Source organism: Pseudomonas sp. 5.2 (assembly GCF_059025405.1).
This window is the reverse complement of sequence record NZ_JBYBHH010000023.1, coordinates 1-88,791: the sequence shown is the minus strand read 5'-3', so window position 1 is coordinate 88,791 and position 88,791 is coordinate 1. Positions and strand designations below refer to the sequence as shown.

The 88,791-nt window shown below is 63.7% G+C and carries 83 protein-coding genes; 48 read left to right on the top strand and 35 right to left on the bottom strand.

The genetic code is table 11. The features are described 5' to 3' along the window. Positions 1 to 289 precede the first annotated feature (289 nt). The 6 genes from AC5PZ0_RS26420 to AC5PZ0_RS26395 all read right to left on the bottom strand — a co-directional run bounded on the left by AC5PZ0_RS26420 (position 290) and on the right by AC5PZ0_RS26395 (position 8,849). Complete coding sequence (locus AC5PZ0_RS26420; RefSeq protein ID WP_493856049.1) at positions 290 to 4,816, bottom strand: hemagglutinin repeat-containing protein; 4,527 nt, start codon at positions 4,814 to 4,816, stop codon at positions 290 to 292. A 29-nt stretch (positions 4,817 to 4,845) separates the two neighbouring features. Further along, complete coding sequence (locus tag AC5PZ0_RS26415) at positions 4,846 to 6,513, bottom strand: ShlB/FhaC/HecB family hemolysin secretion/activation protein (protein WP_493856048.1); 1,668 nt, start codon at positions 6,511 to 6,513, stop codon at positions 4,846 to 4,848. 295 nt (positions 6,514 to 6,808) lie between these two features. Then, the gene (locus tag AC5PZ0_RS26410; protein WP_493856047.1) at positions 6,809 to 7,231 is read right to left on the bottom strand and encodes a GNAT family N-acetyltransferase; all 423 of its coding nucleotides are present in this window, start codon (positions 7,229 to 7,231) and stop codon (positions 6,809 to 6,811) included. A 9-nt stretch (positions 7,232 to 7,240) separates the two neighbouring features. Continuing rightward, on the bottom strand, positions 7,241 to 7,636 hold the full coding sequence (locus tag AC5PZ0_RS26405) for a hypothetical protein (protein WP_493856046.1): 396 nt from the start codon (positions 7,634 to 7,636) through the stop codon (positions 7,241 to 7,243). Between the two features lie 88 nt (positions 7,637 to 7,724). Then, on the bottom strand, positions 7,725 to 8,279 hold the full coding sequence (locus AC5PZ0_RS26400; protein WP_493856045.1) for a L,D-transpeptidase family protein: 555 nt from the start codon (positions 8,277 to 8,279) through the stop codon (positions 7,725 to 7,727). Between the two features lie 18 nt (positions 8,280 to 8,297). Then, a complete protein-coding gene (locus AC5PZ0_RS26395) occupies positions 8,298 to 8,849 on the bottom strand; it encodes an NUDIX hydrolase (RefSeq protein WP_099428456.1) in 552 nt (183 codons plus the stop codon). Positions 8,850 to 8,974: 125 nt separating this feature from the next. Between AC5PZ0_RS26395 and AC5PZ0_RS26390 the strand changes: the two genes are divergently transcribed. From AC5PZ0_RS26390 to purT, 5 genes are all read left to right on the top strand, one after another. Further along, positions 8,975 to 9,574, top strand: a complete 600-nt coding sequence (locus AC5PZ0_RS26390; protein WP_027595712.1) for a CoA pyrophosphatase — start codon at positions 8,975 to 8,977, stop codon at positions 9,572 to 9,574. 57 nt (positions 9,575 to 9,631) lie between these two features. Then, the gene (locus AC5PZ0_RS26385) at positions 9,632 to 10,156 is read left to right on the top strand and encodes a gamma carbonic anhydrase family protein (RefSeq protein ID WP_085272711.1); all 525 of its coding nucleotides are present in this window, start codon (positions 9,632 to 9,634) and stop codon (positions 10,154 to 10,156) included. Beyond that, the gene (locus AC5PZ0_RS26380) at positions 10,146 to 10,349 is read left to right on the top strand and encodes a DUF1289 domain-containing protein (protein ID WP_085272712.1); all 204 of its coding nucleotides are present in this window, start codon (positions 10,146 to 10,148) and stop codon (positions 10,347 to 10,349) included. The genes AC5PZ0_RS26385 and AC5PZ0_RS26380 overlap by 11 nt, the downstream gene beginning before the upstream one ends. 62 nt (positions 10,350 to 10,411) lie before the next feature. Further along, the gene (locus AC5PZ0_RS26375) at positions 10,412 to 10,879 is read left to right on the top strand and encodes a 7-cyano-7-deazaguanine/7-aminomethyl-7-deazaguanine transporter (RefSeq protein WP_027595715.1); all 468 of its coding nucleotides are present in this window, start codon (positions 10,412 to 10,414) and stop codon (positions 10,877 to 10,879) included. A gap of 76 nt (positions 10,880 to 10,955) precedes the next feature. Next, the gene (gene purT, locus AC5PZ0_RS26370; RefSeq protein WP_027595716.1) at positions 10,956 to 12,137 is read left to right on the top strand and encodes a formate-dependent phosphoribosylglycinamide formyltransferase; all 1,182 of its coding nucleotides are present in this window, start codon (positions 10,956 to 10,958) and stop codon (positions 12,135 to 12,137) included. Between the two features lie 136 nt (positions 12,138 to 12,273). On the opposite strand, the gene AC5PZ0_RS26365 is transcribed toward purT, so the two are convergent. The 3 genes from AC5PZ0_RS26365 to AC5PZ0_RS26355 all read right to left on the bottom strand — a co-directional run bounded on the left by AC5PZ0_RS26365 (position 12,274) and on the right by AC5PZ0_RS26355 (position 15,876). Further along, the gene (locus AC5PZ0_RS26365; RefSeq protein WP_274884227.1) at positions 12,274 to 13,575 is read right to left on the bottom strand and encodes an MFS transporter; all 1,302 of its coding nucleotides are present in this window, start codon (positions 13,573 to 13,575) and stop codon (positions 12,274 to 12,276) included. Between the two features lie 276 nt (positions 13,576 to 13,851). Continuing rightward, positions 13,852 to 15,057 carry a transporter associated domain-containing protein gene (locus tag AC5PZ0_RS26360; protein WP_027595718.1) on the bottom strand — a complete coding sequence of 402 codons (1,206 nt, stop codon included), beginning with the start codon at positions 15,055 to 15,057 and terminating at the stop codon, positions 13,852 to 13,854. 9 nt (positions 15,058 to 15,066) lie between these two features. Beyond that, positions 15,067 to 15,876 (bottom strand): cytochrome C assembly family protein, encoded by an 810-nt coding sequence (locus AC5PZ0_RS26355; protein ID WP_027595719.1) that lies wholly within the window; start codon positions 15,874 to 15,876, stop codon positions 15,067 to 15,069. Between the two features lie 263 nt (positions 15,877 to 16,139). Here AC5PZ0_RS26355 and ffh point away from each other — a divergent pair, with 263 nt between their 5' ends. The 6 genes from ffh (at position 16,140) to AC5PZ0_RS26325 (ending at position 20,222) form a co-directional block, all read left to right on the top strand. Further along, a complete protein-coding gene (gene ffh / locus AC5PZ0_RS26350; RefSeq protein WP_027595720.1) occupies positions 16,140 to 17,516 on the top strand; it encodes a signal recognition particle protein in 1,377 nt (458 codons plus the stop codon). 259 nt (positions 17,517 to 17,775) lie between these two features. Continuing rightward, positions 17,776 to 18,027, top strand: a complete 252-nt coding sequence (rpsP, locus tag AC5PZ0_RS26345) for a 30S ribosomal protein S16 (protein WP_011535318.1) — start codon at positions 17,776 to 17,778, stop codon at positions 18,025 to 18,027. A gap of 5 nt (positions 18,028 to 18,032) precedes the next feature. After that, positions 18,033 to 18,569, top strand: a complete 537-nt coding sequence (gene rimM / locus AC5PZ0_RS26340) for a ribosome maturation factor RimM (RefSeq protein WP_027595721.1) — start codon at positions 18,033 to 18,035, stop codon at positions 18,567 to 18,569. 3 nt (positions 18,570 to 18,572) lie between these two features. Further along, the gene (gene trmD / locus AC5PZ0_RS26335; protein ID WP_008094486.1) at positions 18,573 to 19,325 is read left to right on the top strand and encodes a tRNA (guanosine(37)-N1)-methyltransferase TrmD; all 753 of its coding nucleotides are present in this window, start codon (positions 18,573 to 18,575) and stop codon (positions 19,323 to 19,325) included. Positions 19,326 to 19,367: 42 nt separating this feature from the next. Continuing rightward, positions 19,368 to 19,718 carry a 50S ribosomal protein L19 gene (gene rplS, locus AC5PZ0_RS26330; protein WP_027595722.1) on the top strand — a complete coding sequence of 117 codons (351 nt, stop codon included), beginning with the start codon at positions 19,368 to 19,370 and terminating at the stop codon, positions 19,716 to 19,718. Positions 19,719 to 19,814: 96 nt separating this feature from the next. Further along, positions 19,815 to 20,222, top strand: a complete 408-nt coding sequence (locus tag AC5PZ0_RS26325) for an acyl-CoA thioesterase (RefSeq protein WP_027595723.1) — start codon at positions 19,815 to 19,817, stop codon at positions 20,220 to 20,222. Between the two features lie 3 nt (positions 20,223 to 20,225). Here AC5PZ0_RS26325 and AC5PZ0_RS26320 read toward each other — a convergent pair whose 3' ends face one another. Next, a complete protein-coding gene (locus AC5PZ0_RS26320; RefSeq protein ID WP_493856044.1) occupies positions 20,226 to 22,052 on the bottom strand; it encodes a cation:proton antiporter in 1,827 nt (608 codons plus the stop codon). 68 nt (positions 22,053 to 22,120) lie between these two features. Here AC5PZ0_RS26320 and xerD point away from each other — a divergent pair, with 68 nt between their 5' ends. The 6 genes from xerD to AC5PZ0_RS26290 all read left to right on the top strand — a co-directional run bounded on the left by xerD (position 22,121) and on the right by AC5PZ0_RS26290 (position 27,695). After that, positions 22,121 to 23,017, top strand: coding sequence for a site-specific tyrosine recombinase XerD (gene xerD, locus AC5PZ0_RS26315; RefSeq protein ID WP_085272717.1), 897 nt, complete (start codon positions 22,121 to 22,123; stop codon positions 23,015 to 23,017). A gap of 153 nt (positions 23,018 to 23,170) precedes the next feature. Continuing rightward, positions 23,171 to 23,932 (top strand): thioredoxin fold domain-containing protein, encoded by a 762-nt coding sequence (locus AC5PZ0_RS26310; protein ID WP_027595726.1) that lies wholly within the window; start codon positions 23,171 to 23,173, stop codon positions 23,930 to 23,932. An 82-nt stretch (positions 23,933 to 24,014) separates the two neighbouring features. Beyond that, positions 24,015 to 25,319: a homoserine dehydrogenase gene (locus AC5PZ0_RS26305; RefSeq protein ID WP_085272718.1), complete on the top strand. Its 1,305-nt coding sequence runs from the start codon at positions 24,015 to 24,017 to the stop codon at positions 25,317 to 25,319. A gap of 58 nt (positions 25,320 to 25,377) precedes the next feature. Further along, on the top strand, positions 25,378 to 26,787 hold the full coding sequence (thrC, locus tag AC5PZ0_RS26300; protein ID WP_027595728.1) for a threonine synthase: 1,410 nt from the start codon (positions 25,378 to 25,380) through the stop codon (positions 26,785 to 26,787). 130 nt (positions 26,788 to 26,917) lie between these two features. Then, positions 26,918 to 27,334 (top strand): response regulator, encoded by a 417-nt coding sequence (locus AC5PZ0_RS26295; protein ID WP_493856043.1) that lies wholly within the window; start codon positions 26,918 to 26,920, stop codon positions 27,332 to 27,334. A gap of 79 nt (positions 27,335 to 27,413) precedes the next feature. Continuing rightward, on the top strand, positions 27,414 to 27,695 hold the full coding sequence (locus AC5PZ0_RS26290; RefSeq protein WP_027595730.1) for a DUF3509 domain-containing protein: 282 nt from the start codon (positions 27,414 to 27,416) through the stop codon (positions 27,693 to 27,695). Positions 27,696 to 27,834: 139 nt separating this feature from the next. Here the strand turns inward: AC5PZ0_RS26290 and AC5PZ0_RS26285 are convergent, their stop codons facing one another. Both AC5PZ0_RS26285 and AC5PZ0_RS26280 read right to left on the bottom strand, forming a co-directional pair. After that, positions 27,835 to 28,710, bottom strand: coding sequence for a TIGR02285 family protein (locus tag AC5PZ0_RS26285; protein WP_493856042.1), 876 nt, complete (start codon positions 28,708 to 28,710; stop codon positions 27,835 to 27,837). Between the two features lie 15 nt (positions 28,711 to 28,725). Continuing rightward, the gene (locus AC5PZ0_RS26280; RefSeq protein WP_493856041.1) at positions 28,726 to 29,925 is read right to left on the bottom strand and encodes a CaiB/BaiF CoA transferase family protein; all 1,200 of its coding nucleotides are present in this window, start codon (positions 29,923 to 29,925) and stop codon (positions 28,726 to 28,728) included. Positions 29,926 to 30,057: 132 nt separating this feature from the next. Here AC5PZ0_RS26280 and AC5PZ0_RS26275 point away from each other — a divergent pair, with 132 nt between their 5' ends. The 3 genes from AC5PZ0_RS26275 (at position 30,058) to AC5PZ0_RS26265 (ending at position 33,936) form a co-directional block, all read left to right on the top strand. Further along, positions 30,058 to 30,600, top strand: a complete 543-nt coding sequence (locus AC5PZ0_RS26275) for a YaeQ family protein (protein ID WP_027595733.1) — start codon at positions 30,058 to 30,060, stop codon at positions 30,598 to 30,600. Positions 30,601 to 30,630: 30 nt separating this feature from the next. Further along, positions 30,631 to 32,340, top strand: coding sequence for a single-stranded-DNA-specific exonuclease RecJ (gene recJ, locus AC5PZ0_RS26270; RefSeq protein WP_252826912.1), 1,710 nt, complete (start codon positions 30,631 to 30,633; stop codon positions 32,338 to 32,340). 489 nt (positions 32,341 to 32,829) lie between these two features. Beyond that, positions 32,830 to 33,936 carry an NADH:flavin oxidoreductase/NADH oxidase gene (locus tag AC5PZ0_RS26265; protein WP_493856040.1) on the top strand — a complete coding sequence of 369 codons (1,107 nt, stop codon included), beginning with the start codon at positions 32,830 to 32,832 and terminating at the stop codon, positions 33,934 to 33,936. A 298-nt stretch (positions 33,937 to 34,234) separates the two neighbouring features. Here the strand turns inward: AC5PZ0_RS26265 and AC5PZ0_RS26260 are convergent, their stop codons facing one another. From AC5PZ0_RS26260 to ydcS, 5 genes are all read right to left on the bottom strand, one after another. Then, positions 34,235 to 35,659 carry a gamma-aminobutyraldehyde dehydrogenase gene (locus tag AC5PZ0_RS26260; RefSeq protein ID WP_493856039.1) on the bottom strand — a complete coding sequence of 475 codons (1,425 nt, stop codon included), beginning with the start codon at positions 35,657 to 35,659 and terminating at the stop codon, positions 34,235 to 34,237. A gap of 17 nt (positions 35,660 to 35,676) precedes the next feature. Further along, a complete protein-coding gene (locus AC5PZ0_RS26255; protein WP_493856038.1) occupies positions 35,677 to 36,483 on the bottom strand; it encodes an ABC transporter permease in 807 nt (268 codons plus the stop codon). Continuing rightward, positions 36,473 to 37,405 carry an ABC transporter permease gene (locus AC5PZ0_RS26250; protein ID WP_099428464.1) on the bottom strand — a complete coding sequence of 311 codons (933 nt, stop codon included), beginning with the start codon at positions 37,403 to 37,405 and terminating at the stop codon, positions 36,473 to 36,475. Before AC5PZ0_RS26250 ends, AC5PZ0_RS26255 begins: the two co-directional genes overlap by 11 nt. Before the next feature lies 1 nt (position 37,406). After that, a complete protein-coding gene (locus tag AC5PZ0_RS26245; RefSeq protein WP_493856037.1) occupies positions 37,407 to 38,447 on the bottom strand; it encodes an ABC transporter ATP-binding protein in 1,041 nt (346 codons plus the stop codon). Between the two features lie 138 nt (positions 38,448 to 38,585). After that, positions 38,586 to 39,737 carry a putative ABC transporter substrate-binding protein YdcS gene (ydcS, locus tag AC5PZ0_RS26240; protein ID WP_027595740.1) on the bottom strand — a complete coding sequence of 384 codons (1,152 nt, stop codon included), beginning with the start codon at positions 39,735 to 39,737 and terminating at the stop codon, positions 38,586 to 38,588. 217 nt (positions 39,738 to 39,954) lie between these two features. Here ydcS and AC5PZ0_RS26235 point away from each other — a divergent pair, with 217 nt between their 5' ends. The 15 genes from AC5PZ0_RS26235 (at position 39,955) to AC5PZ0_RS26165 (ending at position 56,190) form a co-directional block, all read left to right on the top strand. After that, complete coding sequence (locus tag AC5PZ0_RS26235) at positions 39,955 to 40,653, top strand: tellurite resistance TerB family protein (RefSeq protein ID WP_085272725.1); 699 nt, start codon at positions 39,955 to 39,957, stop codon at positions 40,651 to 40,653. Positions 40,654 to 40,781: 128 nt separating this feature from the next. After that, positions 40,782 to 42,404 (top strand): methyl-accepting chemotaxis protein, encoded by a 1,623-nt coding sequence (locus tag AC5PZ0_RS26230; protein WP_099428466.1) that lies wholly within the window; start codon positions 40,782 to 40,784, stop codon positions 42,402 to 42,404. Positions 42,405 to 42,409: 5 nt separating this feature from the next. Then, positions 42,410 to 42,928 carry a chemotaxis protein CheW gene (locus AC5PZ0_RS26225; protein ID WP_493856036.1) on the top strand — a complete coding sequence of 173 codons (519 nt, stop codon included), beginning with the start codon at positions 42,410 to 42,412 and terminating at the stop codon, positions 42,926 to 42,928. Further along, positions 42,925 to 44,199: a CheR family methyltransferase gene (locus AC5PZ0_RS26220; protein ID WP_493856035.1), complete on the top strand. Its 1,275-nt coding sequence runs from the start codon at positions 42,925 to 42,927 to the stop codon at positions 44,197 to 44,199. The genes AC5PZ0_RS26225 and AC5PZ0_RS26220 overlap by 4 nt, the downstream gene beginning before the upstream one ends. Then, a complete protein-coding gene (locus AC5PZ0_RS26215) occupies positions 44,196 to 44,861 on the top strand; it encodes a chemotaxis protein CheW (protein WP_238216430.1) in 666 nt (221 codons plus the stop codon). Before AC5PZ0_RS26220 ends, AC5PZ0_RS26215 begins: the two co-directional genes overlap by 4 nt. Beyond that, the gene (locus tag AC5PZ0_RS26210; RefSeq protein WP_265969390.1) at positions 44,858 to 47,161 is read left to right on the top strand and encodes a hybrid sensor histidine kinase/response regulator; all 2,304 of its coding nucleotides are present in this window, start codon (positions 44,858 to 44,860) and stop codon (positions 47,159 to 47,161) included. The genes AC5PZ0_RS26215 and AC5PZ0_RS26210 overlap by 4 nt, the downstream gene beginning before the upstream one ends. After that, positions 47,158 to 48,171 (top strand): Wsp signal transduction system protein-glutamate methylesterase WspF, encoded by a 1,014-nt coding sequence (gene wspF / locus AC5PZ0_RS26205; RefSeq protein WP_027595747.1) that lies wholly within the window; start codon positions 47,158 to 47,160, stop codon positions 48,169 to 48,171. Before AC5PZ0_RS26210 ends, wspF begins: the two co-directional genes overlap by 4 nt. Positions 48,172 to 48,222: 51 nt before the next feature. Next, positions 48,223 to 49,227 (top strand): Wsp signal transduction system regulator diguanylate cyclase WspR, encoded by a 1,005-nt coding sequence (gene wspR / locus AC5PZ0_RS26200; RefSeq protein ID WP_027595748.1) that lies wholly within the window; start codon positions 48,223 to 48,225, stop codon positions 49,225 to 49,227. A 127-nt stretch (positions 49,228 to 49,354) separates the two neighbouring features. Beyond that, positions 49,355 to 50,450 (top strand): peptide chain release factor 2 gene (gene prfB, locus AC5PZ0_RS26195; RefSeq protein ID WP_493856034.1). Its coding sequence is split into 2 segments (ribosomal slippage): positions 49,355 to 49,426 and positions 49,428 to 50,450, totalling 1,095 coding nucleotides; the frame shifts between segments, so codons are not numbered across the junction. A 93-nt stretch (positions 50,451 to 50,543) separates the two neighbouring features. Next, positions 50,544 to 52,046: a lysine--tRNA ligase gene (gene lysS / locus AC5PZ0_RS26190; RefSeq protein ID WP_027595750.1), complete on the top strand. Its 1,503-nt coding sequence runs from the start codon at positions 50,544 to 50,546 to the stop codon at positions 52,044 to 52,046. A gap of 193 nt (positions 52,047 to 52,239) precedes the next feature. Then, a complete protein-coding gene (locus tag AC5PZ0_RS26185; RefSeq protein WP_027595751.1) occupies positions 52,240 to 52,944 on the top strand; it encodes a TetR/AcrR family transcriptional regulator in 705 nt (234 codons plus the stop codon). Between the two features lie 29 nt (positions 52,945 to 52,973). Continuing rightward, positions 52,974 to 53,522 carry a hypothetical protein gene (locus AC5PZ0_RS26180; RefSeq protein WP_027595752.1) on the top strand — a complete coding sequence of 183 codons (549 nt, stop codon included), beginning with the start codon at positions 52,974 to 52,976 and terminating at the stop codon, positions 53,520 to 53,522. A 172-nt stretch (positions 53,523 to 53,694) separates the two neighbouring features. Beyond that, positions 53,695 to 54,972: a flavohemoglobin expression-modulating QEGLA motif protein gene (locus AC5PZ0_RS26175; protein ID WP_027595753.1), complete on the top strand. Its 1,278-nt coding sequence runs from the start codon at positions 53,695 to 53,697 to the stop codon at positions 54,970 to 54,972. Beyond that, positions 54,944 to 55,867, top strand: coding sequence for an alpha/beta hydrolase (locus AC5PZ0_RS26170; protein ID WP_085272730.1), 924 nt, complete (start codon positions 54,944 to 54,946; stop codon positions 55,865 to 55,867). Before AC5PZ0_RS26175 ends, AC5PZ0_RS26170 begins: the two co-directional genes overlap by 29 nt. After that, positions 55,864 to 56,190 (top strand): PA3694 family proteiin, encoded by a 327-nt coding sequence (locus AC5PZ0_RS26165; RefSeq protein WP_027595755.1) that lies wholly within the window; start codon positions 55,864 to 55,866, stop codon positions 56,188 to 56,190. The genes AC5PZ0_RS26170 and AC5PZ0_RS26165 overlap by 4 nt, the downstream gene beginning before the upstream one ends. Before the next feature lie 290 nt (positions 56,191 to 56,480). Here the strand turns inward: AC5PZ0_RS26165 and lptF are convergent, their stop codons facing one another. The 3 genes from lptF to AC5PZ0_RS26150 all read right to left on the bottom strand — a co-directional run bounded on the left by lptF (position 56,481) and on the right by AC5PZ0_RS26150 (position 58,353). After that, positions 56,481 to 57,269, bottom strand: a complete 789-nt coding sequence (lptF, locus tag AC5PZ0_RS26160) for a lipotoxin F family OmpA-related lipoprotein LptF (RefSeq protein ID WP_099453108.1) — start codon at positions 57,267 to 57,269, stop codon at positions 56,481 to 56,483. Between the two features lie 50 nt (positions 57,270 to 57,319). Further along, complete coding sequence (locus AC5PZ0_RS26155; protein ID WP_027595759.1) at positions 57,320 to 57,733, bottom strand: DUF4398 domain-containing protein; 414 nt, start codon at positions 57,731 to 57,733, stop codon at positions 57,320 to 57,322. Between the two features lie 275 nt (positions 57,734 to 58,008). Further along, positions 58,009 to 58,353, bottom strand: coding sequence for a pilin assembly protein (locus tag AC5PZ0_RS26150; protein ID WP_099430867.1), 345 nt, complete (start codon positions 58,351 to 58,353; stop codon positions 58,009 to 58,011). 180 nt (positions 58,354 to 58,533) lie between these two features. Between AC5PZ0_RS26150 and ppc the strand changes: the two genes are divergently transcribed. The 7 genes from ppc to AC5PZ0_RS26115 all read left to right on the top strand — a co-directional run bounded on the left by ppc (position 58,534) and on the right by AC5PZ0_RS26115 (position 65,686). After that, the gene (ppc, locus tag AC5PZ0_RS26145) at positions 58,534 to 61,161 is read left to right on the top strand and encodes a phosphoenolpyruvate carboxylase (protein ID WP_493856033.1); all 2,628 of its coding nucleotides are present in this window, start codon (positions 58,534 to 58,536) and stop codon (positions 61,159 to 61,161) included. Positions 61,162 to 61,418: 257 nt separating this feature from the next. Then, the gene (adk, locus tag AC5PZ0_RS26140) at positions 61,419 to 62,069 is read left to right on the top strand and encodes an adenylate kinase (RefSeq protein WP_027595762.1); all 651 of its coding nucleotides are present in this window, start codon (positions 61,419 to 61,421) and stop codon (positions 62,067 to 62,069) included. A gap of 86 nt (positions 62,070 to 62,155) precedes the next feature. Next, positions 62,156 to 62,830: a tRNA (adenosine(37)-N6)-threonylcarbamoyltransferase complex dimerization subunit type 1 TsaB gene (tsaB, locus tag AC5PZ0_RS26135; protein ID WP_186675903.1), complete on the top strand. Its 675-nt coding sequence runs from the start codon at positions 62,156 to 62,158 to the stop codon at positions 62,828 to 62,830. A gap of 131 nt (positions 62,831 to 62,961) precedes the next feature. Continuing rightward, the gene (locus AC5PZ0_RS26130) at positions 62,962 to 63,258 is read left to right on the top strand and encodes a hypothetical protein (RefSeq protein WP_099453111.1); all 297 of its coding nucleotides are present in this window, start codon (positions 62,962 to 62,964) and stop codon (positions 63,256 to 63,258) included. A 3-nt stretch (positions 63,259 to 63,261) separates the two neighbouring features. Then, positions 63,262 to 64,131, top strand: a complete 870-nt coding sequence (locus tag AC5PZ0_RS26125; RefSeq protein WP_238216416.1) for a DUF72 domain-containing protein — start codon at positions 63,262 to 63,264, stop codon at positions 64,129 to 64,131. 28 nt (positions 64,132 to 64,159) lie between these two features. After that, positions 64,160 to 64,990 carry an isocitrate lyase/PEP mutase family protein gene (locus tag AC5PZ0_RS26120; RefSeq protein WP_027595766.1) on the top strand — a complete coding sequence of 277 codons (831 nt, stop codon included), beginning with the start codon at positions 64,160 to 64,162 and terminating at the stop codon, positions 64,988 to 64,990. A 6-nt stretch (positions 64,991 to 64,996) separates the two neighbouring features. Further along, a complete protein-coding gene (locus AC5PZ0_RS26115) occupies positions 64,997 to 65,686 on the top strand; it encodes an extensin-like domain-containing protein (RefSeq protein WP_493856032.1) in 690 nt (229 codons plus the stop codon). A 12-nt stretch (positions 65,687 to 65,698) separates the two neighbouring features. Here AC5PZ0_RS26115 and AC5PZ0_RS26110 read toward each other — a convergent pair whose 3' ends face one another. Further along, positions 65,699 to 66,319 carry a hypothetical protein gene (locus AC5PZ0_RS26110; RefSeq protein WP_027595768.1) on the bottom strand — a complete coding sequence of 207 codons (621 nt, stop codon included), beginning with the start codon at positions 66,317 to 66,319 and terminating at the stop codon, positions 65,699 to 65,701. 104 nt (positions 66,320 to 66,423) lie between these two features. Here AC5PZ0_RS26110 and AC5PZ0_RS26105 point away from each other — a divergent pair, with 104 nt between their 5' ends. Next, positions 66,424 to 67,200 carry a class I SAM-dependent methyltransferase gene (locus AC5PZ0_RS26105; RefSeq protein ID WP_085272738.1) on the top strand — a complete coding sequence of 259 codons (777 nt, stop codon included), beginning with the start codon at positions 66,424 to 66,426 and terminating at the stop codon, positions 67,198 to 67,200. A gap of 145 nt (positions 67,201 to 67,345) precedes the next feature. Here AC5PZ0_RS26105 and AC5PZ0_RS26100 read toward each other — a convergent pair whose 3' ends face one another. Continuing rightward, complete coding sequence (locus AC5PZ0_RS26100) at positions 67,346 to 67,987, bottom strand: TetR/AcrR family transcriptional regulator (RefSeq protein WP_027595770.1); 642 nt, start codon at positions 67,985 to 67,987, stop codon at positions 67,346 to 67,348. 169 nt (positions 67,988 to 68,156) lie between these two features. Here AC5PZ0_RS26100 and AC5PZ0_RS26095 point away from each other — a divergent pair, with 169 nt between their 5' ends. Beyond that, the gene (locus AC5PZ0_RS26095; RefSeq protein WP_099428477.1) at positions 68,157 to 69,257 is read left to right on the top strand and encodes an efflux RND transporter periplasmic adaptor subunit; all 1,101 of its coding nucleotides are present in this window, start codon (positions 68,157 to 68,159) and stop codon (positions 69,255 to 69,257) included. A 6-nt stretch (positions 69,258 to 69,263) separates the two neighbouring features. Then, positions 69,264 to 72,338, top strand: a complete 3,075-nt coding sequence (locus AC5PZ0_RS26090) for an efflux RND transporter permease subunit (protein WP_493856031.1) — start codon at positions 69,264 to 69,266, stop codon at positions 72,336 to 72,338. Positions 72,339 to 72,520: 182 nt separating this feature from the next. Here the strand turns inward: AC5PZ0_RS26090 and AC5PZ0_RS26085 are convergent, their stop codons facing one another. From AC5PZ0_RS26085 to plsB, 3 genes are all read right to left on the bottom strand, one after another. Then, positions 72,521 to 73,210, bottom strand: coding sequence for a DUF4197 domain-containing protein (locus AC5PZ0_RS26085; protein WP_027595773.1), 690 nt, complete (start codon positions 73,208 to 73,210; stop codon positions 72,521 to 72,523). Between the two features lie 33 nt (positions 73,211 to 73,243). Next, the gene (locus AC5PZ0_RS26080; protein ID WP_493856030.1) at positions 73,244 to 73,642 is read right to left on the bottom strand and encodes a YbaY family lipoprotein; all 399 of its coding nucleotides are present in this window, start codon (positions 73,640 to 73,642) and stop codon (positions 73,244 to 73,246) included. A gap of 76 nt (positions 73,643 to 73,718) precedes the next feature. Continuing rightward, positions 73,719 to 76,205 carry a glycerol-3-phosphate 1-O-acyltransferase PlsB gene (plsB, locus tag AC5PZ0_RS26075; protein WP_493856029.1) on the bottom strand — a complete coding sequence of 829 codons (2,487 nt, stop codon included), beginning with the start codon at positions 76,203 to 76,205 and terminating at the stop codon, positions 73,719 to 73,721. 232 nt (positions 76,206 to 76,437) lie between these two features. Between plsB and AC5PZ0_RS26070 the strand changes: the two genes are divergently transcribed. Further along, positions 76,438 to 76,647, top strand: a complete 210-nt coding sequence (locus tag AC5PZ0_RS26070; protein WP_027595776.1) for a cold-shock protein — start codon at positions 76,438 to 76,440, stop codon at positions 76,645 to 76,647. A 71-nt stretch (positions 76,648 to 76,718) separates the two neighbouring features. Here AC5PZ0_RS26070 and AC5PZ0_RS26065 read toward each other — a convergent pair whose 3' ends face one another. The 4 genes from AC5PZ0_RS26065 to AC5PZ0_RS26050 all read right to left on the bottom strand — a co-directional run bounded on the left by AC5PZ0_RS26065 (position 76,719) and on the right by AC5PZ0_RS26050 (position 81,776). Beyond that, positions 76,719 to 77,096, bottom strand: coding sequence for a hypothetical protein (locus tag AC5PZ0_RS26065; protein WP_027595777.1), 378 nt, complete (start codon positions 77,094 to 77,096; stop codon positions 76,719 to 76,721). A gap of 17 nt (positions 77,097 to 77,113) precedes the next feature. Beyond that, positions 77,114 to 77,926, bottom strand: a complete 813-nt coding sequence (locus tag AC5PZ0_RS26060; protein WP_085272741.1) for a putative RNA methyltransferase — start codon at positions 77,924 to 77,926, stop codon at positions 77,114 to 77,116. Continuing rightward, the gene (gene dapE, locus AC5PZ0_RS26055) at positions 77,926 to 79,077 is read right to left on the bottom strand and encodes a succinyl-diaminopimelate desuccinylase (RefSeq protein ID WP_027595779.1); all 1,152 of its coding nucleotides are present in this window, start codon (positions 79,075 to 79,077) and stop codon (positions 77,926 to 77,928) included. The genes AC5PZ0_RS26060 and dapE overlap by 1 nt, the downstream gene beginning before the upstream one ends. Positions 79,078 to 79,184: 107 nt before the next feature. Next, positions 79,185 to 81,776, bottom strand: a complete 2,592-nt coding sequence (locus AC5PZ0_RS26050) for a glycosyltransferase (protein ID WP_027595780.1) — start codon at positions 81,774 to 81,776, stop codon at positions 79,185 to 79,187. 133 nt (positions 81,777 to 81,909) lie between these two features. On the opposite strand from AC5PZ0_RS26050, the gene tcdA reads away from it, so the two are divergent. Continuing rightward, positions 81,910 to 82,719 carry a tRNA cyclic N6-threonylcarbamoyladenosine(37) synthase TcdA gene (tcdA, locus tag AC5PZ0_RS26045; protein ID WP_099428481.1) on the top strand — a complete coding sequence of 270 codons (810 nt, stop codon included), beginning with the start codon at positions 81,910 to 81,912 and terminating at the stop codon, positions 82,717 to 82,719. A gap of 106 nt (positions 82,720 to 82,825) precedes the next feature. Here the strand turns inward: tcdA and AC5PZ0_RS26040 are convergent, their stop codons facing one another. From AC5PZ0_RS26040 to AC5PZ0_RS26015, 6 genes are all read right to left on the bottom strand, one after another. Then, positions 82,826 to 83,236, bottom strand: a complete 411-nt coding sequence (locus AC5PZ0_RS26040; protein WP_493856028.1) for a SufE family protein — start codon at positions 83,234 to 83,236, stop codon at positions 82,826 to 82,828. Next, positions 83,233 to 84,438 carry a cysteine desulfurase gene (locus tag AC5PZ0_RS26035; RefSeq protein ID WP_493856027.1) on the bottom strand — a complete coding sequence of 402 codons (1,206 nt, stop codon included), beginning with the start codon at positions 84,436 to 84,438 and terminating at the stop codon, positions 83,233 to 83,235. The genes AC5PZ0_RS26040 and AC5PZ0_RS26035 overlap by 4 nt, the downstream gene beginning before the upstream one ends. A 78-nt stretch (positions 84,439 to 84,516) precedes the next feature. Then, positions 84,517 to 85,551: a 2,3,4,5-tetrahydropyridine-2,6-dicarboxylate N-succinyltransferase gene (dapD, locus tag AC5PZ0_RS26030; protein WP_027595784.1), complete on the bottom strand. Its 1,035-nt coding sequence runs from the start codon at positions 85,549 to 85,551 to the stop codon at positions 84,517 to 84,519. Between the two features lie 41 nt (positions 85,552 to 85,592). Beyond that, on the bottom strand, positions 85,593 to 85,940 hold the full coding sequence (locus AC5PZ0_RS26025; protein WP_027595785.1) for an ArsC family reductase: 348 nt from the start codon (positions 85,938 to 85,940) through the stop codon (positions 85,593 to 85,595). A gap of 124 nt (positions 85,941 to 86,064) precedes the next feature. Next, on the bottom strand, positions 86,065 to 86,364 hold the full coding sequence (gene graA / locus AC5PZ0_RS26020; RefSeq protein WP_238216399.1) for a type II toxin-antitoxin system antitoxin GraA: 300 nt from the start codon (positions 86,362 to 86,364) through the stop codon (positions 86,065 to 86,067). An 8-nt stretch (positions 86,365 to 86,372) separates the two neighbouring features. Further along, positions 86,373 to 86,651, bottom strand: coding sequence for a type II toxin-antitoxin system RelE/ParE family toxin (locus AC5PZ0_RS26015; RefSeq protein WP_081717529.1), 279 nt, complete (start codon positions 86,649 to 86,651; stop codon positions 86,373 to 86,375). Positions 86,652 to 86,893: 242 nt separating this feature from the next. Between AC5PZ0_RS26015 and AC5PZ0_RS26010 the strand changes: the two genes are divergently transcribed. Continuing rightward, positions 86,894 to 88,540: a Na+/H+ antiporter gene (locus AC5PZ0_RS26010; protein ID WP_085272745.1), complete on the top strand. Its 1,647-nt coding sequence runs from the start codon at positions 86,894 to 86,896 to the stop codon at positions 88,538 to 88,540. Positions 88,541 to 88,791: the final 251 nt, after the last annotated feature.

The following is an 88,791-nucleotide window of genomic DNA, read 5'->3' as shown; positions in this document are numbered from 1 at the left end:
CCTCGTGCTGCGAAGAGGCCGGTGACGACACACTAAATCTTCGCTGCTGCCACGGGCCTCTTCGCAGCACAAGGCTGCTCCTACCGGGGGGTGCAGTAGCTGGGACCAGAGGCAACGGCAGGGCAGCGGCGGGTCCGTTGGTAACCACCCGAATCTGCGGTGGAACGCACCCCCTGTAGGAGCAGCCTCGTGCTGCGAAGAGGCCGGTGACAACACACTAAATCTTCGCTGCTGTCACGGGCCTCTTCGCAGCACAAGGCTGCTCCTACAGGGGTGCGGTAGACGAGGGTCAGTCCGCCTTGCCCTGGGTACTCGATACCCATTGCTCGCTGCGGTTATGCCCGCTGGTACGCAATACCCCAAGATCAAGCGCATTCTCGCCGTCAGCTGCGCCCTTGCCCTTGGTGAACTCAGCCACCGCTGTGCCCAGGTCCACCGGCGAGTTGGACACGTCAATCGACACATCGCGGCGATAGTCGCTGCCACTCAGGGTCTCTTGGCTAATCGCATTGGCGCTCAGCTCGACATCACCCTTGGCCGACTGCAACCGCGCGCCGACCAAGTGAGCGTCGCCCGCAACCTTCAGCGCGATGCCTTCGCTGCCCTTGAGCGTGGTCTGCCTGGCCACGGTGTCGCGCTGTTGATGCGACAGGTCCAGGCGCAAGGTCGGTGAGAAACCAGGTTCGGCCTTGCTCAAGGCTGGGCCGGCCTTTTCGCCGACCTTGCTACCCAGCGGCCCTGCCAGCGCGGTGGCGGCGTTGGTGTAGCCTTGCGGGTTCTTTTCCTGGCTCAGGCGTGCGTCAGCTTTCACGGTCAGGCTATCGACGCTGTCCTTGCGGCTGGCAATGCGCAGATCGCCGCCGACCTCACCGGTAATACGCCCTGCCTCCAGGCTGGCACCTTCGATGCGTGTGTCGCCACGGCTGTGCAACTGGATACCCTCAGCGCGCAGCTGGCTGGCGTTCCAGGTCTGGTTGTCACGTTTGTCCAGGGCGACCTGTGCGCGGCCATGCAGACCACGGGTATCGGTATCCCCCTTGGCCATGTTGAAACCGGCCCCCGCGGTGATGTCGAGGTTGTCGCGTTGCTCCCGGTTGCTGGATGCTTCCACCCGCATGCCGCCACCGGCGGCGTTGAGCACGATCTGTTCGGCTGAGGCGTGCAGCCCCTGCAGGTGCAAGGCGATGTCCTCGCGGGCACGGCTGCTCAGCGTCAGCGTGCCGGCGCTGTCGAAGCGGGCATCGACAGCCTGGCTGGCATCCTCGTTCTGCTTGCCGTGGTTGAAGTGCCCGCCGATGCCGCCCCCTTTCGTTGCGCCGGTCTTGACCGCAAGCTCCAGGCCGCCGCCCAGGTTGCCGCCCTTGGCCTGCTGAGTATCGCTGCCTGCGGTGACCTGCAAGCGGCCACCACTTTCCAGCAGGGTATCCCCGACCTTGGCGTCACGGCTGCCGATACGCGTCCCCTCCAGCTTCAGGTCGCCATCACTGCTCAGGTGAACATTTCCCTTGGCATCGATCTGCGCAACCTGGGCCTTGGTCTGCGCGCTGTCTTGCTGGTGGTGATCAAGGTAGCCGCGGGCGTCGACGCCAGTGCTGCCGGGGCGATTGCCAACCTTGGCCCAGGCGTTGCCGTCAAGCTGGCCTGCGGACTGGGTATTACGGTCATTGGCTTGGGACAACGTCAAAGAGCCCCCGCTGCGCATGGCCACGTTGCCTTCGCCACCGTCGATGCGCGTGCCTTCGTACAGGCCATCGCTGCCCAGCTGTACCTGGATGCCCTGTTGCCCATAGAGGCTTCCGGGCACGGCGGTACTGGCAGTGTCCTGTTTGCCCAGCGAGCCGCCCTTGCCGGCGGCGCGAACATTGAGGTCGTTGCCGCTGCTGGTGTCCACGCGGGCATCGCCGCCATAGGCCATGCGCTGCACGGTATCTACCTGAGTGTTCTCGGCTGCCCGCAGGGTGTGCTGCGAGGCGTCGATCAGCAGTTTCCCGGCGTTGGCCTTCCACGCGGTGCCCTGGTCATCAATGACACCGGCCTTGACCTCGACCGTTGCACCGGTCAGCTCACTCACCTGGGCCAAGCTGCGGCGTTGGTTCTCCAGGCGTTTGAGATGGTCCACGGTCATGTCGGCGCCGACGCTCGGGGCCACCATCGCGTCTTCGGGCGAGGCTTGCTGAAAGCGCGCGGCCTCCTCACCGAGCACCAAGCGTTCGATGGGGCGGGTGAGGTCACGGTATTCCACGCTGGCACCCAGGCTGCCGGCCCAGTTGTCTGTGACGCTTTCACGCTCATGGGTGTCATGCACGGCACGGTTCTCGATGTGCTTGGCAGTGACCTTCAGTTGCTGGCCGGCATCGACGCGTGCGGCTTCGGTGAGCAAATGCTCGGCCTCCAGCTTCACCCCGGCGCTGGCTTTCAATTCGCTGCCTTGTACCGTGCTGTCGCGTTCGAGCTGAGTCTGGGTGTTGTGATGGCCTGCGAAGGCGCTGCCCAACCGGTCGATACCCCCCGTCACTTTAACGCTGCCTCCGCTCTGGCTGTTTTTGCTGATGGACTCGCGCTCATTGCGGGTTGCACCCAGGGCGATGTGCTTGGCGGTCACGTCCAAGTCACCGGCGCTGGCCTGGACTTTGGAACCATTGACCTGCAAATGGGCGTCGCTTTGCAGGCCTACCGAGGCACCCTTGAGTTCGCTGGACACCTGTGATGTTTCCTGCGTCGTACCGGTCGTGGTAGCGACTTGATATCCCAGGCTGGCCTCGTACTGACGCGAGTCCGGCTTGCCATCCTGCGCCTCTTCAGTCTGCTTGGCGCCGACACTGAGGCCACGTTGCTGGTGCCGGGTGTCGGTTTCGTTGCGCGACTGCGCGCTGTCGATCACCAGGTCGCCTTTGGCTTCTACCTGCAAATGTTTGCCTGCTTCGACCTTTGCCCCGTGGATACGCAGTTCGTCGGCGCTGGCCAGGCGCAGGTTGCTGCTGGACGAGACGTCGCTGACCAGTACCTGGTCCTTGCGTGTGGTGTGCTTGCGGTCGCTGCCGATCAGGCCGAACAGTTTGCTGTCGCTCTGGTGATCGGTCGAGGTGCTGCTGCCGCGGTCGGCTTCGATCGCCAGCAGGCCGTTTTCGCTGTAGAGCACCGAGTCTTCCTTGCCATGCACCTTGCTGCCTTTGATGGTGACCTGGTCGGCCGTCATGTTCAGCTTGCCGTCCGTCGTCACACTGCTGCCAGCCACGACCTGCGCTTGGGTGTCATTGCCTTTGCGGTCACCAAAGAAGGTGCCGGAGACCAGGTCGCCGCGGTAATTGCGTTGGGTGCCGCTTTCCTGCAAGGCCGTGGTCCCGACCTCGATGTGCCGGGCCTTGAGTTGCATGTCGCTGTTCGCATGCAGCGTGCTGCCTTCAACCTTGAGGGCGTCGGCTGCCGTGAGGGTCAGGCGCCCGGCATTCAACGTGCTGCCCCGGGCTGTTTCGAGGGTTTGCTCGGTATCGCTGTCGCCGCGCCACAGGTCCTTGCGGTGGCGCACCTGTTCGGTGATGTGTTTGCTGTCGATGCCCGCCACGATGTCCAGGTTGCCGGCACTGTCGACGTTCAACTCACCCCCTGTACTCACGTCGGCGGCCAACAGGCGCATATCGGCACCCGATTGCAGCCGAACGTTGTCATGGCCGCGCAACTGCGTGCCCTGCTGTTGACGGTCGCGGGTGGTGCGCTCGCGGTTGTAGGTTTCGCGGGTGATGAAGAGGAACTTCTTGTTCCAGTTTTCGCGATCGTGCTGGGTGTTTTCCAGGCTGTCGGCGTCCAGGGTGAGCTTCTGCCCGGCCGTGACCACCACCTGTTGTGCCTGGCCATCGACGGCGCGCAGGGTCAGGTCGTCGGCGGCGCTGAGGGCCAGGGCGCCCCGTTCGCTGTGCAGTTCGGCGCGGGTGTCGGCCTTGCCGCTGATGTGCAGGCTACCGGCTGACTGGATGTCGATACCGTCGGTGGCATGTGCCTGAACGGGCCCCATGCGCACGCCCGCGCCTTCGGCGGTGCTCACCACGCGGATGCGCCCGGCGCGCATGGCCCCGAACAGGCTGGCATCGATACTGGCCGCTGTGCCGGGCAAGTGCTCGACCACCTGGCCGCTGGCCTGGTCGATGCGGTTGCGGCCCACCGTGACGTTCAGTTCACTGCCGGCCATGAGCAGCCCTTTGCTGTCTACCTGCGGCGCGATCAGGTCAAGCGCGCCGGTGCTGTTGCTTTGGCCACCGGGCAGTACCTGCAGGGCGCCGCTGGCATTGAGGGTGTCGAGGTACTTGAGTTGCTGGTCTTCGAATTCTGGGGTGCCGACCACGAAGCCCGAGCGCGTGGTGTTGATGAAGCTGCCCCCGTTGAGGGTGATGCCATTGGGGTTGGCCAGGATGTAATCGGCGGGGCGGCCGAAGATTTCCTGCGGCCCCTCGATCAGCGAGGCGTTGCGGCTGATCACTTCATTGAGAATGGTCGAAGCCGCCTGGCCTTGGAACTGCGGGTTGGCGGCCAGGGCACCGGCCAGTTGCGATTGGCCGGCCTGGGTGGCGTTGTTCAGCACCACGCCGGGGTTGCCGACGTTGTAGTCGAGGAACTGGTTGTGTGACAGGCCGCCGGCGTTGGGGGCGACAATGTCGATGACTGGCACACCATGGCCATTGTTGATGACCGGGGTGCCACCTGGGCCGGTAGCGGCTTCAAGGCCGCCTTGGGCCAGCACGCTGCTGGAGCCGAGCAGGGCGAGGAAGATGGCCCAACGCAAGGTATCCGGGCGGGTAGACGTCAACTGCGAGCGCGTTTGCATGGTCTCGTTCTCTTTTTTTGTGGGGTGAATCAGATGCTCAGGTTCCACTCCAGCACCCAGAAGCCCGGCTCCAGAAGCGCGCGGGGCAGGTCACTGGTGTACAAGGCGCGCTGGTAGTCGAGGCGCACGCGGCTGTCGGGCAAGCTCAATTCGATGCCGGCTGCCGCGCCTGCCAGGCGTTGAACGGGGCTGTCGCGAGCCAGCCGGGTCCAGCCCTGATCGAGGCCGGCATAGGGCCGCAGCTGCAGCGATCCGGCCCAGGCCGGCGTCAGCGGATAACTGAAGGTGTTACGCCAGACGGCACTGCTGGCGCCGGAGTAAGTGCGCAGGCGGAACCCGCGCACAGCGGAATCATCGCTGGCCAGCAGTTGCTCGACGGCCGGCAGCCGGTCGCGGCTGTACTGCAGGCCCAGTTCGCTCTGCCAGCGCCAGGGCCGCTGCGCCGGGCCTTGGCGCAGGTGCAGCAGCGTGCCGCGGTACTTGTGAAAGTCCGGTCGTGGGCCCAGCGCACTGGGCGCTGAAGCGTCCGCGCCAAACCAGCCCACCCCTTGGGCGAACCCGAGGTAGCCGTGCCACAGGCCGCCTTCGAGCCACAGCAGGTTGATGCCCGCTTCTACCGTGGTCAGGGTGGGGCTCTGCAGGCTCACGGCCTTGCCGCCGGTGCGGTTGGTGAGCTGCTTGCGGTCCAGCCGGGCGCTGGCGCTGAGCATGCCCTGCTGGTTGCGCCATAGCACCCGCTCGGCGCTGAGCCCCAGAAAGCGGCTGTTGCCACTGCTGGTCTGGCGCCCTTGGGGTATGGGCGCGCTGTAGCTCAGTTGGCTGGCGCTGGCGGCGAAAGTCCACGGGCCGTACGGAATGCTGTAGTACGCCGTGACACCGTTGCTTCGCCCCGGCGCATCGATGACGGCCCTGGCCAACGACAGGCGCAGGTCGTCGTTCAGGCCAAGCGGGCTGTCCAGGCCAATGCCGAGGTTCAGGCGATGGCGGCCGGTCAGTTCGCTGCCACGGTTGTCCAGGCGGCTGTCCAGGTGCCAGCGCGAGGCGGTCTTGTGGGGCTGAACCACTACTCGGGTGCCGCCCTGCAGGGCGCCGGGCAGCAAGTCGACACTCAGTTCATAGGCACGCAGGCGGTTGAGTTGGTCGAGCCCTTGCTCCAGCGCCGGTAGGTACAGCGGCTGCCCCAGCACGTCAGGAAAAGCGCCACGCAAGGAAAGCGGCAGGTCGGCACCAAGTTCGATCGACTCGACGAAGCCTTCGCTGATGAGGATGTCCAGCGGCGCGCCATCCTCGGGTGGCTGGCTCAGGTAAGGGCGGCTGGTGGGGTAGCCCGCCTGCACATAGCGCTGGGTGATGGCCTTGAGCAGCAGGTTGATGTCGACGATGCCCATGCAAGGCTGCATGAAGGGCCGCACGGTCGCTTCCAGTGCCGTGCCCGGCACCTGACGGTGGCCCGCCAGACGAACACCGGTCACCGCCCAGCAGTGGCTGTCGCCCGCCTGTAGGGCCTGGTTTTCGTCATCGCCTGGCGGGGCGGGGGCACGCTGCCAGCGCTCGAGCCGTTGTTGCTGTTCCAGCTGGCGCAACGTTTGCTGCTGGTCGCGCAACTGCTGGCTGGCCAGGTCGTCGGCCCAGGCCAGGGGGCTGGCCAGCCAGCAGGCAAGCAGGCTGCTGGCAATGATGCGTATTCGGTACGGCATTGAAGCACCCCGCAGATGACGTACGGATTTCGTATTCGTCTGCGTGGATGCTAAGAATTAAGTGATTCGCTTGGATGCAGTACGCCGCCTAAGCGGATGTCAGGCGGGTTCGCGGTTGAAGGTGCGAAAGCTCCTACACGATGAGGGGTATGTAGGAAGCATGGAAGTGCAGCCATTGAGCCAGTCCCGTGCAGCGAGCGTTAGTTTTTAAGCTGCTCTTGGGGTCGCAGGCCTTGAATGATTGTCGCAGTCGACAGCAGCAGGCGGAGTGGGTTGTGTTTCGAGGGGATGAACATCAGCTCCCGATAGTACTTGGCTGCCTGCTCATCTTTGCGTCCACAACGATGAAGGCCACCCCCGAGTGCTTTGAAACCGTGTAGATACGACGGAAAAAGTCGGCCATCATCCGCTGTCCAAGCCCCTTTCGCTGCATGCGCTGATCAACAGCCAGGCGACTCAGCATGGCTGCCGGCATGGGGTACCGAGGCATCTTCCTCGCCTGTTCTTCGCTCAGCTCATCGAGCGCTACTGAAGTATTCGCAAGGGTGTAGTAGCCAAGCAGCATCCCGTCCTCCAGGTACATGAAGGTGCGCGAGACATTGCGCTTTTCGTCCTGGCCGGCTTGCTGGGCTATGTAGGTATTCAGAGCGGGGTGGGTAGAGCAGTCGAACGAAGTTCGATCAATCGTCTTATCGAACGCTATGGTGATGAATTCCATCGCAAGGCCTTAGCGCAAGGCAAGTAAGTTGCGAAGCGCTTCATTGGGCTCTGGAGGGTTATCGAGCAACTGATCAGCGATGTCGGCGTCCAGAACAGTCATGCCTTCCTGATCGAAGTTCAAAACCTCATCTTCGATTACAGAGCGAACAGCCAGGGCAGCAACCACCTTTTTGAGTTCGGCCAGTTCTTTTTCCATGTCGGACAAGTGTGGTGCACGGCTGGTACGCCCGCGCGAAGTGCCTGAGCTCAATACGCGGACGCTCAAGCTTTTTGTCGCATGCTCCTCAACTACTGCACCCGCATTGCGATAAGCCGTGACCATGCCACTCTTGCTGTGCAAGGCGATGACGCCTTTCCTGCCGGCCATTGGGAGGCGTGCTTTTGATTGCAATTGCTTGTTCACAGTGAGTCCCTCTGGGTATGCCGATCGTAGCACATACAGCTTGACACCGAGTTCCAAGCATTGATTACAAGTCGCTACAAGCGCCCCGTCAGGGGCGGATCTCGATCAATGTCCCGTCCTTGACCAGTTCCCAGACTTCCTGCATGTCGCGGTTACGCATGGCAATGCAACCGTCCGTCCAGTCCAGGGTATGGAAGTACCACTCCGGGTAATCGTCGTTGATCGGCGTGCCATGGATCATGATCATGCTGCCGGCGCTTACGCCTTCGCGGGTGGCGCGGGCGGCGTCGCTGATGTTCGGGTAGTTGATGTGCATGGCCAGGTTGAAACGGTCGCTCTGTTTGCGCCAGTCCAACCAGTAGAGGCCCTCGGGGGTCTTCTTGTCGCCTTCGCGTTCCTTGGCGCCCTTGGGCTGCTTGCCCAGGGAAATCCGGTAGGTCTTCAGTGGCTCACCACGGCTGATCAGTTGCAGGCGGCGCTCGGACTTGATCACCAGCACCTTGTCGATGAGCGGCTGCATGGCGGCCTGCGATTGCGACTGCGCAGGCGCCGGTGGCTGCGGCTTGCGAATGATGGTCTCGGTGAAGGCAGCCTGGGACACCGAGGTAACGCAAAGGCAGAAAAGGGCAAACAACCAGCGCATGAAGCAGCACCTGCAGGCTTAAGTAGTGGGCGAGACGTTCATCGGCGGCAGGTACTCATGGCCTATGGGGTAGTGCTGCCCGATGCGGTCGCGATAGTAGCATTCTAGTGTGCGTGTGACGGTGCGGAAAGCCAGCTCGTCCCACGGTATCTCATGTTGTTCGAACAATCGCACCTCCAGGCTCTCGATGCCCACATCAAAGCTTTGGTCGGCCAGTTCCGCGCGGAAGAACACGTGTACCTGGTTGATGTGCGGCAGGTCGAACAACTGGTACAGGGCCATGGGCCCTACCTGGGCGCAGGCCTCCTCGACGGTTTCGCGACGGGCGGCCTGGTCGAGGGTTTCGCCGTTTTCCATGAACCCGGCGGGCAGGGTCCAGTAGCCGCGGCGTGGCTCGATGGCGCGCCGGCACAGCAGCACCTGGCTACCCCAGGTGGGCAGCACACCCGCGACGATGTTGGGGTTCTGGTAGTGAACGGTCTGGCAATACTCGCAGACGTACCGCAGGCGGCTGTCGCCCTCGGGGATCCGCTGAACGACCGGTTGGCCGCATGCGCTGCAGAATTTCATGCTGTTCTTCCCTTTTGACTGGGCTATCTTGGCGCGCCGACGGGGCCGCCGCAAGCGCACGGGGCTTGGGTGCTTCGCGGCTTTGGTGCATCATGCAAGACAGGCCTTGGATACGAGAGTGCGCAATGCTGGACGAGCTTCTTCGCCGAATGAGCAACCATGAACCTGCATCACTGGAAACTGACCGACGGTTTCCCGAAGCGGCGGTACTCTTGCCCATTACCCGCAGCGAAGCGCCCGAACTGGTTTTGACCCTGCGCGCCAAGGGGCTGTCGACCCATGGTGGCGAAGTCGCCTTCCCCGGTGGCCGCCGCGACCCCGAAGACCCGGACCTGGTTTTTACCGCCCTGCGCGAGGCCGAAGAAGAAATCGGCCTGCCCCCTGGGCTGGTGGAAGTGATCGGCCCGCTGAGCCCACTGATTTCGCTGCATGGCCTGAAAGTGACGCCATTCGTCGGGCTTATCCCCGATTACGTCGAATACCGCGCCAATGATGCAGAGATCGCGGCAGTATTCACCGTGCCGCTGGAATTCTTCCGCCAAGACCCGCGTGACCACACCCACCGTATCGATTACCAGGGCCGCAGTTGGTATGTGCCCAGCTACCGTTACGGCGAATACAAGATCTGGGGGTTGTCGGCGATCATGATCGTCGAGCTGGTCAACCTGCTGTATGACGCGGGTATCAGCTTGCATCAACCCCCGGAACGTTACATCGAGATCTGAGCGGGGCCCACCCTGCCGTTTGCCGCAAACCGCCGCCGTTTATCCTGAGGAGCGAGCATGAAATATCGCCTGGGCGACCTGCGGGTCGACAGCCATCCGACCAGTTGGATCGCGCCCAACGCCACCGTGATCGGCAACGTGCGCCTGCAGGCCCGTGCCAGTGTCTGGTTTGGCGCTGTATTGCGGGGTGACAATGAGCTGATCGACATCGGCGAAGACAGCAATGTCCAGGACGGCACGGTGATGCACACCGACATGGGCTCGCCGCTGACCCTGGGCAAAGGGGTGACGGTGGGCCATAACGCCATGCTGCATGGTTGCACGGTTGGCGACTACAGCCTGATCGGCATCAATGCCGTGATCCTCAATGGGGCGCGGATTGGCAAGCACTGCATCATCGGCGCCAATGCGCTTATCCCTGAGGGCAAGGAAATCCCCGACGGGTCGCTGGTTATGGGCTCGCCGGGCAAGGTAGTGCGCGAGCTCAGCGAACAGCAGATGCGCTTGATCGAGGCCGGCGCCGCGCACTATGTGCACAATGCCCAGCGCTATGCGCGTGACTTGGTGGTGGATGATGAGTGAAGTGGTCAAGGCAGAGCGCCCGGTGGCGTCGCCGTGCGTGAGCATCTGCGCGCTGGACGAGCAGGACATCTGCACGGGGTGCCAACGTACGGTGGCCGAGATCGGGCGCTGGGGGCGCATGGATAACACTGAGCGCCGCGCCGTGCTGAAGCTTTGCCATGAGCGGGCAGTGGCTGCCGGGATGATTTTGTAGGCGCGGCTGCCGCTGACCCCAAAATCAAGTAACCTGTGCGGCTTGTCTGACGGTTACTGCTCATGTTCTATCTCATCGCCTATATCAGCAGCGTAGTGCTGATCAACTACGCCTTTTCCAGTGCCCCGCACCTGGACATCATCTGGTCTGCCTGGGGCGGCCTGGTGTTCATCCTGCGCGACATGGTCCAGACCCGTTTCGGGCATGGCGCCTTGGTCGCCATGTTGGTGGCCCTGGTTCTGTCGTACGTTACCTCGGAACCGGCCATTGCGCTGGCCAGCGCCACCGCCTTCTTCATCTCAGAGCTGATCGACTGGCTGGTGTTCAGCATCACCCGTCGGCCGCTGCGCGACCGCCTATGGCTGAGCTCGGCGCTGAGCATCCCGGTCGATACCTTCATTTTCTTCGGCATGATCGGTGCCTTGACGCCGGCCGTGATCGGCACGGCAATGGCCTCGAAGTTCGCCGGTGTCACTGCCGTATGGCTGGCCATGGCATTTCGCGCCCGGCGGGCTGCCGCGGTCGGTTGATGGTGTAGAATACGGGTCCTTTTTCAGCGGGCGGCGCTCAGCCTGGCGCAGCCCCGGACGCCTTCGAGGACCTGAAATGACCCGTATCGGAACCCCATTGTCGCCCACCGCGACCCGAGTACTGCTCTGCGGCTGCGGTGAGCTGGGCAAGGAAGTGGTGATCGAGCTGCAGCGCCTGGGCGTCGAAGTGATTGCCGTAGACCGCTACGCCAATGCACCGGCCATGCAGGTGGCGCACCGCAGCCATGTGGTCAACATGCTCGATGGCGTCGCCCTGCGCGCAGTGATCGAAGCCGAGAAACCGCATTACATCGTCCCCGAAATCGAAGCCATTGCCACCGCGACCCTGGTCGAGTTGGAAAACGAAGGCTTCACCGTGGTGCCCACCGCCCGCGCCACCCAGCTGACCATGAACCGCGAAGGCATCCGTCGCCTGGCCGCCGAAGAGCTGGACCTGCCGACCTCGCCGTACCACTTCGCCGACACCTACGAAGACTATGCCAAGGCCGTGGCCGATGTCGGCTACCCGTGCGTGGTCAAGCCAGTGATGAGCTCGTCGGGCAAAGGCCAGAGCCTGCTGCGCAGCGATGCCGACCTGCAGAAGTCCTGGGACTACGCCCAGGAAGGCGGCCGCGCCGGCAAGGGCCGGGTGATCATCGAAGGCTTCATCGATTTCGATTACGAAATCACCCTGCTGACCGTGCGCCACGTCGGCGGCACCACGTTCCTGGAGCCTGTCGGCCACCGTCAGGAGAAAGGCGATTATCAGGAGTCGTGGCAGCCCCAGGCCATGAGCCCGAAAGCCCTGGCAGAATCGCAGCGTGTGGCTCAGGCAGTCACCGACGCCTTGGGCGGCCGTGGCCTGTTCGGCGTAGAGTTGTTCGTCAAGGGCGACCAGGTGTGGTTCAGCGAAGTGTCGCCGCGCCCGCACGACACGGGCCTGGTGACGTTGATCTCCCAAGACCTGTCGCAGTTCGCCCTGCATGCACGCGCCATTTTGGGCCTGCCGATTCCGGTGGTGCGTCAGTTTGGGCCATCGGCGTCGGCGGTGATCTTGCCAGAAGGCCAATCGCAACAGACCAGCTTCGCCAACCTTGGCGCCGCGCTGAGCGAGCCGGACACGGCCATTCGCCTGTTCGGCAAGCCGGAAATCAACGGTACCCGTCGCATGGGCGTATGCCTGGCACGTGATGAGTCGATCGAAGCGGCGCGAGCCAAGGCGACTCGCGCTTCGCAGGCGGTCAAGGTCGAGTTCTGATTCAACACCGTTAGGGCCGCTTTGCGGCCCATCGCAGGCAAGCCAGCTCCCACAGGTTCTGCTCAAAGCTCAAGGGCTGTGTGGGCCTTGTAGGAGCTGGCTTGCCTGCGATGGGCTGCAAAGCAGCCCCCATTAGTTAGAGCTCCGTGTTTCGGGTCTCTTTCAGGCACAGCACCGCAATCAAGCTGATCACCGCCGCCACCGACACATACCCGCCCACCCAGCTCAACCCGCCCATGCTCACCAGTTTCTGAGCAAAGAACGGCGCCGCCGAAGCCCCCACGATGCCGCCCAGGTTGTACGCCGCCGACGCGCCGGTGTAGCGCACATGGGTAGGGAACAGCTCGGGCAGCAACGCCCCCATCGGCGCAAAGGTCACGCCCATCAGGAACAGCTCGATGGCCAGGAACAGCGCCACGCCCGTGGTCGAGCCCGAAGTCAGCAGCGGCTCCATGGTAAAGCCCGATGCCACGGCCAGCAGGCCGCCGACAATCAGCACCGGTTTGCGCCCGTAGCGGTCGCTAAGCCAAGCCGACAGGGGCGTGGCCAGCGCCATGAACACCACCGCGAAGCACAGCAGGCCGAGGAACGTCTCACGGCTGTAGCCCAGGGTAGTCACGCCGTAGCTGAGCGAGAACACCGTCGAGATATAGAACAGCGCATAGCACACCACCATCGCCGCAGCGCCCAGCAGGGTCGGTACCCAGTATTTGGAGAACAGGTCGACCACCGGCATCTTCACGCGCTCATGGCGGGCAATGGCCTTGGCAAACACCGGGCTCTCTTCGAGCTTGAGGCGCACATAAAGGCCGACCAGTACCAGTGCGGCGCTGAGCAGGAACGGAATGCGCCAGCCCCATTCACGGAACTGCTCGTCGCTGAGCACCAGGGCCAGGGTCAGGAACAGGCCGTTGGCAGCCAGGAAGCCGATCGAAGGCCCCAATTGCGGGAACATGCCGAACCAGGCGCGCTTGCCCGGTGGCGCGTTCTCGGTGGCCAGCAGCGCCGCACCGCCCCATTCGCCACCCAGGCCCAGGCCTTGGCCGAAGCGCAGCAGGCAAAGAATGATCGGCGCCCAGACGCCAATGCTGTCGTAGCCTGGCAGCACGCCGATGGCGGTGGTGGAAACGCCCATCAGCAGCAGCGACGCCACCAGGGTCGATTTACGGCCGATGCGGTCGCCAAAATGGCCGAACAGCGCCGAGCCCAGCGGGCGAGCGAGGAAGGCGATGCCGAAGGTGAGGAAGGCCGCGAGCATCTGCGCGGTGCCCGACCCGGACGGGAAGAACACCGGGCCGATCACTAGCGCAGCGGCCGTGGCGTATACATAGAAGTCGTAGAACTCGATGGCCGTGCCGATGAAGCTGGCAGTGGCCACCCGTGCGGGGGAGTTGACCGGCGCGGCAGGCGCTTCGGCATAGGTGCTGCTCGTGGTCATTAAGTAGGTCCCTAACAGTCTGGTCGTGCTCCAAGGGCTTGATCCGCCAGGGCGCGTACCTTCTAAGGGCAGGCACACCTACGCGGACGCCGGAGCGTATTGTTCTTTTGCTCGCCCGACTGACGATAGCCCAAGGGGGATAGGGGCGGGAGCGGGCACTGTTCGGGGTGTTGAAGCAGGACCGCGGGGCGTGTCAGTGGAGCGGACTGGCCGTGTGGCGCCGGGTGCGGGTAGCAGGCGGGACGGCGGGGCTGGGTAAGCGTGACCCGAGTATAGCTATCGGGTCACGGTCCACACCAGTACCTTGCTGGCGCAATTGTCCTCTGTTTCGAGGATTTCCAGGCGATATCGGCCGATCTTCAGGCAAACGGCGCTTTCCGGGATGCTTTCCAGTGCTTCGGTGACCAGGCCGTTGAGGGTCTTTGGCCCGCCATCGCAGGGCAGGTGCCAGCCCAGGGTGCGGTTGATCTCGCGCAGCGAGGCGGTGCCTTCGATGACGAAGGTGCCATCGGGCTGGGGGTGTACGTGCGGGTTGTCCAGCCCCTGTTCGTCTTCGAACTCGCCGACGATCTCTTCGAGGATGTCTTCCAAGGTGACGATGCCCAGCACCTCGCCGTATTCGTCCACCACCACACCCAGGCGGCGTTGCTGTTTATGGAAGTTCAGCAACTGCAGCTGCAGGGGCGTGCTTTCGGGTACGAAATAGGGCTCGTAACAGGCGCCGTGGAGTTTCTCCAGGGTCAGCTCCGCCTTGGGCAGCAGGTGGCTGATCAGCTTGGTGTTGAGGATTGCCTCAACCTGGTTGATGTCGTTGTGATAGACCGGCAAGCGGGTGTGACGGCTGACGATCAGCTGCTCGATGATGCGTTCGATCGGGTCGTCCAGGTTGATGCCATCGACTTCGTTGCGCGGCACCAGGATGTCGTTGACGGTGACTTTGTCCAGCGATTGCAAACCGTCGAGCAGGCCATGGCGTGCAGGCTCGTGCTCCTCGTCTTCGTCGAAGTCGTCGTCTTGCTCCGGGTGCAAGGCGACCGCCGTAGGCTGCACACGGAATGGGCGCAGCAGCAGCTTGGCGCAGCCATCGAGCAGGCAGGCCAAGGGTTGCAGAAGCGCCAGGGGCACTTTCAGCAGGCTTGCACCCAGGCTTGCAAACGCCTGCGGGTTACGCCGCGCCAGGCGCCGCGGCAGAAATTCGGCAAACACCAGCAAGGCCAGCGTCGCGCCCAGGCCTGCCAGCCAGAAGCCGTGTTCGCCGCTGTAGCGCTGGCCAATCAGGCACGCCAGGCCCAGCACCAGCAACTTGCCGAGGCTGGCGCACAGCACCAGCGCCTGGGCGGGCAGGGGGGCTTGACCGTCGTCGCCGTTGCGCAGCGAACCATTGAGTTGCAGGCGGGCGGCATCCACGGCGCTGAAAAGCGCCGACCAGAGCAGCGCCAGTGCCAGAGTGCCGAGGAGCGGTGCGTACGGCAGGGTGTCCATGGGCGGCCGTCAGATATGCAGGATGAATTCGCGAACCAGCTTGCTGCCGAAATAGGCCAGCATCAGCAGGCAGAAACCGGCCAGCGTCCAGCGGATCGCTTTGTGGCCACGCCAGCCCAGGCGGGTGCGGCCCCACAGCAGCACGCTGAACACCACCCAGGCGACGCAGGCCAGCAAGGTCTTGTGCACCAGGTGCTGGGCGAACAGGTTGTCGAGGAACAGCCAGCCAGAAATCAGCGACAGCGACAGCAGGCACCAGCCGGCCCAGAGAAAGCCGAACAGCAGGCTTTCCATGGTTTGCAGCGGCGGGAAGTTGCGGATCAGGCCTGACGGGTGCTTGTTTTTCAGCTGGTGGTCCTGCAGCAACAGCAGCAACGACTGGAACACCGCGATGGTGAACAGGCCGTAGGCGAGGATCGACAGCAGGATGTGCGCAAGGATGCCGGGCTCTTCGTTGATCAGCGGCACGGTACCGGGGGGCGCGAACTGGGCCAGCAGCGCAGTGACCGCGCCCAGCGGGAACAGCAGCACCAGCAGGTTTTCTACCGGGATGCGCAGGCACGCCAGCAAGGTCAGGGTAATGACCGCAACGGCGATCAGGCTGGCGGCGCTGAAAAAATCCAGGCTCAGGCCCAGCGGGGTGATCAGCTGGAAGAACAGGGCGCCGCCCTGGGCGATGACAGCCAGGGCGCCGAGCAGGCCCAGCAGCCGTTTGTCAGCTTTGCGGCCCTGGGCCAGGTGCGTGCCCTGGTAGAGGGTCGCAGCTATATAAAGGCCGGCGGCGATCAGGTTGGGGATGAGGCTGGGTGAGGAGAACATAAGTCCTGGTTGGCGAGCCTTAAAGAGACGGAGTTTGGCATAGAGAGCTGCAAGCTGGAAGCCGCAAGGTACAAGCAAAGGCGGATCCGCGAGGTGGCTGCATTTTCTTGCCGCCTGGCGCCCGTAGCTTGCCGCTGGGAAGGCAAGGTGTGCGCCGCCGCCGCACTTCGCTATAATCGCCGCCTTGCTGTGCCCCGGGTGTGTGCATTTTCCCCCTGGGCGCCTGACAAACCTCGGCTTTTACTAGGCCTGAAAGGATCACCATGTTCGAAAACCTGACCGACCGCCTGTCACAGACGCTGCGCCATGTCACCGGCAAGGCCAAGCTGACTGAAGACAATATCAAGGACACGCTGCGCGAAGTGCGCATGGCGTTGCTCGAGGCCGACGTTGCCTTGCCGGTGGTCAAGGATTTCGTCAACAGCGTCAAGGAACGTGCGGTCGGTACCGAGGTGTCGCGCAGCCTGACCCCAGGCCAGGCCTTCGTGAAGATCGTCCAGGCCGAGCTGGAAAGCCTGATGGGCGCGGCCAACGAAGACCTCGCGCTGAACGCCGCGCCACCTGCCGTGGTGCTGATGGCTGGCTTGCAGGGTGCAGGTAAGACCACCACCGCCGGCAAGCTCGCGCGCTTCCTCAAGGAGCGCAAGAAGAAGAGCGTGATGGTGGTCTCGGCCGACGTCTACCGCCCGGCCGCGATCAAGCAGCTGGAAACCCTGGCCAACGACATTGGCGTAACCTTCTTCCCGTCCGACATCAGCCAGAAGCCGGTCGCCATCGCTGAAGCGGCGATTCGCGAAGCCAAGCTCAAATTCATCGACGTGGTCATCGTCGACACCGCCGGCCGTCTGCACATCGATGCCGACATGATGGACGAGATCAAGGCGCTGCATGCTGCGGTCAAGCCGGTCGAGACCCTGTTCGTGGTCGACGCCATGACCGGCCAGGACGCCGCCAACACCGCCAAGGCCTTTGGTGAAGCCCTGCCGCTGACCGGCGTGGTGCTGACCAAGGTCGACGGTGATGCCCGTGGCGGTGCCGCGTTGTCGGTACGTGCCATCACCGGCAAGCCGATCAAGTTCATCGGTATGGGTGAGAAGACCGAGGCCCTCGAGCCGTTCCACCCGGACCGCGTCGCCTCGCGCATCCTCGGCATGGGCGACGTGCTCAGCCTGATCGAGCAGGCCGAGCAGACCATCGACAAGGCCAAGGCTGACAAGCTGGCCAAGAAGCTGAAGAAGGGCAAGGGCTTCGACCTTGAAGACTTCCGCGACCAGCTGCAGCAAATGAAGAACATGGGCGGCCTGGGCGGCTTGATGGACAAGCTGCCGAGCATCGGCGGGGTCAACCTGTCGCAGATGGGCAATGCCCAGGGCGCGGCCGAGAAGCAGTTCAAGCAGATGGAGGCGATCATCAACTCCATGACCCCGGCCGAGCGCCGCGATCCGGACCTGCTCAGCGGCTCGCGCAAGCGCCGCATCGCCATTGGCTCCGGCACCCAGGTGCAGGACGTCGGCCGGCTGATCAAGCAGCACAAGCAGATGCAGAAGATGATGAAGAAATTCTCTGCCAAGGGCGGCATGGCCAAGATGATGCGCGGCCTTGGCGGCATGATGCCAGGCGGCGGCATGCCGAAGCTGTAACCCCTATTCCGGGCGTTTGTCTTTTACCGGACGAGCGCTCAGAACCCCCGCCGTGGCGGGGCAATGGCCGCGAAAAGCGTGGCTTAACCGGCGAATCTGGACGGCATGGCGAGGCCTTGCCGAAAAAGTCATTTGCAAATGTCCGTGTATTCCCCGAGAATATGCGGCCTTTTGGGCACGCATGTGCCTATTTGGCTTTCAGATTTGCAGCACCGACTGCAGTACCAACTGCAGCACCGACTATAGGAACGATGTTCACATGGTAACCATTCGTCTGGCCCGTGGCGGCTCGAAAAAGCGCCCTTTCTACCACCTGACCGTGACCAACTCGCGTAACGCCCGTGACGGCCGTTTCGTTGAGCGCGTTGGCTTCTTCAACCCGATCGCATCGGGCGCCGAAGTCAAGCTGTCGGTCAACCAGGAACGCGTCACCTACTGGCTGAGCCAGGGCGCACAGCCGTCTGAGCGTGTTGCTCAGCTGCTGAAGGAAGCTGCCAAGGCCGCTGCCTAAGATATATGAACGCGACGCCAGAAAAGGCTGACGACCTCATCGTCGTTGGCAAGATTTTTTCGGTTCACGGCGTTCGCGGCGAGGTGAAGGTGTATTCCTTTACCGATCCGATTGAAAACCTGTTGGATTATCCACGCTGGACGCTCAAGCACGAAGGCAAGGTAAAACAGGTAGAGCTGGTCAGCGGTCGTGGCTCCCAAAAGGGCCTGGTCGTGAAGCTGAAAGGCCTCGATGATCGCGATGAAGCCCGTCTTCTGAGTGGTTACGAGATCTGCATACCGCGGAGCCTTTTGCCCAACCTGCCCGTCGACGAGTACTACTGGTACCAGTTGCAGGGCTTGAAGGTCATCAACCAGGACGAACACCTGTTCGGCAAGGTCGATCACCTGTTGGAGACCGGTGCGAACGATGTAATGGTGGTCAAGCCGTGCGCAGGCAGCCTGGATGATCGCGAGCGTTTGTTGCCCTATACGGAGCAATGCGTGCTGGCAATCGACCTGGAAGCAGGCGTGATGCGGGTTGAATGGGACGCGGACTTCTAAACGATGGGTAACCTTCGCGTAGACGTCATCACGTTGTTCCCCGAGATGTTCTCGGCCATCACGGAGTACGGCATTACCAGCCGCGCGGTAAAACAGGGGTTGCTTCAGGTAACGTGCTGGAACCCGCGGGACTACACCACAGATCGCCACCATACCGTGGATGATCGGCCGTTTGGCGGTGGTCCGGGCATGGTGATGAAAATCAAGCCTCTGGAAGACGCCCTGGTTAGCGCCAGGCAAGCGACCGGAGCATCGGCAAAGGTGATCTACCTTTCGCCGCAAGGCCGCAAGCTGACTCAGCAAGCGGTCAAAGGCCTGGCCGAACAGGAATCGTTGATCCTGATCGCCGGTCGTTATGAAGGCATCGACGAGCGCTTTATTGAGGCTCATGTCGATGAGGAGTGGTCGATTGGCGACTATGTGCTTTCCGGTGGCGAGCTGCCGGCCATGGTACTGATCGATGCGGTTACGCGGCTGCTGCCCGGAGCTTTAGGGCATGTGGACTCGGCGGAGGAAGACTCTTTCACCGACGGTCTGCTCGATTGCCCGCACTACACCCGACCTGAGGTGTATGCGGATCAGCGTGTTCCCGACGTGTTGCTAAGTGGCAACCATGCACATATCCGGCGTTGGAGGATGAAGCAGTCCCTTGGTAGGACCTTCGAACGACGCGCCGATCTTCTGGAAAGTCGCTCGCTTTCTGGAGAAGAGAAGAAGCTGCTCGAGGAATACCTCCGCGAGCGGGACGATAGTTAAACGTATCGATGGTGGATCACGTATCCATCTTAGGAGCACAGCATGACCAACAAGATCATCCAGCAGCTCGAAGCCGAGCAGATGAGCAAGGAAATCCCAACCTTCGCACCGGGCGACACCATTATCGTCCAGGTTAAAGTGAAGGAAGGTGAGCGTTCCCGTCTGCAGGCGTTCGAAGGCGTCGTTATCGCCAAGCGTAACCGCGGTCTGAACAGCGCCTTCACCGTGCGCAAAATCTCCAGCGGCGTTGGCGTAGAGCGTACCTTCCAGACCTACAGCCCGCAGATCGACAGCCTGGCCGTGAAACGTCGTGGTGACGTGCGTAAAGCCAAGCTGTACTACCTGCGCGACCTGTCCGGCAAAGCCGCTCGCATCAAGGAAAAACTGTCCTGAGTGCAGTTTGACCGGTGGCCCAGGCCGCCTTGCGAGAAAAAAAGCAGCCTTCGGGCTGCTTTTTTGCGTTTTGAACCCCAAGCGATGTGACCCGACATGACAACCCGAGACCAGGAAATCCAACGCCGCACCGAACTGTCGGTGACCCGCGTGACCAAGGCGGTGTTCCCCAACACCACCAACCACCACAACACCCTGTTCGGCGGCACTGCGCTGGCCTGGATGGATGAAGTGTCGTTCATCGCGGCCACGCGCTTTTGCCGTTTGCCGCTGGTAACGGTGTCGACCGACCGTATCGACTTCAAGCACCCGATCCCGGCGGGCTCGATCGTCGAGCTGGTCGGCACGGTGATCAAAGTGGGCAACACCAGCCTGCAGGTGCAGGTGGATGTGTTCGTCGAGAACATGTACCTGGATGGCCGTGAACGGGCAATCCATGGCGTGTTCAGCTTTGTCGCCATCGACGAAGACAAGCGCCCGGTGCCGGTGCTGCCAGCAGCCTGAGGTTCACCCTGGTGTGGTGGCCGTGCCCGCGACCGGCGCCGGTTCGACCAGCGCCACCAAGGTCCAGCCAGGTTGCGGGGTGAGCGGGTTGTCAGGGCTCGACACATGCACCCAGCCGTGGCTGTCACGGGCGAACAGCAGGTGCGCACGCTCGCCATGCAGTGCCTGGTAGTTGTCCCAGTCGAAACCCTCGGTCAGGGTGGTGCTGTACAGCTCGGCGCCGTGGTGCAAGCGATTGGCCAGTTGCTGGTAGGTCATCGGGCTTGAACCGAGCAAATGGCCGCGGTGTTCCTCACTGGCGCGGTGCTTGTCGCTGCGCTGTTTTTCCAGGCCGCTGGCCAGCACGAACAGGCGGCCATGGCCGAAATCGTGGCGAAAACGTGCGCAGGCCAAGGCGTTGATCTCACCTGCAGGGGACAGCCCCAGCAGATGGCCGAGGCCGACCAGGTCCAGGTGTGCATCGGCATGCTGCGAGGCCGGGTTGCCAAAGTAGGTCGGCAGCCCGTCCATGCGCGCGGCGCGGATGTTTTCCCAGCTCGAGTCAGTCAGCAGTACCCGGCAGCCCAGTTGCTGCAGTGCTTTGCCGAGGGTGCGCGCGGGCCCGTTGGCGCCAACGATGAGAAAGCCGCTGGGGGCAGGCTCGGCCACCTTGAGCAGGCGCGCCAGGGGCCTGGCCGTGGCGCTTTGCAGCACAACGGTGCCGATGATCACGGCAAAGGTCAGCGGCACCAGCAGCAGTGCACCCTGATGGCCGGCTTCATGCAGGCGGATGGCGAAGATCGCCGAGACTGCCGCGGCAACGATACCGCGCGGTGCGATCCAGGCCAGCAAGGCCCGTTCACGCCAGTTCAGCCCCGAGCCCAGGGTGGACAGAAAGACGTTCAGCGGCCGTGCCAGCAGCTGGATCACCAGCAACAGCGCCAGCACCGCCGGGCCCAGGCCGATCAGGGCATGCAGGTCGAGGCGTGCGGCCAGCAGGATGAACAAGCCGGAGATCAGCAGCACGCTGAGGTTTTCCTTGAAGTGCAGGATTTGCCGCACATCCACCCCGCGCATGTTGGCCAGCCACATGCCCATCACCGTCACGGCCAGCAGCCCGGATTCGTGAACGATCTGGTTGGCAGCAATGAAAATGCCCAGCACTGCCGCCAGTGCAGCCAGGTTGTGCAGGTACTCTGGCAGCCACTGCTCACGCATGACCTGCCCCAACAACCAGCCGCCGGCCGCGCCCAGTGCGCTGCCACAGAAGATCACCCCGGCAAAGGTGGCCAGGCTCTGGCTCAGGCCATTGCCATTGGCACTGGCGATGATGAAGCTGTACACCACCACGGCGAGCAGGGCGCCAATCGGGTCGATGACGATGCCTTCCCAGCGCAGGATGTTGGCGATCGCCGCCTTCGGCCGCACCACGCGCAGCATGGGCACGATCACCGTCGGCCCAGTGACCAGGGTCAAGGTGCCGAACAGGATCGCCAGCGGCCAGTCGAACCCCAGCAGCCAGTGGGTCGCCAGGGCGATCACCAGCCAGGTCGACAGGGCGCCGATTGTGACCAGGCGGTGGACCACGCTGCCGATGTCGCGCCACTGCGACAAGTGCAACGTCAGGCTGCCCTCGAACAGGATCAGTGCCACGGCCAGCGACACCAAGGGCATCAGCAGTGGGCCGAACAGCGCCTGGGGGTCGAGCCAGCCGAGCAGCGGGCCGGCGGTGATGCCGGCCAGCAGCAGGAAGAGGATTGCCGGCAATTTCAGGCGCCACGCCAGCCACTGGCAGGCCAGGGCGGCGCCGCCGATGCCCGCGACGCTGAGCAGGATCTGCTGTTCGTTCATGCGGGCTCCCTATGCCGGCGTTGTTATGAAAGACTAAGCGTCATTTCGTCGTTTGCCACCGAGTTTTCATGCCCGCCCTCGACCACCCCCTGATTGACCAGTTTCTCGATGCCTTGTGGCTGGAAAAAGGCTTGTCCGACAACACCCGGGTTTCGTACCGCAGCGACCTGGCGCTGTTCAATGGCTGGCTGCAGGAGCAGGGCGTGGCCTTGCCCGACGCGGGGCGTGAGCTGATCCTCGATCACCTGGCCTGGCGCCTCGACCAAGCCTACAAGCCACGTTCTACAGCACGCTTTCTCTCTGGGCTGCGTGGCTTCTTTCGTTACTTGCTGCGGGAAAAGCTGATCGCTGTCGACCCCACGTTGCAGGTCGAAATGCCACAGCTGGGCCGGCCGTTGCCCAAATCCTTGTCAGAAGCCGACGTCGAGGCACTGCTGCAGGCGCCGGACCTCGGCGAAGCCATCGGCCAGCGCGACCGCGCCATGCTCGAAGTCCTTTATGCCTGTGGCCTGCGCGTGACCGAACTGGTCAGCCTGACGCTCGATCAGGTCAACCTGCGCCAGGGCGTGTTGCGGGTGATGGGCAAGGGCAGCAAGGAGCGCCTGGTGCCGATGGGGGAAGAGGCGGTGGTATGGCTGGAACGCTACCTGCGCAATGGCCGCCCCGAGCTGCTGAATGGGCGCCCGAGCGATGTGCTGTTCCCCAGCCTGCGCGGCGAGCAGATGACCCGTCAGACCTTCTGGCACCGTATCAAGCACCAGGCACAGGTCGCCGGGATCGACAAATCGCTGTCGCCGCATACCCTGCGCCATGCCTTCGCGACCCACCTGCTCAACCACGGCGCCGACCTGCGCGTGGTACAAATGCTGCTGGGCCACAGCGACCTGTCGACCACGCAGATCTACACCCACGTGGCCAAAGCCCGTCTGCAGCAACTGCACGCCCAGCATCACCCGCGTGGATGAATGATTTTCATGTTCCGCCGACCGGTACTCGCAGACCCCTTCACGGCTAGCGTGTTGTGGTAGGCTTGGGCGGTTTGCACCAAGGGCCGCACGGTCGCCGCGTTTTTTCCGCAGGCGACGCCCTCCGGCCCCTGTCCGCCTTCAGGAGTTCCCATGCGCGTGACCCAAATTTTCGCCGCCGCCGCGTTGGCGCTGGCCAGTACCTTTGCCGTTGCCGCGGCAACCGACAGCAATGCCGGTGCCGAGCAGGCCATTCGCAAGTCGTTGCAGAACCTCGAACTGGAAGTCCCGGTAGAAAGCGTCGCCAGCAGCCCGCTCAATGGCCTGTATGAAGTCAAGCTGCAGGGCGGCCGCGTGCTGTACGCCAGTGCTGACGGCCAGTTCGTCATGCAGGGCTACCTGTACCAGATCCAGGACGGCAAGCCGGTCAACCTGACCGAGAAGACCGAGCGCCAAGGCGTTGCCAAGCTCATCAACGGCATTCCAGCCGCCGAGATGGTGGTTTATCCTGCCAAGGGCGAGACCAAGTCGCACATCACCGTGTTCACCGACACCACCTGCCCGTACTGCCACAAGCTGCACGCCGAAGTGCCGGAGCTCAACCGCCGCGGTATCGAAGTGCGCTATGTCGCCTTCCCGCGCCAGGGCCTCGGTTCGCCAGGTGATCAGCAGTTGCAGGCAGTCTGGTGCTCCAGCGACCGCCGTGCGGCGCTGGACAAGATGGTCGAGGGTAAGGAAATCAAGGCCGCCAAGTGCGCCAACCCGGTCAGCAAGCAGTTCCAGCTGGGCCAGTCGATCGGCGTCAACGGCACGCCGGCGATCGTCCTTGAAAGCGGCCAGGTGATCCCGGGCTACCAGCCGGCACCGCAAGTGGCCAAGTTGGCCCTGGCCGGCCAGCAGCAAGCAGCCAAGTAATCAATACAGTACGCCGTCGTCATGGGGTGACGGCATGTTTCACGGTCGGCGCAGGTGCCGGCCGTTCAATGGGGAGTTCACAGTGAAACCGGTCAAAGTAGGCATCTGTGGGTTGGGGACCGTCGGTGGCGGAACCTTCAATGTACTTCAGCGCAACGCCGAGGAGATTGCCCGCCGTGCCGGGCGCGGTATTGAAGTGGCACAGATTGCCATGCGCTCGCAGAACCCGAACTGCCAGATTACCGGTACCCCCATTACCGCTGATGTGTTCGACGTTGCGACCAACCCGGAAATCGACATCGTCATCGAGCTGATCGGTGGTTACACCATCGCCCGCGACCTGGTGCTAAAAGCCATCGAAAACGGCAAGCACGTGGTCACCGCGAACAAGGCGCTGATCGCCGTGCATGGCAACGAAATCTTTGCCAAGGCCCGCGAGAAGGGCGTTATCGTCGCCTTCGAAGCGGCGGTTGCCGGTGGCATCCCGGTGATCAAGGCGATCCGTGAAGGCCTGTCGGCCAACCGTATCAACTGGCTGGCCGGCATCATCAACGGCACCGGTAACTTCATCCTTACCGAAATGCGCGAAAAAGGCCGTGCCTTCCCGGACGTGCTGGCCGAAGCCCAGGCCCTGGGTTATGCCGAAGCGGACCCGACCTTCGACGTCGAGGGCATCGATGCGGCCCACAAGCTGACCATCCTGGCGTCCATCGCCTTTGGCATCCCGCTGCAGTTCGACAAGGCCTACACCGAAGGCATCACCCAGCTGACCACCGCTGACGTGAACTACGCCGAGGCCCTGGGCTACCGCATCAAGCACCTGGGCGTGGCACGTCGCACGGCTGAAGGCATCGAGCTGCGCGTGCACCCGACATTGATCCCGAGCGATCGCCTGATCGCCAACGTCAACGGCGTGATGAATGCGGTCATGGTCAACGGCGACGCCGCCGGTTCGACCCTGTACTACGGCGCAGGTGCCGGTATGGAACCGACCGCTTCGTCGGTCGTCGCCGACCTGGTCGACGTGGTTCGCGCAATGACCTCCGACCCGGAAAACCGCGTGCCGCACCTGGCCTTCCAGCCAGACTCGCTGTCGGCGCACCCGATTCTGCCGATCGAAGCCTGTGAAAGCGCCTACTACCTGCGCATCCAGGCCAAGGATCACCCCGGTGTGCTGGCCCAGGTGGCCAGCATCCTCTCGGAGCGTGGCATCAACATCGAGTCGATCATGCAGAAGGAAGCCGAGGAACAGGACGGCCTGGTACCGATGATCCTGCTGACCCATCGCGTGGTCGAGCAGGGCATCAACGACGCCATTGTCGCCCTGGAAGCCCTGCAGGATGTGGTCGGCAAGGTCGTGCGCATCCGCGTCGAACAGCTCAATTAACGAATCATGCCGTTGGGCTGCGCACGCGGCCCCGGCCTCAGTCTCGAAGGTTTGCACCATGCGCTATATCAGCACCCGTGGCCAGGCACCGGCCCTGAATTTCGAAGATGTCCTGCTGGCTGGCCTGGCCAGCGACGGCGGCCTGTACGTCCCTGAAAACCTGCCGCGCTTCACCCAGGAAGAGATCGCTTCCTGGGCTGGCCTGCCGTATCACGAACTGGCCTTCCGCGTGATGCGCCCGTTCGTCGCCGGTAGCATCGCCGACGCCGACTTCAAGAAGATCCTCGAGGAAACCTACGGCGCGTTCGCCCACGCCGCCGTGGCGCCGCTGCGCCAGTTGAACAGCAACGAGTGGGTGATGGAGCTGTTCCACGGCCCGACCCTGGCCTTCAAGGACTTTGCCCTGCAGCTGCTCGGCCGCCTGCTTGACCACGTGCTGGTCAAGCGTGGCGAGCGCGTGGTGATCGTCGGTGCCACCAGCGGTGACACCGGCTCCGCGGCCATCGAAGGTTGCCGCCGCTGCGACAACGTCGACATCTTCATCCTGCACCCGCACCAGCGCGTGTCGGAAGTACAGCGTCGGCAGATGACCACCATCTTCGGCGACAACATCCACAACATCGCCATCGAAGGCAACTTCGACGACTGCCAGGAGATGGTCAAGGCCAGCTTCGCCGACCAGTCGTTCCTCAAGGGTACCCGCCTGGTGGCCGTCAACTCGATCAACTGGGCGCGGATCATGGCCCAGATCGTCTACTACTTCCACGCAGCCCTGCAGTTGGGCGGCCCAGCCCGCTCGGTGGCGTTCTCGGTGCCCACCGGCAACTTCGGCGACATCTTCGCCGGTTACCTGGCACGCAACATGGGCCTGCCGATCAGCCAGCTGGTGGTCGCCACCAACCGTAACGACATCCTGCACCGCTTCATGAGCGGCAACCAGTACGTCAAGGACACCCTGCACGCGACCCTGTCGCCGTCGATGGACATCATGGTGTCGTCCAACTTCGAGCGCCTGCTCTTCGACCTGCACGGCCGTAACGGTGCAGCCATTGCCGCGTTGATGGACAACTTCAAGCAGGGTGGCGGTTTCAGCGTTGACGAAGACCGCTGGACCGAAGCGCGCAAACTGTTCGACTCGCTGGCCGTCAGTGACGAGCAGACCTGCGAGACCATCGCCGAAGTGTTCGCCAGCACCGGCGAAGTGCTCGACCCGCATACCGCGATCGGCGTCAAGGCCGCCCGCGAGTGCCGTCGCAGCCTGGACACGCCGATGGTGGTGCTGGGTACCGCGCATCCGGTCAAGTTCCCGGAAGCCGTGGAGAAGGCAGGTGTTGGCAAGGCGCTGGAATTGCCAGCACACCTGGCTGACCTGTTCAGCCGCGAAGAGCGCTGCACGGTGCTGGCCAATGACCTGAAGGCCGTTCAGGGCTTTGTCAGCCAGCATGGTAACCGCGGCAAGCCACTTTAAGTGCGGTGATATCAAGGGCCGCTTAGCGGCCCTTGATTGTCGAGTTTTCCATCTGATCTTTCGGATCTTTCCTATTTAACCCTCTTGGGATGTTGCCTAGATTTGCCAGTCCTTTCTCCAGGAGTGGCTCATGTCCAGGCCTTATGTGCTGATTCACCAGGCACGCCCTTCCCATCAAATCCTCCTGCACCAGGCATTCAATGCCCAAGGCATCTTCAATGTGCGCATCACTGAAGAAGCCGCCGACCTGCACGCGTGCCTGAGCGCTGAGCGTTGCCCTGACTTGCTGATCCTCGATCACGCCATGCCCAAAAGGGCAGGGCTTGCGCTGTTGAAAAAACTGGCGGGTAGCCACGCCTTGCGCGCCTTGTTGTTCGTCGGCCAAGCCACACCCGAACAGCAAAACCTGGCCCTGGAGGCGAAGCGACGGGGGCTGTGGGTCGTCGCCGAGCTGCCGTGGCCACTGTCCATGGCCAATCTGCAGCGTGCGCTTCAGTGCCTGGGCGGGCGTATTCAAACTGTCACCTACGCCCCGCATGCTCACTGAAACAGCCGCGGCGTTTCGAACTTTGTGCTGCGCTTGTTGGTCAGTTTCTCCATAGCCCACCACGCAGCGAGTGATCCGGATGGAAAGAATCTGCAGACTGCTGAACGAAGCCCTGACCCCCTACCAGACGCACCTGGGCGTTGCCGATGCCAGTGGCAACCGTCAATTGACCGTCTTTGACAGCCTTGAAGGCATTACCCTGCAGCGCACGGTGAGCCTGCGCCAGTTGCAGGAACAGCGCCTGCTCATTGACCTGGTGGATGGTTTGCACCGTGACCTGCAGATTGCCGAAGGCCGCTTGCAGCCCTGTGTGATTGCTGCCTTGCAACAGCGACAGCAAATGCCGGGAACCTTTGCCTGAATTGCTTATCAGACACAGTAAGGGCAGCTAGCCAGCGCATTGCTCCGGTGCTGGCAGGCTGTCACGGGAAGTCCCAAGGGACTTTCAATTAGCCCCGGGCGTCCTCCCCAGCGTTCCGGGGTTTCTTTTGTCTGCAGTACTAGGGTTGTTTGAAAAACTGCTTGCTCTGTTCCAGGTAGGTTGCCTGCAACTCAGGGTCCAGCCACCGGGCATATAGCCCTGGCAAGGTCTCTTGGCGTAGCGTGGGCAATAGCTGGTCGATATGCGCAACGGCCTCGCGACCCAGTGCCGAGTCTGAGCAACCCACATGCAGAAACTGATAGCGGTTCACGCCCCGAACCGGATGAAACTGGTAGTCACCCAGTGACCCGCCTTGCTGCTGGATCAGGTAACGCACTTCTGGCCAATACCCCATCACCATGTGCAGGCGCCCCAGTTGTTGCATCTGCAACTGGTTGGCGGTGGCATCGTTGCCGTAGTGGCGGCTGAGTGCCGAGTCTGGCAATTGGCGCAGGATCTCGTCGATCTGCGTGCCATAGCTGCGTTCGGCGACGATGCCGAGCTTCAACGGGGTGTGGCTCATCAGCCCGGGCAGGTCGACCTCGTTGTCGGTGAGAAACGGCGCCAGCAGTGCCTCACCTGCCTTGCGCACCACCAGCCCCCCGCTTAACACCCCCAGCGACGGTATGGAAAAGTGCACGTACTCGGCACGCTCCGGCGTCCACAGCAAGGTCGGGTCGCAGGTAAAAGTGTTCGGGTCCTGAAGCATCTGGATACCGCGGGCACGGTTTACCCGGACGATACTGTGATCGTATTCGGGCATCTGCTCGATCAGCAGTGGCAGCAGGCGGTCAATGACCCCTTGGCCTTTCTCTGTCCCTTCAAAAATGGTGAAGGGCGGCAGGTCGCGAACCAGCCACAACAAGCGCTCCTTGGCCGCCGCGTGCGGCACGGCCAGTGCAGGCAGCAGCGCGCACAGCAAAAGCAGGGTGCGTAACCAGTGGGCAGCTCGCATCGGCGGCGGCAGGCGTCAGACCGCGCCTGCTTCGCGCAGGCCGGCGATGGCGGCCGCGTCGTAGCCCAGGGCGCTGAGCAGTACTTCGGTGTGTTCGCCCAGCGCAGGGCCGACCCACTCGGTGGAGCCGGGGGTTTCCGAAAGCTTCGGTACGATGCCTGGCATCTTGAAGGGTTTGCCGTCTGGCAGGCGCGCCTGCAGGAACATTTCCCGCGCCAGGTATTGCGGGTCGTTGAACATGTCCTCGGCAGAATAGATGCGGCTTGCAGGTACTTCGGCGGTGGTGAGCACCAACATGAGCTGCTCCAGCGGCTGGCTGTTGGCCCAGCGGTCGATCACCCCATAGAGCTCGTCACGGCGCAGGTCGCGGCCATCGTTGGTGGCCAGTGACGGGTCATCGGCCAGGTCGGCGCGGCCTATGGCCTGCATGAAACGTTTGAAGATCGCATCGCCATTGGCGCCGATCTGCACATGCTTGCCATCGGCACTGGTGTGGATGGAGGAGGGCGTGATGCCGGGCATGATATTGCCGGTGCGTTCGCGGATGAAACCGAAGACGTCGAATTCCGGGACCATGCTTTCCATCATGGCAAAGATCGCCTCGTACAGCGCCACGTCCACCACTTGGCCCTGGCCGCCGTTGACCTCGCGGTGCCGCAACGCCATCAAGGCCCCGATCACCCCCCATAGCGCGGCAATCGAATCACCGATGGAGATGCCGGTGCGCACGGGCGGGCGGTCGTCGAAGCCGGTGATGTAGCGCAGGCCGCCCATGGACTCGCCCACCGCGCCAAAACCTGGCTGGTCTTTCATCGGCCCGGTCTGGCCGAAACCCGACAGGCGTACCATGACCAAGCGCGGGTTGAGCGCGTGCAGCACATCCCAGCCCAGGCCGAGCTTTTCCAGCACGCCGGGGCGGAAGTTCTCGATCAGGATATCGGCCTCGGCCAGCAGGCGCTTGAGGATCTCGCGGCCGTCCGGGTGCTTGAGGTTGAGGGTCAGTGACTGTTTGTTGCGTGCCTGCACGAACCACCACAGCGACGTGCCTTCGTACATCTTGCGCCATTTGCGCAGCGGGTCGCCGCCGTCGGGGGACTCGACCTTGATCACCTCGGCACCGAACTCGGCACAGATGCGCGACGCGAACGGGCCAGCGATCAGGGTCCCGAGTTCGATGACTTTCAGGCCGGCGAGGGGTTTGCTGGGCGTAGACATGGGGCATCCGTGGCAACTGGGCAGAGCCGTGGTTTTATCATAGCTCCGAAGCGGCAGATACTGCCGCGGCGCAACGAGGGGCAGGATCGGTTAGACTGTGTGACTTTTCTTTGCGCAAGAAGCCCGTCGACCATGGCCCAGCCGTCCACTACCTACAAATTCGAACTGAATCTGACTGACCTTGATCGCAACGTCTACCAAAGCGTCAAGCAGACCATTGCCCGTCACCCTTCGGAAACCGAAGAGCGTATGGCCGTTCGTCTGTTGGCCTACGCACTCTGGTACAACGAGCAATTGTCGTTTGGTCGTGGTCTGTCGGATGTCGACGAACCGGCGTTGTGGGAAAAGAGCCTGGACGATCGCGTCCTGCACTGGATCGAAGTCGGCCAACCGGATGCCGACCGCCTGACCTGGTGCTCCCGTCGCACCGAGCGCACCAGCCTGCTGGCCTACGGTAGCCTGCGCGTGTGGGAGACCAAGGTGGTGCCTGCGGTCAAGGGCCTGAAGAACCTGAACATCGCTGCAGTGCCGCAGGAGGTGCTGGAAACCCTGGCCACCGACATGCCGCGCAGCATCAAGTGGGACGTGATGATCAGCGAAGGCACGGTGTTCGTCACCGATGACCGTGGCCAGCACGAAGTGCAGCTGGAGTGGCTGCTCGGTGAGCGTGGCTGACCTGACCCTTTCCTGATTGCCGAAGACCCCATGCGTATCGAACCTCGCCCCCTGCCGTCGACCTTGCCCTTGCTGGGTAACCTGCCACCCTTGTTGACCCGTCTGTATGCCGCCCGCGGCGTGCAGACCGAGGCCGAACTGGACAAAAGCCTGGCGCGGCTGTTGCCGTACCAGCAACTCAAAGGTATCGAGGCGGGGGTAGACCTGCTGGTCGAAGCCCTCGACCAGCGCCAGCGTATTCTTATCGTCGGCGACTTCGACGCCGACGGTGCCACTGCCAGCACCGTTGGCGTGTTGGGCCTGCGTTTGCTGGGTGCGGCCCACGTCGATTACCTGGTGCCCAACCGTTTCGAATTCGGCTATGGCCTGACGCCGGAGATCGTCGACGTTGCACTGCAGCGCCAGCCGCAGTTGCTGATCACCGTCGACAACGGCATCTCCAGTGTCGATGGCGTGGCGGCAGCCAAGGCGGCGGGGCTCAAGGTGCTGGTCACCGACCACCACTTGCCGGGTGAACAATTGCCCGACGCCGATGCGATCATCAACCCGAACCAGCCGGGCTGTGACTTCCCGAGCAAGTCGCTGGCCGGGGTCGGGGTGATCTTCTATGTGCTCATGGCCTTGCGCGCACGCCTGCGCAGCCTGGGGCGCTACGACACGCAAGCACAGCCGAACATCGGCGAGCTGCTCGACCTGGTGGCGCTGGGCAGCGTCGCCGACGTGGTGCCGCTGGACGCCAACAACCGCATCCTGGTGCACCAGGGCCTCGAACGCATTCGTGCCGGCCGCGCTCGGCCGGGCCTCAAGGCGATTCTTGAGGTGGCCCGCCGTGATCACCGGCGCATCACCTCCACCGACCTGGGCTTCATTCTGGGCCCGCGCTTGAACGCGGCTGGGCGCTTGGACGACATGAGCCTGGGCATCGAATGCCTGCTGTGCGAAGACGCCGCCCTGGCCCAGGAAATGGCCCAGCAGCTGGACGACCTCAACCAGGACCGCAAGTCTATCGAGCAGGGCATGCAGCGCGAGGCGCTGGCCCAGCTCAAGGACCTGCCCGTCGAATCGATGCCGTACGGCTTGTGCCTGTTCGACGCCGACTGGCACCAGGGCGTGATCGGGATCCTTGCCTCACGCTTGAAGGAACGTTATCACCGGCCGACCATCGCCTTTGCCGATGCCGGCGACGGCATGCTCAAGGGCTCGGCACGTTCGGTGCCGGGTTTTCACATCCGCGATGCGCTGGATGCGGTGGCGGCGCGCCATCCGCAGCTGATCAGCAAATTCGGCGGGCACGCCATGGCCGCCGGGTTGTCGTTGCCTGAAGGCAACTTCCCCGCGTTCGCCGAGGCGTTTGACCAGGAAGTGCGGCGCCAGCTGCGCGAAGAAGACCTCACCGGCCGGCTTCTGTCGGATGGCAGCCTGGCCGTGGAAGAGTTTCACCTCGACCTGGCCAAGGCCCTGCGCCACGCCGGGCCATGGGGGCAGCACTTCCCAGAGCCGTTGTTCCATGGTGTGTTCCAGCTGGTCGAGCAGCGAGTGGTCGGCGAGCGGCACCTGAAAGTGGTGCTCAAGAGCGAATGTGGGTCGGTGAGGCTTGATGGCATTGCCTTCGGCGTCGACCGCGAGGTGTGGCCGAACCCTACCGTGCGTTGGGTGGAGCTGGCGTACAAGCTGGATGTGAACGAGTTTCGCGGTAATGAGAGCGTGCAGTTGATGATTGCCCACATGGAGCCGCGCTGACGGTTTCAAGGTGATTGGCTTGGGTGTTGTGGTGCGGCGGATATCGAGCGCCGCCCGCGCGGCGCTTCGCAGCACAAGGCTGCTCCATTTGTTTCGGGCCAGTCACTTCTGTGAGGTCACCTCTATTCGCCTTGTCTGCCCCGTCGATATCGAAGGGGCATCGCTGTTTTTAATCAATCTCCAGCCATGCACCTAGGGTGCGCGCGCCTATGGCACAGGAATAATTGGCCCGAAACAGATGTGGGAGCAGCCTTGTGCTGCGAAGCGCCGCGCGGGCGGCGCTCGATCTCATAGGCGCTGCAAACCTGTCGGCGTACACCTGGAGGCCTTGCCTCATCAAACCAAACACCCAGCATCCCACCCCAAATCCCATGGAACCTCCCCCCCACCCATTCTGGTCTAGTCTGAAGTTATGACCGGACCTGGGCCAGGGACGTGCAATTGAGTGTCCGGGCCGGATCACCATTGGAGTCCTTGGGAGGTGCCCTCATGAGCCTGCTGCTCGAGCCTTACACCCTGCGTAAGCTGACGTTGCCCAACCGCATCGCGGTCTCGCCGATGTGCCAGTATTCCGCTGTCGATGGCTTGGCCAACGACTGGCATCTTGTCCATTTGGGTAGCCGCGCCGTCGGTGGCGCTGGGCTGGTGATCACTGAAGCCGTGGCGGTTACCGCCGATGGCCGCATTACCGCCGAAGACCTCGGCCTGTGGGACGACGTCCAGATCGCGCCGCTGCAACGCATTACCCGCTTCATTACCGCCCAGGGTGCTGTGCCGGGCATCCAGCTGGCCCACGCCGGGCGCAAGGCCAGCACCCATCGCCCATGGCTGGGCAAGCATGGCAGCGTCAAAATCGAGGACGGTGGTTGGCAGCCGGTGGGGCCGTCGAGAATTGCCTTCGACCCTGAACACACAGCACCGCGTGAGTTAAGCAAGGACGAGATCCAGGAAGTTGTAGCCGCGTTCGTCAAAGCGACCGAACGGGCATTGGACGCAGGCTTCAAAGTGGTCGAAATCCACGCGGCGCATGGCTATTTGCTGCACCAGTTCCTCTCGCCCCTGAGCAACCAGCGCCGCGATGAATATGGTAGTTGTTTCGAAAACCGCATCCGCCTGACCCTGCAGGTAACTGAGGCAGTGCGCAAAGTCTGGCCGCAGGAGCTGCCGCTGTTCGTTCGCGTTTCAGCGACCGACTGGGTCGAAGACGGCTGGAACCCTGACGAAACCGTCGAGCTGGCACGGCGCCTGCGCTCGCTAGGCGTCGACCTTATAGATGTTTCATCCGGCGGCACGTCGGTCAACGCCGAGATCCCGACCGGCCCCGGCTATCAGACCCGCTTCGCCGAGCGCGTGCGCAAAGAGTCGGAAATCGCCACCGGCACCGTGGGCATGATCACCGAGCCGGCCCAGGCCGAGCACATCCTGCGTACCGGCCAGGCCGACGTCATTTTCCTCGCCCGCGAACTGCTGCGCGACCCTTACTGGCCGCTGCATGCCGACGATGACCTGGGCGGCAACAAGGCCACCTGGCCGGCGCAGTATCAACGGGCTACCAGCCGGGCTAACCCGATTCATGAGTCGGATTTGCGGGATTAGACTGAGTGGTTTGCGGGTGTCTGGCTTAGGGTGTGAGGGGTGCTGACATCGAGCGCCGCCCGCGCGGCGCTTCGCAGCACAAGGCTGCTCATTTGTTTCGGGCCAGTCACGCCTGTGCCTGCGCGCGCGACCACCTTGTTTGTACGTCTCGATATCAAGGCGGGCGCCAAGGAGCCGCGCGCCCATGGCGCAGGGATAATTGGCCCGAAACAGATGTAGGAGCAGCCTTGTGCTGCGAAGCGCCGCGCGGGCGGCGCTCGATCTCGAAGGCGCTACAAATCCACTGACAAGCCCCAACTCAATGCTTGATCATCACATGCCGCACACAGGTGTAGTCCTCCAGCCCATACACCGACATATCCTTCCCATACCCCGAATGCTTCTGCCCGCCATGGGGCATTTCGCTGACCAGCATGAAGTGGGTGTTCACCCAGGTGCAGCCGTACTGCAAGCGCGCCGCCAGGCGATGGGCGCGGCCGGTGTCGCGGGTCCACACCGATGACGCCAGGCCGTAGTTGGAATCGTTGGCCCATGCCAGCGCCTGCGTCTCGTCAGTGAAGCGGGTCACCGAGACCACCGGGCCAAATACTTCGTTGCGCACGATCTCGTCATCCTGCAGAGCATCAGCCAGTACGGTTGGCTCGAAGAAGAAGCCGTCGCCCTCAATCGCCTTGCCACCGGTCACCAGGCGAATGTGCGGTTGGGCGATAGCCCGCTCCACAAGACCTGCGACCTTGTCGCGGTGCTGGGCACTGATCAGCGGCCCCAGTTCCGTGTCCTCGGCGTCCTGCAGGCCGGGCTTGAGGCTGGCCACCGCTTCGCCCAGGCGTTGCACGAATTGCTCGTAGATGCCGTCCTGCACATACAGGCGGCAAGCCGCGGTGCAGTCCTGGCCGGCGTTGTAGAAGCCGAACGTGCGGATACCCTCGATGGCGGCGTCGATGTCGGCATCGTCGAACACCAGCACCGGTGCTTTGCCGCCCAGCTCCATGTGCATGCGCTTCACACTGTCGGCGGTGGCGCTGATGATGTGCGCGCCGGTGGGGATCGAACCGGTCAGCGACACCATGCGCACTTTCGGGTGGGTGACCAGCGGCGTGCCGACGGTTTGGCCACGGCCGAAGAGGATGTTGAGCACGCCAGGTGGCAGCAGCCCTTGCGCCAGCTCGCCCAGGCGCAGTGCGGTGAGCGGCGTCAGTTCGGACGGTTTGATCACTACGGTGTTGCCGGCTGCCAGGGCCGGCGCGACTTTCCAGGCCAGCATCATCAGCGGGTAGTTCCACGGCGCGATCGAGGCGACCACGCCCAGTGGGTCGCGGCGGATCATCGAGGTGTGCCCTGGCAAGTATTCGCCGGCCGCCGAGCCGCCCAGGCAGCGCGCCGCCCCGGCGAAAAAGCGGAACACGTCGGCAATCGCCGGGATTTCGTCATTCAGCGCAGCACTGAAGGGCTTGCCGCAGTTCTGCGATTCGAGCCGGGCCAGTTCCTCGCCATGCTGCTCGATGGTGTCGGCCAGCGCCAGCAATGCCAGGGAGCGGTCCTTGGGGCTGGCTTGTGACCAGCCCTCGAACGCCTGGTCGGCGGCACGCACGGCGCTGTCGACCTGCGCTTCGCTGGCTTCGTTGATTTGCGCCAGGGCGCTGCCCGAGGCGGGGTTGAGCACGGTCCAGGCCGGCCCCTCGCCGGCGACCAGGTGACCGTTGATCAGCATCTGCGTTTGCATGGAAGACTCCTCCAGGGTCATTTGCCACTGCCCGCGACGCTTTCGCCGCCGCGGGTCAGGTAATAGGCGCCGAGGATCGGCAGCATGGTCACCAGCATCACCAGCATGGCGACCACATTGGTCACGGGCACGTCGCGCGGGCGGCTGAGCTGGTTGAGCAACCAGATCGGCAGCGTGCGTTCGTGCCCTGCGGTAAAGGTGGTCACGATGATTTCGTCGAACGACAAAGCGAAGGCCAGCATGCCACCTGCCAGCAGTGCCGAGCCGAGGTTGGGCAGGATGATGAAGCGGAAGGTCTGCCAGCCATCCGCGCCCAGGTCCATCGAGGCTTCGATCAGGCTTTGCGAGGTCCGCCGCAGGCGGGCGATGACGTTGTTGTAGACGATCACCACGCAGAAGGTCGCGTGGCCGACCACGATGGTGAACAGGCCAGGTTCGATGCCCAGGCTCTTGAATGCGGAGAGCAGGGCGATACCGGTGATGATGCCGGGCAGGGCAATCGGCAAAATCAGCATCAGCGAGATGCCCTCCTTGCCAAAAAAGCTGCGCCGGTACAGCGCCGCCGAGGCCAGGGTGCCGAGCACCAGAGCAATCAGCGTGGCCAGGCAGGCAACCTGCAGCGACAGCTTGATGGCTTCGAGCACATCCGGGCGAGCGAAGGCCACGCTGAACCACTTCAGGGTGAAGCCCTGGGGCGGGAAGCTGAACGCGGCGTCTTCGGTGTTGAAGGCGTAGAGGACGATGATCAGGATCGGGAAGTGCAGGAACAGCAACCCGCCCCAGGCCGCCAGGCGCAAGCCGGTTGATGCGTTTTCAGAGTGCATCGAATGCCCCCAGGCGCTTGACGATGGACAAGTAGACCGCGATCAGCACGATAGGCACCAAGGTAAACGCGGCGGCCATTGGCATGTTGCCGATCGCCCCTTGTTGGGCATAGACCATGCTGCCGATGAAGTACCCGGGCGGGCCGATCAGCTGCGGCACGATGAAGTCGCCCAGGGTCAGGGAGAAGGTGAAGATCGACCCCGCGGCAATGCCCGGGATCGACAGCGGCAAAATCACCTGCCAGAAGGTTTGCCTGGGCCTGGCCCCCAGGTCCGCCGAAGCTTGCAGCAAGGACGGCGGCAGGCGCTCCAGCGAGGCCTGAATCGGTAGGATCATGAACGGCAGCCAGATGTACACGAACACCATGAAGCGCCCCAGGTGCGAGGTCGACAGGGTACTGCCGCCAACGCCAGGCACTGTCAGCACCGCCTGCAGCAGGCCGTCCAGGTGCAGCACCTGAACGAACCACTGGGCCACGCCGCCCTTGGCCAGCAGCAAGGTCCAGGCGTAAGTCTTGACGATGTAGCTGGCCCACATCGGCATCATCACCGCGATGTAGAAAAATGCCTTGGTCTTGCCGCTGGTGTAGCGCGCCATGTAGTAGGCGATCGGGAAGGCCAGTACCGCGCTGGCCAGCGAGACTGCCACTGCCATGCCCAAGGTGCGCAGGATGATGTCGAAGTTCGATGGGTTGAACAGCGCCGCGAAATTGCCCAGGGTCAGGTCCGGGGTCACCGCCATGGTGAAGTCGTCGAAGGTATAGAACCCCTGCCACAGCAGGTTCAGCAACGAGCCCAGGTAGATCGCCCCGAACCAGGTCAGTGGCGGGATCAACAGCAGCATCAGGTAGAGATTGGGGCGCCGGTACAACAGGTTGGAGAACCTGCGCAGCGGGCTTGGGTTGGCGCGCGGGGCGTTCATCTCAGCGGCCCTCGTCGAGCACGGTTTCCTGCAGCGCCGTCATCGCTTCACGGGGCCAGCGCGCCAGTACCCGCTGGCCGGCCTGCCAGGTTGACGGCTGTGCCTGCCAGCGGTCGTTGGCCTGGCTTACTGTCAGCAGCTGGCCGCTGTCCAACTGCAGCTCGAAGCGGGTCGCGCTGCCTTGATACTGCACGTCGTGCAACAGGCCACTGACTTGCACTTCATGGCTGGCAGCGGCCTGTTCGCCCAGGCGGATATGCTCGGGGCGGATGGAAAACGGCGCGGGGCTGCCATTGAGCTGCTCGGCCAACGCGCCGCGCACCACGTTCGAGGTGCCGACGAACTCGGCGACGAAGGTAGTGGCCGGCTTCATGTACAGGTTGCGCGGGGTGTCGACCTGTTCGATGCGCCCGCGGTTGAACACCGCAACCCGGTCGGACATCGACAGCGCTTCGGTCTGGTCGTGGGTGACGAAGATGAAGGTGATCCCCAGCTGGCGCTGGAGTTTTTTCAGTTCGCCCTGCATTTGCTCGCGCAGCTTCAGGTCCAGTGCACCCAGCGGTTCGTCGAGCAACAGCACCCGTGGGCGGTTGACCAGGGCGCGGGCGAGGGCGACGCGCTGGCGCTGGCCGCCGGACAGCTGCGCCGGTTTGCGCGCACCGTAACCGGCCAGCGCCACCATCGCCAAGGCCTCTTCAGCGCGGGCGTGGCGCTCGGCCTTGGCCACGCCTTTGACCTTGAGGCCGTAGGCGATGTTGTCGCGCACGTTCATGTGCGGGAACAGTGCGTAGTCCTGGAACACGGTGTTGACGTCGCGTTGGTAGGGCGGCACGCCTGCAGCTTCGACGCCATGGATGCGGATCGAGCCAGTGTTGGGTTGTTCGAAGCCTGCGATCAGGCGCAGGCAGGTGGTCTTGCCCGAGCCGGAAGGGCCGAGCATGGAAAAGAACTCGCCATCTTCGATGTCGATGCTGACCTGGTCGACGGCCTTGACCTCGCCGAAGGTGCGTGAAACGTGGGTGAACTGGACGGCTAGGGGCATGGGCGGTACTCAGCTGTGCTTGTAGTGCCTGCACCGGCCCTTTCGCGGGGCAAGCCCGCTCCCACAGGGGCCATAGCGACGCTGCCCTTGTGGCAGCGGGCTCGTCCCGCGAAGGGGCCGGTGCAGGCTCATTCGACCTTAGCGTCCACCCATGATCGCAATATAATCCTGCGTCCACCGGCTGTACGGCACGAACTTGCCCCCCTGTGCCTGCGGGGTCTTCCAGAAGGCAATCTTGTCGAAGTTGTCGAAGCCATTGGTCTTGCACCCTTCGGCGCCCAGCAGTTCGCTGCCGGTGCAGGCCGCAGGCACCGCGGGCAACGAGCCGAACCAGGCCGCCACATCACCTTGCACCTTCGGTTGCAGCGACCAGTCCATCCATTTGTAGGCACAGTTAGGGTGCTTGGCCTCGCTGTGCAGCATGGTGGTGTCGGCCCAGCCCGTGGCGCCTTCTTTCGGAATGGTCGAGGCCACCGGCTGGTTCTCCGCTTTCAGGCCGTTGACCATGTAGCCCCAGGAGCTGGACGCGGCCACGCCTTCGTTCTTCACATCGCTCATCTGCACCGTGGCGTCATGCCAGTAGCGGTGAATCAGCGGCTGCTGCTGGCGCAACAGTTCGAGCACCGCCTTGTACTGGGTCTCGTTCAGTTCGTAGGGGTCCTGGATGCCCAGTTCCGGCTTCGCCGACTTCAGGTACAGCGCCGCATCGGCGATGTAGATCGGCCCGTCGTAGGCTTGTACGCGGCCTTTGTTCGGCTTGCCGTCGGGCAGGTTTTGCGGTTCGAAGACCACGCCCCAGCTGGTCGGCGGCTGCTTGAATACCGTGGTGCTGTACAGCAGCACGTTCGGCCCCCATTGGTACGGGGTGCCGTAGGCTTGCTTGTCGACCACGTACCAGCCGCCGTTTTGCAGGCGCGGGTCGATGTTCTTCCAGTTGGGGATCAGCGCGGTGTTGATCGGCTGTACCCGCTTGCCGGCGATCAGCCGCAGCGACGCGTCGCCCGAGGCGGTGACCAGGTCGTAGCCGCCCTTGGTCATCAGGCTGACCATTTCGTCCGAGGTGGCGGCGGTCTTGACGCTGACCTTGCAGCCGGTTTCCTTTTCAAAGCCGGTGACCCAATCGTAGGCCTTGTCGCTTTCACCGCGCTCGATGTAGCCGGGCCAGGCGACGATATCCAGGCGCCCTTCGCCGGCTCCCAGGGCTTTGAGCGGTTCGGCGGCCTGCAGGCTGGCGCTGGCGAGCAACGCGCCAGTCATGGCGCCGAGCAATGCGGTCTTGTGCGCTGACATGGTGTTCCCTCTTCTTGGAGATCTGGGTCGGGGCAGTCATCAAGCAAGCAGTGGAGCGATTGTTATAAGCGTAGTGCGATTGCGCGAGGTATTGGCGATATCGAGTCTAGTTGGCTTTTTGCTGGCCAATGCAACATCCGGAAGCAAATCCCCCCGTGGCGATCGCGTGGGCAAGGCTTAATCTGGCCATTCTTTTGCGACGTCTGGAGGCACCTGAATGAACACCCGCGGACTGCTCGACCAACTGCTCAAGTCCGGCCAGCAACTGCTCGAAAAACAGGCCGGTAAAGGTGGCTCAGGCAAGCCTGGCACCAGCGCCGGTGGCCTTGGCGGCCTGCTCTCCGGCGTGGGTGGCGGCGCGTTGGGGGCAGGGGCGCTGGGCCTGTTGCTGGGTAGCAAGAAGGCCCGCAAATATGGCGGCAAAGCCCTGACCTACGGTGGCCTGGCTGCGCTCGGGGTGCTGGCCTACAAGGCCTACGGCAACTGGCAGGCGCGCCAGCCGGGGGCAGGGCAGGCGCCCGAGCCGCAAACCCTCGACCGCCTGCCACCGGCCCAGGCCGAGCAGCACAGCCAGGCGGTGCTGCGCGCCCTGGTGGCAGCGGCCAAGTCCGATGGCCATATCGATGAGCGCGAGCGCGCCTTGATTGAAGGCGAGTTCACCCGCCTGGACACCGACCGCGAACTGCAACACTGGCTGCACGATGAGCTGAACAAACCGCTGGACCCGGCCGAAGTGGCGCGTGCTGCGCAAACACCGGAAATGGCCGCCGAGATGTACCTGGCCAGTGTAATGATGGTCGATCAGGAAAACTTCATGGAGCGCGCCTACCTGGACGAACTCGCCCGGCAGCTGCGCCTGGACCCGGCATTGCGCCAGGAACTGGAGAGCCAGGTGCGGCTCGCCGCAGGCCAATAGCAGGCGACTTGGCTTGTCCATCAGGCAAGGATGCCTGAATACCCCGCATTTCAGCCGCAAAAGCGTAGGATGCCTGGGCTATACTTCGGCGATTTTTCCCGCTCGTTGTGAATTCCTGAGGGCTGAATGTGAAGAACTGGACCTTGCGCCAACGGATCCTGGCAAGTTTCGCCGTGATCATCGCCATCATGCTGCTGATGATCGTAGCCGCCTACTCGCGGCTGGTGGCGATCGAAAGTGCCGAGGAGGCAGTGGGGACCGACAGCATCCCCGGGGTCTACTACAGCTCGATGATTCGCAGTGCCTGGGTCGACAGCTACGTCACCAGCCAGCAATTGGTGGGCTTGTCCAACCGCCGCGAAATCACCTCGGCGGACCTGGAACTGTTCAAGAGCTTCGAGGACCGCCTCAAGCAGCACATGGCCAGTTACCAGAACACCATCAAGGACAGCGACGACCAGGCCCGCTTCGACAGCTTCGTGCAGCTGGAACAGAACTACATCAAGATCGTCGGCCAGGTGCTGGACACCTACCGCCAGCGCAACTATGACGAAGCCGAACGGCTGATCATCGAAGTGCTCACCCCGGCGTGGGTCGATGGCCGCAAGCACCTCAACGACGTGATCGAGAACAACCGTGCCTCGGCCGACGCCGCCACCCACGATATCGTCAGCGCCGTCAGCACAGCCAAGGGCAGCATGATGGTTTCGCTGCTGCTGGCAATCGTTGCCGCCGGGATCTGCGGGTTGCTGCTGATGCGCGCCATCAGCGCCCCCATGCAGCGCATCGTCCACGCCCTCGACAGGCTGCGTTCGGGTGACCTGAGCATGCGCCTGAGCCTGGACCGCAAGGACGAGTTCGGCGCCATCGAAAGCGGCTTCAACGAAATGGCCGAGGCGCTGGCCAACCTGGTGTCCCAGGCCCAGCGGTCATCGGTGCAGGTGACCACCTCGGTGACCGAGATCGCCGCCACGTCCAAGCAGCAGCAGGCCACCGCCACCGAGACCGCCGCGACCACCACCGAAATCGGCGCCACCTCGCGGGAAATCGCCGCCACTTCGCGTGACCTGGTACGCACCATGACCGAGGTCACCTCTGCCGCCGATCAGGCCTCCAGCCTGGCCGGCTCCGGCCAGCAAGGCCTGGCCCGCATGGAAGAAACCATGCACCAGGTGATGGGCGCCGCCGACCTGGTCAATGCCAAGCTCGGCATCCTCAACGAAAAGGCCAGCAACATCACCCAGATGGTGGTGACCATCGTCAAGGTGGCCGACCAGACCAACCTGTTGTCGCTCAATGCCGCCATCGAAGCGGAAAAAGCCGGCGAATATGGCCGTGGCTTCGCCGTGGTGGCGACCGAGGTACGCCGCCTGGCTGACCAGACCGCGGTGGCCACCTACGACATCGAGCAGATGGTGCGCGAAATCCAGTCGGCGGTGTCGGCCGGGGTCATGGGCATGGACAAGTTCTCTGAAGAAGTGCGCCGCGGCATGTTCGAGGTGCAGCAAGTGGGCGAGCAGCTCAGCCAGATCATCCATCAGGTGCAGGCCCTGGCGCCGCGTGTGCTGATGGTCAACGAGGGCATGCAGGCCCAGGCCACCGGCGCCGAGCAGATCAACCAGGCGTTGGCCCAGCTGAGCGATGCCAGCACCCAGACGGTCGAGTCGCTGCGCCAGGCCAGTTTTGCCATTGACGAGCTCAGCCAGGTGGCAGCAGGCCTGCGTGGCGGCGTGTCGCGATTCAAAGTCTGACGACCATGAACGACCTGCAATCCCGCGCAGCGCAGGCAAGCGACGCCAAGGGCGCGTTGTACCTGCAGTTTCGCATCGCTGACCAGCGTTTTGCCCTGGACGTGCACGAGGTGATCGAGGTGCTGCCGCGTCGGCCGCTCAAGCCGATTGCCCAAGCGCCGTCGTGGGTCGCGGGCATCCTTGCGCACCGCGGCGCACTGGTGCCGGTGGTCGACCTGTCGGCACTGAGCTTTGGCCAGGCGGCGGCGCAACGCACCAGCACGCGGCTGGTGCTGGTGCGTTACCGGGGCGACCTGCAGCTTGGGCTGATCCTTGAACAGGCCACCGAGACCTTGCGTTGCCGCCCCGAAGAATTCCAGCCGTATGGCTTGGACAACGGCGACGCACCGTACCTGGGGCCCGTGCGCCAGGATGCCCAGGGCCTGGTGCAGCGCATCGCCGTTGATGACCTGCTGACTGATGCCGTGCGTGAGCTGTTGTTTGCCGATGAACGCGGGGCCTCTGCGCCAGGAATGCCGACATGATTGAACAGCGTTTCTTCCGCTATCTGCACGAGCGCATCGGCCTGGACGTGGAGTCGGTAGGTGCGCCGATGGTCGAGCGTGCCTTGCGCCAGCGCTGCAGTGCCGTGAACGCCGTGGACCTGGACGACTACTGGCTGCGCCTGCAGCAGTCGGCGGACGAGCAACAGGCCCTGATCGAGGCGGTCATCGTCCCCGAGACTTGGTTCTTCCGTTATCCAGAATCCTTCACGGCCCTGGTGGGCCTGGCCCATAAGCGCCTGGCAGAACTGGCCGGCGCACGCCCGGTGCGGCTGCTCAGCCTGCCGTGCTCGACCGGCGAGGAACCTTATTCCCTGGCCATGGCGCTGCTCGATGGCGGCATGAGCCCTGGCGCGTTCGTGATCGATGGCATCGACATCAGCCCCCTTTCGGTGGCCAAGGGTGAGCAGGCGGTTTACGGGCGCAATGCGTTTCGCGGCAGCGACCTGGGCTTTCGCGAGCGCTTTTTCGATGCGCTCGGTGACGGCCACCGCTTGCATGATCGCGTGCGTCAGCAAGTCAGCCTGCAAGTGGGCAATGTGCTGGACCCGGCCCTGGCCAGCCGCGATGGCCTGTACGACTTCGTGTTCTGTCGCAATCTGTTGATTTATTTCGACGTGGCCACCCAGCAGCGCGTGTTCGAGGTGCTCAAACGCCTGGCTCATCCGCAGGGTGTGCTGTTTATCGGGCCTGCCGAAGGCAGCTTGCTGGCGCGGCTGGGCATGCGCCCGCTGGGTATCGCTCAATCGTTCGCCTACGTGCGTCAGGAGGGCGCTGTGGCACCGGCCCGCGCACTGCCCGCGCCGCCAGCCAAGCGCGCGCTGCCGCCTTTGCCCCTGCCCGTGTACCCGCCGCCGACGCCGTCATTGGCGCGGCCGTTGCGAGCGCTTCCGTTCACTGCCAAGGCGCCACTGCCAGCGGACAGCAAAGGCGAGAACGAAGCCGAACTGCTGGCCAGTATTGCCCGGCATGCCAACGCGGGCGCCAGTGCGCAGGCGCGTGCCGCCTGCCAGCGCTACTTGAGCCAGTTCGCGCCGACTGCGCAGGTTTACTACTGGCTGGGCTTGCTCAGTGATACCGAAGGCGACGCCGGCCAGGCGCTTACCCACTATCGCAAGGCCCTGTACCTGGAGCCGCAGCACCCCGAAGCCTTGGTGCACCTGGCGGCCTTGCTCGCGGCCCAGGGCGACCTGGCAGGCGCCCAGCGTTTGCAGGCGCGTGCTGCACGGGCGGGACGGGAGCCTGAACGATGAGGGGTGAATCCGCGATGCAACTGCTTGCGCAGGCCGACGAGCGCATCGACGACTGCTGGAACCGCATCGGCGTGCACGGTGACAAACAGTGCCCGCTGCTGGAGCGGCATATTCATTGCCGCAACTGTGACGTGTATGCCGCTGCCGCCACGCGCCTGCTCGACCGTTATGCCCTGCTGCAGGATGACCACGCCGCAGTTGCGCCAGCGGCCGAGGAATCGGTTGGCCGCTCCATGCTGCTGTTCAGGCTCGGCGAAGAATGGCTGGCCTTGGCGACCGCCTGCCTGGCTGAAATCGCCCCCTTGCAGGCGGTGCATTCGCTGCCGCACCAGCGTTCCCGAATGCTGCAGGGCGTTGCCAATGTGCGCGGTGCATTGGTGCCGTGCCTGTCGCTGGCTGACTTGCTGGGTGTGCAGCCGGCTGCTGGGCAGCAACGCAGCGGCCGCGAGATGCCGCGCATGCTGATCCTGGCTGCCGAAGGGGGGCCGGTGGTGATGGCGGTCGAGGAAATCGACGGCATTCACCGGCTTGACCCGACGCTGCTGGGCAGTGGCCAGGACGCTACCCACTTCACCGCGGCGGTGCTGCAGTGGCGCGGCCGCAGTGTGCGGGTGCTGGACGATCAACACTTACTGTCTGCGGTGCAGCGGAGCCTGTCATGACCCCAGAGCAAATGCGCGACGCATCGTTGCTCGAGCTGTTCAGCCTGGAAGCCGAGGCGCAGACCCAGGTACTCAGCGCCGGCCTGATGGCGCTGGAACGCAACCCCACCCAGGCCGACCAGCTGGAGGCCTGCATGCGCGCGGCCCACTCCCTGAAGGGGGCAGCACGTATTGTCGGGGTCGATGCTGGCGTGAGCGTGGCCCACGTGATGGAGGACTGCCTGGTGGCGGCGCAGGAAGGCCGCTTGCGGCTGAGCGCCGAGCATATCGATGCGCTGCTGCAGGGGACCGACCTGTTGATGCGCATCGCCACGCCGGGTGACGCGGGCGCCCAAGCGACACTGCCGGTGTTCCTCGCGCAGATGGCCAGCTTGCTGGACCCGGGCGCGGCACCAGCGTCGCTGCCAATGGCGATGGCCATGCCGTCGCCGACAGCGCCCGTGCCAACCCTGCCTGTCGAGCCCTTGGCGATGGCCCCCGAGCCCATGGACGTGGACGTCGAGCTTGAGCCCGCGCCGCGGCGCAAGGCCGGTAAACGCGCCGGCGAAGGCGCTGAGCGGGTGCTGCGGGTCACGGCCGACCGCCTCAACAGCTTGCTCGACCTGTCCAGCAAGTCGTTGGTCGAGACCCAGCGGCTCAAGCCTTACCTGGCCACCCTGCAGCGCCTCAAGCGCATGCATGGCCAAGGGATGCAGGCACTCGATGGTTTGCGCATGCAACTGGAGGACAGTGGCCAGAGCAGCGAGGTGCTCGAAGCCCTGGCCCAGACCCAGCGCTTGTTGGTCGAGACCCAGCAGATTCTGCAGCAGCAGGCCGCCGACCTCGACGAGTTCGGCTGGCAGGCCAGCCAGCGTGCGCAATTGCTCTATGACACGGCGCTGGCCTGCCGGATGCGGCCCTTTGCCGACGTTCTGGCCGGGCAGAGCCGCATGGTCCGTGACCTTGGCCGGTCTCTGGGCAAGCCGGTGCGCTTGGTCATCGAAGGCGAAAAGACCCAGGTCGACCGCGATGTGCTGGAAAAGCTCGAAGCGCCGCTGACCCACCTGCTGCGTAATGCGGTCGACCATGGCATCGAACTGCCAGAGCGGCGCCTGCTGGCAGGCAAGGCGCAGGAGGGCGTGATTCGCCTGCGTGCCTCGCACCAGGCCGGCATGCTCAGCCTCGAGCTGATCGACGATGGCGCCGGCATCGACCTGGAGCGCCTGCGCAGCGCTATCGTCGAACGGGCCATGTCGCCGGCCGACACCGTGGCTCGGATGAGCGAGGCCGAGCTGATCACGTTCTTGTTCCTGCCCGGCTTCAGCCTGCGCGACAAGGTGACTGAGGTGTCAGGGCGCGGGGTTGGCCTGGACGCCGTGCAACACATGATCCGCGAGCTGCGCGGGTCGATCGAATTGACCCAGCTGGCCGGGCAGGGCTGCCGCTTCCACCTGCAGGTGCCGCTGACGTTGTCGGTGGTGCGCAGCCTGGTGGTGGAAGTGGGCGGCGAAGCCTATGCCTTCCCGCTCGCGCACATCGAACGCACGCTGGAGGTGACGGCCGAGCAGATCGTGCAGATCGAAGGGCGTCAGCATTTTTGGCATGAAGGGCGGCACATCGGCCTGGTGGCGGCCAGCCAGTTGCTCAATCGCCCGGCAGGGCAAACCGAGGAAAGCAGCCTGCGGGTGGTGGTGATTCGAGAGCGCGAGCAACTCTACGGGGTAGCCGTGGAACGCTTGATCGGGGAGCGGGTGCTGGTGGTGATGCCCCTAGATCCGCGCCTGGGCAAGGTCCAGGACATCTCCTCCGGGGCATTGCTCGACGATGGCTCGGTGGTGCTGATCGTCGACGTCGAAGACCTGCTGCGTTCGGTGGAAAAACTGCTCAGTACCGGCAGCCTGGAGCGCATCGAGCGGGGCAACAGTGGCACCCGCGGCCTGGCGCGCAAGCGCATCCTGGTGGTCGACGACTCGCTCACCGTGCGCGAACTGCAGCGCAAACTGTTGGGTAACCGCGGTTACGAAGTGGCTGTGGCGGTGGATGGCATGGACGGCTGGAATGCCCTGCGCGGCGAAGACTTCGACTTGCTGATCACCGACATCGACATGCCGCGCATGGATGGCATCGAACTGGTCACCCTGGTACGCCGGGACCAGCGCCTGCAATCGCTGCCGGTGATGGTGGTGTCGTACAAGGACCGTGAGGAAGACCGGCGGCGTGGCCTGGACGCTGGCGCCGACTACTATTTGGCAAAGGCCAGTTTCCACGACGATGCGTTGCTGGATGCTGTGGTGGAGCTGATTGGAGGTGCTCAGGGATGAAGATCGCCATCGTCAACGATATGCCCATGGCGGTGGAGGCGTTGCGCCGGGCGCTGGCCTTCGAGCCCGCGCACCAGGTGATCTGGGTGGCGGGCAACGGCGCCGAGGCGGTGCAGCGGTGCGCCGAGCAGCAGCCAGACCTGATCCTCATGGACTTGATCATGCCGGTGATGGATGGGGTAGAGGCGACGCGGCGGATCATGGCCGAAACCCCCTGCGCCATCGTCATCGTCACGGTCGACCGCAAGCAGAACGTGCACCGGGTGTTCGAGGCCATGGGCCATGGCGCGCTGGATGTGGTCGATACCCCGGCCTTGGGCGCGGGCGATGCCCGTGAGGCGGCGGCGCCACTGCTGCGCAAGATCCTCAACATCGGCTGGCTGATAGGCCAGCAGCGCACGCCGGCCGCGCGCCCGGTTGCCACGCCATTGCGCGAGGCATCCCAGCGTCGTGGCTTGGTGGCAATCGGTTCGTCGGCCGGCGGCCCGGCCGCCCTTGAGGTGCTGCTCAAGGGCTTGCCGCCGGCATTCCCGGCGGCCATCGTGCTGGTCCAGCACGTCGACCAGGTATTCGCCGCAGGCATGGCCGAATGGCTCAGCAGCGCTGCCGGCCTGCCGGTGCGCCTGGCCCGTGAGGGCGAGCCGCCGCAGCCGGGGCAAGTCTTGCTGGCGGGCACCAACCACCATATCCGCCTGCTGCAAAATGGTCAGCTGGCCTACACTGCCGAACCCGTCAACGAAATCTACCGGCCTTCGATCGATGTGTTCTTCGAGAGCGTGGCACGCTACTGGAGCGGCGATGCGGTGGGTGTGCTGCTCACCGGCATGGGCCGCGACGGTGCCCAGGGCCTCAAACAGATGCGCCAGCAGGGCTTCCTGACCATCGCCCAGGACCAGGCCAGCAGTGCCGTATACGGCATGCCCAAGGCCGCCGCGGCGATTGACGCGGCGGTGGAAATCCGCCCGCTGGAGCGAATCGCCGGGCGATTGATGGAATTCTTTGCAAAATGACGATATGTAATGAATCACGCCGCCTGGTCGGCGGTGATCAGGTGAATAGGCATGAATGATCTACCGATCGAAGGTTTCGCGACCACCAACGAGAACTCGGCGATGGTGCTGTTGGTCGACGATCAGGCAATGATCGGCGAGGCGGTGCGTCGTGGCCTGGCCCATGAAGACAACATCGACTTCCATTTCTGCGCCGACCCGCACCAGGCCGTGGCCCAGGCCATGCGCATCAAGCCGACGGTGATCCTGCAGGACCTGATCATGCCGGGCCTGGATGGGCTGACGCTGGTGCGTGAGTACCGCAACAACCCGGCTACCCAGGATATCCCGATCATCGTCCTGTCGACCAAGGAAGACCCGCTGGTGAAGAGCGCGGCGTTTGCTGCGGGGGCCAACGACTACCTGGTCAAGTTGCCGGACAACATCGAACTGGTGGCGCGCATTCGCTACCACTCGCGTTCCTACCTGACGTTGCTCCAGCGTGACGAGGCGTACCGCGCCCTACGGGTCAGCCAGCAGCAGTTGCTCGATTCCAACCTGATGCTGCAGCGGTTGATGAACTCCGATGGCCTGACCGGGCTGTCCAACCGGCGGCACTTCGACGAATACCTGGAGCTGGAATGGCGCCGGGCCATGCGTGAGCAGCAGCAGTTGTCGTTGTTGATGATCGATGTGGACTACTTCAAGGCCTACAACGACAGTTTCGGGCATTTGGCGGGTGATGAGGCGTTGCGCCAAGTGGCTGAAGCGATCCGTGGCTCGTGCTCGCGGCCGACTGATCTGCCGGCGCGTTATGGCGGCGAGGAGTTTGCCTTGGTGTTGCCCAATACGTCCCCAGGCGGGGCGCGGCTGATTGCCGAGAAACTGCGCCAGACGGTGTTGGCATTGGGCATACCGCACACGGCGCCAGCGGCGGATTCGCGGTTGACGGTGAGCATTGGCCTGGCGACCCAGACACCGGCGGTGGGCGGGCATTGCCGGCAGTTGATTTCGGCGGCGGACAAGGGGCTGTACCTGGCCAAGAATGGGGGGCGTAACCAGGTGGGTATCGCTTGAGGTTGCGGCTGCGGCGTAGTGCGTCGTAGTTCCGGGTGCAGGGTACCGCCCGGCGGGTCTGCCGCCATGCGTTGGACTCGGTTATACTCGCAGGCTTTTCACCGAATTCGCACGAGAGCCGTCGCCCATGGAAATCCAACCGATCCTGAACACCATCAAGGACCTCACCGAGCGTTCCCAGTCAATTCGGGGGTATCTTTGACTACGATCAAAAGCATGACCGCCTGATCGAAGTCAACCGCGAGCTGGAAGACCCGGCCGTCTGGAACAAGCCTGAGTATGCCCAGGCCCTGGGCCGCGAACGTGCCATGCTGGCACAGGTCGTCGAGACGTTGGACAAGATGGCCAACGGCCTGGCCGACTGCAAGGACCTGCTCGACATGGCCGTCGAGGAAGAGGACGAAAGCGCCGTCGGCGACGTCGTGACCGAGCTGGAAGGCCTGGAAGAAAAACTGGCCCAGCTTGAGTTCCGTCGCATGTTCAGCGGCGAGATGGACATGAACAACGCCTACCTGGACATCCAGGCCGGCTCCGGCGGTACCGAAGCACAGGACTGGGCCAACATCCTGCTGCGCATGTACCTGCGCTGGGCCGACAAGCGCGGTTTCGACGCCACCATCATCGAGCTCTCCGAAGGTGAAGTCGCCGGCATCAAGGGCGCCACCGTGCACATCAAGGGCGAATATGCCTTCGGCTGGTTGCGCACCGAAATCGGCGTGCACCGCCTGGTTCGCAAGAGCCCGTTCGACTCCGGCGCCCGTCGCCACACCTCGTTCTCGGCGGTATTCGTGTCGCCCGAGATCGACGACAAGGTCGAAATCGACATCAACCCGTCCGACCTGCGCGTCGACACCTACCGCTCCTCAGGCGCCGGTGGTCAGCACGTAAACACCACCGACTCCGCGGTGCGTATTACCCACGTGCCGACCAACACCGTGGTGGCTTGCCAGAACGAACGCTCCCAGCACGCCAACAAAGACACCGCCATGAAAATGCTGCGGGCCAAGTTGTACGAGCTGGAGATGCAGAAGCGCAACGCCGCTTCCCAGGCGCTGGAAGACAGCAAGTCGGACATCGGTTGGGGCCACCAGATCCGCTCCTACGTACTGGATGACTCGCGCATCAAGGACTTGCGGACCGGCGTTGAGCGCAGCGACTGCCAGAAGGTGCTGGACGGCGACCTCGACCAGTACCTGGAAGCGAGCCTCAAGCAAGGGCTGTAAGCCGCACACCACTGCCGCGATGCCTGGCTACCCGCCGGCATCGCGTGCCCTGCCCGAAAAGGGCAACGAATACCTGATGGAAAGAATGACGACATGAGCGACCTCAATAGCGCACCGCAAGACCTGCAACAGGAAGAAAACGCCCTGATCGCCCTGCGCAAGGAAAAACTTGCCGCAGAGCGCGCCAAGGGCAATGCCTTCCCCAATGACTTCCGTCGCGACAGCTACTGCAACGACCTGCAGAAGCAGTACGCCGACAAGACCAAGGAAGAACTGGAAGCTGCAGCGATTCCGGTCAAGGTTGCCGGGCGCATCATGCTCAACCGTGGCTCGTTCATGGTCATCCAGGACATGACTGGCCGCATCCAGGTCTACGTCAACCGCAAGACCCTGCCGGAAGAAACCCTGGCCGCCGTCAAGACCTGGGACCTGGGCGACATCATCAGCGCCGAGGGCACCCTGGCCCGCTCCGGCAAAGGTGACCTGTACGTCGAAATGACCAACGTGCGCCTGCTGACCAAGTCGCTGCGCCCGCTGCCCGACAAGCACCATGGCCTGACCGACACCGAGCAGCGCTACCGTCAGCGTTACGTCGACCTGATGGTCAACGAAGAAACCCGCCACACCTTCCGTGTTCGCTCGCAGGTGATTTCGCACATCCGCAAATTCCTGATCGAGCGCGACTTCCTCGAAGTCGAGACGCCGATGCTGCAGACCATCCCTGGCGGCGCAGCGGCCAAGCCGTTCGAAACCCACCACAACGCCTTGGACATGGCCATGTTCCTGCGCATCGCGCCGGAGCTGTACCTCAAGCGTCTGGTAGTCGGTGGTTTCGAGAAAGTTTTCGAGATCAACCGCAACTTCCGTAACGAAGGCGTTTCGACCCGGCACAACCCCGAGTTCACCATGCTCGAGTTCTACCAGGCCTACGCTGACTACACCGACAACATGGACCTCACCGAAGAGCTGTTCCGCGAGTTGGCGCAGCTGGTGCTGGGCAGCACCGACGTGCCGTACGGCGACAAGGTGTTCCACTTCGGCGAGCCGTTCGTGCGCCTGTCGGTGTTCGACTCGATCCTCAAGTACAACCCTGAGCTGACCGCTGCCGACCTGCAAGACGTCGACCGTGCCCGTGACATCGCCAAAAAGGCCGGTGCCAAGGTGCTGGGTCACGAAGGCCTGGGCAAGCTGCAAGTGATGATTTTCGAAGAGTTGGTCGAGCACAAGCTGGAGCAGCCGCACTTCATCACCGAGTACCCGTTCGAAGTGTCGCCGCTGGCCCGTCGCAACGACGACAACCCGGCCGTGACCGACCGCTTCGAGCTGTTCATCGGTGGCCGCGAAATCGCCAACGCCTACTCCGAGCTGAACGATGCCGAAGACCAGGCTGAGCGCTTCCTGGCCCAGGTGGCCGAGAAGGATGCCGGTGACGACGAAGCCATGCACTACGATGCCGACTTCGTCCGCGCCCTGGAATACGGCATGCCGCCAACCGCCGGTGAAGGCATCGGCATCGACCGCCTGGTGATGCTGCTGACCAACTCGCCGTCGATTCGCGATGTGATCCTGTTCCCACATATGCGTCCGCAGGCCTGAGTGATCTGAGAAAGCCGCCTCTAGGGGCGGCTTTTTCTTGCCTGAAGCCTTATGTTGTCTGCACCGGCCCCTTCGCGGGCAAGCCCGCTCCCACAGGAATTGCGCGCGGTACGATCCCTGTGGGAGCGGGCTTGCCCGCGAAAGGGCCGGTACTGACAACCCCTGTTCATGAGGTACCCCCGTGACCCCCGCAATCGCTGAGCAAGGCGCCGCCGGCATCGCCACCGCCGTCGCTGAAAGTGTGCAGTACCAGGGCCGCAAGACCGCCCGCCAAGGCAGCGAGCAGCGCCGCCAGCTGATCCTCGACGCCGCCATGCGCATCGTCGTGCGCGATGGTGTGCGCGGTGTGCGCCACCGTGCCGTGGCCGCCGAGGCGGGTGTGCCGTTGTCGGCCACCACCTATTACTTCAAGGACATCGAGGACCTGCTCACCGATACCTTCGCCCAGTACGTCGAGCGCAGCGCCGCCTACATGGCCAAGCTCTGGGCCAACACCGAGGTGGTGCTGCGCCAGATGCTCGCCCAGGGCGATGGCAGCCCGCAGGCGCGGGCGCGTCTGGCTGACGAAGTGGCAAGCATGACCGCTGACTATGTGTCGCGTCAGTTGCTTAACCGGCGCGACTTTCTGATGGCCGAGCAGGCCTTCCGTCAGGAGGCGCTGCTGTGCCCGCGTTTGGCCGAGCTGGTGTGCGCCCACGACCAGATTCTGCTGCACGGCACCCGGCAATTGCTGCAGGTGGTCGGCTCACGGCAACCGGAACAAGACGCCCAAATGTTGACGGCGATTATCGAGCAGATGGAATATCAGGGCCTGCTCAAGGATGCGAACGCGCAAGCCGATGGGCAGATGCTCGCTATGCTTACCCGTTACCTGCACCTGGTGTTGGCATCGGCTTGAGCTGAGACCTTATTTTCAAGGAGAACCTGATGAAAGCCTGGCGTGTGGTGCTGTTGACGCTGTCATTCCTGCTGCTGGGCGGTTGTCTGGTGACCTTCCATGAGCCCTTGCCGAGCAACCAGGCCGCGCCCAAGGCCCTGCTCGGCAAGTGGAGCAGCAAGGACGCCTGGGGCGAACCGCTGAAGCTGTCGATCAGCCGCAGTGGCGGCGATGCCTACAAAGCGGTGGCCACGGCCAAGGGCAAAGCCCCCGAAGAGTACGTCTTCACCGTCTCGCGCCACGGCAACCGCTGGTACCTCTCGGCCGGTGTGCCCAAGCGCCTGGGTGGCAATTTCCTGATTGGCGGTTTTGAAGTCGTCGATGGCAAGGAACTGGTGGTGTACAACCTGGATGTCGAGCAGGTGCAGCAGGCCGTGAAAAACAAAGAGCTGACCGGGCGCAACACCGAAGTGCCGGAAGACAACGGCGAGGGCGTGCTCATCGACAGCCCCTCGGCGCGGGTGCTGGCCTACCTGGACGACCCGGCCAACTCCGACCTGTTCGTCGAGGTGGCACGCTTCCAGCGCTCCGGCAAGTAATGACCTCTGCCGTGCTTTTCAGGGTTTGAAACTGCAATGCGATCCCGGTAGGAGCAGCCTTGTGCTGCGAAAGGGCCGGTAAGACAACAGATATTTGTTGCCGATAAAGGCCTCTTCGCAGCACAAGGCTGCTCCTACAGGGACCGAGGCCGAGGCAGATAAGGAGTCCCCGGTGGACGAGTACCAGCAGACCATACGCGCGCTGTCAGACCGCATCGTTGCGGCGCAGACCCCCATCCGCGTACTCGATGCGGTGAAATGGGACGACAACATCCGCCACGGCTTCCTCAAGGCCAAGGGCAAAGAGCCACCCGCGGTAGACCGCGCCTATTACCAGTCGCGGCCGCTGTCGTTCGACTCCAGCGCGGTCAAGGCCGAATTCCAGAACATCGAACGTGACATCACCCGCCGGCTCGGGCAGTTCAACCCGGTCGGGCAGATCATGCGGCGCATGTGCAAGGAATACCGCATGGTGGTGCGCATGCTCGAGGCACGCGGCACCGAGGACTTCGGGCTGATCTCGCAGGAGCTGTACGGCGCGGCGTCCGACGCCTTCCACGCCGGTGACCCAACCCTGGCCGACTTGGGCCTGATGCTGTCGGACTACCTGAACAACATCGATGGCCGCGGCGACCTCAAGGACGAGCCAAAGAACCTCACCGCCAAAGAGGCCGTGGACATCCTCCAGCGCCGCCTGAACAAGGTGTTCGGCGAGGCCGAAGAAACCATCCGCGTGTTCGAATCCGACGGTATCGTCGCCGATGCGGCGGCCGGTGCCGACTACATCAAGGTACGTGCCGATGCCATGTTCAACAGCCGCGACGTGCGTGCGCTGGAGGTGCATGAAGGCCTGGTGCATGTGGGGACTACGCTGAACGGCCTCAACCAGCCGATCTGCACCTTCCTGGCCAAGGGCCCACCCTCATCGACGGTGACCCAGGAGGGGCTGGCGATTCTCATGGAGGTGATTGCCTTCGCCTCTTACCCCAGCCGGCTGCGCAAGCTCACCAACCGTACACGCGCCATCCACATGGTCGAGGAGGGCGCCGACTTCCTCCAGGTGTTCGAGTTTTTCCGTGCCCAGGGCTTTGAGATGGCGCAGAGCTACAGCAACGCCAGCCGAGTGTTCCGCGGCTCGGTGCCCAATGGCTTGCCATTCACCAAGGACTTGTCCTACCTCAAGGGCTTCATCATGGTTTACAACTACATTCAGTTGGCCGTGAAGAAGGGCAAGCTCGAGCAGATCCCGCTGCTGTTCTGCGGCAAGACCACGCTGGAAGACATGCGCACCTTGCGCCAACTGGTCGAGGAGGGGCTGGTTGAACCGCCCAAGTACTTGCCCGAACAGTTCCGTGACCTCAACGCACTGTCGGCCTGGATGTGCTTCTCCAACTTCCTCAACCACCTGAGCCTGGATCGCATTGAAGCCGACTACGCGAACATTCTCTGAACGCTGCCGCCTGCTGGCCCTTGGCGTGCTCCTGCTGGGCCTGAGCGGTTGCAGCAGCCTGCTGTTCTACCCCGAGCACGGTCAACCGTTCACCCCGGAGCGGGCCAAGCTCGACTACCGTGACGTCAGCCTGACCACTTCGGATGGCGTACGCCTGCATGGCTGGTGGCTACCGGCCAAGGCCGGGGTCGAGGTCAAGGGCACCGTGTTGCACCTGCACGGCAACGGCGGCAACCTGGCCGGCCATCTGGGCGGCAGCTACTGGCTGCCGGAGCAGGGCTACCAGGTGCTGATGGTCGATTACCGGGGCTATGGGTTGTCCCAAGGCAAACCGAGTTTGCCCGAGGTCTATGAAGACCTCGCGGCGGCCATGGCCTGGCTGGACAAGGCGCCCGAGGTCAAGGGCAAGCCGGTGGTGCTGCTGGGGCAGAGCCTGGGCGGCGCCATGGCCATTCATTACCTGGCGGCCCACCCCGAGCAGCGCCAGCGCTTCAGCGCGCTGGTGTTCGATGGCGTGCCAGCCAGCTACCGTGCGGTCGGGCGGTTTGCCTTGAGCACTTCATGGATGACCTGGCCGCTGCAGGTGCCGCTGTCGTGGCTGGTGCCGGACGGCGACAGCGCGATCCGTTCGATCGAGCGCCTGGACAGCCCGCCGAAGCTGTTCTTCCACAGCATCGACGACCACCTGGTGCCGCTGGATAACGGCATCCGCCTGTACCAGCACGCGCCGCCGCCGCGGGTATTGCAGCTGACCCGAGGGGGCCATGTACAAACGTTCGCCGACCCAGTGTGGCGCCAGGTGATGCTGCGCTTCCTCGACGACCCGAGTCATTTCAACGGCCTGCGGCGGCTTGCCGAAGTGCCCAATTACCCTGACGAGAAGAACAAGCAATGAGTGAAGAACGCAACGCCATCCCGCTGATCCTGACCGGCGTCGGCAGCATCATCGTGACGGTGGGGGCTTTGTGGTACTACGGTTACCTGCATTTCGCCAAGCCTGAAGATGCCCTGTTGCTGCAGGATTTCACCATGCTCAAGACCCTGCCGGGCGAAGACTACAAAGCCTCCCTCGACCCTGCACCCCAGGTGGCCCAGTGCGTGGACGGTGTGCTGGTGTTGTTCGATACCCAACAGAAAGGCCTGACCGGCGTGTTGGTCGATAACCGCAAACGTGCGGTGCGCTGCATGGGGGAGGAGACGCCGCAGCAGGTGCAGTGAGGGTGTGTGGCTGGAGGGCTATGCCATGGCGTAGATCGAGCGCCGCCCGCGCGGCGCTTCGCAGCACAAGGCTGCTCCTACATCTGTTTCGGGCCAGTGAGGCCTGTGATATCTGCGCGCGACCGCCTTAGGAATAATTGGCCCGAAAAAATGTAGGAGCAGCCTTGTGCTGCGAAGCGCCGCGCGGGCGGCGCTCAAGATACGCCACAGCGTAGCCTTACAGCCATGCACTTCTCGCCCAATAAAAAGCCCCGCTTAGACAGCGGGGCTTTTCGTTCTACCTGCCAGCCTTACTGCGCCTGGCTTACCGAGCGCGGTGCCACCGGCTGGTTGTCATTGGAGATGGTCACCTCCACGCGACGGTTCTGCGCACGGCCCGAGTTGCTGCCGTTGTCAGCCACCGGGTACTCCTTGCCGTAACCCTGGGCGACGATTCGCGCTGGGTCTACGCCAGCACGGATCAGCGCCATGCGCACGGCGCCGGCGCGACGCTCGGAGAGGCTCTGGTTGTAGTTGGCCGAGCCGACGCTGTCGGTGTAGCCCTCTACGATGACCTTGCGCTCCGGGTTTTCCTGGAGGAACTGGGCCAGCTTGGTCACGTTGGGGTAGGCATTGCTCTTGAGTACGGCCTTGTTGAAGTCGAACAGCACGTCGCCGAAGGTGACCAGCGTACCGCGGTCGGTCTGCTTGGCATTGAGGCTGTCCTGCAGCTTGGCGATCTGTGCGTCGCGGGCATCCAGCTTGGCCTGGGCGCGCTGGGCGGAGGCGTTTTTCAGTTCGCCTTCAGCCGTACGCAGGGCAATGGTCTGCTTGGCAACTTCGACACGCTGGTTGGTCAGGTAGGCGAGCTGGTCGACCTTTTTCTGGTCCTCGCGGTCCATGTAGGCCTTGTCAGCTTTGTTCAGCCAATCCTGAGCATCTTTGGTTTCCAGCGCCGCGACTTTGCTCGACTGTGGGTCGCTCTGCAGCGCAGAGAAGTTGGTGCGGGCCGATTCAAGGTTGGCGTTCGGGTCGTGCGAGCAGGCTGCAAGACCGACGCTCAGGGCCAGCAGGGCGGGAATCATGACGTGTTTGCGCATAGTGTTCATCCTTTGATCGAGTGCGAAGGCTAAGGGTGGCGGGGCAGGGCTCACTGAGCGCTGCGCAGGCCTTCCTCACGTACGTCCTGAACGCCCTGGCGGGCATCCTGCACGGCCTTCTGGGCCTTGGCCGCCTGAGCCTTGCGTTCGGCGAGGCGGGCATCCCATTCGGCTTGTTCGGCCAGACGCTTGGCGTCGTCGTACTTCTTGTCGTGCATGGCGATTTCGGCTTGCTTGAACTTGTCCTGCGCCGCTTTCATTTCCACCGCGGCGAACTCGGTGCCGCCGGCACTGACCGCAGAGTTCACGGCAGACTGGGTAACGGCATACTGCTCGGTGGGCGGGTTGCCCGCACAGCCGGCCAGGACCAGGCTACTGCCCAGGGCCAGCGCGGCCAGCTTGAACCCGCGCACATGAGTGGATGACGGTTTGAAAGTGCGGGTCTTCATGGTGGTCAGCTCCATTGGATCACTCCTGATAACGACGATGTCCGTAGCAGTCCATCGCTGAATCCCTGACAGTTACCGTGCGCTTCAGCTGAACGGTGCACGAGGGCAGTGTGCAGGGTTTTAGCGTGATGGCTATTTGCTCGGACTCGGCCGTTTTTCGATTAGTTCAGAAAAAAATCCCGTAATCGGGCAAAGTTTTCTGACTGATTGGTCAGTGAGTTTTGTGCGGAACTTTCACGCTCAGGCGGGGTATTCCGGGCCTTGCAGGCCCGGAACAGTGTGCATCGTGGCTATTTTTCGCTGTCGTCAGCGGTGCTGCTCAGCTCATGCAAGTGGTGCCTGGACAACGACAGAAAACGCGGGGTAGGGCCGACATCTTCGAACAAAGGGTCGCCTTCTTCATCGGTGGCGATCACCTGGCTCCCCTTTACATAGGGGAAGCTGGCCTCGATTTCCTCGAGGGCCGCCGCCACCAATTCGCCGAGCAGTTCTTCGGCGGTGCGCTTGGGGTACATGTCGATCAGCGCGGCCAGGCGCGCCTCGGACTCCAGGTCCAGATGCAGCACATGGCCGGTACGGCTGAGGGTGCCTGCGGCATTCTGTTCCCAGTGCTGGGCGAGTTCACGGATTTTCATGATGACCTCTGTCAACGCCTCGAAAGGCTGCATTGCATCGGAGTGCTCTGCTTGCACTTTAGTTTGCTTTGCCGATCACGGCTTGCCCTTAGGCTTGCTATCGGCGCGCGGCTGGGGGCACTCTTGGCCCAGTGCTGTTTCCTGAACGAGTGCGCCAAGGCTGCGCTACAGAGAGGGCCAATGACCGATATCGATGTGCGTTTGCGTGAAGATGTCCATGTGTTGGGGGAGTTGCTCGGCGACACCATTCGTCAGCAGCACGGCGAGGCGTTCCTGCAGAAGATCGAGGGCATCCGCCACAGCGCCAAGGCCGACCGCCGGGTGGCTGGCGAGCAACTGAGCTCGACCCTTGGGGACCTGGCTGACGACGATTTGCTGCCGGTAGCAAGGGCGTTCAACCAGTTTCTCAACCTGGCCAACATGGCCGAGCAGTACCAGTTGATCCGACGCCGCGACGCCGACCAGCCAGAGCCCTTCGAGGCACGCGTGCTGCCTGAGCTGCTGGCCCGCCTGAAGCAGGCCGGGCATGGCAACGACGCCCTGGCCCGGCAACTGGCCAAGCTAGACATTCAGCTGGTACTGACCGCGCATCCCACCGAAGTGGCGCGGCGCACCTTGATCCAGAAGTACGACGCCATCGCCGGCCAGTTGGCCGCCCAGGACCATCGCGACCTGACCCCCGCCGAACGTCAGCAGGTACGTGAGCGCCTGCGCCGGCTGATCGCCGAAGCCTGGCACACCGAAGAAATCCGCCGCACCCGGCCGACCCCCGTGGACGAGGCCAAGTGGGGCTTCGCGGTGATCGAGCATTCGCTGTGGCAGGCCATCCCCAACCACCTGCGCAAGGTCGACAAGGCGCTGCACGACGCCACGGGGCTGCGCCTGCCGCTGGAGGCCGCACCTATCCGTTTCGCCTCGTGGATGGGCGGCGACCGTGACGGCAACCCCAATGTCACGGCGGCGGTAACCCGTGAAGTGCTGTTGCTGGCACGTTGGATGGCCGCCGATTTGTTCCTGCGTGATATCGATGCCTTGGCCGCCGAGCTGTCCATGCAACACGCCAGCAGCGCGCTGCGGGAGCATGTCGGCGACAGTGCCGAGCCCTACCGCGCAATCCTCAAGCAACTGCGCGACCGCCTGCGTGCGACCCGCGCCTGGGCGCATGCCGCCTTGGGCAGCAGCACGCCCGCCGGTGCCGATGTACTGGTCGACAACCGCGACCTGATCGCGCCGCTGGAGCTGTGCTACCAGTCGCTGCACGAATGCGGCATGGGTGTGATTGCCGAAGGGCCACTGCTCGACTGCCTGCGCCGTGCCGTGACCTTTGGCCTGTACCTGGGGCGCCTGGATGTGCGCCAGGATGCCGCCCGCCACCGTGACGCGCTGACCGAGATCACCGATTACCTGGGCTTGGGGCGCTATGCCGACTGGGATGAAGAGCAGCGCATCGTCTTCCTCCTGGCCGAACTGAAAAACCGCCGGCCATTATTGCCTGCGCATTTCCAGCCCCAGGCGGAAACCGCCGAGGTGCTGGCCACCTGCCGGGAAATTGCCGCTGCCCCGGCCGCCTCGCTGGGCTCCTATGTCATTTCCATGGCCGGCGCCGCTTCAGATGTGCTGGCCGTGCAGTTGCTGCTCAAGGAAGCCGGGCTGACCCGCCCGATGCGTGTGGTGCCACTGTTCGAAACCCTGGCCGACCTGGACAACGCCGGCCCGGTGATGCAGCGCCTGCTGGGCCTGCCTGGCTATCGCGCCGGCCTGCGCGGGCCGCAGGAAGTGATGATCGGCTATTCCGATTCGGCCAAGGACGCCGGCACTACGGCGGCCGCCTGGGCGCAGTACCGGGCGCAGGAAAACCTGGTGCGCATCTGCCGCGAGCATCAAGTGGAACTGCTGTTGTTCCATGGCCGTGGCGGCACCGTTGGCCGTGGCGGCGGCCCGGCCCACGCGGCGATTCTGTCGCAGCCGCCGGGTTCGGTAGCCGGGCGATTCCGCACCACCGAGCAGGGCGAGATGATCCGCTTCAAGTTCGGTTTGCCCGGTATCGCCGAACAGAACCTCAACCTGTACCTGGCGGCCGTGCTCGAGGCCACCTTGTTGCCGCCACCCCCACCGCAGCCGGCCTGGCGTGAGGTCATGGACCAATTGGCCGCCGATGGCGTGCAGGCCTACCGCAGCGTGGTGCGCGACAACCCCGATTTCGTCGAGTACTTCCGCCAGTCGACGCCTGAGCAGGAGTTGGGCCGCCTGCCGTTGGGCAGCCGGCCGGCCAAGCGACGCGCGGGCGGCATCGAGAGCCTGCGGGCTATCCCGTGGATCTTCGGCTGGACCCAGACGCGCCTGATGCTGCCTGCCTGGCTGGGCTGGGAAACGGCCTTGAGCAATGCCTTGCAACGCGGCCAGGGCGAGTTGCTGGCGCAAATGCGTGAGCAATGGCCGTTCTTCCGTACCCGTATCGACATGCTGGAAATGGTGCTGGCCAAGGCCGATGCGCAAATCGCCGAGGCCTACGACGAACGTCTAGTGCAACCGGAGTTGCTTCCTTTAGGTGTGCACCTGCGCGACCTATTGTCGCAGTCCTGCCAGGTGGTGCTGGGCCTGACCGGGCAGCCGGTGCTACTGGCGCACAGCCCAGAGACCCTGGAATTCATCAGCTTGCGCAACACCTACCTGGACCCGCTGCACCGCCTTCAGGCCGAGTTGCTGGCGCGCTCGCGCGGCCGCGAAGCCGCTCTGGACAGCCCGTTGGAGCAGGCCTTGCTGGTCACCGTGGCGGGCATTGCAGCAGGCCTGCGCAATACCGGCTGAGGTAACGCGCGGCACGCCAGGCAAGGGTGCACCTTTAGCGGCAATAAAGGGCGAGGAGGGCGGTTGCGCCGAGCGCAACCGCCTACCGGGCAGTGCGCAAGTGGCGCATTCCTGCAACTTTGGGACGCTTGTCTGGCTGCCGGGCGCTGTGTATCTTGAGCAGCCTTCTGACCGATTTATGGTCATACCCGATTTTCCGGACTTGGCCCTGGTTGCCGAATCCATTGAATTTCATAAAAAAATTTGAGGAGCACGAGATGCGCGTAATTCTGCTGGGAGCTCCCGGGGCCGGTAAAGGTACTCAGGCAAAATTCATCACCGAGAAGTTCGGTATCCCCCAGATCTCCACCGGTGACATGCTGCGTGCCGCCGTCAAGGCCGGCACCCCGCTGGGCCTGGAACTGAAAAAAGTCATGGATGCCGGCCAACTGGTTTCCGACGAGCTGATCATCGGCCTGGTCAAGGAGCGCATCGCCCAGCCGGATTGCGCCAACGGCTGCCTGTTCGACGGTTTCCCACGCACTATTCCACAGGCTGAAGCCATGGTCGCTGCCGGTGTCGACATCGATGCCGTGGTCGAAATCGCCGTTGACGATGAAGAAATCGTTGGCCGCATGGCGGGCCGTCGCGTGCACCTGGCTTCGGGCCGCACCTACCACATTCAGTACAACCCGCCGAAAGTGGAAGGCAAGGACGACGTGACGGGCGAAGACCTGATCCAGCGCGACGACGACAAGGAAGAAACCGTGCGTCATCGCCTGTCGGTCTACCACACCCAGACCAAGCCGCTGGTCGAGTTCTACCAGAAGCTGTCGGCCGCCAATGCCGGCAAGCCGAAGTACAGCCACATCGAAGGTGTCGGTTCGGTCGACGCCATCACTGCCAAGGTACTGGCAGCCCTGAGCTGATCCAACGCCTTGCATGACAACGGCCCGCTTGCGGGCCGTTGTCGTTTATACTGACGCTCTTTTCCCTGCCCCTGGAAACCCGTTCGATGACCACCCTGCTGGCCCTGGATACCGCCACCGAAGCCTGTTCCGTTGCCCTGTTGCATGACGGCAAGGTAACCAGCCATTACGAGGTGATCCCACGTCAGCACGCGCAGAAGCTGCTGCCGATGATCAAACAACTGCTGGGTGACTCCGGTGTAGCGCTGAACGCGCTGGATGCTATCGCCTTCGGCCGTGGCCCGGGCGCCTTCACCGGCGTACGGATTGCCATCGGTGTGGTTCAGGGCCTGGCGTTCGCGCTCGAACGCCCGGTGCTGCCGGTGTCCAACCTGGCCGCGTTGGCGCAAGGCGCGATGCGTGAGCAGGGTGTGCAGCAGGTGGCTGCCGCCATCGATGCACGCATGGACGAGGTGTACTGGGGCTGCTACCAGGCAAGCGAAGGCGAAATGCGCCTGATCGGCCAGGAAGCGGTGCTGCCGCCCGAGCGCGTGGCGCTGCCCGACGCCAGCACGGGCGAGTGGTTCGGTGCCGGCACCGGCTGGGGGTATGCCGAGCGCCTGGCAGTGCAGGTCGCTGCCAGCAATGCCGCAGCGTTGCCCAATGCCCTCGACATCCTCAGCCTGGCGCGCTTCGCCTGGGCGCGCGGCGAGGCCATCGCTGCCGAGCAGGCGCAACCGGTGTACTTGCGCGATAATGTAGCCACACCCAAGAAACGCTGACGGCTACTCGTCGGTTATCGCCGATGACGATAAAACCTTTCGCGCGAACTGTGGTCTAGTTATCACTCGAGCATTAGCGACGGAACACTGATGCTGCTAAATTGCCATCATTGGTCCTGAGTGCTCACACCATGCGTATCGACGGTTTCTCCTCGCAGTCCTACCCGATCAAGCGCGCTCCGCGCAAAGCGTCGGTGCGCGACGAGGCAATCGACGATGCCGAAGTGATCGAGAATGACGCGCAAAGCGACGTCCCCCAAGAGGCCACCACTCGCCGTCGCAGCGGTGGCCTGCCAGCCCGCCAGCAAGACATGGTCTTCCCCCGCGCCCGTGACCGGCGCACAGCAACGGCGCTGGCCAGTTACCTGAGCACAGCCGGTTTTACCGATTGGGACATGGAAGTACTGGGGCTCGACCTGTACATTTGAGGGATGACTCCCTCTCTTCTGCCTTATTTTCTGGGTTGTCCGTCGTGGAGCGAAAGCGCCTGGCGCGATTACCTGTACCCCGCCGACGCCCGAGCCACTGAGTACCTGGGCCTGTACAGCCAGGTGTTCAACGCGGTCGAGGGCAACACCACCTTCTATGCCAGCCCCGCGCCCGCGACCGTGGCCCGCTGGGCGCAGGTGATGCCGGCGCACTTTCGTTTCACGGCCAAGTTCCCCCGCGAGGTCAGCCATGCCGCGGACCTTCGCGAGCAACTGGACGCGGCGATCACCTTCACCCGGTTGATGGCGCCGCTGGGTGAGCGAGTATCGCCTTATTGGTTGCAACTGCCTGCCATGTTCGGGCCTGCGCGCTTGGCAGAGTTGAGCCACTTTCTGGATGAAGTGGCGGTGCCGGTGGCCGTCGAGGTGCGTAACGACGCCTTTTTTGCGCGGGGTGAGGAGGAGCGGCAGCTAAACCGGCTGCTGCTCGAACGTGGCGTCGAGCGCATCTGCCTCGACCCACGGGCCTTGTTCAGCTGCACATCGCGCGACCCCGCCGTATTGCATGCTCAAGCCAAGAAACCCAAAGTGCCACCGCGCCCCGCAGCCTTCAGCCAGCACCCGCAGGTGCGTTTTATTGGCCACCCGCAACTGGACGCCAACGAAACCTTCCTGACGCCTTGGGTGGACAAGATAGCCAGCTGGATCGAGGAAGGCCGCAGCCCCTACATCTTCTTGCACACCTCGGATAACCGCCTGGCTGCGGCATTGGCCCAGCGCTTTCACCAGCGCCTGATGCAGCGCCTGCCCGGCCTTGCATCATTGCCGGAATTGCCACGCGCCCCTGAGGTCGAACAACTGGGACTACTCTGACCACTCCTTAATGCCTGAGGTTGAGACCATGGATGTGCAAACCCTGCGAGCCGAAGCCTTCAAGGCCCTGCATGAGCGCGACAGCGCGTTCGTCATCCCCAACCCGTGGGATGCCGGCTCTGCCAAACTGCTGGCCAGCCTTGGCTTCGAGGCACTGGCCACGACCAGCGCGGGCCTGGCCTTCAGCCTGGGCCGGCCAGACGCCGAAGGCGCGTTGAGCCTTGACGAAACCCTGGATAATGCCGGCGTGATCGTCGATGCCACGGCGTTGCCGGTTGCCGCCGACCTTGAAAACGGCTTTGGCGACCTGCCTGAGGATTGTGCACAGACCATTCTGCGTGCCGCCGAGGCGGGCCTTGTGGGGGGCTCTATCGAGGACGCCAGCGGGCGCAAGGACGCCCCCATCTATGACCACGGCCTGGCCGTGGAGCGCGTGCGCGCGGCGGTTCAGGCGGCGCGCAGCCTGCCGTTTCCCTTCACCCTCTGCGCCCGTGCAGAAAACCTGCTGCACGGGCGAATGGACCTGGACGACACCATCCTGCGCCTGCAAGCCTTTGCCGAAGCGGGTGCTGATGTGCTCTATGCGCCTGGGTTGCGCACTGTCGAAGAAATTCGCGCAGTGGTACAGGCGGTGGCGCCCAAGCCGGTCAACGTGCTGATGGGGTTGGCAGGCGTGACGCTGAGCGTCAATCAACTTCAAGACCTGGGCGTGCGCCGAATCAGCGTGGGGTCATCGCTGGCCCGCGCAGCGTTAGGGGCTTTCCACCGGGCGGCCCTGGAAATTCGCGATGAAGGCACGTTCGGCTACGGCGAACAGGCGTTGCCGTTCGCGCAGCTCAACGATCTGTTCCGTCGCTGATTGGCCATGCGTGCGTTGCTGGCCCTGCTGGTGGGCCTGTCCTTGATGGCAGGCCTGGCCTGGCACCTTGGCTGGCGCCTGCCCGATGGATGGAACCCCTGGGCGGCGCTGGACGTGCGCCAGCCACCCAACCTGCTCACTGCCTACAAACTGTCGCGCCTGCGCAATGACCCGGCGCTGTGCCGCGAAGCGCTGGCAACCAGTGGCCTGCGTTACCGGGCCCAGGCCGACAGCCCAGCCTCGGCCAACTGCCCGCTGAACAACGTGTGGCGCATCGAAGGCGGTCAGGCACGGCTCAGCAGCAGTTTTCTCGCCAGTTGCCCGCTGGCAGTGGCCTACGCGCTGTTCGAGCAGCATGGCCTGCAGCCCGCGGCGCAGCGGGTATTGGGGCAGCCGGTGACCCAGGTCGATCACCTGGGCAGTTTCGCCTGCCGCAATGTCTACCACCGCAAACAAGGCCGACTCAGCCAGCATGCCACCGCCAACGCTCTGGATATCAGTGGTTTTCGCTTGCAGGACGGCCAGCGCATCGTGCTGGCGCAGGATTGGCAGGCGGGCGGGCAGAAGGCTGAGTTTTTACGCGAGGTGCAGCAGGTGGCCTGCGAGCGCTTCAGTACCGTGCTGGGGCCCGACTACAATGCCGCGCACCACAACCACTTCCACGTTGACATGGGCCTTTGGCAGATCTGTCGCTGAGCCGCTGTAAATTTAGGCGTACGCGCGAACGTTGTTCAGCACCACCGGGCGCGCCCAATGGATGTCGAATTCAAGATCGTTCTGCTGTTTGGCCAGGGTGGTTTCGTCGTAGGGCTCGGGCGCCGGGTCCAGCAGGTTGGTCTCGAACTCGGCGATAGGCAGGAACAGTGGGCGTGGGGAGGGGCCTGGGCCCGGCTCGGCAAGCGGCTGGCCCTGGCTCATGACCACCGGGCGCAACCAGCTGTTGCTCAGGTCCAGCTCGCGCTGTTGTTCGATCAGCTCGATGGCACTGAACGGTTCAGGCGCAGGTTCCAGCAGGTTTGCCTCAAGCTCTGCCTTGGGCAGGAACAGCGGCTCGGGTGGCGCGACTTCGGTGTCGTGTACGGCGCAGGCGCGCTGGGCATCGATCAGCGCCAGTGCCCTGGCCCCGCCAATCGGCTCGCCGCTGTGCTGATCGTACTGCACGAACGACTCGCTGATACTGTCCGCGGGTACTTCCTGTTGCTCGGCCATGGCACGGGCAAAGAAATCCTGCCACAGGTGGCTCACGCCCCCGAGTGTCTGGGTATTCTGCTGACCGTAGTGGCCGACAGGCGACAGGTAGGTCAAACCGATGGGAAGAGTATCTGTCATGGCAGTCGCGCGCGTTGTGCTCTGGCAGAATAGCGGGATATTGCCTGTATCGGCCGTGGTTGCCGATTCATTAAGGGCTGGGTTTGATTTTTTAGGTGTGGACGATGGAAGAGCAAGGCACGGGGATCAGGGTCGAAGCGATGTCGGCTGAGTATGCGCAACAGGCTGCGGCGTGGGCCGAGCGCCTGGGCCTGCCGCTGCAGGACGATGCCGCCGGCTTCGCTGTGCAGGTGGGCGCTGAAGGCTTGCAGATCCAGCAATTGGGCCCACAGGCCCCGGGGCCCGTGCGGGTGGACTTCGTCGAAGGCCAGGCCGCACACCGGCGCCAGTTTGGTGGTGGTAACGGGCAGATGATCGCCAAAGCGGTCGGCATTGCTCAAGGTGTTCGGCCACAAGTGCTCGACGCGACCGCAGGGCTGGGCAAGGATGCCTTCGTGCTGGCCAGCCTGGGTTGCCAGATGACCCTGATCGAGCGCCAGCCGCTGATTGCCGCGTTGTTGGAAGACGGCCTGGCACGGGCCCGTGCCGATGAAGAGGTGGGCCCGATCGTCGGGCGTATGCGCCTGCTGACCGGCAATGCCATCGAGCGCATGCGCGCGTGGGAGGGCGAGCCGCCGCAGGTGATCTACCTCGACCCGATGTTCCCGCACCGGGACAAAAGCGCACTGGTGAAGAAGGAAATGCGTGTGTTCCGGCCGTTGGTGGGGGATGACATGGATGCCCCGGCCTTGCTCGAAGCCGCCCTGGCGTTGGCCAGCCATCGGGTGGTGGTGAAGCGCCCGCGCAAGGCACCGATCATCGACGGGCCGAAGCCTAGCCATTGCCTGGAGGGCAAGTCGAGCCGGTATGACATCTACCCGAAGAAAGCGCTGAAGGCCTGATAACGAAGACGCCTGTAGGAGCAGCCTTGTGCTGCGAAGAGGCCGGTGAATTCACCTTGAATCTTCACGGCTTTCACCGGCCTCTTCGCAGCACAAGGCTGCTCCTACCGTACCGGGTTCGTGCCGGTAGGTTGAATGGATCCCGCTAAGGCCGGAACGCCCGCATGAACACCCCCACCACCTCACGCACATGCGCCTCGGCCTCGTCGCCTTCCAACGGCCCGGCGCACCCCAGCAGCAACCGGTAGTCCGGCGCGCCCTTGACCATGCAGAAGAAGTGCTCTGCCGCGCGCAACGGGTTATCGATGCGCAGCAACCCGCGCTCATGCGCTCCGCGCAGCAGTGCTTCCATACCCGCCAGCACGCGTTTGGGCCCGGCTTCGTAGAAGTACTCGCCAAAACTTGGGTCCGAACTGCCCTGGGCCATGATCAGGCGGCTGAGCTTGACCGCTTCGTCGCTGCTGATCAGCGCCTGGAAGTTACGGGCAATGGTCAGCAGCACCTCTTCCATCGGTGCCCCCTCGGGGTACTCGAACAGCAGGTCCGGCAGCTGGATCTGGCAGGTTGCCATGACCGCCGAGCAGAACAGCGTCTGCTTGTCGGTGAAGTGGCTGTACACGGTGAGTTTTGAAACACCTGCCGCCGCAGCGACCGCATCCATGCTGGTGTTGGCATAGCCAAGGCTGAGGAACAGTGTCTTGGCCGCTTCGAGGATCGCCTCGCGCTTGGCCAGGTCCTTGGGGCGACCGGGCCCGATGGGTGCGTCGTTGGGCATTGGAGTCTGCATCTGGTTGAAGAGTCGCCCATCTTAACGGGTCGCACGCCATCCGGCCTCAAGGAATGGCCAAACGTTGATGTTGATTTTCTTTCCGGCGCTGGCTTCCCGGCTTCGGTTTGCTGATTTAATATACCCGTCAGTATAAATATTCGATGTGCTCTTCGCGAAAGGATTCATCATGTTGCGCCATGCCTTGTCCATCGCTTTGCCCGCTGCCGTCGCCCTGTTGCTGACGGCGTGTGGCCAGGAAACCGCACCGCCCGCTGCGCCGCGCCCGGCACTGGTGATCCAGCCGCAGCCGGCCGAAGCGGCAGCCGACAGCTACCCCGGCGAAGTGCGTGCGCGCTTGGAGCCGGAACTGGCCTTCCGCATCGCTGGCAAGGTCAGCAAGCGCCTGGTCGAGGAAGGGCAGCGGGTCAAGGCCGAGCAGCCGCTGGCCGAGCTGGACCCCCAGGATGTGCGCCTGCAACTGGAGGCCAATCGCGCCCAACTGGCGGCCGCCGAAGCCAACCTGGCGCTGGTGCGCGCCGAGCGTGATCGCTACCAGAAGCTGCTGGACCGGCAGATGGTCAGCCATTCGCAATACGACAATGCCGAAAACCTCTACCGCGCCGGCATGGCCCGCCTTAAACAAGCCAAGGCCGAGTTCGACGTTGCCGGCAACCAGGCCGATTACGCGGTGCTGCGTGCGCCGCAGGCTGGGGTGATCGCTAAGCGCCAGGTCGAGGTCGGCCAGGTGGTCGCCGCCGGGCAGACCGTGTTCACCCTGGCTGCGGATGGCGAGCGTGAGGTAGCCATCGGCCTACCGGAGCAGCAATTCGCCCGTTTTGCGGTGGGGCAGGCGGTCAGTGTGGAACTGTGGTCGCACCCTGGTGAGCGTTTCGAAGGGCGCATCCGTGAACTTTCGCCGGCAGCCGACCCACGCTCGCGCACCTTTGCCGCGCGCATCGCCTTCACTTCAGCCAAGGCACCGGCCGAGCTGGGCCAGAGCGCGCGCGTGTTCATTGCCCATGAGGGCCTCATCCCACTGGCGGTGCCGCTGTCTGCGGTGACCGCAGAAAACGGCCAGGCCTATGTCTGGCGGGTCAACCCGGACCACCGCCTGGCGCGCACGGTGGTGCGCCTCGGGCCATACGGCACCGACAGCGTCCCGGTACTCGAAGGCTTGAAGCCGGGCGACTGGGTGGTCGCCGCGGGTGGCCATGTGCTGCGCGAGGGGCAGGAGGTGCGCCCCGTGGACCGCACCAACCGTGTAGTGAACCTGACGGCCAAGGAGTAAGTCCCGATGGGTTTCAACCTTTCCGCCTGGGCGCTGCGCAATCGCCAGATCGTACTGTTCCTGATGATCCTGCTGGCTGCCATTGGCGCCATGTCCTACACCAAGCTGGGCCAGAGCGAGGACCCGCCGTTCACCTTCAAGGCCATGGTCGTGCGCACCCTGTGGCCCGGCGCCACCGCCGAAGAAGTGTCGCGCCAGGTCACCGAGCGCATCGAAAAGAAACTGATGGAGACCGGCGAGTACGAGAAGATCGTCTCGTTCTCCCGCCCGGGCGAGTCGCAGGTGACCTTCATGGCCCGCGATTCGCTGCACTCCAAGGACATCCCCGAGCTGTGGTACCAGATCCGCAAGAAGGTCGCGGACATCCGGCACACCCTGCCACCGGAGGTGCAGGGCCCGTTTTTCAATGACGAGTTCGGCACCACGTTCGGCAACATCTATGCGCTGACCGGCGCGGGCTTTGACTACGCGGTGCTCAAGGATTACGCCGACCGTATCCAGGTCCAGCTGCAGCGGGTCAAGGACGTCGGCAAGGTCGAGCTGGTCGGGCTACAGGACGAGAAAATCTGGATCGAGCTGTCCAACCTCAAGCTGGCAACCCTTGGGGTACCGCTGGAGGCTGTCCAACAGGCCCTGCAGGCGCAGAACGCGGTGAGCACCGCCGGCTTCTTCGAAACCCCCAGCGAGCGCCTGCAATTGCGGGTGAGCGGGCGCTTCGACAGCGTCGAGCAGATCCGCCAGTTCCCGATTCGCGTGGGCGATCGCACCTTCCGCATCGGCGACGTTGCCGAGGTGCACCGCGGCTTTAACGACCCGCCCGCACCGCGCATGCGCTTCATGGGTGAGGACGCCATCGGCCTGGCCGTCTCGATGAAGGACGGCGGCGACATCCTGGTACTGGGCAAGGCCCTGGAAGGCGAGTTCGAACGCCTGGCGCGCAACCTGCCGGCGGGCATGGAGCTGCGCAAGGTCTCGGACCAGCCGGCGGCGGTCAAGGCAGGCGTCGGTGAGTTCGTCCAAGTACTGGCCGAGGCGTTGATCATCGTGCTTTTGGTGAGCTTCTTCTCCCTCGGCCTGCGCACCGGGCTGGTGGTGGCGTTGGCCATCCCGTTGGTACTGGCCATGACCTTTGCCGCCATGCATTACTTTGGCATCGGCTTGCACAAGATCTCGCTCGGCGCCCTGGTGCTGGCGCTGGGCTTGCTGGTGGACGATGCGATCATTGCCGTGGAAATGATGGCGATCAAGATGGAGCAGGGCTACGACCGGCTCAAGGCGGCGAGCTATGCCTGGAGCAGCACGGCCTTCCCGATGCTCACCGGCACCCTGATCACCGCGGCGGGCTTCCTGCCTATCGCCACGGCGGCCTCCAGTACCGGCGAATACACCCGCTCGATCTTCCAGGTGGTGACCATTGCGCTGCTGACCTCCTGGGTCGCAGCGGTGGTGTTCGTGCCGTACCTGGGCGAGCGGCTGCTGCCAGACCTGGCCAAACTGCATGCGGCGCGGCACGGCAGTGATGGGCACGCGCCCGACCCGTATGCCACGCCGTTCTACCAGCGCGTGCGGCGTGTGGTGGAGTGGTGCGTGCGGCGGCGCAAGACGGTCATCCTGCTGACCCTCGCGGCGTTTGTCGGCAGCATCCTGTTGTTCCGTTTCGTGCCGCAGCAGTTCTTCCCGGCCTCCGGGCGCCCGGAGCTGATGGTCGACCTGAAGCTGGCCGAAGGTGCGTCGCTGGCCAACACCGCCGAGCGGGTCAAGCAACTGGAAGCACTGCTCAAGCAGCAGGACGGCATCGACAATTACGTGGCCTATGTCGGCACCGGTTCACCGCGCTTCTACCTGCCGCTGGACCAGCAACTGCCGGCCGCCAGCTTTGCCCAGTTCGTGGTGCTGGCCAAGTCGATGGATGACCGTGAGCGCCTGCGCAGCTGGCTGATCACCACCATGGACCAGCAGTTCCCAGAGCTGCGCGGCCGCGTCACCCGCCTGGAGAACGGCCCACCCGTGGGCTACCCGGTGCAGTTCCGGGTGACCGGCGAGCACATCGAGAAGGCCCGGGCGCTGGCCCGCGAGGTGGCCGACAAGGTGCGTGAGAACCCGCATGTGGTGAACGTGCACCTGGACTGGGAAGAGCCGAGCAAAGCGGTGTTCCTGGAGATCGACCAGGACCGCGCGCGCGCCCTCGGCGTCAGCACCGCGCAGTTGTCCAGCTTCTTGCAGAGCTCGCTGACCGGGACCACGGTCAGCCAGTACCGCGAAGACAACGAATTGATCGAAATCCTGCTGCGCGGAACGCACAAGGAACGCAGCGAACTGGCCAACCTCGGCAGCCTGGCGTTGCCCACCGACAATGGCCAGAGCGTGGCGCTGTCGCAGGTGGCGACCCTGGAGTATGGCTTCGAGGAGGGCATCATCTGGCACCGTAACCGTTTGCCGACGGTGACCGTGCGCGCCGACATCTATGACAAGGAACAGCCGGCGACGCTGGTGCGGCAGATCGAGCCGACACTGCAGGCGATCAAAGCCAAGCTGCCGGATGGCTACCTGCTCGAGGTAGGCGGTACGGTAGAGGATTCGGAGCGCGGGCAGAAATCGGTGAATGCCGGCATGCCGCTGTTCATCGTGGTGGTGTTGAGTTTGCTGATGATCCAGCTGCGCAGCTTCTCGCGCACGGTGATGGTGTTCCTGACCGCGCCCTTGGGGCTGATTGGGGTGACGCTGTTCCTGCTGGTGTTCCGCCAGCCGTTCGGCTTCGTCGCCATGCTCGGCACCATTGCCCTGGCCGGGATGATCATGCGCAACTCGGTGATTCTGGTGGACCAGATCGAACAAGACATTGCGGCGGGCATGGCGCGTTGGCAGGCAATCATCGAGGCCACGGTACGGCGCTTCCGCCCGATCGTGCTGACCGCGCTGGCGGCGGTATTGGCGATGATCCCGTTGTCGCGCAGTGTGTTCTATGGGCCGATGGCGGTGGCGATCATGGGCGGGTTGATTGTTGCGACCGCGTTGACCCTGCTGTTCTTGCCGGCGCTGTATGCGGCGTGGTTCAGGGTGAAGAAGGATTCCACTGACTGAGCAGCCACTGCCCTGTGTAGGAGCAGCCTTGTGCTGCGAAGAGGCCGGTGCAGGCACCCTTGATGTCAGGTGCTTGCCCCGGCCTCTTCGCAGCACAAGGCTGCTCCTACAAAGGGGCTGAGCTGCGCCCCTGATGTTGGACACCCGTCCATTATCTGGGGCGCAGTGCAGGCCAGGTGCGCTTAAAGCACGCCGAAGACCTTCTTGGCCAGGCTCGTAGCAGCCTCGGCCGGGTTCTGGCGAATGCTTTGTTCTTGCTTGCCGATCATCTCGAACAGGCCATCCAGCGCCTTTTCGGTCACGTAGTTCTCGATGCTGGCGCTCTTGGCGTCGACCACGCCCAATGCCACCGCTTGCCCGGCAAAGTTGTTGTACTGCTGGGCCAGGCCCACCTTGTCGGTGGCTTGCTTGACGATCGGCAGGAACTTGGCGCGGATCTGTTCGCGGCTGCTCTTGTTCAGGTACTGGGTGGCCGAATCGTCGCCACCGCTGAGGATGCCCTTGGCATCGGTCACGCTCATGTTCTTGACAGCATCGACCAGGATCGCCTGGGCCTGTGGCACGGCAGCCTCGGCGGCCTTGTTCATGCTGGTTTCCAGGGCGTCGACCTGGTCACCCTTGCCGAACATTTTCATGGCTTTGGCGGCCTTGCCGAGGTTGCCCGGCAGTTCGATGCGCACGTCCGGGTTGTTATTGAAACCGCCCGGGGTGCTCAGTTGCTTGACGGCAATCTGCGCGCCTTGGGTCAGCGCGTCTTTCAGGCCACCGGTGGCGTCCTTCTGGGACAGGTCGCCCAGCGACAGGGCCAGGGCACTGGCAGACAGCAGCAAGCCGGCGCACAGGGTGGTGAAGCGCAGGGAGGAGCGAATCATGAAGCTTTCCTTCTGAACAGAAATGTACGGGTGTCAGCGAACCTGATCGACCTTGATGCGCACGGGCTGGGTGTCGCTGCCGTCGAGTTTCACGCCGTGGTGTTCGGTGTTGATGAACAGCAGCTTGCCGTCGAGCTCGATACGCGCGCTGATCGTATAGCGGTGGCCGGGCTTGACCTGGGCCGGGTCATAGGTGAGGTGGAACGGCAGCGGCACGCTGCCTTTAACCGGGCCGGCCTGGCTGGCCAGGGTTACTGCGGGTGCGTCCATCAGCGACACGTCCTGCAAGCTGACGCTGAGGGTGGCGGTTGGGGGCAGGGCGATGCGCTGCAGGTAGAAGACTTCGCCGTCCAGGCTGGCCTGGGTCGATGGGGTGTGGCTGGAGCAGGCTGCAAGCAGGGATGCGCAACACAGCATAAAGAGCTTTTTCATGGAATCTCCGTAGTCCTTGGCGCTGGCTTTTGGCCAACCCCAGGGACTTTAGCGGATTTGCGCGTCAGATGAAGCCTCAGAGGGCCGAAGTTTCCAGGGAGTCGTCACGGTGCAAGGCCACCTGGCGGATCGACAAGCGTAACTCCGCCGACAACACGCGCTTGGCGACCGCTTCGGCCACCTCGGCGAGCTTGTCGTGGTAGCCCAGCTTGCCTTGCGCGTCTGCTTGCAGCACGCCTTGCTCAATCAACGTCTGGATGAAGTGGCGGAACAGGGTCTTGTCGAAGAATTCCGGGGCGTTGAGGCCATGCAGAATCGACAGGCGCTGGGCCATCATCACGCAGAGGTCTTCCAGCGCTTCTGCGCTCAAGGTGTGCTGGCCGCTGTTGAGCAACAGCGAAGTGGCCATGTAGAAGCGCTGCAAGGTCTGGGTGATATTGCGGGCCAGCAACGTCAGCAGTACGAACGGCCGAGAGCTCGGTGCCGGGCGCAGGTAGGCATCGTTTTCCTGGCGCAACAGCCCTTGTTCGACCAGTGCTGCCAGCCACTGGTCGATCACCTCGTCCAGCTGCTCCGGCGCCCAGCGCAGGAACAGTTCGGTTTGCAGGTACGGGTACAGCGCCCGGACATACTGGCCAAGCAGTTCGCGGCTCATGCGTGAGCTGCTGAGGAAGAAGCTGGCCAGCAGGGCCGGCAGGGCGAAGATGTGCAGGACGTTGTTGCGGTAATAGGTCATCAACACCGCATCGGCTTCATCCAGGTACAAGATGCGGCCCAAGGCGTCCTTCTGCTCGGACAGCAGCTTCATACCCTTCACATGCTCGATCAAGGCCAGGCCATCTCCCTCCGGCAAGGTGGTGTGGGGCGAATACGGCACCTTGCGCAACAGCGACAGATACAGGTCCAGTACGCGGCTCAGAGCACGTTCGTCGAGGGCGTGGCGGCTGGTGGACAGCAGCGCCAAGGCCACCAGGTTGACCGGGTTGATCGCCGCGGCCTCGTTGAGGTGGCGCGCCACGGTATCGCCCAGGCGTGAAGTGGCCTGGTTGAGCCAGGCCGGGCGGAACTGTGGGCCGTGGTCCTGTTCACGCCAGCCGGGTTGCTGCTCGTCGAGGAAGCCCGCCAGGCGGATCGGCTCGCCGAAGTTGACGTAGACCTGGCCAAAGCGCTGCTTCAGGGCACTGAAGACCTTGAAGATGTCGAAGATCGACTCCTTCTTCTTGCTCGCGCCGCGCAGTTCGCCCAGGTAGGTGCGGCCTTCGAGCACGCGCTCATAGCCGATGTACACCGGCACGAAGACGATGGGTGTGCGCGACGAGCGCAGGAAGCTGCGCAGGGTGATTGCCAGCATGCCGGTACGCGGTTGCAGCATCCGCCCGGTGCGCGAACGGCCGCCTTCGACGAAGTACTCCACCGGGAACCCTTTGCTGAACAACGTGTGCAGGTACTCGTTGAACACGGCGGTATAGAGCGGGTTGCCTTTGAAGGTGCGGCGCATGAAGAACGCCCCGCCACGGCGCAGCAGGCTACCGACGACCGGCATGTTGAGGTTGATGCCGGCCGCCACGTGCGGCGGGGTGAGGCCGTTGCGGAACAACAGGTACGACAGCAGCAGGTAGTCGATGTGGCTGCGGTGGCAGGGCACGTAGATCACTTCGTGGCCCGGGGCGATGCCTTGCACCTGCTCGATGTGGTTGACCTTGATGCCGTCGTAGATCTTGTTCCAGAACCAGCTGAGCACCACTTCAAGGAAGCGGATCGCGGTGTAGGTGTAGTCCGAGGCGATCTCGTTGCCATAGCGCAGCGCCTGGGCTTCGGCCTTGGCCAGGGGGATGCCCTCGCGCTCGGCTTCGTCGCTGATGGCCTGGCGTACCTGGGGCGCATGCACCAGGCCCTTGACCAGGTTGCGTCGGTGCGAGATGTCCGGGCCGATCACGGCTGTCTTGAGGTTACGGAAGTGCACGCGCATCAGGCGCTGGGCCATGCGCACGGTGCGCTCGTGGCCCTTGTTGTGCTGCACCAGTTCACGCAGGTGGATCGGTGCAGAGAACTGCACACGCGTCTTGCGCCCCAGGATCAGCACGGTCAGCAGCCGGCGCAGGCGCCCGGTAACCGCCCAGCTGTCGGCGAACAGCAACTTCCAGGGGCTGGACTCACTGGCGGGGCTTTGGCCCCAGAACACACTCACCGGAATGATCTGCGCGTCTTCCTCGGCGTGCTGGGTCACGGCCGCGACCAGGCGTTCGAGGGTGGGCGGGGCGCCGCTTTTGTCCTGGCGGCCCAGCCAGTCGGGGTCGGGCGTCAGGTAAAAGAACGCGGCCGGCTCGTGCAGGGTGCCCACGGCCACCGGCAGCACCGGGCGTGGCAGCCCTGCCTTGGTGCACTCGCGGTCGAGTACTGCCAGGTCGGTCAGCGAGGGCGACGGCAGGGCATAGAACACCGGGCGGCTGCGGTCGAGCTTGAGCGTCAGCGACGACTGGTTGATGGTCTCGGAGCGCACCCACAGGTACAACAGGCGACGCAGGGCGCCGAAGATCAGGCGGCGCAGGGGGGAACGGGTCATGAGGAGTGGGCCCTGGGAGTGATTTTCAGGTGAGTATCCAGCCAATTAGTCTGCCGTATGTGCGTAAGTTCAGCAAAAACCGGCAAAAATCCGGACCGTCATCAATTTTTTTTAATCTGTGTCATATACTCGGCCTGCCACTTGCAGGATATTTCGGCAAGCGGCGTCGGCACGCGGTGATGACTGCGGGCCTACAAGGCGATCTTCACAATAAAAATCCGGAGTAGTTCAGATGTCGTCTCGTGAGACTGGGAATGTAAAGTGGTTCAACGATGCCAAGGGCTATGGCTTCATTCAGCGCGAAGGTGGTGCGGATGTGTTCGTCCATTATCGGGCGATCCGCGGTGAGGGGCATCGTACCCTGGTCGAAGGGCAACAGGTCGAGTACGCCTGCGTGCAGGGCCAGAAAGGCCTGCAAGCCGAGGACGTAGTAGGGCTCTGAGCCTCATGTGGTAAGCCTCAAGCTGCAAGTCCGTGTCACTTGCAGCCTGATGCGATCAGTTTCCAGCGTGTTCAGCTGGTGCGCCAGGTGATTTCCTCTTCACCGTCGGCGCTGATGCGGATCCAGCGATCGGCATCTTCTTCACCGTCTTCCTCGACCCAGCCACCCGGTGCACAGCGTACTTCGACGCCGAGCGCGGCATGCGCGGCGCGTGCACAGGCGACGTCATCAGCCCACGGCGTCTGGTCGCTTTCCAGGTAAAGGCTGTTCCATTTCCCTACAGCCTTGGGTAACCAAGTGACTGGAATGTTACCGGCCTTGCATTTGAAGGTCTGGCCTTTTTGCTGCCATTCGCTGCACGGGCCGACGGCCTCGGCGAGCCAGGCGGCAATCTGCTTGTGGTCGACGTCGGCGTCCTTCAGGTAAATCTCGATATCAGGTTGGCGCATAAGGGCTCCGGGTGTGCTCAGTCTTGGCGCACGAAATAGTCATAACGCATGGAAACCGTGACCTCGAACGGCTCGGCCTGGTCGATCACCAGTGCCCGTTTTTCGGCGCTGGCGCGCCAGCCGTGCGGGGTCATGGCCAGCAGGTCGGCACGTGCCTTGGGCGCAGCCAGGCTCAGGCGGAACTCAAGGGTTTCGCTGTGCGCATGGGCCATGCCGTCCGGCACCAGGGCCAGGTGCTTGTCGTCGGCGTACGGGCGCACTTCATCGTAGAGCACTTCACGCAGCTCCATCAGGTGGCCGCTGGTCGGGCCGACCCGCATCAGGCCACCGCCAGGGCTGAGCAGGCGCTTGGCTTCGGCCCAGTCCAGCGGGCTGAACACGCTGGCGATGAACTGGCAGCTGGCGTCGGCCAGGGGCACGCGGGCCATGCTGGCGACCATCCAGGTGACCGACGGATCACGCCGGCAGGCGCGCTTGACCGCTTCGCGAGAAATGTCCAGGGCGTAGCCGTCGGCATCGGGCAGGGCTTGGGCCAGCTGCGCGGTGTAATAGCCTTCACCGCAGCCGATGTCCAGCCACGCACCAGGCTGGCGCTCGGCAGCGAGCTCGGCCAGGCGACCGGCCACCGGGGCGTAGTGCCCGGCGTCGAGGAAGTCGCGACGGGCTTCGACCATGGCTTGGTTGTCACCCGGGTCGCGGCTGTTCTTGTGCTGCACCGGCAGCAGGTTCAGGTAACCCTGGCGGGCGCGGTCGAAGCGGTGGCCGGCAGGGCACACCACGCCATTGTCGAGCCGCGACAGGGCTGCCTGGCAGAGGGGGCAGGCCAGCATCAGGCGAGCAACCGGACCAGGGTCTGGTAGTAGATCTCGGTCAGCAGGTCGAGGTCGCTGGCCAGGATGCGCTCATCGACCTGGTGAATGGTGGCGTTGACCGGGCCGAGTTCTACCACCTGGGTGCCCATGGTGGCGATGAACCGGCCATCGGAGGTACCGCCGCTGGTGGACGGGCGGGTATCCCGGTCGGTGACGGCTTTGATGCTGGCCGACACCGCATCGAGCAATTCGCCCGGCTCGGTAAGGAAAGGCAGGCCGGACAGTGCCCAGTCGACGCTCCAGTCAAGCTGATGCTTGTCGAGGATTGCCGCCACCCGCTGCTGCAGGCCTTCGACGGTCGACTCGGTAGAGAAGCGGAAGTTGAACAGCGCAGTCAGCTCGCCGGGTACCACGTTGGTGGCGCCAGTGCCGGAATTGAGGTTGGAGATCTGGAAGCTGGTTGGCGGGAAGAACGCGTTGCCTTCGTCCCAATGCTCGGCCGCCAGTTCTGCCAGGGCGGGGGCGGCGAGGTGGATCGGGTTGCGCGCCAGGTGCGGGTAGGCCACATGGCCTTGCTTGCCACGCACAGTCAGTTTGGCGCCCAGCGAGCCGCGGCGGCCATTTTTGACCACGTCGCCGAGCAGGGTGGTGCTCGAAGGCTCACCGACGATGCACCAGTCCAGGCGCTCGTTGCGTGCTTTCAGGCGCTCGACCACGGCCTTGGTGCCGTGGTGGGCAGGGCCTTCTTCGTCGCTGGTGATCAGGAAAGCGACCTTGCCACGGTGGTCGGGGTAGTCGCGCACGAAGCGCTCGCTGGCCACCACCATCGACGCCAGGCTGCCTTTCATGTCGGCGGCGCCACGGCCGCAGAGCATGCCATCGGCATCGATCAGCGCTTCGAACGGCTCGTGCTGCCACTGCTGCACCGGGCCGGTCGGCACCACGTCGGTATGGCCGGCGAAGCACAGCACCGGGCCGTCCTGGTTGCCATGGCTGGCCCAGAAGTTGTCGACGTCTTCGATGCGCATGGGTTCGAGCTGGAAGCCCACGGCGCCCAGGCGATTCATCATTTGCGCCTGGCAGTCGGCATCGACGGGGGTGACCGAGGGGCGACGGATCAGGTCGCAGGCCAGTTGAAGGGTAGGCGAGAGCTCGGCAGGGGCCGTCATGGGGAACTCCGGGGCAAGGCAAGGCGGAAAAACGAGGGGCGTTATCTTATATCAAACGAGGGTTGTCGGCACGGGGCAATGGGGCCGCTGGGCGGCCCCGGCCTGTTTCAGGTGGCTTGTGCTTCGACGTTCTTCTCGGCAGGTTTTGGCAACGACGACAGCAACGCCATCACCAATGCCGCCAGGTACGGCAACGACTGCACCAGCAGCATCGCCACCCAGAAGCGCATGTCCGAACTTGGCAGCCCTTGCACCAGATAGATGCCCAGCGCCGCGCCCCACAACAGCAGCATGATGAACAGTTCTTCGCGCGCTTCGGAGAGGGCCACCAGCACACCATGGCTGTCGGCATTTTTGGGCGTGCGGAAGAACGGCATGCTGCTAGTGAAGAACCCATACAGCACCGCCTTGGCGATGGTGTGCGACAACGCCAGCCCCGCCAGCGCGGCGGCGAAGGCATCCTTGAGGTTGACCCCGACCGCCCGGCGGTACAGGAAGATGATCTTGCCAACCTTGAAGAAGAACAGCGCCAGCGGGGGGATGGCGAAGATCATCAGCGGCGGGTCGACCCGGTGCGGCACGATGATCATCGCCGCCGACCACAGCAGTGCGCCGACGGTGAAGAAGATGTTCATGCCGTCGGCGATCCACGGCAGCCAGCCGGCCAGGAAGTGATAGCGCTGGCCGCGGGTCAGCTCGCTGCCCTTGCCGCGCAGCAGGGCGCCGGCATGGTGCTTGATGATCTGGATGGCGCCGTAGGCCCAGCGGAAGCGCTGCTTCTTGAAGTCGATGAAGGTGTCGGGCATCAGGCCCTTGCCGTAGCTGTTGTGGGCGTAGGCGGCCGACAGGCCTTTTTCGAACACCCGCAGGCCCAGCTCGGCGTCCTCGCAGATGCACCATTCGGCCCAGCCCAGCTCTTCCAGGACTGAACGGCGGGTCATGGTCATGGTGCCGTGCTGGATGATCGCGTCACGGTCGTTGCGGGTGACCATGCCGATGTGGAAGAAGCCCTTGTACTCGCTGTAGCACAGCTTCTTGAAGGCGCTTTCGTGCTGGTCGCGGTAGTCCTGGGGCGACTGCACCACGGCGATTTTCGGGTCGGCGAAATGCGGCACCATGTGCTTGAGCCAGTTGCGGTCGACGCAGTAGTCGGAGTCGATCACTGCGATCACTTCGGCATCTTTAGCGGTGTGCGGGAGCAGGTAATTGAGCGCGCCGCCCTTGAAACCGGCCAGGGGCGCGACATGGAAGAACTTGAAGCGCTCGCCAAGCTTCTCGCAGTGGGCCTTCAGGGGTTCCCACACGGCCGGGTCCTTGGTGTTGTTGTCGATCACCAGCACTTCGTAGTCGGGGTAGTCCAGCGCGGCCAGGGCATCGAGGGTCTGTTTGACCATCTCGGGAGGCTCGTTGTAGCAGGGGACGTGCACCGACACCTTGGGCCGGTAGGCGCTGTCGGCCTGCACCGGCAGGAATTCGCGACGGCGCTTGTGTATCCATACCGCCTCGGCCAGTTCGTGGGCTTCTGTCAGCAACACGATGAACACGCCCAGCGCACCCAGCGCCAACAGCACACCCACGGTGAGGCTGAACCAGGTGCTGTATTGCTGGCTGTAGTCGTAGGCAATCCATACCAGCACCGACCCACACAGGAAGGTGATGAAGGTCAGGAAGGTGCGGCCGCGCTGGCGCAGGGCAGAGCCGTCGATGAACAGCACCATCAGGGCAATCATCGCCAGCACCACCGAGGCGACCGCCAGGGCACGCCACTGCGGGATGGCGACTACCGGGCCATCGAAGTTGAACTTCTGCTGGCGCTCGGCGTTGAACACGCCCCAGTAAGCCCCCACCGAACCTTCGTCACTGGCTTTCCAAGGCTGGTCGTAGGCCTCGATCACAAAGTAGTTGTAACCGCGGCGGTTGAGCGTGTTCACCAGGGTGCGCAGGTAGATGGCCTGGTCAGCTTGGGTGGCATCGGCACCGCCGCGCATGCGGCCATTGCTCGGCCAGCCGACTTCCGATAGCAGCAGCGGCTTGCGCGGGAACTGCTGCTTGAGGTCGCGGGCGCGGTCGAGCACGAACTCCACCGAGTCCTGCATCGGCACGAATTCCCAGTAAGGCAGGATGTGCGCGGCGATCAGGTCGACGTGCTTGGCCAGCTCCGGGTGTTCTTTCCAGATGTGCCACTGCTCACTGGTGGTGACCGGCACCTTGACGGCGGCGCGTACCCGGTCCAGGTACTGGATCAGTGCCTCGGGCGTGACTTCTTCGCGGAACAGCGCCTCGTTGCCGACCACCACCCGCACCACGCTGCGCGAGGTGTTGGCCAGTTCGATGGCGGTGGCGATTTCGCGCTCGTTGCGCTCAAGGTCCGGGCTGATCCAGATACCCAAGGTCACCCGCAGGCCGAATTCCTCGGCCAGGCGCGGGATATCTGCCTGGGTGCCCTCTACGGTATAGATGCGGATGCTGTCGGTCAGCTTGCTCATCTGCTCCAGGTCTTGGCGCATCTCGTCGTCGCTGGGGTACTGGCCCTTTTGCGGGCTCTCGCCGAGGCGGAAGGGCGAGTACGAGAAACCAGAGATCTGCTCCGGCCAGGCAGGCGCGGAGACGGGGCGGTTGATCAGCGCCCAGAACCCGGTGAACAGCGCCGCGATGGCCAGGACCACGACCAGGTTGAGGCCGAATTTGCGTGATGACATTGTCGTCCAAGTCTGTCGAATTGAGTGAATATTAAAGCAGGATTGGCCGGCACTTTCCTAACCATGGAGGCCAACGGCGCCATTGGCATATAATGCGCGCCGTTTTTAGCGGTATGCGCTTCGGGGTAGCAAGATGAGCACAGAAGATCCACGCTTTGCCGGCGTCGCCCGGTTGTATGGCGATGATGGCCTGCAACGGTTGAAACAGGCCCATGTGGCGATCGTCGGTATCGGCGGGGTCGGCTCGTGGGCGGCCGAGGCGTTGGCGCGCAGTGGCGTGGGCGAGATTACCCTGTTCGACCTCGACGATGTCTGTGTCAGCAATACCAACCGTCAGGCCCATGCCCTCGAAGGGCAAGTGGGGCGGCCCAAGGTCGAGGTCATGGCCGAGCGCCTACGGGCGATCAACCCGGCTTGCACGGTGCACGCGGTAGCTGACTTCGTCACCCGCGAGACCATGGCCGAGTACATCACCGAAGGCCTCGACTTCGTTATCGACTGCATCGACAGCGTCATGGCCAAGGCCGCGCTGATTGCCTGGTGCAAGCGGCGCAAGATCGGCGTTGTGACCACCGGTGGCGCGGGGGGGCAGATCGACCCAACGCAAATCCAGGTCGGTGACCTCAACAAGACCTTCAACGACCCGCTGGCTTCGCGGGTACGGTCCACCTTGCGCCGCGACTACAACTTCTCGCGCAATGTCAGCCGTAACTACGCCGTGCCGTGTGTGTTTTCCAGCGAGCAGCTGCGCTACCCCAAGGGTGATGGCAGCGTTTGCCTGCAGAAGAGTTTTGTCGGTGAAGGCGTGCGCCTGGACTGCTCGGGTGGTTTTGGCGCGGTGATGATGGTGACCGCGACCTTTGGCATGGTCGCGGCCAGCAAGGCCGTGGAAAAACTGGTGGCGGGTGCCAGGCGGCCGTCAGAGCGGGTCAAACCCGAGTAACCCTGTTCCTATTCGCGGGCAAGCCCGCTCCCACAGGGGCTGTGCGCTACTCAGGGGCTGTGCAGTTCCTGTAGGAGCGGGCTTGCCCGCGAAGAAGTCCCACTGTTCAGTGGCTGGAGGTGATTTCTGCCATCCGCAGCAACACTGCATGCAGGCCATTGCTGCGCGAGGGGGACAGTTGCCGCTCCAGGCCTAACTGGCTGAACCAGCCCGGTAAATCCACGTTGGCCAGCTCGCTGCTGGCCAGGCCCTGCACCCGCACCAGCAGCAAGGCCAGCAACCCGCGCAACAACCGTGCATCGCTGCTGGCCTTGAATCGCCACTGGCCATCCCGCTGTTCAGCCACCAGCCACACCAGGCTTTCACAGCCATGCACACGGTTGTGCTCGCATTTGTCGGCCTCACTCAGCGGCTCAAGACGATCACCCCACTGCATCAGCAGCCGCGCACGTTGCTCCCAGCCGCGGGCCTGCTCGAACTGTTCCTGCGCCTCGCGGGCAGCTGTCGATAAACTCATCGCAACATCTCCAGCCCTTGATCCAGCGCCTCGAAAAAGCGCTGCAGGTCATCGCTGTCGTTATACAGCCCCAGCGACACCCGAATCGCCCCCTCAAGCCCCAGCCCTTTGAGCAGCGGCATGGCGCAATGATGGCCGGCACGCACGGCGATGCCTTGCTCGGTCAGCAGATGGGCGATGTCGGCATTGTGCACCCCTTCGATCACGAAGCTGGCCAAGGCCGTCTGTGGCGAGCCGAGCACGCGGATGCCATCGCGGTCGGCCAGCCCGCGCAGCAAGTGCTGGTGCAAGCTGGCCTCATGCCGTTCGACCGCCTGAGCATCGAGGCTGGCCAGGTAATCGAGCGTGGCGCCCAGGCCGATGACACCCGCGATCGGTGGGGTACCGGCTTCGAAGCCCAGCGGGGCGGGGCGGAAGCTGGCGCTCTGGTACTCGGCCAGTTGCACCATTTCACCGCCAAATTGCCAGTGGCGCAGCAGCGCCAGCGCCTGGCTGCGACCGTACAGCACGCCAACCCCTTCCGGCCCATACAGCTTGTGGCTGGAAAAGACATAGAAGTCGCACGCCAACTGCTGCACATCATGGCGGCCATGCACCACGCCCTGGGCCCCGTCGACCACAGTCAATGCGCCTTGGGCCCGGGCATGGGCCAGCAAGGCCGACAGCGGCTGCCAGGTGCCCAGCACGTTGGACAGCTGGCTGACCGCCAGTACCCGGGTGCGTGGCCCGATCAGTTGCAGGGCCTGATCGAGGTCGATGCAGCCGTGAATGTCGAGCGGCAAGATGACCAGGCGAAGGTTGCGCCGCCGGGCCAGCTGTTGCCAGGGCAGCAGGTTGGCATGGTGTTCCAGGGCACTGACGGCGATTTCGTCACCGGCTTCGAAGCGGTGCTCCAGGCCATAGGCCAGCAGGTTGAGGGCCGAGGTGGCGCCATGGGTGAAAACGATCTGCCGCGAATCGGCGGCATTGAGCCAGGCGGCAACCTTGTCGCGGCTGGTTTCGAACGCCTGGGTCGCCAGCGCGCCGGGCAGGTGTTGGGCACGGTGCACGTTCGCCGCGCCATGGCCATAGTAATGGCTCAGGGCATCGATCAGGGCTTGCGGTTTCTGGCTGGTGGCGGCGCTGTCCAGGTAAGTCTGGTGCTGCCGTTGCAGGGCGGCGATGGCGGGGAAATCGGCACGCCAGGGGGAGGGCTGGAACATGGTCGCGGGGCCTGGAATGAAAAACGGGTCTGGCATTACGCCAGACCCGATCTTATCACTTCAAACCGAGGAAGGTTCTCAGTTGTGGGCGTGCAGCGCCTCGTTCAGCTCGATGGCCGACTTGTGGGTCTTGCATTCCACCGCGCCGTTCAGCGAGTTGCGACGGAACAGCAGGTCGGTCTGGCCGGCCAGGTCGCGGGCCTTGACCACTTTGACCAGTTCGTTGTTCTCGTCAAGCAGGTTCACCTTGGTGCCAGCGGTAATGTACAAGCCAGCTTCAACGGTGTTGCGGTCGCCCAGCGGGATGCCGATACCGGCGTTGGCGCCGATCAGGCAGCCTTCGCCGACCTTGATGACGATGTTGCCGCCACCGGACAGGGTGCCCATGGTCGAGCAGCCGCCGCCCAGGTCCGAACCCTTGCCGACGAAGACGCCCGCCGAAACGCGGCCTTCGATCATGCCTGGGCCTTCGGTGCCCGCGTTAAAGTTGACGAAGCCTTCGTGCATGATGGTGGTGCCTTCGCCGATGTAGGCGCCCAGGCGCACACGGGCGGTGTCGGCGATACGCACGCCGGCCGGGACCACGTAATCGGTCATTTTCGGGAACTTGTCCACCGAGAACACTTCCAGCAGCTCGCCCTTCAGGCGTGCTTCCAGTTGCAGTTCGGCCAGCTCGCCCAGGTCGACGGCGCCTTGGTTGGTCCAGGCGACGTTTGGCAGCAGCGGGAAGATGCCGGCCAGGCTCACGCCGTGCGGCTTGACCAGGCGGTGCGACAGCAGGTGCAGCTTGAGGTAGGCCTCTGGGGTCGAGGTCAGCGCGGCGTCTTCGGCCAGCAGGGTGGCGACCAACGGCTTGTGGCTTTCGGCCAGGCGGGTCAGCAGGGCAGCTTGGGCGGCATCGACGCCTTTCACGGCTTCAGCCAGCTGCGCCGCTTGCGCGTTGCTGAACGCAATGGCCTGGTTGCCGCCTTCGTAGCCGAGGATCGGGGTAACGGCAGCGATCAGCTCGGCGCTTGGGTTGACCAGTGGTTGTGCGTAGAAGACTTCAAGCCAGGTGCCCTGGCGGTTCTGGGAGCCGACACCGAAGGCCAGGCTGAACAGGGTATTGGACATGGGATTACCTCGTGCGAAATAGGGTGGAAGCGCAGGCGGGCTCAGGCCAGCGCTGCGGCATACGAATCAGGTTTGAAACCAACCAGGGTGCGCTCGCCCAGATCGAGCACCGGGCGCTTGATCATCGAAGGTTGGGCAAGCATCAGCTCGACGGCCTTGGCCTGGTCGATATCAGCCTTGCTGGCGTCGTCGAGCTTGCGGAAGGTGGTGCCGGCACGGTTGAGGATGACTTCCCAGCCGTGCTCGTCGCACCAGCGGTTCAGGCTGTCACGGTCGATGCCTTGGGTTTTGTAGTCATGGAATTCGTAGGCGATGGCTTTGTCTTCGAGCCAGGTACGCGCCTTTTTCATGGTGTCACAGGCTTTGATGCCGTAGAGCGTGTAAGTCATTGTGTACATTGGGGCAAAGGTTCCCCAATTTCTCCATTTTTCGAAAGTCAGTCGCGGGATTATGCTGGATCGATCCGCGCGGCGCCACGCCTGTGGCGCCCGACTTTATTGATCGAGATATGTCTCAAGCGACCAAGCGCTGCACGGATCCGATGATCTCATCACCATGTTGCTGTTCGGCTGTGCGCAAATCGAAGGCGATTTGCAGGTTGAGCCAGAACTCCGGTGTGGTGTCCAGGCAGATGGCCAGGCGCAGTGCCATGTCGGCGGAAATGCCGCCACGCTCGCGCAGGATGTTGTTGACCGTTGGCGTCGCAACACCCAATGCCCGCGCCAGAGCAGCGGCACTGAACCCCATTTCTTTCTGGAAGTCCTCGCGCAGAACTTCACCAGGATGTATTGGACGCATGCCATTCTTGAGCATGATGCACCTCAGTGGTAATCGACAATTTCAACGTTTGCCGGACCGTTTTCCGTCCAGATAAAGCACACGCGCCACTGATCATTGACTCGTATGCTGTGTTGGCCGGCGCGATTACCGCTCAACTGTTCCAGGCGATTGCCCGGAGGAGAGCGAAGGTCGCGCAGTTCTGTGGCAGCATCAAGCATGGCCAATTTGCGCTCTGCGACAGATTTGATATCTGACCAACGCCGTGTCTTTCCAGTCGTGAAGAGTGCTTCCGTGTCAGCACAGCTGAAGGCTTGAATCATGGGCCTGAACGCTTAACGTTATTCGTTAAGATTGATTATACGTCGACATAGCGTCATTTCAAGCCTGGAGAGTGAACACGCAGCGTTAATGGCGCGTGGTGGGTAGCATCGTGTTACATATTCCCGCCGCACCTGCGACTATCGTGCAGCGGCCCCGCATTGCCATACGCCGCTAACATATTGTTTCAATGGCGATGTTTCGCCTCGCTACGGTTATTGATTGATAAAGGAAGCTTTCACGGATGCAGTCAGCCTATACCGTCCTCATTTTGCTCACGCTGGTCAGCGTGTCGAAGCTGGTCGGCCGGATGATTCCGCTGCCCCTGCCATTGGTGCAGATTGCCGCTGGCGCGCTGCTGGCCTGGCCCACCCTGGGGCTGCACGTGGCCCTGGACCCCGAGCTGTTCCTCTTCCTGTTCCTGCCGCCGCTGTTGTTCGCCGATGGCTGGCGCATTCCCAAGCGCGAGTTGTGGCGCATTCGCGGGCCGGTGGTGGCGCTGGCCGTGGGGTTGGTGCTGTTTACGGTGGTCGGCGCCGGTTACTTCATTCACTGGCTGTTGCCGAGCATCCCGCTGCCGGTCGCCTTTGCCCTGGCCGCGGTACTTTCGCCTACCGATGCCGTGGCCGTTTCGGCCATTGCACAGGACCGTCTGCCAACCCCGCTGATGCATATGTTGCAGGGTGAGGCGCTGATGAACGATGCCTCGGGCCTGGTGACGTTCAAGTTCGCCTTGGCCGCAGCGATCACGGGGGTGTTCTCGTTGGCCGATGCAAGCTTCAGCTTCGTCCTGGTCGCCCTTGGCGGCCTGGCGGTCGGTGTTGCCCTGAGCTGGCTGATCGGCCGTCTGCGCGCCTGGATGATCGCCCGCGGCTGGGACGACCCCGCCACGCACGTGGTGTTCATGCTGTTGCTGCCCTTTGCGGCGTATGTATTGGCCGAGCGCCTGGGGGTATCCGGTATTCTGTCGGCGGTGGCGGCCGGCATGATGCAGAGCTGGCTCGACCTGCTGCCCCGCCAGACCAGTACCCGCTTGCTCAACCGCAGTGTGTGGTCGTTGCTGGAGTTTGCCTTCAATGGCCTGATCTTCCTGCTGCTTGGCCTGCAATTGCCGGACATCATCAAGGCCGTCGTGAGCCACGAGGCCACCGTGTGGCCGACCTTGGCCTGGCGCTGCCTGGATGTGCTGGCGATCTTCGCAGCGTTGATCCTGCTGCGGTTTATCTGGGTGCAGAGCATCTGGCGGGCCATTGGTGTGGTACGTCGCTGGCGGGGCAAGCCGGCGCTGGTGCTGATGCCTACGGCGCGTTCCTGCTGGCTGCTGACCCTAGGGGGCGTACGTGGCGCCGTGACCCTGGCGGGCGTGATGTCGGTGCCGCTGTTGATCAGTGCGGGCCAGGCGTTCCCCGAGCGTGATTTGCTCATCTTCATCGCCGCAGGGGTCATTCTGCTGTCGTTGATCAGTGCCTGCATTGCCTTGCCGATCCTGCTGCGTGGCGTCACCCAAAGCCCGGACGAGCGGCTGCATCAAGAAGTGCTGGAAGCTTGGCGACGCACGGCCGAGGCCGCGATTCATGCCCTGGAGGCGGAAGAGGTGATCGATGCCAACGCGCCGCAGGATGCCGCGCAGGCGACACTGGCGACCGAGCTCAAGGCACGGTTGATGGCCGAGTACCGGGACGAGCTGGACAGTTACAATGACACGGCGGAGGCACGGGCCATGGCTGAGCAGATGGACCTGCTTGAGCGGCGTTTGCGCTTGCGTGCGCTGCGGGCGCAGCGGCTGGAGTTGTACAACCTGCATCGCCAGCACCTGGTGGGCGATGAGGTGGTGCGGCAGGTGCTGGGTGAGCTGGATATGAGCGAGGCGAACCTGGGCGCTGTCCGGTAGGTCGCAGGGGCTGCTCTGCAGCCCATTCGCGGGGCAAGCCCGCTCCCACAGGGTCCTCACAAGGTCTGAGCCTGCGCAGTTACCTGTAGGAGCGGGCTTGCCCGCGAAGAGGCCGGAACAAGCACCACAAGACAGTTGCCCCCACCCGAACTGTGTAGCCTCCAAGTCTAGCGCCGCATCTGTGGGAGTGACTGTCTTGCGCAATTTCTAAAAATTGACGCATTACGTGGGAGCGGGCTTGCCCCGCGAAC

Coding starts and splice junctions, on each gene's coding strand:
- rplS (WP_027595722.1), top strand. CDS start 19,368: ATGACCAACAAGATCATCCAGCAGCTCGAAGCCGAGCAGATGAGCAAG.
- AC5PZ0_RS26380 (WP_085272712.1), top strand. CDS start 10,146: ATGATGAGTGAAGTGGTCAAGGCAGAGCGCCCGGTGGCGTCGCCGTGC.
- AC5PZ0_RS26250 (WP_099428464.1), bottom strand. CDS start 37,405: ATGAACGCCCCGCGCGCCAACCCAAGCCCGCTGCGCAGGTTCTCCAAC.
- AC5PZ0_RS26210 (WP_265969390.1), top strand. CDS start 44,858: ATGACCCCAGAGCAAATGCGCGACGCATCGTTGCTCGAGCTGTTCAGC.
- ppc (WP_493856033.1), top strand. CDS start 58,534: ATGACCGATATCGATGTGCGTTTGCGTGAAGATGTCCATGTGTTGGGG.
- xerD (WP_085272717.1), top strand. CDS start 22,121: ATGCCCGCCCTCGACCACCCCCTGATTGACCAGTTTCTCGATGCCTTG.
- AC5PZ0_RS26420 (WP_493856049.1), bottom strand. CDS start 4,816: ATGCAAACGCGCTCGCAGTTGACGTCTACCCGCCCGGATACCTTGCGT.
- AC5PZ0_RS26220 (WP_493856035.1), top strand. CDS start 42,925: ATGATTGAACAGCGTTTCTTCCGCTATCTGCACGAGCGCATCGGCCTG.
- ffh (WP_027595720.1), top strand. CDS start 16,140: ATGTTCGAAAACCTGACCGACCGCCTGTCACAGACGCTGCGCCATGTC.
- wspR (WP_027595748.1), top strand. CDS start 48,223: ATGAATGATCTACCGATCGAAGGTTTCGCGACCACCAACGAGAACTCG.
- AC5PZ0_RS26295 (WP_493856043.1), top strand. CDS start 26,918: ATGTCCAGGCCTTATGTGCTGATTCACCAGGCACGCCCTTCCCATCAA.
- AC5PZ0_RS26365 (WP_274884227.1), bottom strand. CDS start 13,575: ATGACCACGAGCAGCACCTATGCCGAAGCGCCTGCCGCGCCGGTCAAC.
- AC5PZ0_RS26260 (WP_493856039.1), bottom strand. CDS start 35,659: ATGCAAACGCAGATGCTGATCAACGGTCACCTGGTCGCCGGCGAGGGG.
- AC5PZ0_RS26085 (WP_027595773.1), bottom strand. CDS start 73,210: ATGATTCGCTCCTCCCTGCGCTTCACCACCCTGTGCGCCGGCTTGCTG.
- AC5PZ0_RS26050 (WP_027595780.1), bottom strand. CDS start 81,776: ATGTCATCACGCAAATTCGGCCTCAACCTGGTCGTGGTCCTGGCCATC.
- AC5PZ0_RS26080 (WP_493856030.1), bottom strand. CDS start 73,642: ATGAAAAAGCTCTTTATGCTGTGTTGCGCATCCCTGCTTGCAGCCTGC.
- dapD (WP_027595784.1), bottom strand. CDS start 85,551: ATGTCCAATACCCTGTTCAGCCTGGCCTTCGGTGTCGGCTCCCAGAAC.
- thrC (WP_027595728.1), top strand. CDS start 25,378: ATGCGCTATATCAGCACCCGTGGCCAGGCACCGGCCCTGAATTTCGAA.
- AC5PZ0_RS26285 (WP_493856042.1), bottom strand. CDS start 28,710: ATGCGAGCTGCCCACTGGTTACGCACCCTGCTTTTGCTGTGCGCGCTG.
- recJ (WP_252826912.1), top strand. CDS start 30,631: ATGCGTATCGAACCTCGCCCCCTGCCGTCGACCTTGCCCTTGCTGGGT.
- AC5PZ0_RS26165 (WP_027595755.1), top strand. CDS start 55,864: ATGAGTGAAGAACGCAACGCCATCCCGCTGATCCTGACCGGCGTCGGC.
- purT (WP_027595716.1), top strand. CDS start 10,956: ATGACCCGTATCGGAACCCCATTGTCGCCCACCGCGACCCGAGTACTG.
- dapE (WP_027595779.1), bottom strand. CDS start 79,077: ATGACGGCCCCTGCCGAGCTCTCGCCTACCCTTCAACTGGCCTGCGAC.
- AC5PZ0_RS26070 (WP_027595776.1), top strand. CDS start 76,438: ATGTCGTCTCGTGAGACTGGGAATGTAAAGTGGTTCAACGATGCCAAG.
- AC5PZ0_RS26180 (WP_027595752.1), top strand. CDS start 52,974: ATGAAAGCCTGGCGTGTGGTGCTGTTGACGCTGTCATTCCTGCTGCTG.
- AC5PZ0_RS26375 (WP_027595715.1), top strand. CDS start 10,412: ATGTTCTATCTCATCGCCTATATCAGCAGCGTAGTGCTGATCAACTAC.
- plsB (WP_493856029.1), bottom strand. CDS start 76,205: ATGACCCGTTCCCCCCTGCGCCGCCTGATCTTCGGCGCCCTGCGTCGC.
- AC5PZ0_RS26255 (WP_493856038.1), bottom strand. CDS start 36,483: ATGCACTCTGAAAACGCATCAACCGGCTTGCGCCTGGCGGCCTGGGGC.
- wspF (WP_027595747.1), top strand. CDS start 47,158: ATGAAGATCGCCATCGTCAACGATATGCCCATGGCGGTGGAGGCGTTG.
- AC5PZ0_RS26395 (WP_099428456.1), bottom strand. CDS start 8,849: ATGAAATTCTGCAGCGCATGCGGCCAACCGGTCGTTCAGCGGATCCCC.
- AC5PZ0_RS26090 (WP_493856031.1), top strand. CDS start 69,264: ATGGGTTTCAACCTTTCCGCCTGGGCGCTGCGCAATCGCCAGATCGTA.
- ydcS (WP_027595740.1), bottom strand. CDS start 39,737: ATGTCAGCGCACAAGACCGCATTGCTCGGCGCCATGACTGGCGCGTTG.
- AC5PZ0_RS26035 (WP_493856027.1), bottom strand. CDS start 84,438: ATGTTCCAGCCCTCCCCCTGGCGTGCCGATTTCCCCGCCATCGCCGCC.
- AC5PZ0_RS26400 (WP_493856045.1), bottom strand. CDS start 8,279: ATGCGCTGGTTGTTTGCCCTTTTCTGCCTTTGCGTTACCTCGGTGTCC.
- AC5PZ0_RS26410 (WP_493856047.1), bottom strand. CDS start 7,231: ATGGAATTCATCACCATAGCGTTCGATAAGACGATTGATCGAACTTCG.
- AC5PZ0_RS26040 (WP_493856028.1), bottom strand. CDS start 83,236: ATGAGTTTATCGACAGCTGCCCGCGAGGCGCAGGAACAGTTCGAGCAG.
- AC5PZ0_RS26150 (WP_099430867.1), bottom strand. CDS start 58,353: ATGAAAATCCGTGAACTCGCCCAGCACTGGGAACAGAATGCCGCAGGC.
- AC5PZ0_RS26120 (WP_027595766.1), top strand. CDS start 64,160: ATGGATGTGCAAACCCTGCGAGCCGAAGCCTTCAAGGCCCTGCATGAG.
- AC5PZ0_RS26095 (WP_099428477.1), top strand. CDS start 68,157: ATGTTGCGCCATGCCTTGTCCATCGCTTTGCCCGCTGCCGTCGCCCTG.
- AC5PZ0_RS26280 (WP_493856041.1), bottom strand. CDS start 29,925: ATGTCTACGCCCAGCAAACCCCTCGCCGGCCTGAAAGTCATCGAACTC.
- AC5PZ0_RS26115 (WP_493856032.1), top strand. CDS start 64,997: ATGCGTGCGTTGCTGGCCCTGCTGGTGGGCCTGTCCTTGATGGCAGGC.
- AC5PZ0_RS26110 (WP_027595768.1), bottom strand. CDS start 66,319: ATGACAGATACTCTTCCCATCGGTTTGACCTACCTGTCGCCTGTCGGC.
- AC5PZ0_RS26235 (WP_085272725.1), top strand. CDS start 39,955: ATGAACACCCGCGGACTGCTCGACCAACTGCTCAAGTCCGGCCAGCAA.
- AC5PZ0_RS26065 (WP_027595777.1), bottom strand. CDS start 77,096: ATGCGCCAACCTGATATCGAGATTTACCTGAAGGACGCCGACGTCGAC.
- trmD (WP_008094486.1), top strand. CDS start 18,573: ATGGGTAACCTTCGCGTAGACGTCATCACGTTGTTCCCCGAGATGTTC.
- AC5PZ0_RS26265 (WP_493856040.1), top strand. CDS start 32,830: ATGAGCCTGCTGCTCGAGCCTTACACCCTGCGTAAGCTGACGTTGCCC.
- tsaB (WP_186675903.1), top strand. CDS start 62,156: ATGACCACCCTGCTGGCCCTGGATACCGCCACCGAAGCCTGTTCCGTT.
- AC5PZ0_RS26010 (WP_085272745.1), top strand. CDS start 86,894: ATGCAGTCAGCCTATACCGTCCTCATTTTGCTCACGCTGGTCAGCGTG.
- AC5PZ0_RS26355 (WP_027595719.1), bottom strand. CDS start 15,876: ATGTTCTCCTCACCCAGCCTCATCCCCAACCTGATCGCCGCCGGCCTT.
- AC5PZ0_RS26060 (WP_085272741.1), bottom strand. CDS start 77,926: ATGCTGGCCTGCCCCCTCTGCCAGGCAGCCCTGTCGCGGCTCGACAAT.
- AC5PZ0_RS26100 (WP_027595770.1), bottom strand. CDS start 67,987: ATGCAGACTCCAATGCCCAACGACGCACCCATCGGGCCCGGTCGCCCC.
- AC5PZ0_RS26155 (WP_027595759.1), bottom strand. CDS start 57,733: ATGGAGCTGACCACCATGAAGACCCGCACTTTCAAACCGTCATCCACT.
- AC5PZ0_RS26245 (WP_493856037.1), bottom strand. CDS start 38,447: ATGCCCCTAGCCGTCCAGTTCACCCACGTTTCACGCACCTTCGGCGAG.
- lysS (WP_027595750.1), top strand. CDS start 50,544: ATGAGCGACCTCAATAGCGCACCGCAAGACCTGCAACAGGAAGAAAAC.
- AC5PZ0_RS26015 (WP_081717529.1), bottom strand. CDS start 86,651: ATGATTCAAGCCTTCAGCTGTGCTGACACGGAAGCACTCTTCACGACT.
- AC5PZ0_RS26025 (WP_027595785.1), bottom strand. CDS start 85,940: ATGACTTACACGCTCTACGGCATCAAAGCCTGTGACACCATGAAAAAG.
- AC5PZ0_RS26320 (WP_493856044.1), bottom strand. CDS start 22,052: ATGAACGAACAGCAGATCCTGCTCAGCGTCGCGGGCATCGGCGGCGCC.
- AC5PZ0_RS26415 (WP_493856048.1), bottom strand. CDS start 6,513: ATGCCGTACCGAATACGCATCATTGCCAGCAGCCTGCTTGCCTGCTGG.
- rimM (WP_027595721.1), top strand. CDS start 18,033: ATGAACGCGACGCCAGAAAAGGCTGACGACCTCATCGTCGTTGGCAAG.
- AC5PZ0_RS26130 (WP_099453111.1), top strand. CDS start 62,962: ATGCGTATCGACGGTTTCTCCTCGCAGTCCTACCCGATCAAGCGCGCT.
- AC5PZ0_RS26390 (WP_027595712.1), top strand. CDS start 8,975: ATGCTGGACGAGCTTCTTCGCCGAATGAGCAACCATGAACCTGCATCA.
- AC5PZ0_RS26275 (WP_027595733.1), top strand. CDS start 30,058: ATGGCCCAGCCGTCCACTACCTACAAATTCGAACTGAATCTGACTGAC.
- AC5PZ0_RS26105 (WP_085272738.1), top strand. CDS start 66,424: ATGGAAGAGCAAGGCACGGGGATCAGGGTCGAAGCGATGTCGGCTGAG.
- AC5PZ0_RS26325 (WP_027595723.1), top strand. CDS start 19,815: ATGACAACCCGAGACCAGGAAATCCAACGCCGCACCGAACTGTCGGTG.
- AC5PZ0_RS26125 (WP_238216416.1), top strand. CDS start 63,262: ATGACTCCCTCTCTTCTGCCTTATTTTCTGGGTTGTCCGTCGTGGAGC.
- AC5PZ0_RS26215 (WP_238216430.1), top strand. CDS start 44,196: ATGAGGGGTGAATCCGCGATGCAACTGCTTGCGCAGGCCGACGAGCGC.
- AC5PZ0_RS26310 (WP_027595726.1), top strand. CDS start 23,171: ATGCGCGTGACCCAAATTTTCGCCGCCGCCGCGTTGGCGCTGGCCAGT.
- AC5PZ0_RS26385 (WP_085272711.1), top strand. CDS start 9,632: ATGAAATATCGCCTGGGCGACCTGCGGGTCGACAGCCATCCGACCAGT.
- lptF (WP_099453108.1), bottom strand. CDS start 57,269: ATGCGCAAACACGTCATGATTCCCGCCCTGCTGGCCCTGAGCGTCGGT.
- AC5PZ0_RS26360 (WP_027595718.1), bottom strand. CDS start 15,057: ATGGACACCCTGCCGTACGCACCGCTCCTCGGCACTCTGGCACTGGCG.
- tcdA (WP_099428481.1), top strand. CDS start 81,910: ATGAGCACAGAAGATCCACGCTTTGCCGGCGTCGCCCGGTTGTATGGC.
- rpsP (WP_011535318.1), top strand. CDS start 17,776: ATGGTAACCATTCGTCTGGCCCGTGGCGGCTCGAAAAAGCGCCCTTTC.
- AC5PZ0_RS26290 (WP_027595730.1), top strand. CDS start 27,414: ATGGAAAGAATCTGCAGACTGCTGAACGAAGCCCTGACCCCCTACCAG.
- adk (WP_027595762.1), top strand. CDS start 61,419: ATGCGCGTAATTCTGCTGGGAGCTCCCGGGGCCGGTAAAGGTACTCAG.
- graA (WP_238216399.1), bottom strand. CDS start 86,364: ATGCTCAAGAATGGCATGCGTCCAATACATCCTGGTGAAGTTCTGCGC.
- AC5PZ0_RS26225 (WP_493856036.1), top strand. CDS start 42,410: ATGAACGACCTGCAATCCCGCGCAGCGCAGGCAAGCGACGCCAAGGGC.